Origin of the sequence: Salinicoccus sp. Bachu38 (assembly GCF_038561955.2) — a bacterium.
GTDB lineage: Bacteria > Bacillota > Bacilli > Staphylococcales > Salinicoccaceae > Salinicoccus > Salinicoccus bachuensis.
In genome coordinates this window covers 575,473-690,815 of the sequence record NZ_CP138333.2, presented here as the reverse complement: position 1 = coordinate 690,815, position 115,343 = coordinate 575,473, and the positions used below count along the sequence as shown (strand labels likewise).

At 47.6% G+C, this 115,343-nt stretch carries 105 protein-coding genes and 1 riboswitch (2 of these 106 only partly in view); of the genes, 44 read left to right on the top strand and 61 right to left on the bottom strand.

Annotated features, from left to right (window positions below):
* From RQP18_RS03470 to RQP18_RS03410, 13 genes are all read right to left on the bottom strand, one after another.
* Positions 1-1,225 carry the 5' portion of an alginate lyase family protein gene (locus tag RQP18_RS03470; protein ID WP_342388771.1) on the bottom strand. The gene continues 725 nt to the left of window position 1, outside the view, so only the first 1,225 of its 1,950 coding nucleotides appear in the window; the start codon lies at positions 1,223-1,225; its stop codon lies off the left edge, out of view.
* A 1-nt stretch (position 1,226) separates the two neighbouring features.
* The gene (locus RQP18_RS03465) at positions 1,227-3,323 is read right to left on the bottom strand and encodes a bi-domain-containing oxidoreductase (RefSeq protein WP_342388770.1); all 2,097 of its coding nucleotides are present in this window, start codon (positions 3,321-3,323) and stop codon (positions 1,227-1,229) included.
* Complete coding sequence (locus RQP18_RS03460; protein WP_373446117.1) at positions 3,323-4,168, bottom strand: glycosyltransferase; 846 nt, start codon at positions 4,166-4,168, stop codon at positions 3,323-3,325. Before RQP18_RS03460 ends, RQP18_RS03465 begins: the two co-directional genes overlap by 1 nt.
* A 437-nt stretch (positions 4,169-4,605) precedes the next feature.
* Positions 4,606-5,871 (bottom strand): O-antigen ligase family protein, encoded by a 1,266-nt coding sequence (locus tag RQP18_RS03455; RefSeq protein ID WP_342388768.1) that lies wholly within the window; start codon positions 5,869-5,871, stop codon positions 4,606-4,608.
* A 21-nt stretch (positions 5,872-5,892) separates the two neighbouring features.
* Positions 5,893-7,095: a hypothetical protein gene (locus RQP18_RS03450; protein ID WP_342388767.1), complete on the bottom strand. Its 1,203-nt coding sequence runs from the start codon at positions 7,093-7,095 to the stop codon at positions 5,893-5,895.
* The gene (locus RQP18_RS03445) at positions 7,092-8,480 is read right to left on the bottom strand and encodes a lipopolysaccharide biosynthesis protein (protein WP_342388766.1); all 1,389 of its coding nucleotides are present in this window, start codon (positions 8,478-8,480) and stop codon (positions 7,092-7,094) included. Before RQP18_RS03445 ends, RQP18_RS03450 begins: the two co-directional genes overlap by 4 nt.
* 37 nt (positions 8,481-8,517) lie before the next feature.
* Positions 8,518-9,642, bottom strand: coding sequence for a non-hydrolyzing UDP-N-acetylglucosamine 2-epimerase (gene wecB / locus RQP18_RS03440; protein WP_342388765.1), 1,125 nt, complete (start codon positions 9,640-9,642; stop codon positions 8,518-8,520).
* 3 nt (positions 9,643-9,645) lie between these two features.
* A complete protein-coding gene (locus RQP18_RS03435) occupies positions 9,646-10,755 on the bottom strand; it encodes an NAD-dependent epimerase/dehydratase family protein (protein WP_342388764.1) in 1,110 nt (369 codons plus the stop codon).
* On the bottom strand, positions 10,752-11,774 hold the full coding sequence (locus RQP18_RS03430; protein WP_342388763.1) for a polysaccharide biosynthesis protein: 1,023 nt from the start codon (positions 11,772-11,774) through the stop codon (positions 10,752-10,754). The genes RQP18_RS03435 and RQP18_RS03430 overlap by 4 nt, the downstream gene beginning before the upstream one ends.
* A 110-nt stretch (positions 11,775-11,884) precedes the next feature.
* Positions 11,885-13,696, bottom strand: a complete 1,812-nt coding sequence (locus tag RQP18_RS03425) for a polysaccharide biosynthesis protein (RefSeq protein ID WP_342388762.1) — start codon at positions 13,694-13,696, stop codon at positions 11,885-11,887.
* A gap of 21 nt (positions 13,697-13,717) precedes the next feature.
* Positions 13,718-14,512, bottom strand: a complete 795-nt coding sequence (locus RQP18_RS03420; RefSeq protein ID WP_342388761.1) for a tyrosine-protein phosphatase — start codon at positions 14,510-14,512, stop codon at positions 13,718-13,720.
* Positions 14,513-14,514: 2 nt separating this feature from the next.
* A complete protein-coding gene (locus RQP18_RS03415; protein ID WP_342388760.1) occupies positions 14,515-15,222 on the bottom strand; it encodes a CpsD/CapB family tyrosine-protein kinase in 708 nt (235 codons plus the stop codon).
* Positions 15,223-15,237: 15 nt separating this feature from the next.
* Entirely contained in the window at positions 15,238-15,915 is a 678-nt protein-coding gene (locus RQP18_RS03410) for a YveK family protein (RefSeq protein WP_342388759.1), read from the bottom strand.
* Positions 15,916-16,194: 279 nt separating this feature from the next.
* Here RQP18_RS03410 and RQP18_RS03405 point away from each other — a divergent pair, with 279 nt between their 5' ends.
* The 6 genes from RQP18_RS03405 to RQP18_RS03380 all read left to right on the top strand — a co-directional run bounded on the left by RQP18_RS03405 (position 16,195) and on the right by RQP18_RS03380 (position 22,460).
* Entirely contained in the window at positions 16,195-17,244 is a 1,050-nt protein-coding gene (locus RQP18_RS03405; RefSeq protein WP_373446116.1) for a YkvI family membrane protein, read from the top strand.
* A 90-nt stretch (positions 17,245-17,334) separates the two neighbouring features.
* Positions 17,335-17,955 (top strand): flavodoxin family protein, encoded by a 621-nt coding sequence (locus RQP18_RS03400; RefSeq protein ID WP_342388757.1) that lies wholly within the window; start codon positions 17,335-17,337, stop codon positions 17,953-17,955.
* A 99-nt stretch (positions 17,956-18,054) separates the two neighbouring features.
* Positions 18,055-18,495 carry a YtoQ family protein gene (locus RQP18_RS03395; protein WP_342388756.1) on the top strand — a complete coding sequence of 147 codons (441 nt, stop codon included), beginning with the start codon at positions 18,055-18,057 and terminating at the stop codon, positions 18,493-18,495.
* On the top strand, positions 18,496-18,969 hold the full coding sequence (locus tag RQP18_RS03390; protein WP_342388755.1) for a pyrimidine dimer DNA glycosylase/endonuclease V: 474 nt from the start codon (positions 18,496-18,498) through the stop codon (positions 18,967-18,969).
* Between the two features lie 285 nt (positions 18,970-19,254).
* Positions 19,255-19,491, top strand: coding sequence for a hypothetical protein (locus tag RQP18_RS03385; protein ID WP_342388754.1), 237 nt, complete (start codon positions 19,255-19,257; stop codon positions 19,489-19,491).
* 293 nt (positions 19,492-19,784) lie between these two features.
* A complete protein-coding gene (locus RQP18_RS03380; protein WP_342388753.1) occupies positions 19,785-22,460 on the top strand; it encodes a CDP-glycerol glycerophosphotransferase family protein in 2,676 nt (891 codons plus the stop codon).
* Here RQP18_RS03380 and RQP18_RS03375 read toward each other — a convergent pair.
* Positions 22,457-23,623 carry a CDP-glycerol glycerophosphotransferase family protein gene (locus RQP18_RS03375; RefSeq protein ID WP_342388752.1) on the bottom strand — a complete coding sequence of 389 codons (1,167 nt, stop codon included), beginning with the start codon at positions 23,621-23,623 and terminating at the stop codon, positions 22,457-22,459. The genes RQP18_RS03380 and RQP18_RS03375 overlap by 4 nt on opposite strands.
* The gene (gene tagD / locus RQP18_RS03370) at positions 23,616-24,011 is read right to left on the bottom strand and encodes a glycerol-3-phosphate cytidylyltransferase (RefSeq protein WP_342388751.1); all 396 of its coding nucleotides are present in this window, start codon (positions 24,009-24,011) and stop codon (positions 23,616-23,618) included. Before tagD ends, RQP18_RS03375 begins: the two co-directional genes overlap by 8 nt.
* A gap of 119 nt (positions 24,012-24,130) precedes the next feature.
* Between tagD and RQP18_RS03365 the strand changes: the two genes are divergently transcribed.
* From RQP18_RS03365 to RQP18_RS03350, 4 genes are all read left to right on the top strand, one after another.
* Complete coding sequence (locus RQP18_RS03365) at positions 24,131-25,324, top strand: CDP-glycerol glycerophosphotransferase family protein (RefSeq protein ID WP_342388750.1); 1,194 nt, start codon at positions 24,131-24,133, stop codon at positions 25,322-25,324.
* A gap of 36 nt (positions 25,325-25,360) precedes the next feature.
* Positions 25,361-26,182, top strand: a complete 822-nt coding sequence (locus RQP18_RS03360; protein WP_342388749.1) for an ABC transporter permease — start codon at positions 25,361-25,363, stop codon at positions 26,180-26,182.
* Between the two features lie 11 nt (positions 26,183-26,193).
* Positions 26,194-27,534: a teichoic acids export ABC transporter ATP-binding subunit TagH gene (gene tagH, locus RQP18_RS03355; RefSeq protein ID WP_342388748.1), complete on the top strand. Its 1,341-nt coding sequence runs from the start codon at positions 26,194-26,196 to the stop codon at positions 27,532-27,534.
* A 65-nt stretch (positions 27,535-27,599) separates the two neighbouring features.
* Positions 27,600-28,385: a WecB/TagA/CpsF family glycosyltransferase gene (locus RQP18_RS03350; RefSeq protein ID WP_342388747.1), complete on the top strand. Its 786-nt coding sequence runs from the start codon at positions 27,600-27,602 to the stop codon at positions 28,383-28,385.
* Between the two features lie 51 nt (positions 28,386-28,436).
* Here the strand turns inward: RQP18_RS03350 and RQP18_RS03345 are convergent, their stop codons facing one another.
* Positions 28,437-28,865, bottom strand: coding sequence for a GNAT family N-acetyltransferase (locus RQP18_RS03345; RefSeq protein WP_342388746.1), 429 nt, complete (start codon positions 28,863-28,865; stop codon positions 28,437-28,439).
* A 120-nt stretch (positions 28,866-28,985) separates the two neighbouring features.
* Complete coding sequence (locus RQP18_RS03340) at positions 28,986-30,122, bottom strand: O-antigen ligase family protein (RefSeq protein ID WP_342388745.1); 1,137 nt, start codon at positions 30,120-30,122, stop codon at positions 28,986-28,988.
* 241 nt (positions 30,123-30,363) lie between these two features.
* Between RQP18_RS03340 and RQP18_RS03335 the strand changes: the two genes are divergently transcribed.
* Positions 30,364-32,307, top strand: a complete 1,944-nt coding sequence (locus RQP18_RS03335; RefSeq protein ID WP_342388744.1) for a hypothetical protein — start codon at positions 30,364-30,366, stop codon at positions 32,305-32,307.
* A 2-nt stretch (positions 32,308-32,309) separates the two neighbouring features.
* On the opposite strand, the gene RQP18_RS03330 is transcribed toward RQP18_RS03335, so the two are convergent.
* The 3 genes from RQP18_RS03330 to RQP18_RS03320 all read right to left on the bottom strand — a co-directional run bounded on the left by RQP18_RS03330 (position 32,310) and on the right by RQP18_RS03320 (position 36,097).
* Positions 32,310-32,558 (bottom strand): hypothetical protein, encoded by a 249-nt coding sequence (locus RQP18_RS03330; protein ID WP_373446115.1) that lies wholly within the window; start codon positions 32,556-32,558, stop codon positions 32,310-32,312.
* Between the two features lie 153 nt (positions 32,559-32,711).
* Positions 32,712-34,739, bottom strand: a complete 2,028-nt coding sequence (locus RQP18_RS03325) for an acyltransferase family protein (protein ID WP_373446114.1) — start codon at positions 34,737-34,739, stop codon at positions 32,712-32,714.
* Between the two features lie 179 nt (positions 34,740-34,918).
* A complete protein-coding gene (locus tag RQP18_RS03320; protein ID WP_342388742.1) occupies positions 34,919-36,097 on the bottom strand; it encodes a glycosyltransferase family 4 protein in 1,179 nt (392 codons plus the stop codon).
* A gap of 162 nt (positions 36,098-36,259) precedes the next feature.
* On the opposite strand from RQP18_RS03320, the gene RQP18_RS03315 reads away from it, so the two are divergent.
* Positions 36,260-38,245: an acyltransferase family protein gene (locus tag RQP18_RS03315; RefSeq protein WP_342388741.1), complete on the top strand. Its 1,986-nt coding sequence runs from the start codon at positions 36,260-36,262 to the stop codon at positions 38,243-38,245.
* 102 nt (positions 38,246-38,347) lie between these two features.
* Here the strand turns inward: RQP18_RS03315 and RQP18_RS03310 are convergent, their stop codons facing one another.
* Both RQP18_RS03310 and RQP18_RS03305 read right to left on the bottom strand, forming a co-directional pair.
* The gene (locus tag RQP18_RS03310; RefSeq protein ID WP_342388740.1) at positions 38,348-39,601 is read right to left on the bottom strand and encodes a nucleotide sugar dehydrogenase; all 1,254 of its coding nucleotides are present in this window, start codon (positions 39,599-39,601) and stop codon (positions 38,348-38,350) included.
* An 84-nt stretch (positions 39,602-39,685) separates the two neighbouring features.
* Positions 39,686-40,780, bottom strand: coding sequence for a glycosyltransferase family 4 protein (locus RQP18_RS03305; RefSeq protein WP_342388739.1), 1,095 nt, complete (start codon positions 40,778-40,780; stop codon positions 39,686-39,688).
* A 235-nt stretch (positions 40,781-41,015) separates the two neighbouring features.
* Here RQP18_RS03305 and RQP18_RS03300 point away from each other — a divergent pair, with 235 nt between their 5' ends.
* Together RQP18_RS03300 and RQP18_RS03295 are read left to right on the top strand one after the other, a co-directional pair.
* Complete coding sequence (locus RQP18_RS03300) at positions 41,016-42,197, top strand: ATP-grasp domain-containing protein (protein WP_342388738.1); 1,182 nt, start codon at positions 41,016-41,018, stop codon at positions 42,195-42,197.
* Between the two features lie 30 nt (positions 42,198-42,227).
* Positions 42,228-43,400: a hypothetical protein gene (locus tag RQP18_RS03295; protein ID WP_342388737.1), complete on the top strand. Its 1,173-nt coding sequence runs from the start codon at positions 42,228-42,230 to the stop codon at positions 43,398-43,400.
* On the opposite strand, the gene RQP18_RS03290 is transcribed toward RQP18_RS03295, so the two are convergent.
* The 7 genes from RQP18_RS03290 to RQP18_RS03260 form a co-directional block, all read right to left on the bottom strand.
* Positions 43,389-44,336 carry an ABC transporter ATP-binding protein gene (locus RQP18_RS03290; RefSeq protein ID WP_342388736.1) on the bottom strand — a complete coding sequence of 316 codons (948 nt, stop codon included), beginning with the start codon at positions 44,334-44,336 and terminating at the stop codon, positions 43,389-43,391. The two genes, RQP18_RS03295 and RQP18_RS03290, sit on opposite strands and share 12 nt — an antisense overlap.
* Positions 44,337-44,362: 26 nt before the next feature.
* Entirely contained in the window at positions 44,363-45,649 is a 1,287-nt protein-coding gene (locus RQP18_RS03285; RefSeq protein ID WP_342388735.1) for a glycosyltransferase, read from the bottom strand.
* 20 nt (positions 45,650-45,669) lie between these two features.
* Positions 45,670-47,424: a heparinase II/III domain-containing protein gene (locus RQP18_RS03280; protein ID WP_342388734.1), complete on the bottom strand. Its 1,755-nt coding sequence runs from the start codon at positions 47,422-47,424 to the stop codon at positions 45,670-45,672.
* 9 nt (positions 47,425-47,433) lie between these two features.
* A complete protein-coding gene (locus tag RQP18_RS03275) occupies positions 47,434-49,272 on the bottom strand; it encodes a hypothetical protein (RefSeq protein ID WP_342388733.1) in 1,839 nt (612 codons plus the stop codon).
* A gap of 1 nt (position 49,273) precedes the next feature.
* Positions 49,274-51,760, bottom strand: a complete 2,487-nt coding sequence (locus tag RQP18_RS03270; protein ID WP_373446113.1) for a glycosyltransferase — start codon at positions 51,758-51,760, stop codon at positions 49,274-49,276.
* A 100-nt stretch (positions 51,761-51,860) separates the two neighbouring features.
* Positions 51,861-52,700, bottom strand: a complete 840-nt coding sequence (locus RQP18_RS03265; protein WP_342388731.1) for a hypothetical protein — start codon at positions 52,698-52,700, stop codon at positions 51,861-51,863.
* 16 nt (positions 52,701-52,716) lie between these two features.
* Positions 52,717-53,526 (bottom strand): ABC transporter permease, encoded by an 810-nt coding sequence (locus RQP18_RS03260; protein ID WP_342388730.1) that lies wholly within the window; start codon positions 53,524-53,526, stop codon positions 52,717-52,719.
* Positions 53,527-53,793: 267 nt separating this feature from the next.
* Here RQP18_RS03260 and RQP18_RS03255 point away from each other — a divergent pair, with 267 nt between their 5' ends.
* Positions 53,794-56,868 carry a GW dipeptide domain-containing protein gene (locus RQP18_RS03255; protein WP_342388729.1) on the top strand — a complete coding sequence of 1,025 codons (3,075 nt, stop codon included), beginning with the start codon at positions 53,794-53,796 and terminating at the stop codon, positions 56,866-56,868.
* Positions 56,869-56,904: 36 nt separating this feature from the next.
* Here the strand turns inward: RQP18_RS03255 and RQP18_RS03250 are convergent, their stop codons facing one another.
* On the bottom strand, positions 56,905-58,074 hold the full coding sequence (locus RQP18_RS03250) for a glycosyltransferase family 4 protein (protein WP_342388728.1): 1,170 nt from the start codon (positions 58,072-58,074) through the stop codon (positions 56,905-56,907).
* 195 nt (positions 58,075-58,269) lie between these two features.
* On the opposite strand from RQP18_RS03250, the gene RQP18_RS03245 reads away from it, so the two are divergent.
* From RQP18_RS03245 to RQP18_RS03215, 7 genes are all read left to right on the top strand, one after another.
* Positions 58,270-59,715, top strand: coding sequence for an LCP family protein (locus tag RQP18_RS03245; protein ID WP_342388727.1), 1,446 nt, complete (start codon positions 58,270-58,272; stop codon positions 59,713-59,715).
* A 12-nt stretch (positions 59,716-59,727) separates the two neighbouring features.
* Entirely contained in the window at positions 59,728-60,192 is a 465-nt protein-coding gene (locus RQP18_RS03240) for a DUF2538 family protein (protein ID WP_342388726.1), read from the top strand.
* A 10-nt stretch (positions 60,193-60,202) separates the two neighbouring features.
* Positions 60,203-60,625 (top strand): GNAT family N-acetyltransferase, encoded by a 423-nt coding sequence (locus RQP18_RS03235; RefSeq protein ID WP_342388725.1) that lies wholly within the window; start codon positions 60,203-60,205, stop codon positions 60,623-60,625.
* Between the two features lie 100 nt (positions 60,626-60,725).
* Positions 60,726-60,823: riboswitch (TPP riboswitch) on the top strand.
* Positions 60,824-60,944: 121 nt separating this feature from the next.
* Entirely contained in the window at positions 60,945-61,937 is a 993-nt protein-coding gene (locus tag RQP18_RS03230) for an ABC transporter substrate-binding protein (RefSeq protein WP_342388724.1), read from the top strand.
* Between the two features lie 16 nt (positions 61,938-61,953).
* A complete protein-coding gene (locus RQP18_RS03225) occupies positions 61,954-62,736 on the top strand; it encodes an ABC transporter permease (protein WP_342388723.1) in 783 nt (260 codons plus the stop codon).
* Positions 62,726-63,484, top strand: coding sequence for an ABC transporter ATP-binding protein (locus RQP18_RS03220; RefSeq protein WP_342388722.1), 759 nt, complete (start codon positions 62,726-62,728; stop codon positions 63,482-63,484). The genes RQP18_RS03225 and RQP18_RS03220 overlap by 11 nt, the downstream gene beginning before the upstream one ends.
* Positions 63,477-64,559 carry an acyl-CoA dehydrogenase family protein gene (locus RQP18_RS03215; protein ID WP_342388721.1) on the top strand — a complete coding sequence of 361 codons (1,083 nt, stop codon included), beginning with the start codon at positions 63,477-63,479 and terminating at the stop codon, positions 64,557-64,559. Before RQP18_RS03220 ends, RQP18_RS03215 begins: the two co-directional genes overlap by 8 nt.
* A 69-nt stretch (positions 64,560-64,628) precedes the next feature.
* On the opposite strand, the gene RQP18_RS03210 is transcribed toward RQP18_RS03215, so the two are convergent.
* The gene (locus tag RQP18_RS03210) at positions 64,629-65,378 is read right to left on the bottom strand and encodes a MerR family transcriptional regulator (RefSeq protein ID WP_342388720.1); all 750 of its coding nucleotides are present in this window, start codon (positions 65,376-65,378) and stop codon (positions 64,629-64,631) included.
* A gap of 149 nt (positions 65,379-65,527) precedes the next feature.
* Between RQP18_RS03210 and RQP18_RS03205 the strand changes: the two genes are divergently transcribed.
* The gene (locus RQP18_RS03205; protein ID WP_342388719.1) at positions 65,528-65,755 is read left to right on the top strand and encodes a hypothetical protein; all 228 of its coding nucleotides are present in this window, start codon (positions 65,528-65,530) and stop codon (positions 65,753-65,755) included.
* A 28-nt stretch (positions 65,756-65,783) separates the two neighbouring features.
* Entirely contained in the window at positions 65,784-66,086 is a 303-nt protein-coding gene (locus tag RQP18_RS03200; RefSeq protein ID WP_342388718.1) for a spore coat protein, read from the top strand.
* 48 nt (positions 66,087-66,134) lie between these two features.
* Here the strand turns inward: RQP18_RS03200 and RQP18_RS03195 are convergent, their stop codons facing one another.
* The 4 genes from RQP18_RS03195 to RQP18_RS03180 form a co-directional block, all read right to left on the bottom strand.
* Positions 66,135-66,551: a MarR family winged helix-turn-helix transcriptional regulator gene (locus RQP18_RS03195; RefSeq protein ID WP_342388717.1), complete on the bottom strand. Its 417-nt coding sequence runs from the start codon at positions 66,549-66,551 to the stop codon at positions 66,135-66,137.
* 103 nt (positions 66,552-66,654) lie between these two features.
* A complete protein-coding gene (locus RQP18_RS03190) occupies positions 66,655-67,449 on the bottom strand; it encodes a hypothetical protein (protein WP_342388716.1) in 795 nt (264 codons plus the stop codon).
* Positions 67,427-68,977, bottom strand: a complete 1,551-nt coding sequence (locus tag RQP18_RS03185; protein WP_342388715.1) for a hypothetical protein — start codon at positions 68,975-68,977, stop codon at positions 67,427-67,429. Before RQP18_RS03185 ends, RQP18_RS03190 begins: the two co-directional genes overlap by 23 nt.
* A 76-nt stretch (positions 68,978-69,053) precedes the next feature.
* Positions 69,054-69,578: a competence protein ComK gene (locus RQP18_RS03180; RefSeq protein ID WP_342388714.1), complete on the bottom strand. Its 525-nt coding sequence runs from the start codon at positions 69,576-69,578 to the stop codon at positions 69,054-69,056.
* Positions 69,579-69,786: 208 nt separating this feature from the next.
* Here RQP18_RS03180 and RQP18_RS03175 point away from each other — a divergent pair, with 208 nt between their 5' ends.
* From RQP18_RS03175 to RQP18_RS03160, 4 genes are all read left to right on the top strand, one after another.
* On the top strand, positions 69,787-70,266 hold the full coding sequence (locus RQP18_RS03175) for a sigma-70 family RNA polymerase sigma factor (RefSeq protein WP_342388713.1): 480 nt from the start codon (positions 69,787-69,789) through the stop codon (positions 70,264-70,266).
* A 100-nt stretch (positions 70,267-70,366) separates the two neighbouring features.
* Entirely contained in the window at positions 70,367-70,573 is a 207-nt protein-coding gene (locus RQP18_RS03170) for a spore coat protein (RefSeq protein ID WP_342388711.1), read from the top strand.
* A gap of 60 nt (positions 70,574-70,633) precedes the next feature.
* A complete protein-coding gene (locus RQP18_RS03165) occupies positions 70,634-71,125 on the top strand; it encodes a spore coat protein (RefSeq protein WP_342388710.1) in 492 nt (163 codons plus the stop codon).
* Positions 71,126-71,298: 173 nt separating this feature from the next.
* Positions 71,299-71,487 carry a YkvS family protein gene (locus RQP18_RS03160; protein WP_342388709.1) on the top strand — a complete coding sequence of 63 codons (189 nt, stop codon included), beginning with the start codon at positions 71,299-71,301 and terminating at the stop codon, positions 71,485-71,487.
* Positions 71,488-72,225: 738 nt separating this feature from the next.
* On the opposite strand, the gene RQP18_RS03155 is transcribed toward RQP18_RS03160, so the two are convergent.
* From RQP18_RS03155 to RQP18_RS03125, 7 genes are all read right to left on the bottom strand, one after another.
* Positions 72,226-73,080: a hypothetical protein gene (locus RQP18_RS03155; protein ID WP_342388708.1), complete on the bottom strand. Its 855-nt coding sequence runs from the start codon at positions 73,078-73,080 to the stop codon at positions 72,226-72,228.
* Positions 73,081-73,108: 28 nt separating this feature from the next.
* Positions 73,109-74,464, bottom strand: a complete 1,356-nt coding sequence (locus RQP18_RS03150) for a TrkH family potassium uptake protein (RefSeq protein ID WP_342388707.1) — start codon at positions 74,462-74,464, stop codon at positions 73,109-73,111.
* Positions 74,465-74,639: 175 nt separating this feature from the next.
* Positions 74,640-76,250 carry a trypsin-like peptidase domain-containing protein gene (locus tag RQP18_RS03145; RefSeq protein WP_342388706.1) on the bottom strand — a complete coding sequence of 537 codons (1,611 nt, stop codon included), beginning with the start codon at positions 76,248-76,250 and terminating at the stop codon, positions 74,640-74,642.
* A gap of 44 nt (positions 76,251-76,294) precedes the next feature.
* The gene (locus RQP18_RS03140) at positions 76,295-77,098 is read right to left on the bottom strand and encodes a TerC family protein (protein WP_342388705.1); all 804 of its coding nucleotides are present in this window, start codon (positions 77,096-77,098) and stop codon (positions 76,295-76,297) included.
* A gap of 244 nt (positions 77,099-77,342) precedes the next feature.
* The gene (locus RQP18_RS03135) at positions 77,343-78,899 is read right to left on the bottom strand and encodes a peptide chain release factor 3 (RefSeq protein WP_342388704.1); all 1,557 of its coding nucleotides are present in this window, start codon (positions 78,897-78,899) and stop codon (positions 77,343-77,345) included.
* 10 nt (positions 78,900-78,909) lie between these two features.
* Positions 78,910-79,149 (bottom strand): YueH family protein, encoded by a 240-nt coding sequence (locus RQP18_RS03130; RefSeq protein WP_342388703.1) that lies wholly within the window; start codon positions 79,147-79,149, stop codon positions 78,910-78,912.
* Positions 79,121-80,623 (bottom strand): UDP-N-acetylmuramoyl-L-alanyl-D-glutamate--2,6-diaminopimelate ligase, encoded by a 1,503-nt coding sequence (locus RQP18_RS03125; RefSeq protein ID WP_342388702.1) that lies wholly within the window; start codon positions 80,621-80,623, stop codon positions 79,121-79,123. The genes RQP18_RS03130 and RQP18_RS03125 overlap by 29 nt, the downstream gene beginning before the upstream one ends.
* A 159-nt stretch (positions 80,624-80,782) precedes the next feature.
* On the opposite strand from RQP18_RS03125, the gene RQP18_RS03120 reads away from it, so the two are divergent.
* Positions 80,783-81,979: an MFS transporter gene (locus RQP18_RS03120; RefSeq protein WP_342388701.1), complete on the top strand. Its 1,197-nt coding sequence runs from the start codon at positions 80,783-80,785 to the stop codon at positions 81,977-81,979.
* A gap of 166 nt (positions 81,980-82,145) precedes the next feature.
* Positions 82,146-83,288, top strand: coding sequence for a CapA family protein (locus tag RQP18_RS03115; RefSeq protein ID WP_342388700.1), 1,143 nt, complete (start codon positions 82,146-82,148; stop codon positions 83,286-83,288).
* 217 nt (positions 83,289-83,505) lie between these two features.
* On the opposite strand, the gene RQP18_RS03110 is transcribed toward RQP18_RS03115, so the two are convergent.
* Both RQP18_RS03110 and RQP18_RS03105 read right to left on the bottom strand, forming a co-directional pair.
* A complete protein-coding gene (locus RQP18_RS03110) occupies positions 83,506-84,483 on the bottom strand; it encodes a nuclease-related domain-containing protein (RefSeq protein WP_342388699.1) in 978 nt (325 codons plus the stop codon).
* Positions 84,484-84,629: 146 nt separating this feature from the next.
* Positions 84,630-85,064, bottom strand: a complete 435-nt coding sequence (locus RQP18_RS03105) for a hypothetical protein (RefSeq protein ID WP_373446112.1) — start codon at positions 85,062-85,064, stop codon at positions 84,630-84,632.
* A 90-nt stretch (positions 85,065-85,154) separates the two neighbouring features.
* Here RQP18_RS03105 and RQP18_RS03100 point away from each other — a divergent pair, with 90 nt between their 5' ends.
* The 3 genes from RQP18_RS03100 to tatC (RQP18_RS03090) all read left to right on the top strand — a co-directional run bounded on the left by RQP18_RS03100 (position 85,155) and on the right by tatC (RQP18_RS03090) (position 88,580).
* On the top strand, positions 85,155-85,934 hold the full coding sequence (locus RQP18_RS03100) for a gluconate 2-dehydrogenase subunit 3 family protein (protein ID WP_342388697.1): 780 nt from the start codon (positions 85,155-85,157) through the stop codon (positions 85,932-85,934).
* A gap of 19 nt (positions 85,935-85,953) precedes the next feature.
* Positions 85,954-87,669 carry a GMC family oxidoreductase gene (locus RQP18_RS03095; protein WP_342388696.1) on the top strand — a complete coding sequence of 572 codons (1,716 nt, stop codon included), beginning with the start codon at positions 85,954-85,956 and terminating at the stop codon, positions 87,667-87,669.
* Between the two features lie 92 nt (positions 87,670-87,761).
* Positions 87,762-88,580, top strand: coding sequence for a twin-arginine translocase subunit TatC (gene tatC / locus RQP18_RS03090; protein WP_342388695.1), 819 nt, complete (start codon positions 87,762-87,764; stop codon positions 88,578-88,580).
* Between the two features lie 55 nt (positions 88,581-88,635).
* On the opposite strand, the gene galU is transcribed toward tatC (RQP18_RS03090), so the two are convergent.
* The 4 genes from galU to RQP18_RS03070 all read right to left on the bottom strand — a co-directional run bounded on the left by galU (position 88,636) and on the right by RQP18_RS03070 (position 93,142).
* Positions 88,636-89,535, bottom strand: a complete 900-nt coding sequence (gene galU, locus RQP18_RS03085; protein WP_342388694.1) for a UTP--glucose-1-phosphate uridylyltransferase GalU — start codon at positions 89,533-89,535, stop codon at positions 88,636-88,638.
* A gap of 177 nt (positions 89,536-89,712) precedes the next feature.
* Positions 89,713-90,621: a twin-arginine translocase subunit TatC gene (gene tatC, locus RQP18_RS03080; protein WP_342388693.1), complete on the bottom strand. Its 909-nt coding sequence runs from the start codon at positions 90,619-90,621 to the stop codon at positions 89,713-89,715.
* 9 nt (positions 90,622-90,630) lie between these two features.
* Positions 90,631-92,361: a GMC family oxidoreductase gene (locus RQP18_RS03075; RefSeq protein WP_342388692.1), complete on the bottom strand. Its 1,731-nt coding sequence runs from the start codon at positions 92,359-92,361 to the stop codon at positions 90,631-90,633.
* Positions 92,342-93,142 (bottom strand): gluconate 2-dehydrogenase subunit 3 family protein, encoded by an 801-nt coding sequence (locus tag RQP18_RS03070; RefSeq protein ID WP_342388691.1) that lies wholly within the window; start codon positions 93,140-93,142, stop codon positions 92,342-92,344. Before RQP18_RS03070 ends, RQP18_RS03075 begins: the two co-directional genes overlap by 20 nt.
* 81 nt (positions 93,143-93,223) lie before the next feature.
* Here RQP18_RS03070 and RQP18_RS03065 point away from each other — a divergent pair, with 81 nt between their 5' ends.
* Positions 93,224-93,628: a hypothetical protein gene (locus RQP18_RS03065; protein ID WP_342388690.1), complete on the top strand. Its 405-nt coding sequence runs from the start codon at positions 93,224-93,226 to the stop codon at positions 93,626-93,628.
* A gap of 29 nt (positions 93,629-93,657) precedes the next feature.
* On the opposite strand, the gene RQP18_RS03060 is transcribed toward RQP18_RS03065, so the two are convergent.
* Complete coding sequence (locus RQP18_RS03060; protein ID WP_342388689.1) at positions 93,658-94,455, bottom strand: M23 family metallopeptidase; 798 nt, start codon at positions 94,453-94,455, stop codon at positions 93,658-93,660.
* 124 nt (positions 94,456-94,579) lie between these two features.
* Between RQP18_RS03060 and RQP18_RS03055 the strand changes: the two genes are divergently transcribed.
* The 3 genes from RQP18_RS03055 to RQP18_RS03045 are packed head-to-tail and all read left to right on the top strand — an operon-like array spanning position 94,580 to position 97,655.
* On the top strand, positions 94,580-95,209 hold the full coding sequence (locus tag RQP18_RS03055) for a TetR/AcrR family transcriptional regulator (protein WP_342388688.1): 630 nt from the start codon (positions 94,580-94,582) through the stop codon (positions 95,207-95,209).
* Complete coding sequence (locus RQP18_RS03050; RefSeq protein ID WP_342388687.1) at positions 95,206-96,096, top strand: ABC transporter ATP-binding protein; 891 nt, start codon at positions 95,206-95,208, stop codon at positions 96,094-96,096. The genes RQP18_RS03055 and RQP18_RS03050 overlap by 4 nt, the downstream gene beginning before the upstream one ends.
* On the top strand, positions 96,093-97,655 hold the full coding sequence (locus RQP18_RS03045) for an ABC transporter permease (protein WP_342388686.1): 1,563 nt from the start codon (positions 96,093-96,095) through the stop codon (positions 97,653-97,655). The genes RQP18_RS03050 and RQP18_RS03045 overlap by 4 nt, the downstream gene beginning before the upstream one ends.
* A 224-nt stretch (positions 97,656-97,879) precedes the next feature.
* Here the strand turns inward: RQP18_RS03045 and RQP18_RS03040 are convergent, their stop codons facing one another.
* Positions 97,880-98,614 (bottom strand): MBL fold metallo-hydrolase, encoded by a 735-nt coding sequence (locus RQP18_RS03040; RefSeq protein ID WP_342388685.1) that lies wholly within the window; start codon positions 98,612-98,614, stop codon positions 97,880-97,882.
* Between the two features lie 126 nt (positions 98,615-98,740).
* Positions 98,741-99,838 (bottom strand): AI-2E family transporter, encoded by a 1,098-nt coding sequence (locus RQP18_RS03035; protein ID WP_342388684.1) that lies wholly within the window; start codon positions 99,836-99,838, stop codon positions 98,741-98,743.
* Positions 99,839-99,994: 156 nt separating this feature from the next.
* Between RQP18_RS03035 and RQP18_RS03030 the strand changes: the two genes are divergently transcribed.
* From RQP18_RS03030 to RQP18_RS03020, 3 genes are all read left to right on the top strand, one after another.
* Positions 99,995-101,554, top strand: coding sequence for an alanine/glycine:cation symporter family protein (locus RQP18_RS03030; RefSeq protein ID WP_342388683.1), 1,560 nt, complete (start codon positions 99,995-99,997; stop codon positions 101,552-101,554).
* A gap of 66 nt (positions 101,555-101,620) precedes the next feature.
* Positions 101,621-102,346, top strand: a complete 726-nt coding sequence (locus RQP18_RS03025) for an alpha/beta hydrolase (protein WP_342388682.1) — start codon at positions 101,621-101,623, stop codon at positions 102,344-102,346.
* Between the two features lie 66 nt (positions 102,347-102,412).
* A complete protein-coding gene (locus RQP18_RS03020) occupies positions 102,413-102,925 on the top strand; it encodes a YjcG family protein (RefSeq protein WP_342388681.1) in 513 nt (170 codons plus the stop codon).
* 473 nt (positions 102,926-103,398) lie between these two features.
* Here RQP18_RS03020 and fabI read toward each other — a convergent pair whose 3' ends face one another.
* The 6 genes from fabI to RQP18_RS02990 form a co-directional block, all read right to left on the bottom strand.
* The gene (gene fabI, locus RQP18_RS03015; RefSeq protein WP_342388680.1) at positions 103,399-104,166 is read right to left on the bottom strand and encodes an enoyl-ACP reductase FabI; all 768 of its coding nucleotides are present in this window, start codon (positions 104,164-104,166) and stop codon (positions 103,399-103,401) included.
* 184 nt (positions 104,167-104,350) lie between these two features.
* Complete coding sequence (locus RQP18_RS03010) at positions 104,351-106,210, bottom strand: cation:proton antiporter (protein WP_342388679.1); 1,860 nt, start codon at positions 106,208-106,210, stop codon at positions 104,351-104,353.
* Between the two features lie 10 nt (positions 106,211-106,220).
* Positions 106,221-107,594 (bottom strand): magnesium transporter, encoded by a 1,374-nt coding sequence (gene mgtE, locus RQP18_RS03005; RefSeq protein ID WP_342388678.1) that lies wholly within the window; start codon positions 107,592-107,594, stop codon positions 106,221-106,223.
* Positions 107,595-107,668: 74 nt separating this feature from the next.
* Entirely contained in the window at positions 107,669-108,463 is a 795-nt protein-coding gene (locus RQP18_RS03000) for an NAD kinase (protein ID WP_342388677.1), read from the bottom strand.
* A gap of 36 nt (positions 108,464-108,499) precedes the next feature.
* Positions 108,500-109,123 carry a GTP pyrophosphokinase gene (locus RQP18_RS02995; protein ID WP_031547810.1) on the bottom strand — a complete coding sequence of 208 codons (624 nt, stop codon included), beginning with the start codon at positions 109,121-109,123 and terminating at the stop codon, positions 108,500-108,502.
* A gap of 27 nt (positions 109,124-109,150) precedes the next feature.
* Positions 109,151-109,495, bottom strand: a complete 345-nt coding sequence (locus RQP18_RS02990; protein WP_342388676.1) for a hypothetical protein — start codon at positions 109,493-109,495, stop codon at positions 109,151-109,153.
* A 119-nt stretch (positions 109,496-109,614) separates the two neighbouring features.
* On the opposite strand from RQP18_RS02990, the gene RQP18_RS02985 reads away from it, so the two are divergent.
* The 4 genes from RQP18_RS02985 (at position 109,615) to RQP18_RS02970 (ending at position 112,267) form a co-directional block, all read left to right on the top strand.
* Positions 109,615-110,217: a CYTH domain-containing protein gene (locus tag RQP18_RS02985; protein WP_342388675.1), complete on the top strand. Its 603-nt coding sequence runs from the start codon at positions 109,615-109,617 to the stop codon at positions 110,215-110,217.
* A complete protein-coding gene (locus RQP18_RS02980; RefSeq protein WP_342388674.1) occupies positions 110,201-110,569 on the top strand; it encodes a globin in 369 nt (122 codons plus the stop codon). The genes RQP18_RS02985 and RQP18_RS02980 overlap by 17 nt, the downstream gene beginning before the upstream one ends.
* 13 nt (positions 110,570-110,582) lie before the next feature.
* A complete protein-coding gene (locus tag RQP18_RS02975) occupies positions 110,583-111,374 on the top strand; it encodes a DsbA family protein (RefSeq protein ID WP_342388673.1) in 792 nt (263 codons plus the stop codon).
* A gap of 191 nt (positions 111,375-111,565) precedes the next feature.
* On the top strand, positions 111,566-112,267 hold the full coding sequence (locus RQP18_RS02970; protein WP_342388672.1) for a Crp/Fnr family transcriptional regulator: 702 nt from the start codon (positions 111,566-111,568) through the stop codon (positions 112,265-112,267).
* A gap of 1 nt (position 112,268) precedes the next feature.
* Here the strand turns inward: RQP18_RS02970 and RQP18_RS02965 are convergent, their stop codons facing one another.
* The 4 genes in view from RQP18_RS02965 to RQP18_RS02950 are tightly spaced (at most 24 nt apart) and all read right to left on the bottom strand, a layout consistent with a single transcriptional unit that may run on beyond the window.
* Positions 112,269-112,841, bottom strand: a complete 573-nt coding sequence (locus tag RQP18_RS02965; RefSeq protein WP_342388671.1) for a hypothetical protein — start codon at positions 112,839-112,841, stop codon at positions 112,269-112,271.
* Entirely contained in the window at positions 112,838-113,458 is a 621-nt protein-coding gene (locus RQP18_RS02960) for an SCO family protein (protein ID WP_342388670.1), read from the bottom strand. Before RQP18_RS02960 ends, RQP18_RS02965 begins: the two co-directional genes overlap by 4 nt.
* 24 nt (positions 113,459-113,482) lie before the next feature.
* On the bottom strand, positions 113,483-115,126 hold the full coding sequence (locus RQP18_RS02955; RefSeq protein WP_342388669.1) for a cbb3-type cytochrome c oxidase subunit I: 1,644 nt from the start codon (positions 115,124-115,126) through the stop codon (positions 113,483-113,485).
* Between the two features lie 3 nt (positions 115,127-115,129).
* Positions 115,130-115,343, bottom strand: the 3' portion of a protein-coding gene (locus tag RQP18_RS02950; protein WP_342388668.1) for a cytochrome c oxidase subunit II. Its footprint extends 257 nt past the window's final position; 214 of the gene's 471 nt are visible here — the last part of the coding sequence; its start codon lies beyond the right edge, outside the window — the gene reads right to left on this strand; it ends in the stop codon at positions 115,130-115,132.

The following is a 115,343-nucleotide window of genomic DNA, read 5'->3' as shown; positions in this document are numbered from 1 at the left end:
CATGCTCCTTAGTATCAGTCTCCTCAACACTTACTGTCCTGTTGAACAGATTTAGAATTTCATTTACAGAGGTGTCTCTAAATAACAATGTGTTGTTTAATTGATAGTTCAAGCATTGAAGAACTGGACGATAATCATTATATCCTCTTTCAGTCAAGGGCATTATATATGATCCATCATTCATCCCATAATTTGGAACTTCCCCTTTAGCTGAAATCACATTCATAAAGTAGTCGATTGAAAGATTCGCTTTTTTTACTATAGTCTGTGAGATATATTTATTCACGCTCTTCATACTCGTCAAGTACCAAGAAATATTTTGTAAAACGAGCCTATGATAATTATGAGAATGCTGAATAAAGCTTCCATCACTTTTGATCTGCCAATTGATTTCCTTTTTTAATATTTTCGAACCTTTTCTAAAGAGTTTATTACTGTTTGGAAGAAAATCCAATGTATTGCCTATAACTACTAAAGTCGTCGCTTCAGAGATACTATGGTTATTTTTCACAGCCTCAACCGAAAAATTAATGTGCTTGTGGATATGATTACCATAATGAGCTATTGATTTTACCATATTTATCACTCTCTTTTCTGTAGAAGATGGGTGATCTATAAAATGATATAGAGCAAATAGCCATGCGTTAACTCTAAAAGACATTTCTTGACTACATTTGTAGTTCACCCCTGTTTCGAGAGGATTATTTTCAATGAAGTCTTCAAAAAGTCTCCAAAATTTTTCAGCATATCCATCTTTCCCAGTATAGAGATATGCTCTTGCCAAATCATAAGTAAAAGTAAATCGACTCAATTCCCAAATCCACTTTATATCTCCAAACTCACTATTAAAGTCAGAAATTTCACTCCAATGATAATCTTTAGGAGCGTGACTTCTTGTCTTAGGCGAATAATTCCATGCTACGTAGGAATAAGTGTTTTCCAAATCATTAAAGTAATGAAATTTGTCCTCAACTATCCTATCAGCTCTTACTTTTAACCTGAATATATCTTCAGGTTTTAATTGGTCAACTTTGCTCAACTCTGAAAAATTACTTAAGATTCTATCTCTTATAGTTTTTTTTCCTATATTATAGCCTATATTAATATCTTCAAGATGCTTAGATGGATACGTTTTTTTTAGATAGCCAAATTTTTTCTTCACTTCATACTGTGATCGATAAATAAGCCATCTCATCCCCATATTTTTCACCAATTCAATATTCATATTAATTCCTCATCTTTGCGTCTAAATCAATTGAAACTCTTGAAACTTCAACAATATCTTCGAACGGTATAAGAGATTGGTTTGTTTTAGTACTCTTAAGAAATTCATTAATGCATTTTTCATGCCCTTTATCCTGATTAGCAGACTTCATTTTTTTAAACTTATTAAAGCCAAATCCACGTAAAACTTTGAAATTATCTATTTCCAATATCTTGTCTTCACAACTTACATGTACATGTTCTTTAGGAAATGATTTACTCCCATTTGCATAATAATTTATATTTGCTAGTGATCCATCTTCAAACTTGAGAATAATAGAAAAAGTGTCAAAGTTTTCATCTCTGTCATACATACTTAAAATCTTGTGATTTAAGATTTTTGAGTCTGCAAGAAATTTGGCTAGGTCCACAAAGTGACATGCTTCCCCAATTAAACGCCCACCGCCCACTTTATGATCTTGTGACCAGTGATCTTTAGGAATTTGCCCAGCATTAACATTAATATTAATAAATTTTGCAGATAAGGTTGAAGAAAATAGTTCTTTCATTTTTTCAACTAAAGGGGAGTATCTACGATTAAAGCCTACCATCACATGATGACCATTATAAACTTGTACCAAATCATCTATTTCTTCATGAGTTAGAGCCAATGGCTTCTCAACAAATACAGATTTATTATTTTCCATAGCCTCTTTTACATACTTGTAATGAGAGTTATGTCTCGTTGTAACAATCACTGTATTGATTTCGTCATCATTCATAATATTATCAACATTTGTGGTCGCAGATTCAAATCCATGTTTTTTTCCAACTACAGTAGAACTCATCCCTCCTGAACTTGCAATAATTTTCTTTCTAAATTTATTGTCTATTTTTGGAAGAAGCGTTTGATTAGAGTAATTGCCTGCCCCTATCATTCCTATAGTAACGTGAGATTTAGGATTGACTTTATTAGAAGAAATATCAACTATGTCTTCAGTTTCAACTGAAGAGTGATCATACTCAAATAGACCTCCAATGACATTACTTGTATTACTCAGTTCCTCATATGCTTTGTCAGCTTCCTCAAATCGAAATCTATGAGTAATCAACCTATCAAATGATATACGATTTGTTTTCAACAGATCCAATATTGCCTGGAAGTTTCTATTCTCTGTCCATCTTACATAGCCATAGGGGTAATCAATCCCACCTTCCTCATATTGAGAATCATATCTGCCTGGCCCATAGGAGGATGAAACTTGAAAAGTGACTTCTTTTTCATAAAATGGAGTTCTATCAATATCAAGGCCAACCACTCCAACAAGTACAATTTTACCTCTTTTTCGTACCATTTCAGCTGCTTGCATAATAGGATCGTTACTTTTTGTTGAGGCTGTTATAAGTACTTTATCTGATCCAAAACCACCAGTCTGCTGTTTAACATAATCAACAATATCCATCCCACTATTCAAATCAATAGCATCAACACCAAAACTTTTAGCAATTTCAACTTTATTAGAGTCAAAATCTGTAGCGATTACTTTACAACCGTTAGCCATAAGGATTTGTGAAGCTATTAATCCCATTAGTCCTAATCCTGTTACCACCACTGTTTCTCCTATATCTACTTGGAGTAACCTTATTCCTTGAAGTGGTATTGTAGAAATAACTGTGAAAGCGGCTTGTTCCAGACTAACCCCGCCAGGTACATTTGCTACAAGATTCTTATTTACAGCAACAACTTCAGCATGCGCACCGTTGGAAATCACAAAATCACCAACTTCGAAGTCTTTGCAGTTTTCACCAACTGCCAACACTTCACCGCAAGAACTATAACCTAATGGAATAGGCTGATCAAGTTTAGATTTAACTGCATTATAAGTTGTATTTAGCCCATCTGTTTTCACTTTATTGATAACTTCTTTCACTTTTTCTGGTTGCTGTCTAGCTTTTTGAAAGTAATTTGCTTTTCCAAAGTCTACTAACATTCGTTCTGTCCCTACGGAAACTGCACTGTAATGATTTTTTATTAAGAGTTTATTTTTGTCAATGGTTGGTTTAGAGATGTTTTCCAAATAAACTTCGCCAGTTCCAAAAGAATTGAGCAATTGTTTCATTATAATAACCTTCCCTTTATTACATCATTTTGTTTCTCCCACACACACTCATGCTTAACTTGGCATATATGATTTAAGTACTTATCTTTATTATTTATTAAATAATAAAGTTCATGATAAAATGTTTTTTTGTTGTTATAGGTTCTTCCTACACCAAGATTTTGAATCTCCCGTGTCATAGCCTTATTTTTTGTTGCTAATATAGGCACTTCACTATGAATATAGTCATATAATTTATTAGGTACAGTATATTCTGTCCCTAATATTAGCTTATGTGGAATGATTCCTATATCATATTTTCTAATTGATTTAATAAGATTAGACCTCTTAACTGGTTCATGGATTTTAACATTGTCTTTAACTTGATGTATGTCTACCATTTTTTCAATGGTTTCTTTATTGTAAGAGTATATATTCAATTCGATATCCGTATCCTTAATATATGATAGGACATCATCTAAGTTCCTTACTTTTTGATCAACAGTCCCAACATAAACGAGACTTGGTTTCGAAGAAACATTGATTGGTTTCAAACATGATTTGGGAGTAAGCACATCACTTCTCTGAGGATAATTGTTTAAAATAGAAATACTTTCTGGTTTTAATTTATGTTTTTTGATTAAAAGATTTTTACTATAGTCAGTAACCACAAAAACAAATCTGGAATTTTTTACAGCAATTTTTTCGCTCAAATTATAAAAATATGCCAAAAAATTAGATAGTGTTTTACTTCTGAATCTAGACTTAAAAACTTCAGGGTAATTATCAGCTATATCGATTATGTATTCCGTATTATGATATTTTTTTAAATATAATGAAATATCCCATGAAAAAATATCTCTCATGATGACTTTATGATATTTGTTAAATTTCACCATTTTTCTTATCTGTTTTTTAAGTAAAAAAAGTTTTAACGGCAAAAACATCACTAATTTGGGTAGCTTTAAATAAGTTAAGTTATATTCTAACTTGTTAAGATCGAATGCCTCAACTTTATTATTATCAATTTTGAATGTTATTATATCTACTTCATAACCTAAATCATTTAAACTTTGGATTGTCTTGAATACACGTTGTTGGGGAAAAATTAAAGAAATGTATAGTATTTTTTTGATTATTTCTCACCTCTATAATATGATTTTTAAAGATATACAATGTCATATATTAACCAGCCAAATACTTGGTATAGTATTGTAAAATTTTGATGGAACTACAGCATATACATTGGCTAAAATCTGAGTATGTTAAATTTTAACAACCTCTATTACACCACTCTAAATTGTTAGTGAATAACCTTTTCTTTTTCAGCACTATTTAACATTATTATTATTCCTATATAAAACCAAAACACTCCCCAAATAGCAGAAAAATAAGTGATATTAAATGAAAATCCCATTACAACCATAGTAATAACTAGCCCTCTTCCAAATAGTTTAAGGCGGTAAGTCACATTATGAAGTTTCATCCATATAAAGATAAAGATTAAGGTAAAGATTAACAAACCAAATATTCCTGTACTGATAAATGTCATCAAAAACACATTGTCCAAGGTCTGAACTCTGGTATTGATTGTATCCAGAATAGAATTCACCCTATTAGGCCCTACTCCAAAAGAAATTATTTCTATATCTTTTAACATCTCAGCTGCTATAAGATAAGCTTCATATCTAATATTAAAACTTGCAGACTGTTCTTTAAATAACAATCTATTTATAAAGTTTTGATCTGCTTGTAAATAATCTAATATTACCAAGAAGGTGCTTGTAGATATTATTATAGCAAAAATTACTGTTAAATTTTTCTTTATATCTAGAAAATAATGGTAGCCTAAAATTATAAGTAAACATATGAAAGCAGATCTCGATTGAGTAGCTAATATGGTTAGAAAATGTATTAGAAGAATACTATACCAAAATACTTTTTTTGCAGAAATTTCTTTTACATATAAAATTACATTTACCATAAGTAACAAAAAAGCTGATAACACTAAAGGATTACCTATAGATGAAGTAACTCTTATATTACTTGACCCTTCATAGTAACTGAACCAAACATTATCTTCCAAGTATAAGTCACTATAAAATCTAAATACATTGAAAAATTCTAGAATTGCAATCATACATACAATAGTCGAAAAATATATTGAATAAATTATTACTTTATGATAATCAACCTTTTTCCAACTTATTCCTACTAATATAATCATTCCAAAACTAATTATAAATATGTAAATCACATACCTTAACATTTCTAAAGTAAATCCGTTTACAAATATTGATGCCAAATTAATTATTAGGAATAAAGTATTTAATATGATTAGAGACGATAGTAACCTAAAAGGTGAGATATAGATTTTCTTTAAGCTCAAAAAAATCATACTCACTAATACTATGAGTAAAAAAATAAAATCGATTCTTAATTCACCCACAGGTGTATTAAATCTAAAAAGACTAGAGTATTGACTAGGTAATAATACAATTGCTCCAAAAGGAAGAATCATATATAAATTTAAATTTATATACCCTTTTTCTCGTAATATATTATCCATTTTTTCTCCTTTAATCTATATTTACTTATTCTTTAGATAATTACCCTTGATTTTAGAAACTACATATTCTGGCGTAGCTTCATAATAATAAGATAGTATGTTCTTTTTAGATAACCTCATTTTGGAATATTTATTTATAAAATCGATTATCTGTCCTTCATACTCATTTAATCTCTCATAGGGAATGGATAAATGGTAAGGATAGTCTCTTAATACATCTTCATAATCATTACTATAATAGAAGTTCAATATAGGTACTCCCATATCTATATACTCATATAACTTACTAGGCATTTGAGTAGGATTAGAGTTTCCTATATTAATTAATATATTACTTTGGGTGTATATTTCGATTATTTCCTCTTTACTTTTCACACTAAAAATATTTATATTTTTAGTATCTCTAAATTGATTTAAGGTTTCTTCACAATCACCTTTGGCATAAACATTTAAATAAACATTTTGCTCATTCAATTTTTCGAAAAAGGATAATAGTTGTAACGGCTCTCGTAAATTCTTATAAAAACTACCTGCATAAGTTATGTTTATTTGATTACTGTTAGAGTTGTTCGAGTAATTTTTTTTCGTAATTAAAGGATATTTAGTAATTGAATAGTTATTCTGGCCTATATAATTTTTTATCCACTCTACTCTATTTTCTGTTATCAAATTTAAATTGCTAGAGTTATGTATCCATTTCTCTTTTAATATATTATTATTATAATTTTTTTCTTTAAACAAACTATATTTGTGGATTTTACTAGCATCTGAGTATTGATCTAGCCAATAAGTTATTACTTTTGTACCAAATTCTTCTTTAAATTTTATGGCAGAAATATGTGCTTCAATAGGATTATTTAGGCTTATTATTAAATCGATCTCCTCTTCATTATTAATTTTTTTCAGACTATTCAATGCTTTTTTAATATACCAACTCTCTTGGGTTCTTCCAGTAATTAATCTATAACCCACTCTATATAAAGAAGTTATTTTTACTCCTAAAGGTATGTTTTTTTCTATAAAATAATACCTTAACCTTCTATGTAAAGTAGTGATAGGTACAGGCTTTATACTACTATCTGAAAGAGGTATAAACCCTTTATCAAAACAAATTACATATACATTGTCTCCTTCAATTGACAATTGTTCAGCTATAATTTTTGCAATATTGCCATTCGGAGATGGTGTAGGTAAGTAATTCCCTGTTAAGATTACAATATTCATTCTCTACCTCCTATGAATAATAAATAGTATTTTTTTATAATTAGGATATATAACGCATAAATAATAGTACTTATAAGTATTACTACAAAAGTGATATATTCATGGAATAATTCTATAGCTATTATGAAAATCACCATATATATATAATCAGCCCATAAATGATGTTTTTTATAATCCCATTGAGTAAGATTGGATACATAAACTAAGGATACTAAAAAAAATATACCATATGTTATAGTAGATACTAACGCGATTACTTCTAAACTTTCATATATGCTAAAAACAAAATAGGTAATTAATATATTAAATATAAGTCCCATACTATTGGTGATAAATAAATTCTTTTCAAGATCATATATTTTAAATAAATTCACGATGATAATATTGAATAATGCCTGAAAATAAACTAAAGGCATAATAAAATGTATAAAATCTAATATAGAAATATATTGTTGTAAAAAATTTCTTATTATAATAACAAAGACAAAATAGCTTAAAAAACTTATTATTAATACTGGAGCTATTATACTCGTTGCTTTATGCATGATTATACCTATGTCATTTTTAGACTTCTTTTTTAACTTTGGATATAAAACAGTTGATATTGATAATATTACTGTTATCAGCATTGAGAGCATACTCGAAGCAAGTGAATAAACAGAGAAAATCTCTATTGAAAAATTATTATCTACAATAATTCGTGGGTAACCGACAAGTAACATTGAAATGATTGCAGCTATTGTTAGTGGTAACCCTCTTTTAAAATTTGTTACTATATCTTTAATAGTTGTCCCATACTTATGCTTAAATAATATACTATAGTTTAAATATATATTTAGAAGTATTAAAAGGCATATAGCACCTCCATACAAAAAGATTACACTCTTATAATTAAAAATATTTATGGTTAAAATATTAACTATTAAGAGTATTAAAAAAAGTAACCTTTGTGCATATTTCAAAAAAGAATATTTTTTGAATTGCATAGTTATCAAGTATACATGGTTAAAGAAGCTATTTATATTAAAGAGCCATAAATATATACCTAAAGAAAAAAAAACTATCTTCCTTTGCGTATCTATATCTATTATCATAATAACTATTAAGAATAATATTGTTAATATCCCCGCAAATAGTAAGTTAAAGATAAAATAGTTGCCAACCGGTATGTTTTTAAGTTCATTTTCTGATACTCCAGCAAATCTCAAGTGAATTCCATCATTAAAGCCAAACATTAATAACCCCGAGAAACTGCTATAAAAATAAAATAGTTGCCAATAACCAAAATCTTCTACTGACAATATAAATGGAAGAAATAAAGTCATTATAATACTTAGAGCTAAAAAAAGTACATTTCCCCCGCTCACTCTTAGAATATCTCTCATAGCGTCTGCCCCACCTTAAGGTAACCAGCTTTCTGTACTATACTTTCCAAACATTTCTCTTAATATAGTCGGTATAGGATATAATTATCTTGAGAACCTTCTCACTTACATTCGGTTTATTGTAATCGCTCACTAATAAGTTTTTTTTGTGATTTGAATTTTCTAATATACTTATGCCTTGTAGGATTCTTTCTTTATTTAAACCAACTAACATAGCACTAGCTTCCTCCATAGCTTCAGGTCGCTCATGAGCTTCTCTAATATTTATTGCCTTCAAACCTAGAATTGAAGCTTCCTCACTAATCGTACCACTATCACTCAATACAACCTTAGATTCTTTTTGTAATTTAATATAATCATTAAACCCTAAAGGCTCTATAGTTCTTATATTTGTATTAAAAACAATGCCTTTTTCATTTAACTTATTTTTTGTTCTTGGGTGAGTGCTGATAATAATCGGATATTGATATTTTTCAGAAATTGAATTCAAACTATCAACTAGATTAGTGAAATTTGTTTCAGAACTTATATTTTCTTCTCTATGGGCTGAGACTACAAAATATTTATTTTTTTCAAGACCTAATTCTTTCAAAATATCAGAGTTTTCAATATCATCTCTTCTTGAATTAAGAACTTCTAACATTGGGCTTCCAGTTTTTATAATTTGATCTGCAGGTAATCCTTCTTTAAGTAAGTATTCTCTAGCAATATCACTATAAGTCAAATTTATATCCGCAATATGGTCTACTATTTTTCTATTAGTCTCTTCTGGTACTCTTTGATCAAAACATCTATTTCCTGCTTCCATATGGAAAATAGGAACCTTTTTACGTTTTGCAGCCACTGCAGATAAACAACTATTAGTATCACCCAGTATCAAAAATGCATCTGGATTTATTTCATCAATTAGACTATCAATTTTTATTAAAATATTTCCAATAGTTTCAATAGCTGAGTGTGTTGCAGCCTCAAGGAAATAATCTGGTTCTCTTAAATTGAAATCATTAAAAAACACTTCATTTAATGAATAATCGTAATTTTGACCTGTGTGTACTAACACGTGGTCAATAGCCTCAGAATCTTCCAAACGATTAATTACTGCTGATAATCTAATGATTTCTGGTCGTGTACCAATAACTGTCATTACTTTTAGTTTTTCCATATTTTAAACCTCCTCATGAAATGTATCAGGTTTATCCACATCATAAAGTTCGTTTGCCCACATAATAGTAATCATATCTTCATTACCTAAATTTTCAATATTATGCGTGTAACCTGGTGGTATATCAACGACTTCTAAATACTCCCCCGTTACATGATATTCTAAAATTTCATTTTCATATATATTTCTCAATCTTATAATCCCTTTGCCACTTACTACTAAAAATTTCTCATTTTTGGTATGATGCCAATGGTTTCCTTTAACAATCCCCGGTTTAGATATATTTACAGATACTTGTCCTCTGTCCTCTGTTTTAAGAAATTCAGTGAAAGACCCTCTCTCATCAACATTCATTTCCAAATCATATTTAAATTCATTCTTCGGTAAATAACTTAAATATGTACTATATAATTTTTTTGTGAACTCCTCATTCATATCGGGAACCAAATGACTTTCTCTAATTTTTTTAAAAGAACGCAACAAATCCACAATATCTCCCAGCTTCACTTGGTATATTGGTTCAATTTTACAAAAGTCACCTTTTCTATTTTCTTGGTTATATAAGCTACTTTTAAATTCTTTAATAACATCTTCAATATAAACTAGACTTAGTTGAGTCTCTATATTATTGACTTGTACCGGTTTATTATGTGTTATATTATTACAAAATGTTGCTACTACGCTATTATAATTTGGTTTACACCATTTACCAAAAACATTCGGCAATCTATATACCAAGATTCTAGCTCCGGTGTGTGCTCCGTAGGAAAAAATCATATCTTCTGCAGACTTTTTGCTTTTTCCATAAGGTGTGTCATTTTCAGCTTGTATTGAGGATGTAATGAGTATGGGAGGAGGCGTATCAGAATCTTTTAAAATGGAAACTAAATCACGTGTAAAGTTAATATTTCCATCTATAAATTCATTCGTATTTTTAGGTCTATTTACTCCTGCAAGATGATATACAAAATCTGCCTTCTTACATGCATTTATTAAATTTTCTTTACTAGTATCTCGAGTTACTCTAGTAATAGTGTGTTCTCCTCTATGGCTTAAATCAGCTATAAGATTCTTTGCTATGAACCCATTTGCTCCTGTAATTAAAATATTCATAATTGCCTCCAATCCTTCAACTCTTCTTGTACATATTTTAGAGTCAAAAGTTTTTCTTTAATCTCTTCCACATTTAACCTAAAAGTATTGTGAGAATTGTATTCCGTTTCTGTAGTTAGTTGTTTGTCACCTTCCACAAAATATTTGTCATAATTTAAATCACGAGAATCAGCAGGAACTTTATAAAAATTCTTTAAATCTTGAGCCACTACGTGCTCTTCTCTTGTAAGTAGTGTCTCATACAACTTTTCTCCGTGTCGTGTACCTATAATTTTGATTTCATTATCAGCACTAAAAAGTTCTTTAATTGCTTGTGCAAGATCTTTAATTGTTGAAGCAGGTGATTTTTGCACCATAATATCTCCAGTCTCTGCATTCTTAAATGCAAAAATGACAAGTTCTACTGCTTCTTCAAGACTCATAAGAAATCTTGTCATATAAGGGTCAGTCACAGTAATGTCTTGCCCGCTTTTTATCTGTTCTATAAAAAGCGGTATAACTGAACCTCGTGAAGCCATTACATTACCGTATCTAGTACCACAGATTAATGTTCTTTCTGGATTGATGTTTTTAGATTTTGCTACAAAAGTTTTTTCCATCATTGCTTTTGAAATTCCCATAGCATTAATAGGATAAGCCGCTTTATCTGTTGAAAGGCAAATCACTTTTTGAACACCCGATTCTATAGAAGCATCAAGAACATTTTCTGTACCTATGACATTTGTTTTCACAGCTTCCATTGGGAAAAATTCACAAGAAGGAACCTGTTTCAAAGCTGCTGCGTGAAATACATAATTTACATTATACATTGCATTTTTAACACTATCCTTATTACGAACATCACCAAGATAGAATTTAATTTTTTCATTTCTATATTTTTTTCTCATATCATCTTGTTTTTTTTCATCACGAGAAAAAATTCTAATTTCTTTGACATCTGTATTTAGAAAACGATCTAAGACTGCATTACCAAAAGACCCTGTCCCTCCTGTAATGAGTAATATTTTATCTTGAAACATTATTTCGCCCCCAGAATTCTTTTATTTATAACAATTATTTTTTGAAGAGAAATATAATATAAGGATATAAAAAGAGAAATTATATATTAATAATATTCGAACGTAATTTTTTAACTTTTATTTTTAATGAAATTTAATAAATTATTCTTTATAACCTGGTTATCTTGAGTATTAGACAAAGATTCTGTAAATATCTTTAAAGTTGTGTAATCTTTAAACTTAGCTTTGCCTACATAAATTTTTTCATAAACTTTTTCCGACTGTACTTCTTTCTCATTTAACAATTCCTCATATAACTTTTCACCTGGTCTAATACCACTAAATCTAATGCTAATTTCTTCTTCTTTAAACCCACTTAATCGAATCATATTTTTAGCAAGATTTACTATTTTTACTGGTTCACCCATGTCTAGGACAAAAACTTCTCCACCTTGGGCAAGTGTACTTGCTTGAATAACTAGACGCGAAGCTTCAGGTATAGTCATAAAGTACCTTGTCATTCGCTCATCTGTTACTGTTACAGGCCCCCCTGATTCTATTTGTTTTCTAAACTTAGGAATAACAGATCCTCTGCTTCCTAGAACATTTCCAAATCTCACTGCAACAAGCGTAGTTTTACTGTATTTCTCATTTAGAGCTTGAACGAACATCTCAGCCACTCGTTTTGTAGCACCCATTACATTAGGAGGGTTAACTGCTTTATCAGTAGAGATGAGTACGAACTTCTTAGACTCGTACTTACAAGCAGCTTCTGCTGTATTTTTCGTTCCTATAATATTATTTTTTACTGCTTCTTTAGGATTGTATTCCATTAAAGGTACGTGTTTATGAGCAGCCGCATGATATACAATATCAGGTTTATACTTCTCGAAAACTTCAAAAATTCGGTCACAGTCTTGTACGTCTGCAATGATAGGAATAAATTCTATATTGTCATTTGTGACAATCATTTCTTCAAGTATAGTATAAATGCTGTTTTCACCATGACCTAACAATCCTACTCTTCTTGGCTGGAATTTAGTTATCTGACGTACAATTTCCGAACCTATACTACCACCTGCTCCAGTTACAAGCACTGTTCGGTCTCTCACCTGCTCCTCAATTCCTTCTGAATCGAGTTCAACCGGTTCTCGTCCAAGCAAATCTTCAACCTCAACCTTTTTCAATGCATTCACTTCAACTCGACCTGACATCACATCATCTATGTTAGGCATAATCATTACTTCTACATTTTCATTACTTGCCACTTCATAGATTTCATTCAATTCTGTTTTACTTAAAGAAGGAATTGCTATAACAACTTTATTAATTTCATATTTTTTAATGAGGTGTCCAATTTCTTCTCTGGTGCCTTCAACTTTAACACCCCCAGCCAATTCCATCCTTTGTTTAGATAAGTCATCATCTACTGCCACTACTGGTGACATCTTCATTGCCGGTGTATCCAATATTTGTTTAATGAGTAAAGATCCCCCTTTACCCGCACCTACAACAAGTGTACGCTTCATTTCAATATTACTATTATCTCTACCAATGAGACGATGTCTTGCTATGCGCCAAGATAGTCTAGATCCTCCAATCAATAGAAGGTGCATCATCCAAGTAATAATCATCAATCGCGTAAAGGTAGTCTGAAACATTAACATGTTAAGTACATATGTAATGATAATTGATCCGGTTACAGCTTGAGCAATTGCCATCAATTCTCTTACACTTGCATACTCCCATGCCCGATGATAGAGATTGAATACATATGAAAAAACATGGTGACTGACCAATAGGATTATTGAAGTTGTGATAAGTACAGGCATTGTATACTGAAGGAAAAATGGTGCCAGTATATAATACCCGATGAACACTGAGAATGTGACAATCAGTGAATCAATGATAAGAAGGAGTATATATCGTTCTTTTGCTCCCATAAGTCAACACGCTTCTTTCTATTAAAATATCCCTAAGAATCTCTTCTTTTTTCTTTTCTTCTTGCTTTTATAGTGCGTTTCTATCTTGGAAGGCCGCTTCACTTTCACTTCTTTACCAAGAAGAACCGCTTCTGCATTATACTTCAGGTCATCTATATAAATGGATCCGAGTTCTTTCTCAACCATGTCATAAGCTTCTTTCAACATGAATGGTCGCAGTTCTGCATGGTGGGCATCACTGGCAATGATATGAACGAGATGCGCTTCAATCATTTTAAGGCTCGTCTCTTTGAGGTTTTGACCCAGTTCTCCAACAACCGAACCTGCAGTCACCTGAGCCACTGCACCTTTTTCAATGTATTCATGCAGCTTGTCTGGATACTTGATGATTGGTTTACACCGTTCCGGATGTGCAATGAGCGGTGTGTAGCCACTCATCTGTAGCTCATATAATAAAGGGTCAACATAATTTGGTATATCATTAAAAGAAAACTCAACCAGCACATATTGCGATTGGTTGAGTGGGATGCTTACACCGGACTTCAACTCTTCGACGAAGCTCCCATTCACTCTGATTTCTTGACCGGGATGTACGTTGATGTCCAATTGATGTTGTGAAATGATCTGGTTGAGTGTGTCTATTTTTTCTAAAATCTTACTTCTTGGGTTAACAAAGTCCCCACTGTAATGATGGGGGGTCGCAATGATATCCGTTATTCCATTGTCGATTGCCTGCTGGAGAAGCAATACTGCTTCCTCTTCTGTTTGTGGTCCGTCGTCTGCTCCGACAAGTACATGGTTATGAATATCAATCATCGCTATTCGCTCCCGTAGTAATAGTAGTAATCATCCTTCTTCGTATCCATCTTCTTGTTGTTCATAACTACACCCAGGATATTGGCATCTGCCTTCTCGAGCAGCTTTTTTGCCTCCTGGAGCCTTTCCCTGTTGTTTTCTGCCACATTCGTGACCAGCACAGTGCCATGGGTAATCTTGCTCATCACCTGGGCATCTGTCACTGCAAGTAGTGGTGGCGTATCGATGATGACCATATCGTAATGCATGGAGAACGTCTTCAGTAGATGCGCCATCTTCTTTGAAGAAAGCAATTCTGAAGGGTTCGGCGGGATTGGTCCAGATGTTACAAGGTCAAGATTCTCAATTTGTGTCTCCCTCACGATATTTTCTACAGGGACATCGTTGACGATGGCTGTAGACATCCCACGCTGGTTCGTCATCTCAAATGTATAATGCATCGTTGGGCGGCGCAGATCGGCATCAATCAGTACAGTACGTTTGCCGGATTGCGCGTAAGCAACCGCAACGTTGGCCGCCGTCGTTGACTTGCCTGCCCCTGGAGTAGCAGATGTGAAAACTACCGTCTTGATTTCGGTATCTATGTTGGAGTACATGATATTTGTTCTGATTGTACGGAACTGTTCACTAACTGGAGATTTCGGCTGTTTTTCAACGATGAGTTGCCTGGGGCCTGATACATATGTGTGTGTTTTCTTTTTACCAAACATGATTCAGTTTCCTTCCTACTTTTCGAATTTCGCAATCGTACCAAGAACTGGCAAATCAAGTTGCTTCTGCATTTCTTCTTCTGTCGTGACACGCTTATCCATAAACGCACGCAGGAACGCAATTCCGAGTCCAAGCAGTCCACCAAGAATGATACCAATTGCTATGTTAATGAGCGGCTGTGGAGATACAGGTGATGGATCTTCACCGACATTTGCCGGTGCCAGAATGGAGACGTTATCGACATTCATCACTTCCATGACCCTCTCCTGGAACACATTTGCGATTTCATTGGCGATGATTTCTGCGTCCTCAGGGTTTTCATTGACGACCGTCACCGTTACGACCTGCGACTGGTCTTGGTTATTGACGGTAATCTGTTCAGCCAATGCACTTGTTGTCTGTTCCAAGTTCAGATTGTTTACGACATCATCCAACACTGTGGGACTCTTTATGATATCCCTGTATGTATTGATCAGTTGAAGACTTGCTTGAATATCCTGGTTGTTGACCGAGTTTTCAGCATCCTGTGACTGGCTGACGAGAATTTGCGTATTGGCTTCATATTGCGGGGTCATTAGAAATGCGGTTGCGAATGCAGAGATTGAACCGAAGAGTAGTACAAGGACGATAATCATCGCCAAATTTTTCTTTATGACTTCCAGAATGTCTTCCAGATTCAATGTTTCTTCCATGTTGGCCTCCAAAATTATATGTATATATGCTATGTATGTTTACAATTTATTACTATATCAGATTAAAGCTTCTTTTTGCATATATTTTCTAAATTTATCAGATGAAAGCGTTATTTTACAACATTTTGATATAAAGTGTTGAATCGCTATAATATGAGAAATATTTCACTATTTCTTGTTTAATTATCAAAATATTGTTTAAATTTCAGAGTAGCGTCTATATAACTAAAGTCAAAAATCAAATACGGAGGAGATTTTTTGAGTTATCGACGAGAATCAATGATGATTGGATTTGCCTACACGGGGGTTATTGTAGGGGCCGGTTTTTCCACTGGCCAGGAAATACTCCAGTTCTTTACGAACTACGGGACATGGAGCTATGCTGCAATCCTCCTATCGGCACTGATCATCATGTTTGTTGGCCGGCAAGCGGCTAAACTTGGCTACCGATTAAAGGCAGATTCCCACGAGGAACCGATCAACACAATGTTTGGAGATATGATTGGGAAGGCAATCGACTACATCCTTGTCTTTTTCCTATATGGCATCGCAGTGATCATGCTCGCAGGGGCGGGTTCTGCATTCTACGAAAGCTTCGGTGTGGCCCCGTGGCTCGGATCACTGATCATGCTGGTGGCGGTATTCGCCACCCTGCTGCTCGACTTCAATAAAATCGTTGCAGTACTCGGTGCAGTGACACCATTCCTGGTGGCGTTCGTACTCATCATCGCGGCATTCAATGTTTTCAATCCGGCTGTGCCGATGAGTGAAGTGAACCAGTATGCACAGATCGACCGCACACCATCCGGCCACTGGTGGTGGGACGCAATCACCTACAGTGGACTCGTACTCGCGACCGCATTCAGCTTCCTGTCCGTCATGGGATCCGAAGCTTCAAAACATAAAGCGGCCAGGCGTGGCGCACTGGTCGGCGGGGCAATCATCATGCTGCTGATGCTTCTGATCAACGGCGGCATGCTTGCGAACCTGAATGCTGCCAACGAGGCGGCACTGCCCACCCTGCTGCTCGCAGACGGCATCCACCCGGCACTGAGCCTGGGACTGTCCATCGTCATGCTGCTGGTCATCTACAATACGGCAGTCGGACTGATGTACCCGTTCCTGACACGGTTCACAGTTGCGTATTCCGGAAAGTATAAGCTACTGCTTGCAGGTGGCCTGCTGTTCGGCTATGCACTGAGCTTCGTAGGATTCGTGGATCTGGTCAACATATTCTATCCGATATTCGGATACATTGGCCTGTTCATCGCAGCAGGACTGACCATCCGCTGGGTGGCGAACAAATTTACAAAAAAGCAACTCGTATAGATATAGTAGACCAGCAGGGATTCCCCCTGTTGGTTTTTTTGTACGTCAACAGTGGTAGAGATATGTATTACGGCTATTGGAGGTCATACGATGAAACTGAAGGCAGTATTTCTGAATGCGACACTGAAGTATGGAGAGGACGCATCAAACACCGAGGCACTCGCCCGTGAGGTCTTCAACATCTATCACGAGCACGATGTGGAGACGGAATCGATCCGGCTCACCGACTACAACATCCGCTACGGCATCGCCGACGATATGGGCGAAGGCGATGAGTTCCCGCAGATTTTAGAAAAGGTCAAAGCGGCAGACATCGTCCTCATCGGTTCGCCGGTATGGCTTGGTGAGAAGAGCAGCGTAGCGACACTCATCATCGAGCGTCTGTACGGCAGTGCTTCCCTGACCAACGACAAGGGACAGTCCATCTTCTACAACAAGGTCGGCGGTGCCATCGTGACGGGCAATGAGGATGGAGCCAAACATGCAGCGCAAAGCATCCTATACAGCCTGGCCCATAACGGATTCACCATTCCGCCGAACGTCGACACCTACTGGGTCGGTGACGCCGGTCCCGGGCCGTCCTATATGGAAGCTGGCCAGGACAATGAATTCACGAAGTCGCATGTACGGATGCTCGCCTACAACACCATGCATCTGGCCCGTATATTCAAGGAGCACCCGATTCCGGCAGAAGGCAATACGATGGAATGACTGTTAGGACACCTCTTCGGGTGTCCTTTCCATATGGATGATTTGAAAGTTTTTCATTTTCAGCTATCATTAAAGTAACACAACTTAGGAGGATGAGTTATGGAACTTACAGTATATTTGGCAGGGCAGATCCATGATGACTGGCGCGAGGACGTGAAGCAGATTGCGGACGAAAAGGACCTGCCTTTGAACTTCGTCGGGCCGCAGACGAATCACGAGCGTTCGGACAACATCGGAGAGGATATTCTGGGCGAACAGCCTGCACCCTACTTCAAGGATAATGCCGCTTCTGCGGTGAACAACCTCCGCACACAGGTGCTGATGCAGAAATCGGATGTCGTGATTGCACTGTTCGGCGAGAAGTACAAGCAATGGAATACGGCGATGGATGCGAGCGCTGCCGTGACACTCGGCAAGCCGCTCATCATCGTGCGCCCGGAAGAGCTGATCCATCCGCTTAAAGAATTGTCCAACAAGGCGAACATCACGGTGGAAACGGTCGAACAGGCACTGGATGTCCTCGCCTACATCTACGAGTAGATGCAGATCTTCAGAGTGAGTCCTGACCATCAGACAAGTGCCCAGTATCTGGACAACCGCCGTCTGAGCAAGCAAGTGCTCGAGCTCTACCAGATACTGCGGATCAACCTGAGCCTGGTCGGAATGCTGGATACGAATACACGGTATCAGCATCACCCGATTGTGAAGCATGTATACAATGAAGGAAACCCGTATATCACGGATACATTCTGGCTGCTTGAAGCGTGCGATATGGAGCACCAGCGTCGGGGCGGCAAGCGGAGTCCAGCCTTCAGGGAAGATCTGGAGTCTCTGAAACAGCTGATCGAGTCGCGTCTAGATGCCGACCTGTGGAGCCATGAGCCGCTTCCCCCACTCTATGTATTCGGTGAGGACCGGATATATGGCAATGCGGCATACGATCTATATGTAGAATTGCTCCATGACAAATGGATGAACGATACCATCCCCCCGAGGTGCGGGGTGAGATTCTAGTCCGGGTCGATGACTCGGGCTTTTTTGTATCTTGGAACTCAGGTTTCCCATTTATGGAGATACACTCTCATGGATTGTGAAGGCCGGATAGTATTTGGAAAACATTCAGTATTTTGCTAATAGTATTTATTTACACTTTATGTGAATCATTATATAATAAATTTACACGCGGTAAGACGTACATAGATAGAGATGCTTCACCGCTCTTCTTAGATGCACTGTATACTTCAAGCTGCCAGACCAAGGCGAGTCGTTAAAAATGGAGTGTTCAAGGAGTGATGGGGGATGAGGACAGTCGAGGACCATATGAACCTCAATTACGAGGTGGTTGTCGCAGAGGAGAAAGATTTTGACGGGACGGTGTACTACGTTGCATTCCATGAGGAACTGTTCGGTATCGAAGGCTTGGGCGATACGAAGGAAGAGGCGATCCGCGACCTCAAAAAAAGTAAGGAAATATGGTTCAGGAATATGATAGAAAACGATGATTATGTCCCGCTGCCAAAGAATTTCGATCGTTAAAGGGGTGTGAGGCTGGGAATCCTCAGCCGTTTTTCATGTCCTCTCTTCTCGTAATTAGATGCGCTGCCATGCCGAAGAGATTCAACCACATAATTTAAAAGAACACCAGTAGGTTCGAAATACTCCATTCGGGTATTATCGAACCTTTTTATATTTCAGCATCTTTTATATTATAATGAAGAAAAGCATCTCGCCTGATATACTTTATACTTGATTGTAAAAATGAATCCGGACACTATATGGTGGTGAATCGGGTAGAATATTAATAAGCATTCTAAAAAGGAGGTGGACTGATGGGGATGTTCCAGAAGAAATTGCGAAGAACATTCAGAAAAACCATCCCCAGGCGTATACGGGAACGTCTGATCAAGAAATTGACGATGCATGATATCACTGTACACGAGGAGCATATCACAGTGAATCTTTCATTCAAAAACTTCATCCGAGTCGGACTGGAGAAAAGACTCCAGGTTACATTAACGAATGACCAGGCACTCTATGAGCTGGACTACCACCTTCATGGTGACAGCATCAGGATTCAGATTCCGTATGCCATCATCGACCAGACTGAAGGACGGTCGGCGATAAAAATGATGCTCGGCCGAAAGCGGCTGATCGTCCGGCCGGATACCGATGCATATGAGCGGCGCCGGTCCTTCTTCTCCAACCATCGATACTTCAACGTATCCATCATTCGCGGTAACTTGTCGCTTGCCAATCTGCTGCCTGAATACCGCTTCAAAACGGATCAGCCGGTTGGACTAACGAAGCTCGACAGCCGCTACAGTCAGCTTGATTTCTCTGCCGAAGGCATGGATGACCTGACGGATTATGAACTTGCCTTCCTCTACCAGAGCAAACTCCGGGCAATGGATAATGCATCGGGCGACGCTTCCATCCTGCGGGTCACGGATTTCTCGGAAGTGATCACAGGACAGCCGGATGTATATCTTCTGAAGGAGTTTGAACTGGTACCGGTCCGCTACACAGGTCCGCCGTTTTCCATGGATACATTGAATCATGAAATCACATATTCTACACAGGATGGCCGGCTGACTGCGGAAATCACCAGCCACAGAACAGATGTGCTTGCGTTCCACAGCACACTCGAAGATGAATCCGTGCGGATGCACTTCTCCATCGATCCAACCGTCGAACTGGCTGCGTTGCTGGTCGTGGATACTTCAACAGAGGAGACATTCCGCATTCCGATTCCGGAGCAACAGACGGGGGACAGCGTGGACGTCAGTGTGCCGCTCTCTCCACTGATCAATAACATATCGCGGAAACGGTTCATGCTTGAAACTGCCGGATCAGAACCGGTCCGTCTGCAACCCGACATCGCGGACCTTGAGACATTCGGCTTCAACGAGCGGCTGTGGGTACCCTTCCATCATGAAAAGTTCAAAATATGGTTCTATCGGCGCAGGGATGGCCTGCTCGGCTTCAAGGTTACGAGACGCCGATTGCGTCGCCAGGTGACTAAGATCAATGACTTCAGCTTCGAAGGATATATTGGTGGGGACGATGCCTTCATCGACAGCACACCCTATATGACCTTCGTCGACCGGTATTCCGAGGACTTTACACGTATCGAAATCAGCAGTGAATTCACCGTGGATCTCAAGACGGTGGACCTCATCGACATCAAGAGCAAGGACAAGACGATCATCGATGTATTCATCGAAATCGTCCACTCGAGCGGTGAAGTGCTGCGACGGGAGAAGATCAAATATGGGCATTCCGACTACAGGAAGGATAATTTCTACGACATTCATGAAGTGGTCGACGAAGCAGGAAATATCCATCACCACCTGATTACGACGACGCCCTACAACAACCTGAAGGTCGAGAGCTTCATGATCCCCGCTTCCGTCGATATACCGGAAGATACAAGCCACAAGGATATGAACATCTGGCTGCTCGGCGAACGGTACGACACAGCCCAGGATAATGGCTATGCCCTGTTTACATGGCTGAAGGAAAATACGAATATCGAGGCATACTATGTCATCGAGGAGACCGCCGGGGACTATGCGAAGATTAAAGATGTGGAGAATGTGCTCGCATTCGGGTCGAAGCGTCATTTCGATCTTGCCTTCAGGGCAGGTGTCCTCCTCGGTACCCATGACCTTGAGAATCTGCTGCCGTACAAGACGGCACGGGGCTTCTTCCATTATGAGGATACGGTCAAGGTGTTCCTGCAGCATGGGGTACTCGGGAGGAAGCCGGTGGAATATGACAAGAAGTACTACGACCTCCCGTTCGACCTGTTCATCGTCAGCAGTGAGGCGGAGAAATATGATGTCGTCATGCGCAAGATGGGATATGAAGAAACGGAAGTCGCCGTCACAGGGCTGGCCCGTTTCGACCATCTGCCCCACCATAATGCGACTAAGGACATCCTCCTCATGCCGACATGGCGGGATTGGATCAGCACCGACGAGGCTTTCCTCAAAAGCAGGTATTACGCCCGCTATCACAGCCTGATCCATAACGAGCGGCTCAACCAGCTGCTTGAGGAGAATGATGTGCATCTGAACTTCTACCCCCACTACCGTGCACAGCGGTACTTCAATGAGGAATATTTGGACCAGGGGAAGAACATCCACTTCATCCGACTGGGTGAGCGGACGGTACAGGATCTGCTGATTGAACATTCCCTGCTGATCACGGACTACTCCAGTGTCAGCTTCGACTTTACACTGATGAACAAGCCGGTCATCTACTACCACTTCGATGTCCGCCAGTTCTTCAGGCAGGGCCGGCTGCGCCCCCTATATCAGACATTCATCGGTGACATGGCGAAGACCGAGGAGGACTTGGTCGACGCCATCGAAATCCATATCCGGAACGGCTTCCAGCCGGGGGCGGGCGACCTGTCCAGCATATTCGAATACCAGGATCACAACAACCGCAAACGCATCTATGAAGCAGTGATGGAAAAAATAAACACGATTGAGGACTAGTCCTCAATCGTGTTTTTGTATAATGCATCGATCAGCTTTTCTGTTGCATGCCCGTCGGCATACTTGTTCCATACCCGATCGAATGCTTCGATGGCTTCTGGGCTGAACGTATCTTCTTTGATTGCTCTGATGATGCCCTCCGTCGTATGGACGACGGGACCCGGTGCCGTTTCGTGATAATCGAACCATAGGCCGCGCGTGGATTCATATTCCTCCAGATCATATGGATAGAAGATCATCGGCCGGCGAAGCGTCGAAAACTCGAACGGAATCGATGAATAGTCCGTAATGAGTATATCCGTCACGCTGAGCAGTGCAGAGATGTCATGGCGCCCCGTGGTATCCGTCGCAAAACCGGTCGCTTCGAATCCTTCGAAATCCACCGCCGGATGCAGATGGATGAGCAGATGGTGGGTGTCACCGAGTGCCCTCTCCATCCTTTCGATATCGAGCGGCAGGTCGTGCACGGCGAATGCACCATCCCGGAATGTCGGTGCATACAGGATGACGGTCCTCTCCCTGATCTGCGGCAGCGCCGCAAGCACCTCTTCCCCTGCTTTCCCGAGCCGCTCCTCCGAATGGAAGAAGTCCGTCCGCGGCACGCCGGTCCTGAGCATGTTGCTTTCATCCAGATCGAACGCCTGCTTGAAAATCTCCGCCATCCCGTCCGAGCTGACGACGACCTTATGGAACCGGCCGTACACCCGTCTGAATCGCCTATGGGCAGACTTCGGCCGGCCATGGATCGTCTTGTCTCGGAGTCCGAACAGTTTGACCGCCCCATTGGCATGCCATAGCTGGACGCACGTCGTCCTTCTTCTGAAGTTGCATGCCGCAAGGATCAGATGGTAGTTGTCGACGAATACCACTTTGGCTGTGGCAAGATGGTAGATTCCCCGGATGAATGCCGGGAGATGGACAGGCGAGAAACGGATGAGGTCTTCATTTTCCACGCCTATGAATAATTCCCTCCTGCACGTCGGCTCCTTCAGCACGATGACACGGGAGTCCTTACGCCGGTTTACTTCATGGATGACTTCCTGAATGTTGTCGCCGAAAGACGCCAGCATGACCGTCTTGTTCCTGACGGGGAAAATCCTGCACAGGGTGAATATGATGCGGACCACCGCCAGGTAGACGGTGATGGCAAATTCCCTAATCATGCCGGTTTGACAGATCCATCTTCGTCTTCGTCGTCGAGACGCCTTCGGTTCTTGGGAGATAGATGACCTCACAATAGTCCTTCAGGAAGTCGAACTCCCCTTCCCAGTCGTGGCCCATGACGAAGATGTCGATGTCATGCGCCTTGACATCCTCGATCTTCTGGTCCCATGTCTCTTCCGGAATCACCTCATCCACATAGCGGATGGCTTCCAGGATCTGCTTCCGCTGCTCGAAGGAGTAGTACGCCTGCTTGTGCTTCAGCATATTGAACTCATCCGTCGATATGGCGACGACAAGATAATCACCCAGCTCTTTTGCACGTTTCAGGATATTGATGTGTCCCATATGGATGAGATCGAATGTACCGTATGTGATTACTTTTTTCATGGTATGCCCCCTGATATACCTCGATAATGATATAATATTGTAGATATGTTGGATATGGTAAAGATGGTGTAAATTATATCATATTTGAGAAAATAAATATTATTTCAGGTGTGGTGATTATGAAATTTTTAAAGGTTCTTACATTGAAATCCTACAAATTATTATTCTGGCTCCTTGGAAAATGCTTCCATAAGGACCATCGGCTCATCATGTTCGAGAGCTTCCTCGGCAGGCAATACAGCGACAATCCACGGGCACTGTACGAATACTTGTCCATCCAGCATCCGGAATACCGGCTGCTCTGGAGCGTCGACAGGCGCCACAGGAAGATTTTCAAGGAAATGGAGATTCCATATGTATCGCGCTTCTCGCCGAGCTGGATGATTTACATGAACAAGGCGACACTGTGGATTACGAACAGCCGCCTGCCGCTCTGGATTCCGAAACCCCATGATACGACCTATCTCCAGACATGGCACGGGACACCCCTCAAGCGCCTCGGCACGGATATCGGGACGGTACATATGCCAGGGACGGAAACGGAGAAGTACAAGCGGAATTTCACAAGGGAAGCACGCAAATGGGACTATCTGGTTTCCCCGAACCGCTACTCAACGGATATCTTCAGGCGGGCCTTCCAGTATGACAAACGGGTCCTTGAGACGGGCTATCCACGGAACGATTATCTGTTTGTGAACAATGACTCGGCGGCCCAAGAGAATATTCGAAGGAAACTCGGATTACCCCTGGGAAAGAAAATCATTTTCTATGCACCGACGTGGCGGGACGACGCTTATCACGCGCGTGGCAGGTACAAGTTTGACCTCCAGTTCGATACGGACCGGATGTACAGGGAACTGTCCGATGACTACATCATCATACTAAGGTTGCACTACCTCATTGCGGAGAACTTGGACCTGTCGCAGTATGAAGGCTTCCTGTACGACTTCTCCAGATACGAGGACATCCGGGATCTTTACGTCATCTCCGACCTCCTCGTCACCGACTACTCTTCGGTGTTCTTCGACTATGCGAACCTCGAGCGCCCGATGATCTTCTATACTTATGATATCGACAACTACCGAGACAAGATCCGCGGCTTCTACTTCGACTTCGAAACAGAAGCGCCGGGTCCGATCATCCGGACGACGGATGGACTGCTTGACGCCATAAGGGAGACGGAAAAGACGGATTTCAATGAGAAATATGACACCGTAAGCTTCCGCAAGCGATTCTGCGACCTCGAGGACGGTCAGGCTTCAAAGCGCGTCAGTGATGAGATTATTTGTCATTTAAAAGATAAAATTGTATAATTCAACAACGATGAAAGAAATGGTTGTGAAAAACAGATGAAATCCATATGGGTCGTATTGAAGGAGCAGTTCAATCACTTCTACCTTGTGAGACGACTGTCCATGTATGACATAAAAAGCAAAAATCAGAACAACTACCTCGGCATCGTGTGGGAAGTCCTGACGCCCTTGATCAGCATACTGATCTACTGGTTCGTCTTCGCCACACTGAGGCAGCGGGAACCGATACAGATGGGCGGCATGGAAGTGCCATTCTTCTTCTGGCTCTTCATCGGCTTCGTCGTCTGGACGTTCTTCTTCCAGGGCAGTATCGAAGCATCGAAGTCGATCTACCGGCGGCTGAAGATGCTGTCGAAAATGACCTTCCCGCTGAGCCTCATACCGAACATTGCGATATTCTCGAAATTTTATACGCATCTCATCATGCTCGTCATTGCGTTTGTAGTCTTCCAGTTCGCCGGCTACTACATCAATATATATTATGTCCAGCTGCTCTACTACATCCTCGGGACCTATGCGCTGGTGTTCTCATTCTCACTGATCACGTCGACCCTGTCGACGCTGGTCCGAGATGTGCACCTGCTGCTCAATTCGCTCCTGCGCATGGCGCTGTATCTTTCCGGTGTCCTGTGGCCGCTGACGCTGCTGTCGGACTTTCCGACACTGATGCGTCTCATGCAGCTGAATCCGCTCGTATACCTGATTGAAGGATACCGTTCGGTATTCTTCGGCACCGAGTGGTATTTCATCACCCATTGGGAGCTGACGCTGTACTTCTGGGGACTCATATTCGTGATGCTCTCAATCGGCGCTGCACTTCACGTCAAATTCAGACGCAATTTCATTGACTACCTATAAGAGGGATATAAATGACCAAAACAATCGTGACCAGGAATCTGGTTAAAAAGTATAAACTGTACGACAATCAGAAGGAACGCATCTTCGATCTGCTCAGTCCGCGATCCCATGGAGAGGTATTCCATGCACTGAACGGTGTGGACTTCGAGGCGGAACAGGGGGACGTCATCGGGTTCATCGGCATCAATGGCTCCGGAAAGTCGACATTGTCGAACATCATTGCGGGCATCGTCCCCGAATCCGGCGGTGAAGTCCAGGTCAACGGCCAGACGTCGCTGATTGCGGTGGCGGCCGGTTTGAATGATGAACTGACGGGGCGGGACAACATCGAGCTGAAATGCCTGATGCTCGGTTTCTCCAAGGATGAGATCAGGGAGCTCGAACCGGACATCATCGCATTCTCCGAGCTCGAGAACTTCATCGACCAGCCGGTCAAGTCGTATTCCAGTGGCATGAAGTCTCGCCTCGGATTTGCCATCAGCGTCAATGTCGATCCGGACATCCTCATCATCGATGAGGCGCTATCCGTCGGCGACCGGGCGTTCGCCGAGAAGAGCCTCCAGAAGATGATGGAGTTCAAGGAACAGGGCAAGACGATGATATTCGTCAGCCACTCGATCAACCAGGTCAAGAACTTCTGCGACAAGATACTGTGGCTCGAATTCGGGCGGGTCAAGGCATTCGGCGAAGTGAAGGATGTCATCCCGCTATACGAGTCATTCCTCACCAAATGGCAGAAGATGTCGAAGGATGAGCGCAATGAGTACCGCACACGAACCATGAACCGCGAGGCGAATGGTGATGACTACCGCAAGGTCGGCAGTCTTCTGATTCTGGATGACGGAGATGATGACCTCGAAATCTCGCACAAGTACAGCGTCCAGCCGGTCAGCAAGCTCGCCCACCTGAAAGCGCACGTCACTGAAATATTGCGGGCCCCCAACGATTCTGAAGGCGTCGAGAACGCCAAAAAATACAAGAACCGGGTCTACCATGTCAAACGGGAAGCCACGTACCATTTCGAGAACTATTATCTGCTCAGTACAAAAGCAAGCGGAACGGAAGGGATCGTCGGCTGGATCCGCGCAACCGAAGCGACTGCACACGTCCACACGCTGGTCGACCGTGATGAGAAGCACTTTGCACTGACGGGCAGCGGGTACGCCTCCACCGCACCTTGGGGTGGAAAGCAGCAGTATGTGCACGAATCACTTGAAGACTATGCCGGCTTTGCTTTCACCGTGGACCAGACCGTACTCGTTGGAAATAATGTATGGTACCGTGGCCGGATCGAGCGCGAAGAGAAGGCCGTCTGGGTCCACATGAACAGCGTCTCGGAAGAGATGGTATAGATCATAAAACGCACAGGCACCGGTCACCCTGGCCGGTATTTTTCTATAGAAACAGAGGGGATTTTATGACTGAACAACACGGAAACGTCACAGTGATGGGCATAGGTTTTACGAATACTACGCTGGAAGGCTTCATGGACAGCACCATCCGTCCATGTCTCGCAAGTGAAGACAAATGCTTCATCGTCACCGCGAACCCTGAGATCGTCATTGCCACACGGGACCACCCCGACTTCAGGGAGACCGTCCAGTCCGCCGATCACGTACTGCCGGATGGCATCGGCATCATCAATGCGGCGAAGATGATGGGGACACCGCTCCAGGAGCGTGTCAGCGGAATCGATGTCATGCGTGAGATGCTCGCCCATGCCGAAGAGAAGGGCTACAGTGCCTATTTCCTCGGTGCGAAGGAGACATCAAACCGGAAGGCGGCCGAAAGGGCACAAAAGAAGTTTCCCGACCTCAAAATCGCCGGACGACATCATGGCTATGCCGACCTCGATGATGAAGCTTTCGTCCAGGACATCGCCACAACGAGGCCAGACATCATCTTCGTTGCCCTTGGCATGATGAAGCAGGAACACTGGATCAGACGCCATATGGACCGCTTCGACAAAGGGGTCTTCATGGGCGTTGGCGGCAGCTTCGACGTCCTCTCCGGAGAAGCCAAGCGCGCCCCGAATATATGGATCCGGTTCCAGCTCGAATGGCTGTACCGCCTGCTCAAGGAGCCGAAGCGCATCTTCCGGGTGCTCAAAGTCGCCCAGTTCATGATGCTCCACACTCCAATAATCAGCAGAATCATGAGGCTGTTTGGATTTTCGAAGACAAGAGCACGCGGAAAGGGCTGAGAAATCATTTTATGATCTCCCAGCCCTTTTTGTCTTTCCTATTTTTTTGCTTCACTGCTCCAGTACCATATCCACATGCATGTGTCCCGCAATATCGTAGCGTTCCGATGCCCGGCTGAAACCGAAGGATTCATAGAACTCTTCCAGGTAGCACATGGCCGTGATGGCTATCGTCGATGAAGGGTATTCACGCCTTGCATATTCAAGTGCATAGCCGAACAGTTCTCTTCCCCCTCCCTCACCCCTATGGCGGGGATTGACCAGCACACGTCCGATTACAACCTTACCGTCTGTCGTGATTCTGCAGTAGGAGGTAATAATTCCGTCATCCTCATGGAAGATGTGCACCGCTTCCCGTTCTCCCCCCTCAATGTCCGCAAACAGGCTTTCCTGCTCCAGTATGAATACCGTCTGCCTCAGGCGGTATATCTCTTCCAGCTCTTCAAGAGAAAGTGCCTCAAATCTTCTGATATGCCACATGCAGTTCCTCCTATTGTCGTTCTCACATGTCCATTGTACTATATTATTTTTTGAAAATTTAATATATTGTTTTAAAGAAAAATAAAAATGGCACAGCAGAATGCGCTGTGCCAAATCCTTCTATTCGCTAGGCTTGAGTGCTTCCTTATACATGTGATCCTCCCTGAAGGTGAGGATGTACGCCATGAAGATGAACAGCAGTACAATCGGCGAGAAGTATACGAACATGAACAGATAGTTGTATTCGAACATACCGATGAAGATGTAAGCCCCGAAGTACAGCAGGATGCCGAGCGTATACTTCGTCATCGACAGGAGACATACTGCCCCCAGCACCAGTATGAATAATATCAGTGGAATGATGCCGTAGCGTCCCAGTGTGTCGAAGAAGATGTTGTGGGCGTGCAGGAGTTCTGTGAAGTTGAAGTACGCATGCCCTTCACCGAGCCACTGCTTGTTGTGCCAGACCGTGGCCCACAGTTCATAGCGCTTGGAAGTGAAATCATTCCAACTGAATCCTCCCCCCTCCAGGCTCGATCCGACGAAGAATTGATAGATCGTCCTTCCGAACACAAGGAGGACGATGGCAAACCCTCCCGTCACGATGCCGATGAACCAATTCTTCTGCTTCATCGGTGTTCTGTATAGATTAATCCAGGCAAGCTGCAGGAAGGCGATGAAAACATAGGTGATGAGTGCCGTCCGGCTCGTCGTAATCAGATTGAGGACAAGGAACGTCGGCAGCATGTAGAAAATCATTGCACGATTCGTCCGCGTCATGATCAGAAGTCCTGCTGTGAACACGAGCACGAGCGTCGCACCAGATTCATTGAGCGTATGGTCGATCAGGAGGAGTGCCGGCAGACTGATGAGTGCACCGATGATCAGATACACCACAAGACGGCCCGGCACACGATAGAAAAGGACTGCCGTCACCATAAGTAGAACCAGTGCCTCCGTCCAGACGAAGTGGGCGGCTACAATCATGCTCAGGAACAGTGAACCTACATAAAATCCCCAAAGCGTGAGGAATATTTTTCTGAGCGGTGACAGGGAAATACGGGCGTTCTTATATAGGAATACGAGTATTGCTGCAAGTATCAGAATCATAAATGGGTCCTGTGAGGAGACCAGACTCTGGATGTTCCGGTAGTCGATCATGAAGATATTTGTCACCATGAACAGCAATGTAAATACTGTGATGAATACGAATGCTTCGTAAGTGAAATATGTACGCTCGACATTGACCCTTGCCATACTAACCCGCCTCCTCTTCTGATAAATTCATTTTATCATGATTCCGGTGTAAAGGAGGGGAAAAGACAGCGTGCAAAATTCTTCAATTTTATGAGACTTCAATTTTTCCACCTATATCATCAATATGTGATGAAGGGCTCCACCTACAGTTAATGACTGTGAAAGATTAAAGTGATAATATAGCAGTTGATGCGAGCTAGATTTTCCATCTTTTAAATTTAAAGAAAGAAGGAGTTAGAGTATGGCAGTAGTGAAGCTTTATCAATTCGGATATGCATTTTCAGATTACGAACTCAGAAACATACCCGATCATTTCAAAAAAATAGACATTCTTAAAAAGTATAATTATTACTATGATAGTGAGATCGATCTATACTCATTGGAGCGAAAAAATTGTTTTATAATCGTCAATGGACATTTCGTATATGTTGATGCCAACCAGGTTCTTCCAGAAGACGAAGTGATGAATAGGCTATTGGATGTCTATTTTGAAAACTATGAGGCATTTCTGTCAATGATAGACCATATGGCTGGGAGATATGTAATCATCATAGGTGACACACGGCATGTGAATGTCTATCCGGATGCCATAAATACAAGGTCGACATACTTTGCTACAGATAGAAATATCATGGCATCCCATGTCAATCTTATTGCTGAAAATGGTTCCTATGAAAAAGTGGAGCTATATGACGAGGTGCCCAGGCTGAACAATATCCTGCTCCATACACCATATGAAAATATCAAAAGTTTGATTCCGAACCATACTCTCGATTTCAATTTAAAAACATTAACAAGATTTTTCCCTAGAAAAAATAATAGATATAAATTAATGGATAATGAAGAAAAACTTAAATTAATAGAGGTTTTCTGGAAAAAACAACTGGACCAATACTTTAAAAAATATGACGACTTCGTCTTGTCTCTTTCCGGAGGAAACGACAGTAGGGTCACTTTAGCAATGGTCAAAGAACACATGGATGATATAGCATTCTTCACTTTTGGAACTTCTGTTGAAGAAATAGACCAGTCAGACAGGTCGGCGAGAATATACGAAAAAGATAAGTTAATAGTGCAACAGATGCTTGAGAACATCGACTTGGACCATACTTTCTATTATTTTGATGATGATCCGAAAACCATAGACCAAGATGACCTGGATATATTGGAAAGAAACAGTCTCCATACGCTCACTCAAAAAACCCTGCCTTACCTCCAAAGCTTCTTTCGAAGTAAAAATATGATGCACATCAGAACAAACTTGTTGGAGCTTGCCCGTGCAAAGTTTCTTCAGCCATACCAGAACAATGAATTAAATGCCTCAAGGAAAAGATTCAAAAAGACTTTCCATAAATATGTGAATGACTCCAATGAGAGTCATTTTAACCACTTGTTTGATGCATTTGTAACCGAAACAAATTTTGGTGTAGGAATATATGACTATCACATCCTAGACATCCATTATTGGGAGATATATATCGGTAGATGGTATGCAGAAGTTCTTAACAGTCAGGATTCCATTTATAACACAATAAGCCCTTTCAACCATAGAGCCATGATTGATGTTTCTCTCTCATTCTCTTATAAGCAACGTGTAGACAATTTCCTATCCAGAGAATTAATCAACCGCAACTATCCCATGCTTAATTTCTATGGCATAAACAACATCAAAAACCTATATGAACAAAATAAGGAAGAAAATTCGGAGAAAAACCTTATCTTTGATGAGTTTTACACTTATAACCCAAAGACCAGAATAAAAGTAACGAAGAAAAATGCGCAGAATTCCTTCTTTCTTGAGAAAGATGAACTGTATAAGAGTGCCTATGCAGAAACCTCTTTATATTTCGACAAGGAATATGGTATTGCAGAGATTGACTTGTTAAATCAGTACTCTTCCACAAAACATAAAAATTACATGAGGTATGAAGTTTATGTTAACGATAACCTGATGTTATATGAGGATGTTTCCGCTTGGCAGCTTGCGAACAATATTGTCCTCACTAATCTTGCCCAAGGGGATGTGATAAGAATAAGGGTTAGAGCCCTAAGAGACGTCGCCACCAAGGCTTGGGAGAAGGCTTCAAGAATAAGTGTAAGAAAGTTTAATACAGTTAAGAAAGAAGATGAATTCGACAGAAGAGTCTATTGCAACAGTCCTTTCTCTTCCATCCTCGGCAACTAGTCTTAAAACCACAACCCAACTGTATTGAATATATTCAGGGGAGTGCTATGGAAAGTTTCGGCAAATACTGTAACTGATATGCATTTTTCAAGTGCTGTGGCCAATTTGCCAATATCATTCTCCCAAGAGAGCTTCCATTCAGCAGTGCCTTGTAATTTTTTCCGACATGTCTCCTCAATGACTTCATTATCTTTACCTGATTGATGGGTGTGATAACCTCTTCTGCGGTTACCTGCTTTTTTGCAGCTCATGCCTGGTCGTTTTCAATCATACTGTTGATATAGCCACCGAAGCATGTATCTATTACTTTAATACAGGGGACAGAATAATTACATGAAGAAAGCTCCAAGAGAGCTTTCATCTTGCTTGAAAACTTTCTCAGAACTTGAGCAATCATCTGCTTGTCATTTTTCCATACTTTCCAACTTCTCTACCAGGTCCTCCTTGACAAAGGGACCCAAGGATTCAGCATAACTGTTCGACATATGGAACCCATCGAAGTATACGATGCGCTTCCCAATAATGGCCGGACAGCTGCCGTCTGGACAGAAATACTCCGAGTAGTCATACTCAGTCACATTGGAAGGCTTATTCTCCACCTTGCTCCATTTGCTTGGCTGCGGTACATATTCTTCTGCAGAAATCACACACTCTTCGTGGTCTATATTTTTAGGGTTTGCGCACAGGTTCATGTCGAACAGTGGGCGTGGGTTGTTCCTGATTCCAAATATTTCAATGCCATGCGTCTCCAGCTCCCGATACAATTCAACCCTTTCAGGCTCTACTTCCGGTACGGTCGGTGTCCCTACGTCCGTATTTACGATAATCAAATCGGCCTGTAGTTCGATCACCTTCTCTTTGGCCATCTGGTTCCATCTACGGCAATCCGGCGACATCTCTTCCCCGACGCCTTCTCCGTTGAAACGGCAGCTAATCTTAGTGATATTATAAATCTTGATATTCTCTTCCTCTGCGAAGGTCTCCAATGTCCCAAGCCAAGGCACGACATGAGATCCCCCCACCAATATTACTTCGTATTTCGGATTCTCCAAATCTCCGTATTCGCATACCGGCAAATCTTGTTGGCCATCTTCATGATGGCATCCGATTTCGTAGGTGTTGGCTACATCACTCTCCAAATTCGTAGGATTCGGCAGCAGTGGGGTGTTTCTGTCATAGAAGATGTCCATATCGTTTTCCACTGCCATCGCTCCCGGGAAATCCTGTGCCGAGGCCATCGTACTTTCAGCTATATTCTCTTTAATCGAACTGCTCCATACCGTATTGGCTATGAAGACGGGGATCGCCATTATTAGTAATGCGGCAGCTACCTTTGGACGATAATTCTTTTTCCCCTTTATACTTCTGATCGGTTTTTCGACCACATTTGTTACTATCCAGGACAACACAAATGACACCAGGATGATGAGGATACCGTGGATGACCGGTATCTCTTTCGTGTTCATCACCGCATAATAGAATGCCACTATCGGCCAATGCCACAAGTACAGCCCATACGAATAGCCGCCCAGTTTTCTCATTGGCCTGGATCCCAGGAACTTCTCTACTCCGAATCTTGTAGGGTTTTCTCCGGCGGACAGGACAAGTATTGCTGCTACAACCGGCCAAAGGGCGACATAACCAGGGAATCGCCCGCCCACATCAAGCAGGAGGCCACAGCTGACAAGCGCAATCAGACCCAGCCAGCCTGCCAAGCCACTCATCAATGCAGGGAGCTTAATTCTGGTGATGAATAGGAATAGCAGACCGCCAAGGGCAAATTCCCACACCCGCGTCCTCGTATCAAAATATGCCCAAGGCTGGTTTACTTCCGTCAGGTAGATGGAATAGCCGAAGGACGCAACCGTCAGGAGCGTCAGAATGACAAATAAAGTCTTTTTGATTTCCCTTTTCAGCTTTTGGCTTGTCCAAAGGGCAGCCATGATGATAAAGAACCAAATGACATAAAACTGACCCTGGATGCTCATTGCCCAAAAATGCTGTACAGGACTTTTCTCATTCGTCTGGTCCAGATAATTCGTATTTGATAGGGCGAGCTGCCAGTTTTCATAATAGAAGATTGAAGCGAACACTTCTTTGATCGTCTGGGTCCACTGAGTTTCAGGCAAAATAAAGTAGCTTGTTATGATTACGGTGAGAAGGACAGTAAAGGCGGCAGGAAACAATCGTTTTGCAAGTCCCAATATGAAGTCGAAGAAATTGACCGTACCATCTTTCCTTACTTTCGATAACAAAGAGGCAGTAATCAGAAAACCGGATACTAAGAAAAATACATCTACACCGCCCGATACCCTCTGCATCCATATGTGATAGATTGCAACGAGCAGGGCTGCTACGATACGCAAACCTTCGATTTCAGGCCTGAACCGCTTCCTCTGCATGTCCATCTCGGAGTTTGATTCCGTCATCATAACACCTTCTTTATATTTTGCTGAATATGTGATGTAATTATACATCATCTTTTACTGAAAATTCAATAAATTTTATTACTTTATAAATTTTGTAAAATGGAACAGTAGAGGATTCGACCATTCCTCTAAAGCTCTTCACATTAAACAAGCGATGTGTCCTTTAGGACACATCGCTTTTACTAGCTTTGCAGAAACTTCTCAAGCTTCTCTATATTGTTTTCCCACAGGAACTTCTCGTCCAATAGTACCCTGGAGTTCTCACGGTATGAGGCTTCAAGCTTATCATTATCCTTGATGTTTTCAATCGCTTCGATGATTTCTTCAGCCGTTGCCTTTTCTTTTGCAAACCCTACCTTGTAGTTGTTGATCATGCTGTTGGTGTAGCCGCCAAGGTTCGTCACCACCGGAATGCCGCACCCGATGCCATCGATGATCTTTCCTGGAAGCACATTCAGGAACACATCACTCTCTTTAAGCAATGAGAGCTGGACGCTGTGGTGCCGGATCATATCCAGACATTCCGACCGACTCTTCTCTTCGTGGGTATGCACGTACTTGAAATTATGCTTTTTGATATAGTGGTTGAATTTGTGTGCATTCACCCCATACCCGATGACGTTGAATATAATCTGTCTATCCTCCAGCATATGGGCCACTTCAATTAATTGTTCATAGCTCTGGGCGAACCCAATGTTCCCCGTATAGATGACTTTGAAGTCTTCCGGCGGCTGCCTGAAGCCTACTTCGTCCTCCGTGAAGGCATTCGGGATGAAAATCTGGGTCTTGAGCGGTGCCATCCTGGCAATGTGGGCCCGGAAGCCCTCATTGTTGATGACGATCTTATCCGCCTTACGGTACATCATCTTCTCCATGAACTTGAGCGTGGGATAGAATTTATCAATGTTGATCTTCTCGATATCCCGAACACTATCCGGCCATAAATCCCGCACTTCAAGAATCCGTCTGGTTGATTTTACCTTCTTCTGAAAGAAGAACGTCGCCCATGGAAGGAAGATATTCGGCGTCGTCACATAAACTGCGTCGTATTCATGCTGGTACTTTCTTATGTAGGTGCGCACTTTGTAGGACAATTCCAAATAGTATAGCATACGTGAAGCCATCGTTTTGCCCTGCTTACTGCTGCGCATATTGAGGCGCAGTATATCACTTGATTCGTTGATCAGAGGTTCGTTCCAATACTTGTCATCCTGATACATCTTGGCATTTGGATATGTCGGATGGGTTGTAAGCACTGTCACTTCATGATTCTTCGAAAGCTGCACATATAAATTTTTAAATCTATTCGCACCTGAACCGATCTCAGGATAGAAATTCTGTGTAATGAGTAGAATTTTCATTGGGTCACCTTTAGGTTTTATTATCTTACTCCAATCATAAATAATATCATGAATACCAGCCAACTGGAACTGGATGAATGCATTCTTTAAAAATCCAGCATATCTTTTTACATAAATTGGTGTATAATAAATATTTGAATTTTAAATAAGGAGAATGTCAAAATGCATCAGAATATTGAATTGGAAAGAAAGTTCCGACCAGAGATCGAGGGCTTGCGTATCATTGCTGCTTTACTGGTTGCTGTATACCATATATGGCTTGGGCGGATTTCTGGTGGCGTGGATGTATTTTTTGTAATTTCAGGTTTTCTGATTACCACATCCATCATTTCAGGCTACAACAGAACTGGAAACTTCAAATTCTTTCCTTACATAACCAATCTGGTGAAACGCTTACTTCCTTCAGTAATTGTCGTACTACTTATGATTATACTTCTCAGCACATTCTTATTGCCACGTTCAATTATTGATAAAACATTTAAAGAATTCATTGCTTCCCTTCTGTACTATCAAAACTGGCAACTTGCCTTTTCCAATACAGATTATCTTGACAGGGAACAAATGAGTACACCACTGGAACACTTCTGGGCGATGTCGATACAGGGTCAGTTCTATCTGGTCTGGTTTATTGTTTTCACACTTGTCTTTATTATACTGAAGCGTAAAATTGAATGGAATGGGAAGAGGTTGATTAATACTGTACTTGGTTTCATATTTTTAGCCTCTCTCAGCTATTCCATCTATCTGACTGACATCAATCAGCCATGGGCGTATTTCGATGTCAGCACTAGAGTATGGGAGTTTTCCCTGGGTGGTCTCCTTGCAGTAAATCTTTCTCGTATTTCCTTGCCAAGCCTGCTCGGTGACATCATTGGCTGGCTGGGTCTTGTTGGACTTTTTCTGACAGGTATCATATTCGATGTATCCACAATGTTTCCTGGCTATATTGCATTGTGGCCAATGTTATGTGCTGTCTTCATTTTAGTCTCAGGAAATATGGAGACAAAATTTGGAGTTAAAAATTTCCTTGGCAACAGATGGATGAGAAAAGCTGGTGGGATGGCATTTGGACTATATCTATGGCACTGGGTCCTTCTGTCTTTCTATCAGTATCATAACGAGGGAACGCCTACTCTGTTTGCAGGAGCCATTATCATACTCCTCTCCTTCGTCTTGTCTTGGGTTGTTACTGTCTTTGTAGAACGGCCAATACGAATCATGCCCACTGGGGTCAGGCCTCTCGGTCTCATCGTTGTGGGGGTGGTCATGAACTTTGCTCTGTTATTCAGTCTCTACTATTATTATAGCTCTGGTACTTCAGACATTGATGGTGAGTATATAACAGAAGATTATCCGGGTGCTGTAGCAATAAAGGAAGATCTAGACCTCGAAGCTCATGAGCCTATTCCATCTTTCTCCCAAGTTCAGGATGACCTTGCAGATGTATATGAAGATGAATTGGTTCAATCTCGGAATGGTTCCAGCCTGAAAATAGGAGAGTATGGAGTGACTGAAAACCATGATTACACCGTGGCTCTAGTAGGAAGCTCATATTCAGCACACTACTTGGGCGCACTCCAACAATTTTCTGAAGAAATGGATATAAAAATTCTCACGCTCCTACAAGTCGGCAGTTGGTTCTCCGCTGATCATGAGCCTGGGCCGAAAAAAGAGTGGAATGATAACGCTATGGCTTACTTGGATGAAAATAAGCAAAAAATTGACCTTGTCATTGCAAGTGCTGATATCGGCTCCCTCAAGTATCCGAAACCACCGGAGGGGATGGTGGAACAACTCAATAAAATCGGAGACGATATTGGCTTGCCAGTGATGGCAATACGAGGAAATCGCCGTTTCGGGTTCAATATACCAGAGTACCTTGATCAATATGGGTATGAAGCCACCAAGGAGAAAATGCTCACTCTAGAACCACTAAGTGATACACCTCCATGGGACCGGGTTGAGTACAAGTCTCCTAAAATTCATTATGTAGATTACAATGAATACTTCAAAGTAGATGGAGAATATGAACCTATAATAGGAAATATTCTTATCTACTTTGATGGAGGACACATCAACAACACTTATTCACAGTCATTGGGTCCTATTCTGAAAGACGATGTAATAGAGCTTCTTGAGACGAATTAAAACATTCATTTCTTCTGAAAAATATAATTTGATATATTATACTTAAAAATAATGCGGCTATGGAATCAACTTTTCCACGGCCGCATACTTTTATGATAACTTTTATATTTTTTGGATATTCCCATAATTATAATACTCTACTTCTGAGAATTCATTTTTCATGATATTTTTGGTGTCGAAGATATATGCATTCTTCATCGTGGAAAAATCATCGTCCGTCATTTCTTTGAACTGGCTGTGATCACTCAGTACCAGTACCAATGAGCTGTCGGCGACTGCCTTCTTCACGTCTTTTTCAACCCAGTCCATTTTGACGTGTGGATCATACGCCACCACGTCGAGATTCTCATCTTTCCTGAGCATTTCATAGATGTCGAATGCTGGGGATTCACGGATGTCATCCACATCGCCCTTGTATGTCAATCCGAAGACTGTAACTTTGTCGCCACCGAGTTTGGAAAGGATTTCCTTCGTATATTCGACCACATATTCCGGCATGGAATTATTGATTTCCCGAGCCTTTTGAATCAATGGGGATTTTTCTGGCGCTTCGGCAATGATGAAGTATGGATCTACTGCCAGACAGTGCCCGCCTACCCCTGGTCCTGGTGTATGCAGGTTTACACGTGGGTGCTTGTTTGCCATTTTGATGACTTCATGTACATTGATATCGAGGTGGTTGCATATCTTAGCCAGTTCATTCGCCAGTGCGATATTGACATCACGATATGTGTTCTCCATCAATTTTGACATCTCTGCTGCCTTAGCATTAGTTTCAATCATTTCACCTTTGACGAATGTCCCGTAAACCTTCTTTCCAGCTTCCACGCATGCTGGTGTTATACCCCCGATGATGCGATTATTGTAGATGAGTTCCTCCATGATCTTACCTGGTAAAACCCGTTCTGGACAGTGCACAAGGAAGACATCCTCCCCGATGGTGAAGCCCTGCTCCTCCAGATACGGAGCGACATTGTCATCCATCGTTCTTGGAGCAATAGTGGATTCAACAATTACTGTGTCCCCTTCCTTAAGAAGCGGTACTATACTCTTTACACCGGACATGACAATGGAGATGTCACAGGACTTGAATTCATCATCATTGTTCGGTGTCGGGACAGCAACGATGTAGACATCCGCTTGTTCCGGTTTCGTTGATGCCCGGAAGGTACCCTGCTCAATCACTTCTTCAAGTGCCTCCTGCAGACCAGGCTCTTCGATGTGGATCTGTCCATTATTCAAGCTGTCCACTGCTTCCTGCTTGATATCTACACCAAGTACATTCACTCCATGTTTTGCGAACATGATGGATGTCGGCAGACCAATATATCCAAGGCCGATTGTAGTAAGTTTCATGCGTAAATCCTTCTTTCTTATTTAAATAATATAGTGATAGTATATCAAAATTGTATAGTTTTCATAATTCAAACAGTTAATACTCTACGTGGTTCTGCCCAATATGACCATAGAATACAGCATCCTCAATCTTTGGTTGATATCCTCTTCCTTATAGAATTCATTAGCAATCATCTGACTGAATTCACCAACCTGCTTCCTATTCTCTTCATAAGCCAGAAAATCAAGATCTTTTTCTATCGACCCATCTGTATAGTCTTCAAACTTGCGTCCGTAGCCACCGAAGTTGTTATATACTCCATACTGCCAACTTTCCCCGTCTATAAGACCAATGAACCGCTTACTCCCTACAGCAATTACCGGCTTGCCACAGGCCATCGCTTCTATCACACATCGTCCGGGCGCCACGACAATATCACAGGAATTATATGCTTTATTAAGCTCCTTGTCTTCCTTCCATCCTAAGAAATTCAGCTTGTGGCCGCCAGGGCTTTTATCAATGATTTCTTTGAAGTCCTCCAGTACTTCACCCTTTAGAGTACCGTCTCCTACAATCATGAATTCGACTTCCTGCTCAAATGTATCTACTATATGCTGTAGGCCAATTCTAAAGATGTCTATAATGAATTGTTTATCCTGATCGAGCCTTGTCACCAATCCTACTTTTAACTTCTTTTTCCCAAGACCCAAGATTTTCTTTCTGGGCTTGAAGACCTGATCATTGTACCCATTGGGAAAAACGTAAAACTTCTCTTTATGCGTCTGAATCTTAGTCTGAAGGAATGTCTTAACACCTTCTGATACGGTAATTATTCCATTCAAACCATCCGCATATCTCTTCAAACTGTCGTACCACATACCGTGGAAAGTTGCGAATGCAGGAACTTGATGCCGCTGACTATATTTTATACCGACCTTTCTCGACGGGCCAGGATGCATATGCACAGCGTCAAACTCGATGCCCAGTGCTTCAATATCTTCTACCGTTTTTTCCAGATCATTGTAATCAGTACTAACAGTATGTATCCCGATATCATTAAATCTTTTCTGGAGCTGCCCTTCCTTTAGAACAACCCATACATCATCCCCTTGGGACTTCATGTATTTCGCAGTGGCATATACATTTTCATGCAGGCCCCCCTGAGGCGAGTTGAAATGGATAAGGTAGAGTAAATTCATATATATCACCTGTTCTGTTGATAGTGATTTGTGCTTATCTTTAACATTATAGTTGAAAGTCTCCCAAAAAGATATTATATAGAAGATTGCCTGCAACGTCCATAAAAATGCAGAATGTTCATCCTCTGCCCTTTAGATACTCATAGTACAGTGGCAAGGGCCCTTATGTTATATTATATTAGTATTTGAGAATATACCTATAATCAATGACCTGGATAGGAGAAAAGGGATTATAATGAGAGAAAATCAAGTGGAATATATCATTGAGTCAGTGTCAGATCTGGAACGAAATAGATACAAATATAATGTCGAACTTGACTCATTCAATTTGGCAGTCAGAACCTTGGAGGATATGGGAAAGGACTACGAGTTCTTAAAAGAGGGGAAAAATCCCCAGATCGCCATATATAATAACGGCAGGTTAGCGGCTCCCTTCAAACGGCATCGCTATCCATCCAACGCCGATGTTGCAAGAAAAATTTGTGATAATAAGATTTCTACAGAAAATTTCCTTAAGGCCAATAATATTATGACCACAAACTCAAAGGTGTTTAATGCATCTGAATTTTCAGAGGCCAGGAATTATGCATATGGCTCACAGAACGCCATAGTCATCAAACCATTGAACTTGAGCGGCGGGAAAGGCGTTTCCATCGATGTAAAGAAGGAAGACTTTGAATATGCTTGGAACTATGCAGTAAAAGCCCAACAAGACAGCGATATAGAAAATCCTAAAGTTATAATACAGGATATGGTCGACGGGTTTGAAATCAGGTTCACTGTGATAGAAGGACTTTTCTTTTCCGCAACACTGAGAATGCCTGCATATGTTGTCGGAGATGGAAAATCATCAGTAGACCGGCTCATCGACCAGAAGAACAAGATCAGGAAAAGGTCTGGGTATTTCAAGAAGATGCTGATAAGAAAAAACGAACACCTTGACCACCTATTATCTTCAAAAGGATTTGCCCTTGATAGTGTATTGGATGAGGGGGAGCCACTCCTGCTTCACAGGGTATCGAATACTCACTTTGGAGGAGAAACGTTCAATATCACCCATCTCGTAAGCAAAGAATTGAAAGAGCAGGCTGAAAATGCAATTGCGGCTATCCCTGGCCTCCATACTGCCGGACTTGATATGATGATCCGCTCGTTTGAGGACACTCAGGGTACAGTGATTGAAACGAACTTCAGACCAGCATTCCAATTTCTTTACTATCCGTATAAGGGGGCGCCCGTCGACCCTCTTAAATATCATTTCGAGATATTTTTCCTTGAAGATAGCATGAAACAAGGAGAACTCAACATTAATGATTTGACGCCAACTAATCAAAGACTCCTTAAGGCCAGATACTCTTTCCTCTACAAAAAACAGCAGTATATTACAAAGGCAATCCAAACGATGAACCTATTCTAAAGTCAGGAGAACCAGATAAGGAGATGAAACATGCTACAGTCAGAAATACTTGATCTGATCAATCATTTCAAAAATGAACCCTATAAAATCTTCCCTTCAGACTCTCCAAAAAGCTCCCACGCTAATATCAAGATGTGTGCTGAAGCTCTCGGAATGACAGTCAAGAACGAAGACAGATATACTGAACTTTACGAAGGTGAGCAATTTGTAGGGTTTATAAATAAATTGCACCCTCATACCACTCAAAACATTGCCTATCGTATCTGTAATGATAAATACCTTACAGAACTTTTTCTTAAAACGGCCGGCTATGAAACCTTTAACTCGTGTTTGGCACATGTAACTGAATATGAAAAGGCCAAAGAATATGCAGAAAAATTGAATGGCCCCTTTGTTGTGAAACCACTTGCACTCAATGCAGGCGATGGCATCACTGCGGATATTACAATTGAGGATTTCGACCAAGCTTGGAGCTATTGTTTTGAGGCACAAAGGAAGAAGAGAAAACGCTTGAAGTACTCCCTCATCCAACCATATTTCAAGGGCATAGATCTGAGGGTCATGATTGTCCATGGACGGTTCGTCTCTGCTGTACTTAGGCTGCCGGCTTTTATAGTCGGTGATGGCATCAATACTGTTGAAAATCTCGTGAACAATAAGAACAAGCTAAGAAAGGATCATTTGACGGCAAAAAGCATAAAAATCACGGATACTACCTACCAACTTCTGAAGAAGCAGCACTTAAGCACTAGCTCTATACCTGAAAAAGACAGAACTGTACTGCTCCATACAGCCAATAATCTCTCGCTAGGCGGGGAATCAATAGAAGTAAGCGATCATATCACTGAAGAATTGAAGCGTTTTTGTGCAGACAGTGTCAAGGCCATACCGGGACTGACCACTGCAGGTATCGACGTCATGATCAAGGATTTCTCCGCCCATTCCGGCCTCATTATGGAGGCTAATATAAATCCGAACCCGAATGTACACGAATTCCCACAGAAAGGTGGGCAGAAGCATCCAGTAAGAGAATTGGTCCATGGACTATATGAGCTCTTCAAATATCAACAGAGAAGAGCAGATTATGACCATGAATTCATTGAACGGTATACCCGTCTTATATTTGAAAAAGAGACAATTACAAACAAACAAATGGTGAATAAAGAAGTCATAGAGTATTTAAAAAGCACCCTAGAAATTTAGGGTGCTTTTTATCACCTCTGTAACTGAATAGAGGCCAATTTGTTCAATTATCATTGTTACAAAACCAAGGAAGAGCGCTGCCGGAAATAGATAACTGTAAAATGGTGCTTTCTCTTCTTTGATTTCCACTTCTTCCTCGCCCTTTTTCTGCTGTTCGGCGATCATGTTCGCTTTATATTCCTTCTGATCTTCTTTTGACATCTTCTTATACTTTTCTATGAATTGAGCATACTTATTTGCTACAGGGACCACATTACCAAAAGCTTTCATTTCTCCATAATGGAGCCATATAGCTTTGTTGCACATTTTTGAAACTTGCTTTGCCGAGTGGCTGACAAAGAAGATGGTTTTACCCTGTTTTTGAAAATCTTTCATGCGGACTATACATTTGTTCGAAAAGGTTTCATCCCCCACTGAGAGTGCTTCATCAACTATCAGTACGTCCGGATCAGTATGGATTGCTATGGCAAAACCGAGTCTGGATTTCATCCCGCTCGAATAGCTTTTTATCGGTTGTGATATAAAGTCGCCGAGTTCACTGAATTCTACTATATCGTCATACAATCCATCGATTTCCTGTTCACTCATTCCATGCATCAGACATTTCATCCGAATATTCTCGTGGCCGGTCAACTCAGAGTTAAGGCCTGCACTGATTGCAATCAGCCGGCTTTTACCATTGATGTAGATGTTTCCCGTCGTGGGTTCACTGACTTCCCCTAACAGATCGGACATGGTCGTCTTCCCTGATCCGTTTAATCCGATGATGCCTACAGAATCACCCGACTCCACTTCAAAATTAATATTCCTCAAAGCATAGAATGGCTTAGACTTTTTAAATGCACCAAAGGAGAAAAGGCTCTTCAGTTTGTCTATACGGCTTCTGTTAAGTTCATAAACCTTCGAAACATTTTCCACTTTCACTTTGTAAGTCATGTGAATGACCTTCTTTCAATAATTGACTATAGTTTTTCGTATATATCCAAAAGTTTCTGCTGTTCACTCTGCCAGTTGTATTTGTGCTTGGCGGTTGCACAATTTCTGCTTAATTCATTTCTTTTTTCTTCATTTTCCAAAAGGCTTTGTACAGCTTGCGTAATATTCCCCACCTGGCTTGCATCGATCGATACCCCAATATCCTCTTCCTCAATCACACGTTTGATCTCGGGAAAGTCACAGCCAACTACGGGAACATGGGCCATCATATACTCAAACAACTTATTTGAAGAGGCGGAATAATGGTTGAAACTCGTATTCTGCAGTACTTGAAAACCAAGGTAGGCTGATTTGGTATAGGACGGCAGGTCCTTAAGATAGACTTTTGGTATGAACTTGACTTTATCCTGCAGACTCTCTTCATTCACTCTGGTTTCCAGATACGGTTTGAGTTTACCATCTCCAATGAATACGAGAACTCCTTCTTCGATGGATTTCATCATTTCAACAAGCTGCTCTAGACCGCGTCCCATCTGCAGTCCGCCTTGATAAAGAAGAATCTTTTTATCACGAGGAATCTCGAGAAGATGGTGGATATCTTTCCCTTCTACTGCATTTATATCATAGGTGTCCGAATAATTATATAAAGGGGTTGGATAGTAATTGTACAATTTTTCATGGAATGTTGCACGAGTATGATTTTCCACAAGGGTTTGATCAACAAACTTGAGGAGAAACTTTTCAACTTTCATGGCGATCTCAGGGTTATACCCTGTACGATCAGTCTGTACTTCATGGGAATCGTATACAAGTGGTTTTCTATTGAATCTCATCTTTGAACATATTACACCTTGAGTAAGTGTATTCAAGTCATTCGAATGATAGATGTCTGCATTGTGGAAGTAACCACGTCCTATCATTTTCATGCTCCTGACCAGCTTGATTATATTCCCCCTTATGGAAGGGGAACGAACAGAAGTATACAAAACCAACAAGCCAATGAAGTAGGAAGAGAGCAACAACCAAGATATATAGAAAAGTGCCGGGGCAATGACCATGGTAGCTCCTGCTACAGAGATGATGAACTGCTTTCTATTCTTCTGATAGACTTCGAGCAGCCATGGATACATCGGCACTCTTTCCACAGAAAAATTTTTATTTACTTTTTCATACTTTCCGGCACGTCTATCATTCTTATTTTCAATCGCCAGTAGATTCACTTCATAACCATTGTTGCTCAGTGCCAGGCCTTCACGCATGACACGCGCATCGTTAGTAAAATGATTCCATACAAACATCGTAACTTTCTTCATATACTCATCCTTGGTTCCAGTTAGTAGTTGATTCTGAAGTGCTCTCCCTCTATTATCACTTCCATATGGGCATCATAAAATATTGGAGCCTCCATCTTATGACCACCCATGTTGATTGCTGTCACAAAATCGAAGCGTCTGCCTTTTTCAGTCAATGTCGAGTATTGGAGCTGATATGTGTCCGTTGATTTACCAAAACCCACTGTGTTTTTGGCAATAGCCTCTTCGTCCTCACCTTTAATAATATTCAATTCGTTTTGTTCAAACTGTTTAAGTGTTATGGAAGTCTCATCATGTGTCAACACAGTACCATCACTCTTGCTGTCGATTTTCACATCTTCATGAAGATTGAAGTTCTGGATGAGCTCTTCCTGCATTCCATATGCTTTATCGAGTATGAACACTAAGTCGTATTTATTGAAGCTTATCAGTACCCTTTCAAGCTTACGGCTCTCCGAAAAACTTTCATTGAGGCCAGAAACTAATGAAAACGCCTGGCCATGATAATATCCAGTATTTCTGACTTCACGTGTAAAACGGTTTTCATTCGTACGTTTGTATTTGATATCTTTTTCCCTGAAGAAGATTGTGGAGTGTGCAGGAGCACGCATCATATATCTTCTGATTGGAGATTTGCTATAGTTGAATTTCCCCGGATCAACAAAAAAATCTTTCTTATTATAGTTTAAAGTAATGCTTAAATCATCGAGATGCTTATGGACTCTTGTCGTATAGCCTGTGATGAAAGTCAAGTAGAAGGGGGCTGCACCATCTCTCTGTATTATATTCATCCCTGACTCAAAATCGTTGAAGTTGATATATTTCTTATTATTAAGGGGATACGAAGTATTGCTAGAATCTCCAATTGCCGGCAAATGCCCGTCAGGTTTGACAAGTATATCAAAATATTCATCAGCCTTATCGATATAGCGTATTATGAAATCACTGAATGAGCGGTTGCTCAGTTCGAGGTATTCCTGGATTTCCTTATACATATCGACGACCATCTGATGATAATCAGGTGAGTTTTCCAGGTGAACACCTTGGGCACTGAAGTTATACCAGAATGTTTCTGTAGCACGGCCGAACCCTTTCTCAAACAGGTCATCCCGATTCAGGAACGTTCCAAGAACCAGCAGGGTGCGGTCCATCATCAGACCATGATTATTGAAGTTGTATATATCTGGATTTGAAAGTACTTTAGCATGGCGGTCGAGCACCTCCATATACTTTGGAACATCATATTCAACCTTGTCTTTTGCATGGTACATGAACTGCATGATCAGCTGTGCTCTGTTGGCAGTCGGATGATCATACCACAGCATTTCATTTTCAGGTTCACTGAACATATATTCCATCCATGACTCGATGATGTCTTGTGATTTTCTCAGATACTTGGCTTCTGCTGTTTCCTCATACCTGATTGTCAGGTCATTGATGACCCTGAGAGACTGCAGGTAAAGTTGGTAGCTTTTTCCGTATTTTTTGTTCTTGGCGTCCCAGTTATAGCCATTTGCAAAATCAACCGGCTCAAAATTAGGAAACGGGATTATGACATCCTGAAGTGCGTTGTCGGCTATTTTTTCAGTCTGTGATGACTTCTTCTCAAACATGACAACCTGCTCCCTGGAGAGCCTATTCACATGGGAAAGCAGTTCGTCACCGGAGTCCTGAGGTACGATATCACCTGATTCATCAACCGATATGGGAGCTTCCACCCCTATATTATCGTCATCCTTGTTCAGTAAGGATTTTATTTTATTGCGTAGGGCCATTCGTTTCACCTACTTGAATATTTTTATTTTTGATGCGTCGAGCCATGATTTCTTGTTTTTATCTGATTCATAGAAATACCTGATTGATACTTTTTCATCTGGTTCCAATATTAGTTTCAGACCTTCATTCAGATCAATGATATCGAATGACCTGTCATTTATCTTAACGATAATGGCGCCCCTGCCTTTTTCATTAGTGTAAAACGATTGGATAGTAACAGGAAACTCGACCTCATTGTTATTTCTCAGTTCGACACTATACTTTTCATCTACTGAGAGCGGCAATGAAATTGGGACTACATCAATGTGCCCGCCCTGATTTATTGCAGTCAGGTTCTCGCATTTTTCAACTATCACATACTCCAGGCTGTTTTTGACAATTTTTCTGTCAGTACCTTCCCGAAGTAGGCTGTTGTAGCTTTCCATAAGGTTCTTACCGTCATTGATGGCGAAGAAATTGAGGATTGGCCAATGCCGATCTACTATTTTTTTTACGAAAGCCTGATTCTGCCGATCTTCTAGTGATGGCGAGAGAAGATGTTCTATCATTTTCCTTGAATTGAAGTGGTTGAATATATCCAGAGTATTGTCAGTCTCTTGGGTAATGTTGCTCTGAAAATTGCCGAGCCTGGATTCCAAGAACATGATATCGAGTGCATGATAGCCATGCAGGCCTTCCATATCAAGCAATGACCTTTTCATGAATCCTTTAATCAGTGATTCGAATGCTTCCTTGTTCTCTTCTCCCTTATAGACAGAGGGTGCCCACTTGGATATGCCCCTCATCATGTTATCAAAGGTGTTCTCATCATAAAGATGTTTGTCGTATGAGGATTTCCCTATGGATTGAATGGTAGATTTTATATGCAGTGCCCCAGCAAACTGTGGGCTTTCATTTAAATGTTTACTCAACTGATATGAGTGCTTTGAAGAAACGGTATTTTCTATCTTTTGAAAATACTTTTCTGTTTCCTTATCCCTCTCCGGGTCTATATGAAAGAACTCATGGTCAAGATTTAAATTATCCACTATTTCCATTACTATTTTTTCATCATTCGTGTACGCCTTCTTGAGTGTTCGGGAAGTCAATGAAGTTTCAGATTTTAAATATGTGAAGAATTTAACTTGATTCACAATCGGTTTGATCAAAGCAAGACTGACCCTCGAGTCCACCCCACCAGTCAGACTGAACTGCAAGTTCTTCTGCTGTTCCAGCCACTTGTTGCTTTCTTCGAAAAACAGACTACTCTCATCCACAAGCTCTTCCACAGATTTTTCAACACGTTCCTTGCGCGGGAAAACCCTTCTTCTGTCAAAACGTGTGACTTCAAGCTCCAACGAGGGGCTGAGTTTGTATACCCTGTCGGTATTTGTAAGGTCCAGAAACCCTTTATTATACAGCTTCGTCATCGAAAGCTTCTCCCCGTGGATGTCTTTGATGAAATTCCTCAGCAAATATTCATGACTCGAGACAAGACGGTAATCTTCATTATAGAATACCGGCTTGAAGCTGGTCGCATCTGAATACACGTAAACTTTATCCGCTTCTGTCAAAATGATGACATATCGTCCGTTGAGGTTATCAAGTTCCTCAAGCCGCGCTTCTTCATCTGCTTCGGCCAGTTCCTCAGCAATATCCGGGATGCTTCTGCCACTGTCTCTTATATCGTAGCAGTAGCCCAGTACAAATACTTTCCGGCCATCTTCCTCGGCCATCACAGGCAGATAGTCTTCAGAGGCATGCAGATGATAGCCGCCTGCAAGTTCATACCTTTGAAAATACGGGATTTTTTGATCATATTCTGAAATGAAAAACGCTTTGAATACTCTCCTTTTGAACTGATACAAGCTATTTTGCCACCTCTTTTTGAATCGATTTGATAGCCTCTCTTGTCTCTGCACTTCCCTTTACGCCCTCTTGAACATAGAGGTCATATATATGGAGCAGCGTCTTGAGGGCCGGGATACGCTCCTCCGCTTTCAGCCTTGGGACCCGTTTCAAATACCAGTTGCGGAAGTAGAAATCAAATCTCTCATTAACATAAGTTTCAAAAAGGTCATGCTCCTTCAGGAAGGGTATCCTATACTGCTCCAAAGTATAGTATTTATCAAAGAATTTTTTAGATATCGTGTTTGTTACTGACCCTGAAACAAAAGCGTAATATATGTGGATGAAGGTTGGAATGACCTTTACTTTATTCGAATGAAGCATCAGCTCCTGGAAGAATATAGTATCCTGTCCGGCAGCTCCCTCAACCATTTTCAAGCCATTGTGTCTGACGATGCTCGTCCTGGCTATAAGTGCTTGGATACTCTGTGTTTTAAGTGCAGAATCTTTCAGGAATTGAGCAGGGTTGTCGATTATGTTGCTTCCATTATTAAATTTATAGACTGCACCTGAATATTTAAGCTCCACGCGTTTAATACTATCTTCGCGGATGATATTTCCTACCGACATATCAAGTTCAGGATCTTTGAGCAATTCATTCAGCAACTCGGAATATCCATCTCCTATCGCTTCATTATCCGGATCCAAATAGGTCACATACTCCGTGGTGACCAAATCAACCCCCTTATTACGGGGGCGAGAGGCACTGCCTGAACCTTCTTCAAAACGATGGTATTTTATATCCGGATATCTGCGTCGAAGTCTTTCAATGGTATTGATGGTATTGACGTCAGTACTTCCATCATCTACAAATATAATTTCCATCTGATTAAACATGGATTGCCTTTTCAGACTGTTGAAACATTTGTACTCGAGATACTTGCCATTATTGTGGATCGGTATTATAACGCTCAGTTTCTTTTCTGTACCATTCTGAGCCGCCTTTCCAGCTACACTTTTCACTTCTACTCTAGGAATGCTGTAGCCTACCGCTTCTTCCTTCTTGACTGCTCCGGCCTTATACATTGTTAGACCTGGGACTGGCCGGCTTGTTTTCCTGAATGTATTGTCAGAATCCATCGTTACAAAGTCGACATCCTTATAGGAGAAGGTTCCCACCAACGATTCCAGGAAGTTTTCTTCATAATAATTCCCAGAATGGACTTCAAAAATGAAATCATACTCATGAACATCCTCAGGCAGTTCTGAAACAGCATCAAACTTTTGGAAGGTTTGTCTATCGAACATTCTGCGGTATTCCTCTCCATATCTGTTCAGCACGAGAACCCGGGGGTTTTTCATATCCAGGGTGATGCCGACCGGAGAAAGCAGTTCTTTGAGCCTGTGGAACGTAGTATGGTTAAGCATTACAGTACTGATTGCCTTCATTCTTATTTCTTCCATATCCAAAGCCGATACACGAGTCAGTATATTGTTGATGTCACTTTTGTCATTCACTATATTGATATAGGGAAATTCATTGTTTATACCAGAACTGTAGTTGGTCATCATAAGGGCCCCAAGTGCTTGTAGTTCATATACCCTGTTTGCGAACATTGTCTCCGAATATTTTATGGTATTGATGTTTATATTCCAGTTGAACAGCTTATGCACTTTCATGAGATTATTATGTTGGACCGGATGGGTGATATGGCTCCCATATTTCAAAGGAAAATGATAGCGGTCATTCTGCATCGGGAGGTTACGGTCAATGATCGTCAAATCTTTTCCGGCTTCAAGTACCCCATCGAATATATGACTGATCTCTTCGTTCCTCTCGGGGTAGCGTTCGTTCCAACTTCCAGCAAATATCACTTCATCGTTGTTGTCGATGTGCCTTCCATCAGGGTTATGGTAGAACGGATTTATGCCGAAACCGATTGAATACACACGATCATTTTCACATTCCTTTTTGTACTGTGTCACCATCTCCACGGCAGAAGTGAAAATCACATCGGCCTTCATGGCTACATCGATGTAGCGGTCATAATTTACAGGGTCTTCCTTCGAATAGAAAACGACAGGAATATCCATAGACCCAGCCTGTTCCATGAGCTTATACAATTCCTGTCTTTTTGTACTTTTTGGGTTGCCGACATTTTTCCAGGATTGATCTATACCCTTCCATGTGGACACTACAATCAAAGCATCGAGGTCTTTATCCATCCCGTTGAAAGAGCTGTCAATATAAACCAGATCACAGGTATCCTTATAGGCGTGATATATGAATTCATCGCATACTATTCCCACCTTGACATCAAATTTCCGATAAAGGTATGAGGCTGTCTTACCCTCTATCTTCTCAAGGTCATCAATGATTTCATCCAGAAAGTGCGGTTTCCCAGCTACACTTGCCTTTTCTTCTGTAGAATAGACGGTTGTAGCTTCAGATCGAGACAGTTCTTTTTCCAATATATGAATCGCCAGTTTCTTATCTTCAGCAAGCATTCTTTTTAAAGTACGATAATATTCAATTGTGTCATCATTCTTCAAAGCTTTAAGTCCCACCAGGCTTTCGAAATCATAGATTGATATGTCATTAACCATATTATCTTCTGCCTTTCTTGAGATTCCAATAGTAAATTTGCAGCTTGCCAAGTCTTGAAGACCTTAAGTTGCGATATATCTTCTCCAGCTTGGAATACTTTTCCCTTAACTCAGTTTTGTCTTCTTCCAGCTTTATAATTCTATCCATCAGTTCACTGATTACGTTGGCACTCGCCTCTATATTGACGTCATACTTGTTGGAGGCTGTCTTAATGTCTTCGTTGTCCTGAAGATCAAAATCACCTTTAATCCAACCAATAAATTCCTTACCCTCTATAGTGGCGCTTACTTTGGCCAGAGATATGTCACGGAAGTAGACTTGTATTAGCACTTCCTGACCTTCATTTAACATGAACCTCTTAATTTTCTGATCACTGTCCTGATACAGTGGCACTTGCTTTTTTATAGAAGCATACTCAGACACTTCCACCGCCTTATGATATGAATCTTTCTTGACGAACCCTGCAAGTTTTCCCCTAAAGTTTATGGCCTCCAGCATCTCTTTGTTATGTAACGTTGTGTAGCTCGAGGTACACAACCTATTTGAAAGCTTGAGACTGAGGTCCTTATTGGGATTCATCTTTCTATCAAAGATGAGCGGGTCTTCCTTCATCTTTACAGTTTCCTTATCTTTTTGTCCCAAGTATATGGAATTTTCCAGCTTGACCCAGCCAAGTTTACCATCACTGAACTTTAGAAGATGATCTCTGTCATCACCTTCATCTATGATGTAGGCCAATGAATGGTGATAACGTTTCAAAGATCCGGTTTCCTGAATATTGTCATAGTTAAAAATGGGCGTATCTTCATCTTCGGAAATTATAACTGCTTGCTTTTCCATTCCTTAAAACTCCTTATTATAAGTAATCTACAAGTTTACCTCTGAATTTGTAATGAACATGTGCCCCGACATACATCAAAAGAACTGTAAAGAGCCAGAAATAAAGATGGTCATTCATTCCTCCATAAATGATTTCATCCCCCAATACTGTTGCATTCCTGTATACCATGACGAGATAGCCAAAAGGATTCAATGATGTCAGAACATGAAGAATTTCATTGGCACCATTAAGGGACCAGAAAATCGGCGTCATGAAGAAAAACATGCGTATAAAGTTCTGAAGCACATTCTTCGCATCCCTGATCAGAATGATGAGGCTGGACATGATCAATCCCAATGCAAATATAAAAGCATACGACGCAACTACAAAATATATCAATCCCAATGTGTACAGCGGCGAAGTATATCCGAATATGAGGTTTAGCACCACAACTATGGATGTAGTGAAAATCAGATTTACAAAGCCGTTGACTATGGAAATTGAAAGAAGTGTGCTTGCTGGAAACTTCATTTTTGTCACCAGACCAATTTTACTTTGGATTGCCGAGGATGCAGAAAGGACACCTTGCGAAAGGAAAAGCCAAGGGAACAGTCCTGTAATAAGGTGCATGATGAAGGGGAGGTCCCCAACATCCCCCCGGACTCCTCTGAGACCCAAACCAAATACGACATAGTAGATCAGCACTTGCATGGCGGGTTGCAGTATATTCCAGAATACTCCCAAGTAATGATTGGCATACTCAGCTCTCAGGTGGTACTTGGACAGTTGAAATATCAGATGACTATGCTCAATTTGTTCATTGATTATTGCTAAGATCTTCTTCATGTTATTATCCTCAATTCAAAAAGCATATATTGTACTAAAACTATTTTCATTATAATAGTTTATAAAGACATTTAAAATCCTTGACTAAACAAAGCCAATTACAATTACTTGATTATACTATAACTCCCTCCATTATTCTAATATTTCCCGAATCCGTCTACAATATTACAATTTGTTATCAAATGTGGAATTTCCAAGGAAAATATACAATTATAATGTATATTATATATAGCACGTCATTTTACCATATACACCCAGGAGGTAAGCATGAAATACAAAAACCGAATAATCGTACCCACTTTCATCTCGACTGTGATGCTAGGTGCTACAATCAACGCCAGTGCCGATGAAGTCGAGGTAGAAAAAACCGTTCCAGATGCCGTCATACATTCTGAGGAAGAGAGCTCTTCCAGCATAAATGGAGATGGAACAGAAAGTACATACCAATCAGAAAAAGATCTAGGCGAAAATATATCAAGTGATGAGAACGAGGAACCTCCGCAACTTGAAGAAAACAATTCTGAACAGGAAGCAGACCCTGTGGACGCTAAGCTCCCTGAAACTGCAGAGTCTGAAGACGAACTAGAAGCAGACAGTGCCGAAACTGCAGACCCTGAAGTCGCTGAAGATGAAGTGGAAGCGGATACTGCTGAAACGACAGACCCTGAAGACACAGAAGACGAAGAAGAAACGGACACCGCCGAAACTGCAGAGTCTGAAGAGGCAGAAGACGAAGAAGAAGCGGACACTGCTGAAACGACAGACCCTGAAGACCCAGAAGCTGAAGAAGAAGCGGATACCGCTGAAACTGCAAAGTCTGAAGACGCAGAAGACGAAGAAGAAACAGATACCGCCGAAACTGCAGAGTCTGAAGACGCAGAAGACGAAGAAGAAACAGATACCGCCGAAACTGCAGAGTCTGAAGACGCAGAAGACGAAGAAGACGCAGGCACCGCCGAAACTGCAGAGTCTGAAGACGCAGAAGACGAAGAAGACGCAGGCACCGCCGAAACTGCAGAGTCTGAAGACGCAGAAGACGAAGAAGACGCAGGCACCGCCGAAACTGCAGAGTCTGAAGACGCAGAAGACGAAGAAGACGCAGGCACCGCCGAAACTGCAGAGTCTGAAGACGCAGAAGACGAACTGGAAGCGGACTTGGAAAAAGCGAAAGAACTTATGGAAGTTAAAGGCCTGAGTCTGATGAGCATGGCGAAAGTAGAAGTTTTATCAAGCAACGATGCAGCATATAAAATGGCACGTATCAATAAAGAAAACCAAGGTCTGAAAAGCCCATTAACCAGTGAGAAAAGTGTCTCTGCAGATCGTTATATTGGAAGTACATATTTTGTTTCCAAGGAAAGTGCCCATGAGGGAAAGCAATATTACTTCTTAAGGTTCGGATTGGACAAAGCCATGATAGGATGGATACGTGCAGAAGATGTTGTAGCAAAAAGTAGAAGTGAAGATAAAAACATAAGAGCGGATTATCTTATTAATGGCGAAAATGACTATGTATATAGCCAGCCCTGGGGAACAAAAGAGCAGACTGTCCAGTCTATCAATAACTTAAGAGGCGATAAGTTTTCAGCACAAAAAGAAACTGTGGTTGATGGAAAAACTTACTTGTACGGTACAGTCAACGGAAAGTCTGGCTGGATTCTAAAAGATTACTTGGTGGCAGAGAGTACAGGCGAGGCTCAGACAAGTGATGCTCGGATGATGGCCAGAATCAACAAAAACAACGATGGGTTAAAAAGTCCTTTAACCAGTGACAATAGTGTATCTGCTGATCGTTATACCGGCGACACCTACTATGTTTCCAAAGAAGGTTCATACTTGGGAGAAAACTATTACTTCCTTCGTTTCGACATCGATAAGGCAATGATCGGCTGGGTTAAAGCAAACGACGTTCAGGCACAAGACCGCTCTTCGGACAGGACAATCAAAAAGAGTTTTGTCGTGTCCGATGAATCTGACCATATTTATAGTCAACCTTGGGGGACAAGCAATCAGCGTGTAAGCGCCTTGGCAAATTTGAAAGGCGGGACTTTCAATGCGACTAAAGAGACAACAATTGGGGGCAAATCCTATATTTACGGTACAATTGATGGGAAATCAGGATGGGTGCTTAAAGATAACTTGATGACCATGGAGTCTGCAGCCCCCGAGACAAAGACAGTAAGTAAAATGGCACGAATCAACTCAAATAACCAGGGACTTAAAAGCCCACTGACAAGCGATCGCAGTGTCTCTGCCGACCGATATATCGGAGATACTTACTATGTCTCCAAAGAAGGTTCATATCTGGGGGAAAACTATTATTTCCTTCGCTTCGATATCGATAAAGCAATGATTGGCTGGATTAAGGCAAGTGATGTAAAAACTGCGAATCGTTCAGGAGATGCTCCTATAGACCAAACTTTTTATATAAACAACTCTAGCGATCGTCTTTTCTCACAACCATGGGGGACAAGCGATCAGGTCGTTTCAAGTTTGACTAATTACCAAAATGAGAGTTTTAAAGCCACTAAAAAAGTGACCGTGGGTAATACAGATTACTATTATGGCACACTGAAAAATCACTCAGGTTGGATCAAGAGTGGATCACTTTCAGAGTATATTGTCAGCACAGTCAAGTATGGCATTTCACTCGACGAGGCAATAGACACACAGATGAGCTTGAGATCCAAACCGCAATCTTGGGTTTCTGGCGGTGGCTGGAGAGATGCGACACGTGATGAAGTGGAATACTTCATCAACCCAGCGAATCACACGACTGATACTTGGGACTACACTTATCTCGATCTGAACCGTGCGCAGAATATCTCAAGCACGGAACTGAACAACAAATTGCTCAGCGGCAAAGGCGTTCTTCATAACCAGGGTACAGCCTTCCTGCAGGCGGCCAATACACATGGTGTGAACGAAGTCTATCTGGTTTCGCACGCCCTCCATGAAACGGGCAACGGTCAGAGTCAACTTGCCCAGGGTATACGTCTCGATGAGAAAGGCAACATCTCCGAGGATGGAAAGCTCTACTACAACATGTACGGTATCGCAGCATATGACCACAATCCTGTGCTCGAAGGGGCACGCTATGCACAGCGCATGGGCTGGGATACTCCGGCGAAAGCTGTCATCGGTGGTGCACAGTTCATCTCGAGCGGCTACTTCAACCGTGGTCAGAATACGCTGTATGCAATGCGCTGGAACCCAGTGAGTCCAGGCACATATCAGTATGCGACTGATGTCAACTGGGCCTATGCTACGGCACGCAACCTGAAGAACTACTACGACCAGCTCGGCATCCGCGGCCAGTACTATACAAGATATACGTTCTAACAAAAAGAGATTCCTCAATTTTGAGGAATCTCTTTTCTATTTGTCTATTCTTCTGTACACCTTCTTCAGTACATCCTTCTCTTCGTTCCAGTTATACTTCAGTTTCGCCTGCTTCGCATTCTCCCTGAATCTTCTTCTCAATTCATCGTCATTGATGAGCTGCTCGATGGCCGCCTTCAATTGGATTGTACTCTCCGGCTCGACCGTCAGCCCCACCTCTTCGGATTCGATGACCGCTTCGATCTCCGGCAGCTTCGAGCCGATGACCGGCACATGGGCCATGATGTATTCGAAGAGCTTGTTGGATGAGGCGGAATAGTGGTTGAAGTTGGTGTTCTCGAGGAACTGGATGCCGATGTCGGCTGCTTTCGTATAGCGTCTGAGCTCCCTGTACGGCACCCGGTCGATGAAGGTGACCTTGTCTTCCATCGCCAGTTGTTTATGGTATTCAATCAGGTTGAGGCGTTCCTTGCCGTCACCGAGCATGATCAGACGGGCCCCTTCGATGTCCCTGAAGGCGTCCAGCAGTTTGAACAGCCCCCTCCCCTCCTGCATGCCGCCCTGGTACAGCACGACCTTCTCGTTCGGATCGATGCCGTATGTCTCCCGGATCGGGAAAGCTTCGACCGCTTCGATGTCATAGAACTCGGAATAGTTGTGCACCGGCGTAGGCCTTTTCCTGTACAGTCGCCTGTGGTAGTCTGCCCGTGTATCGTTTTCCACGATGACATGATCTGTGAACCTGAGCAGGAACTTCTCGAGCTTATAGATCTTGTTGAAGGAATAATGTGTACGGCTCGTCTGCACTTCATGGGAATCATAGATGAGCGGCTTCCTATCCAAGCGGATCTTCGCACTGGCGATACCCTGCAGCAGCGTGTTCAAATCATGCGAATGATAGATGTCTGCATCACTGCTGCGCCCGAGCATCATCATCTTGAACATCTCGAGCATGTTCGGCAGATGCTTCGACAGGATCGTGGATTTCATTTTGCCCTGAATTATTTTAGGCAGTTCGATCTTGAGCGGCCGGTTGACGTATACATCGGGGGCGATGGTCTCGCTTGAAGGCAGATGCAACTCGTCCATCTCCTTCTTGGCGATGACGGTGACCGCGTACCCTTCCTCGGTGAGGGCCGTCGCTTCCCTGAGCACCCTTGCATCATTGACGAAGTTGTTCCATACAAACATTGTGACTTTCTTCATACAGCACCTCTGGCATTTTCATTGACATGATATATCACTTGTAATTCGACTCCATATTCTATATCATGTGACAAAGTTTTAATATCGGGAAATAATTCCTATTTCCTATTCCAATTTATGGTTCTCCCATATTATAATTAAAAGATGGCAATCTGTCATTACATACTAAACCAAACAAAGTGGGTCTATTAAATTATGAAAAAGAAAATTCTTATTGGCGTCCTGCTGTTCCTCGTCATTGCGCTTGTTGTCATCGGGGTATATATCTACAACCTGTTCAATTCATTCGAACAGGGCGTGAGCGATTCATTCGAAGCTACGGACCGTGACCGGTCTGAGCTCCGGCTGGGAGACATCGATCCGACGATGGACAGCTTCACGGTACTGATCCTCGGCATCGATGAAAGTGAATCCCGCAAGGAGGAGGGGGATCTCGATTCCCAGGACTTCCGGACGGATACGATGATCCTCGCGACATTCGACAAGGACGAGGATGAAGTGAAACTCGTCAGCATCCCGCGGGATACACTGACATACTTCCCTGAGGAGAACTACTTCGACAAGATTACGCACGCCCACCGTGAAGGTGGACCGGAAGCCTCCATGCGTGCCGTTGAATCCCTGCTGAACGTGCCGGTCGACCACTACGTCCGCGTCAACATGGCGGCCGTGGTGGATATGGTCGATGCGCTCGGCGGTGTGGAATTCGATGTGCCGTTCGATATGAACGAGCCGAACTCCATCGACCGTGGACGGATCGAACTTGAGGAAGGCGTGCAGGAACTGAATGGCGAGGAGGCGCTCGCGGTGGTGCGGAGCCGCCGGGTGGATACAGACCTCGGGCGCGGCCAGCGCCAGCTTGAGATGGTCGAGAAGATACTGTCGAAGGCGAAATCGACTGGTGCGCTGTCGAAAATCGACGACCTGATCGATGTCGTCGCAGACAATACGAAGCATGACATGACATCGAAGACGATCCGCAGCCTCGCCGCCTACTACTCCTTCAACGATGTCACATTCAACACGACCCAGGTCCGTGGTTCGGATTTCTGGTACCAGGGCAACGGCGCCTACTTCTACTGGGCGAACGAAGAGCATCTCTACCTGATCTCGCAGACGCTCCGGGAGGTGCTGGAAATCGAGGAGCCGGAACCTTACGACCTGATCAACATCCGGCTGTCCGATCATATTACACCTTACCAGTACGTCAGCGACTACTACCTGAATGAATTCGAGCCGGAGACGGAGCCGTACTTCACACAGGAAGGCTACGAAAGCGACCTCGGCAACGGCTTCAATATGAGCGGGGACGACAACCCTGAAGAGAGCATCGAAGGTGAAGAGAACCTTGATGAGAATTCCGAGGAAGCAAGCGGTGAAGAAGCGACTGGAGAGGAAGCAACCGGTGAGCAGCCGACCCAGGAGGAAGGGACGGGCGAAAATCCTGGGGCGCCGACGACCGAAGAGGACAACTACTGGCCGCCGGAAGACGGCAACGGTTCTGAGGACATACAGGAAGACAGCACGGAACAGTTCAACTATGAAGAGAACACTGAGGAATACTACGAGGAAAGCACCGAAGAATATTACGATAATGGAACTGGAAGCGAGGACTTTGATCGATCTCAAAATGAAGTTTAGGAGCGGATTGTGATGAGGAAGACGTATGACAAGGAGACGAACATCAATGAGATGTTCGACTTTCTGGAGAGTCAGATCAAGCACAGCGGTGAAGCGAAAATCGAGGATACGTATTTCTACCAGAGCCACGAGCACAAGGAGATGTACCAGTCGATCCGGGGCTACTTCAGCGAATCGCTGAAGAATCCGGAAGTCGATGCGGCGTGCTACATCATCGCCCTGCCGGACATCTACAAGCGGATCAACATATTCGAACTCATCTTCCCGATGGACTGGGTCAAGGAGGACGGACGGCTGTCGGAACCGTTCAAGCAGCTCAGACCCCACATCCAGTACCTGGCCCTGGCTGCCGCCGAGGCGAGCGGCATCAAGTTCAATACGAAGCCTGCCCTCTCTCTCGGACTCGAGTACTGGAACCTCGAGCAGATGAAGATATTCTGGCAGTTCACCGCCATCCGGCGCAAGAATGCAATGTAAGGAGGATTCCATGGAAATCAAAGTGGCTGAAAACAACATCATGTACAACCAGTGCCTTGAAATCAGAAAGCGCGTCTTCGTCGAGGAACAGAACGTCCCAATGGACCGTGAAGTGGATGAATACGAAGACGCGGCGACACATATTCTGCTGATCGACGACGAACCGATCGGTACGGTAAGGTACCGGCCGGTCGACGACGACATGATCAAAGTCGAACGCATGGCCGTGCTGCCCGAGGAACGTGGCAGGAAGCTCGGGCTCAAGCTGATGGAATTCGTCCACCAGCATGCCCGGGACAATGGCTACACCCGCGCCAAGCTCGGTGCGCAGGTGCATGCGATCGACTTCTACAAGAAGCTCGGTTACGCCGTCTCCTCCGATGAATTCGAGGATGCGGGCATCCCGCACGTCTATATGGAGAAGGACCTGTAGACTTGATATGCACCCGAAGGCACCGCTGCCCTCGGGTGTTTTTTATTATGTACTTGGAGTGGAAATGTGTACATGGTACAATGGGTATGCAAAATGAATAGAATGAACATAGGGGAGCCAACATGGCTGAGAAGGTGATACCTGACCCTTGGACCTGATCTGGATAATACCAGCGTAGGGAATGTGCAGTGGATATGCGGGATGCGTATACCTAAGCTGCAGCTCTTTGACGCCTCCAGATAAGGAAGGTGTTTTTTTATACCCATTTTACGGAGAATGCGGTATGGGACACCGCCATTTCGAGAGGAGTTTTCCATTTATGAAGAAGATATTATTGCCACTCATACTCGTCCTGCTGCTCGCCGCATGCGGCGGAAATGGAGGGGAGGAGCCGGCCGATACGGAATCACTGACGGAAGTGACCTTCGTACTGGACTGGACACCGAATACGAACCATACCGGCATCTACGCCGCACAGGCGGAAGGCTACTACGAGGAACAGGGCCTCGATGTCGAGATCGTCCTGCCGGGTGAAGCCGGTGCGGAACAGACTGTTGCGACGGGCAATGGGGATTTCGGTATCAGTGCCCAGGAGAACGTCACCCAGGCACGCCTGCAGGACGTATCGATCGTCTCGCTCGCTGCCATCATACAGGATAATACGTCCGTACTCGCCTCCCCCGAAGAATACGGCCTCGAGACGCCGTCGGATCTCGAGGGGCACACGTATGGCGGATACGGTTCGCCGATTGAGGAGGAGACCATCGCCTCCATCATGCAGGCGGATGGTGCGGATATTGAAAACGTCGACATCATCAACATCGGCGATACGGACTTCTTCACCGCCGTACAGCGTGATGTCGACTTTGCATGGATCTACTACGGCTGGACGGGTGTGGAAGCTGAACTGCGCGACTTCCCGCTCAACACGATTGACTTCACCGAGTATTCCGATGCGCTCAACTTCTACACACCTGTACTGATCACGAATGAAGAGATGCTGGAAAACGATTCGGAAACCGTCGAAGCGTTCACCCGGGCGACGGCGGAAGGCTACCAGTTTGCGATGGATCAGCCCGAGGCGGCAGCGGAGCACCTGCTGGCTGCAGAACCGGACCTTGACGCGGAACTCGTCATGGCCAGCCAGGAATGGCTGACGGATGTCTATCAGGGCGATGCGCCCTACTGGGGCCATCAGGAGCACGATGTCTGGGAGAACTATATGAGCTGGATGCATGAGAACGGCCTGATTGAATCCGAACTCGACGTCGACCAGGCATTCACGAATGAATTTCTGCCCGGTGAAGAGTGAATTGGAGGAATAGCGAATGCGACGAATCTCATCCTGGAGCGTAATCCCACCGCTCCTTGCGATACTCGCCATACTGGTGATCTGGCAGCTGGCTACAACACTTTTTAACATCCGTGACTGGATTCTGCCGAGCCCGGTCCAGATCATCCAGGAAGGCATGGAAATCTACCCGCGCCTATGGGCGCACAGCCTGTCCACCATACAGATTGCGCTCGGCGGATTCGCCATCGGTGTGAGCGTGGGACTGGCACTGGCCATACTGCTCCACCTGATGCCGAGGGCCAAGCAGAGCATCTACCCGCTGATGATCCTCTCGCAGAACGTGCCGATCATCGCCCTCGCTCCACTGCTCGTGCTGTGGTTCGGCTTCGGCACCCTGCCGAAGATACTGATCATCACGCTCGTCTGCTTCTTCCCGGTCGCAGTGTCACTGATCGACGGGTTCAGGCAGACCAATCCGACGCTGCTCAATTATATGCAGATGATCGGGGCATCACGCCGGCAGATCTTCTTCAAGCTGGAGTGGCCGAGCGCCCTGCCCTACTTTTTTTCAGGGCTCAAGATTTCAGCGACATACAGTGTGATGGGTGCCGTCATCGCGGAATGGCTCGGTGCCCAGGAGGGGCTCGGCGTCTTCATGACCGTCGCCTCCTCCGCATTCCGGACAGACCAGGTGTTCGTCGCCATATTCGTCATCATGGCGATCAGCCTGATCCTGTTCGGCTTCATCATGCTGCTTGAAAAATGGCTCGTGCCATGGGATACGGACAGGAAAGGAGCGGATGACGATGACGAATAAGCTCGAGGTCAGAAACCTCACGCATAAGTTCAATGGCGGGAATGATGTCCATGTGCTGGATGGCCTGTCCCTTGATGTCGCCGACGGTGAATTCGTCACCCTGCTCGGCCCTTCGGGCAGCGGCAAGAGTACGATCTTCAACCTGATCGGTGGCCTGTATGAGCCGGAGGACGGTGACATCTTCATCGATGGCGCACGGGTCAACGGCACCCGCGGCAACATCAGCTATCTGCCCCAGCAGGATTCCCTCCTGCCATGGCGGACAATCGAGGACAATGTCGTACTCGTCCAGGAGATCACCGGCAATGTAGACAAGGCAACCGCCCGCCAGTGGCTCAAGCGTGCCGGACTCGAAGGATATGAAAAATCCTATCCGAATACGCTGTCCGGCGGCATGCGTCAGCGCGTCGCCTTTATCCGCTCCCTGCTCAGCCCGCAGGAACTGATGCTGCTTGATGAACCATTCGGGGCACTCGATGAACTCACCCGCCTCGACATGCAGGACTGGCTTCTGAAGATCTGGGAGATGGATCGTCGCTCCGTCCTCTTCATCACCCACAGCATCGAAGAAGCCCTCTACATGTCAGACCGGATACTCATCCTCTCGGACAAGCCTGCCCGCATCGCGCGCGAAATCGAGGTGCCATTCGAACGGCCGCGCGACCACGACATCATCCTCGATGAGACATTCACCAAGCTCAAGCGTGAGATCTACCATATGCTGAGGACAGGTGATGATAATGATTGATGCACATATCACCGAAACTGTCAGACTTCATGCCGAAAGCATGGAAAAGAATGGCGCACTGTGTCCCGAAGTGCTTGAACTCATCCATGACCGTGGATTGTTCAAGCTGTTCGTGCCAAAAGAGGTGGGCGGCCGGATGCTGGGATTGCCGGAAGCGCTTCAGGTCTTCGAGGATGCTGCAAGGGCCGATGGCAGCTTCGGCTGGCTCGTACAGATCGGTTCCGGGGCCGGCTTCTTCGCCACCGTCATGGAACCGGGCGCCGTTAGACAATTGTTTGCACACCGCAACTTCTACATCGCCGGCAGCGACCGGCCAATGGGCACTGCCCGCAAAACCCCGGGCGGCTATAAAATAAATGGCACCTGGCCATTCTGTAGCGGCGCCAGCCACGCAAGCCTCTTCACAGCCACGTGCCGGATCGCGTCCGATGATGCAGATGACGGAAAGCTGCAGGCCTTCGCTTTCACGCCGGAGCAGGTGGAAATTGATGAAGACTGGAATGCGTTCGGACTCAAGGCGACCGGCAGCCACATCATCCATGTGGCGGATGCCTTCGTGCCTGAGCACCATCGTTTCGATGTAGCGGACCCCCACTTCCATTTCGACCATCCGGTCTATCATTATCCATTCCAGCCATTCGCCACTGCCAACATCGCATCGACGGCAGTCGGCATCGCCAGACACTTCTTTGAAGCGTCACGCACGCACATCGATCGTAAGCAGTCATCATGGATGGAAAAGACGCCGGAGAGATATGACCAGGTGAATCGTCTGCTTGCGGAGCATGAAGCAGCGTTTTTGCGAGCCCGTGAGGATTTCTACAATACAGTCGAATCATCCTGGCACAGCCATCTCGAAGGCAGTCCTCTTGAAGAATCCCATTTGGATGCGGTGGTTGGATGCAGCAAAATCGTAGCCCAGGCAGGCATCGGTGGTGCACAGGCAGTCCTCCGGCACCTCGGCATGGACGTCATCATGGAAGACCATCCATTGAACCGCATCTACCGCGATCTGCATGTTGCGTCACAGCATGGCCTCCTCGTCGATATGACTGGAGAGGCAGCTGATTTATAGAGAATATATTGAAGGACTGCTTTCCATTTTGGAAAGCAGTCCTTTTCTGATGCATTATGATGTTACCCGCTATTCCGCATACTGTACTATCGCATCCCGCAGGAATTCTGCGGCACCCGGTGCGACATCATCATAATATTTCCTGAAGCGTCCGTCTGCCACATACATCTCGGCGAGTCCCTGGTGGGCCGCTTTCGAATACTCAGTCCACGTGCACATCAGCCATTCCTTGTGCAGCTGTGCTGCCCGCCGGGCGCGTGCTTCCGTCGGATTGTCTACAGCATCCCTCAGCACCTCCTTGAGTTCCGCTTCGAGTACCGTCATCCTGTCGTAGTCCTCCTCCGACATGCCCATCCATTTCGCATTGGATGCCCTGACGGTGTCTTCGCCGTACTTTTCGCGGATTTCCGTACCGTACCGCGATTCGTTCTCTTCAAGTCTTTCCTTTTTAAAACCTTCGAATTTCTCCCTGTCCTGCATGTGTCTCCCCCCTTCCTTCGCTTCGATCGTCCGCTCCACATTCTGTATCAGCCGGTCGAGCGTCCTGCGCTCTTCGATGAGTGCCGCATGGTGCCGTCTGAGTGCTTCTGCCGCATCAAACTCCGGGCGCTCGAGAATCTGCTCGATTTCATCCAGCCGGACACCGAGCATCCTATAGAAGAGGATGAGCTGCAGCCGGTCGACTTCCGCCTGTCCGTATATGCGGTAGCCCGAGCTGTTGATGCGGGCAGGTCTGAGCAGCCCGGTCTGGTCATAGTATCTGAGTGTCCGCCTGCTCACGCCGGCGAGATCAGCGAGTGCCTTCACCGTATATTCCATCAATCTCCCTCCTCCCCTTCATACTAGGCGGTGACGCAGCGTCAATGTCAACACACATTATATCTTCTTTTCATGGGGCGTTTACATTCAGGCGTCCTGGGTAAGCTATAACTGAACAGCCAATATGGAAAAGCTGAAGGAGGATGGACATGGCCAAGAACAAGGATAAGAAGAAAAATAAAAGCGCAGAAAAACCGAACCTTGCTGTGCATGAGACGATCGAGCTCCATGAGGTGATGACGATCAGACAGGCATCCCTCTTGAAAGCGGGGATGATGGAATCCCTCGCAGAGGATTCGAAGCTGCGTGAAATCGTCCGCAAGGAACGCAAGATTTCCAAAAAAGCGATTGATGAAATCCAGGAACTTCTGCCCTAGGGCGGAACAATGAAAAGGAGATGTACAGATGGAGATGGAGGAAATGCTTGAAAAAGCGGGAGAAAACAGGGATGAACTCATTGCGACGGAAATGCTCGTCACGTCAAAGGCGGCTGTACGCACATACGCTGTGGCGCTGACGGAAGCTGCATCCCCGGAAGTCCGGGATGTGCTGAAGCGCCAGCTGACGCAGGCGATCAACCAGCACGCGCGGGTTGCCGACTACATGATGGAGAACGGCATGTACCATGCCCATGACGTCAAGGACCAGCTCAAGCACGACAAGAAGAAAGTGAAGACAGTGAAGAAGCTCTCAAAGGACAAGAAATAGATGCAGAAGGCCCCCGGAACCTGATTTCAGGTTCCGGGGGCCTTCCGGTCATATATGAATCTTCTGCAGAATATCAGTCAGTGTCTTCTTGTCATCGTGATTCAATGATTCAAGTATATCGTCCGTCACTTCACAGATTTTCTCTTCCAGTTCATTCAGTGCCTCAACCGCCTGCTCCGTCACTTCGAGATACGAAGCCCTCATGTCATCCTGATGCTGGCGCTTGATCAGGTAGTCCTGGTCGACAAGCTTCTGGACGGCACGGGAAATGGAAGTCTGTTCCTTCTTCAGGCGGCCGATGAGCGTCTTCTGTGTAATGCCCGGTTCTTCAGCCACCATCTCGATGATGTACAGCTGTTCCCTGGATAAGAGTCCGTTCTTCGTTCTGAATTCGGCCAGATGATCGATTTTTGCGTTCAGCAGATAGATATATCTGCAGACGTTTCGTGTGTTTAATTTACTCATAGATAGTCAACCCGCTTTTTTGACATATTACTCTCCCTCACATTACCCACAATAAAGGTGTCCACAGTCCATAGTGGCAGTAACTCCACCATATGGCAAATATTTATCGGATGCCCTCCAACTGTGCCTTCTCTATATATCCTATGGAGCATTCCACCCCCAATTGTACGTATGTCGGCAGATGTGCGTCATTGCTTTCAAGATGGGTGGCCGTCCCTTCGAATTTACCCATGATGACGACCATACGGTGGATGAGTGTGGCGATGACATCGATGTGCGCTTGAGAAATTGGTGGATGGTTCAGACGGATCAGTGGATTGCGCCTATGACGTGATGGGAACATGATGGTCCGTACCCACTTGAGCTCGTCCTTTGTCAGCGCATCCCGCGACTTCAGCTCGATGGTGACGATCGGTGTCCGCTCCGCTTCCTGGAATGCCTCCTCGTACTGTGTGCGGAAGTGGAACACTTCGATCCCCCACAGTTCCCGGCGCAGCAGGTACTGGTCCGCTTCCTGCTGGACGAAGAACACCGTGCCGGGCCGGACTGCAAGTGCTGCCAGCGCCTCGTCGTACTTCTCCACGGCCTGGACGACCTTCGAATAGTCGAGCAGCGTCTGGTTCGCAAGCGTCTCCGCTTCGGCCTTCATGGTCAGCGTGATGCTGATGTGCGTATTGCTCAAATATGCCTTGTCCGAGGTGCAGAACAGTGTGGACAGTCTGAGATGCCCTTTCTCAATATCTTCATACCCCTTTATGGTCAGATCATGCATCACCTCAGGGGCGGCAAGGTTTTTTTCGATCAGTGTGGCAATGAGATCCTGGACGGTGCCTTCGGCATTGATGTGTACGGTGTCTATCGTGAGTGTGGTATCTCTAATCTTTACTTTGAGCTTCACTTAAAGCCCTCTCCTTCTCATATTCTAGGATGTTTGATAGTATGTCGACGCGCAGCCCGACGAGTTCCGGATCTTCGTACAGTGCGCGCACTTTGATATCCTTCAGCTGACTGCTCTCCTCCGGCATTTCATTGATGATGAAGTGCAGGAAGGTGATGGCAAAGTCCTCCTTCGGATTGGTTGCCTGATAGGGCTCGTGGAAATCATTGATATTGTTGTTGTAGAAGGCTTCGCTTTCCGGCTGCGACTTGAACTTGTTCTCAATCCACTCCTCGCCGTACTGGCTCCAGAAGCGTTCGGTGTAGTCCGCCATCAGCGTATCCTCCTTCAGCTGATCGAGATCCGTGCTGTTGTCTTCAAAGGCCTCGATCGGCAGGGAATAGACGTGCGCAAACTCGTGGATCAGCGTGCGGTACTCGCTCGGCAGGTTGCGGTTGTCCCGGATGTCCACGGCAAGCGTCGTCCCCGTCTCCGTCACATCGACATAGGCGAGCGTGTTGCCCTCCCCGTCCGAAAACAGTTCGAACTGGTCGATATCTTTTATATGTTCGTCCGGGAAGAATGTCCTAAACCGCGTCCATATGGCTTCGAATTCCTCCTGCGAGCCGACCGGCAGCGCCTCGTGCGCCGTCGGACTGGTTAGGGCGAAATCCGCCACCGTATACGTGATGTAATGTATCCGGCTGCGGTTCTCCACAAACATGTGCGGGGATTCCCGGATGTCGATGTAGCTGTTCAGTGCCGCGAGATGATCGTCTCCGAGCGCGCGGCATTCTTCAATGGTGCCGCAATCGGCATGGTCCACTGCCTGATCGGGGTCGATATCCGCTTCATGGGCGGCATTCCCGCCGGTCAGCCCGATGAGGTACAGCACGCCGAGTATCGCAAGGCCCACCAGCACGCCGATCGCCAGCAGCTGGGCAAGGACTCGCAGTACCGTATGGAACGGCGACTTCACCCCGCTCCCGCTGCGTTCGACCGGCGCGTGTTCGATGATGCCCCGTTCCGCCAATATGTTCCGTATGTCTCCGGTATGACGGTGATACTCGGGCACCCCCGTCTCTGCAAGGACGACGTTGACGATGTCATGATCACTGTATGACGTGTACTCGCCGCACGTGAAGACGATGACAGGGATCTCCTCCCTGCGTGCACGGGCCAGCAGCCACCTGAAATCGCGTTCGGCAATGTCGGTGGTGAGGATGAAGAGATCGTAGCCGTCCCTATCCGCAGTCCGGTCGGCGCGGACGGTTTCGAACACATTGCTCCCGGGTTCGACCGTCTCTCCGTCTATCGTGCCATAGGGGGCGGACACGCGGCCGGCGATGCGCGGGTCGACCCCGTGCGCCCGCAGACGGCGCTTCAATTCCTTCGTCTGTTCCGTCGATTCGGAACTGAGATTCGTATGTAGATGAACGGTGTGGCGGGAATGGGTGGCGGTCAGTACCGCCACTTCATGCCCGCCGATGAACGAAGCTGCATTTCCACTCTGATCGATATATATGCCGCCGGCCATCAGAATCTTCATGTCGCATCCTCCGTTCACATTATCATTATGCTAAAGATTACCTAAAATGAAAAGTTATAATATACAGAAAAATAAATTATCTGCTGAAATCTGCGCCCTGACCGTTCCTTTGAAGCTGCCGTGTGATGTAGAGTGCGCTCTGTTCCCGGATCTTCGTCGAGCGGTCCAGCACCCGGAGCGCCTTTTCATACTGCTTCTCGCAAAAATTGTAGTCGGCCGCTACCGACTTCATCATACCATGATTGAAGTGGATATCGGTCATCCCCTCCCCTGCCGGCTGGCACATGAGGAAATGGTGGAGATTGATCCAGAATGGATTGCGCGCGCGGCTCGTCGTAATCGGGAACAGGACGAACTGGATGCGCTCGTCGATGACGATCGGGCCCATGCGGTGGATGGCATGCGCCGCTTTCAGATGGGCCCGCCGCGCCGCGAGGTTCGTCCCGTAATAGTAGATGAGCAGCTCGTCGATCAGTGCTTCTGTCGGCTTGTGTGATGGTTGCGGCGCCTCGCCGTGGTAGACCGCCTGGCACAGGAACTCCGCATGCCGGACGGGTTCGATGTAGCAGAGACCCGGATTCAATGATGGTGTCGTAAACATGGTTCACCCCTTTATGTAGTTGCAACCTCAATTATACCCTAACTTCACTTTATATAACATAATATTAACAATATTTAATTAAATGTTAACTTAACTATTATTAGGGGCCTGTTTCGGGGCGGAGGCCCGGGTGCCGTAGGCGGGTTTTTATTCTACGATACAGTTATCCGGAAATAAAAGATGTATCGATGCGTCACAGGACGATGGCATGAACGAGAAGATAAAGGACTATGAACCGATGATCTACAGCATCATGAAGCGCCTCAGCATCCAGTTCGACCAGGATGACTACATGCAGGTGGGCCGCATGGCGGTGTACAATGCGCTTTCCACTTTTGATGACATTGCGGCGAAGGGGGCGACGGAGTCGCAGTTCGTCTATACGCGGATCTACCAGCGGCTGATCGATGAGATACGCAGGGTCTCCCGCTATACGAACGCAGTCAGCGTGACTGCAGATGATCTGCTGGCGGAATCGGTCGGCGGGCGCATGGACAGCCTGTATATGATGGAACTGGAGAGTGCGCGGGGGCTGCTCGGGGAGCATGAGCGGGTGTGGCTCGCCTACACTCTGAAGGGCTACAGTGTGCGCGAGATTGCTGCTGTGACGGGCTTCAGCGTATCGAGTGTGAAGAACTGGCGGGCGTCGGCACGGCGGACACTTCGGGCGATGTATGATGGGGAGTGATGATTAAGTTGTTAGAATATTATTTCTATTGCGTCCCATGGTGTCTATTTTCCCCAGTCATGGTATTCTAGTGCCATAGAGTGAATTGAGGAGGCAAACCATGGCCAAAAAAGACAAGATCGACCTTGAACTCGGTGTCCACGAGACACTGGAACTCCATGAAGTGACGACGCTGCGCCGGTCGACTTTATTGAAAGCCCACATGATGGATTCCATCGTGGAGGATCCGGAGCTCAGGAAACTGCTGCGCAAGGAAAAGCAGATTTCCGAGAAAGCGATTGATGAAATAGAAGCACTATTGCCATAGATGTATCATATGCAAGTCTGAGTGTATAAAAGTGAGACCAGGACCCAGGGAGGCCAAACAATGGAATTCGAAGATATTTTGGATCATGCCGGCAAGAAGCGGGATGAGCTCATCGCCACAGAGCTGCTCGTCTCGTCCAAAGCCACCGTCCGTGCCTATGCCGTTGCACTGACGGAAACCATTTCCCCGGAAGTGCGGGAAATTCTGAAGCGCCAGCTGTCGCAGGCACTGAACCAGCATGCCCGCATCGCCGACTATATGATCGAGCGGGAAATGTATCATCCGTTCGATCTTGAGAAACAGATCAAGAAGGATAAGAAGAAAGTGAAGAAGGCACGCAAGATCGTCGCGGAGAGTGCGCAGCCGAAGAAACGCAATCAGAAGCTGAAGAAGCGCAGCGCCACGGACGATGGTGATGTTTTGAGGGATGTTGCGTCTGAACCGTTTGATTCTAGGGCTGAGGTAGAAAGTGATGCTTCCATGACTGCCGCAGGTGACGCTCGTGAAGCGGACCGCCAGCCGGTTGAATCTGGCAGTGCGCGTACAGAATAATAGTGTGAATGCGCCGGGTACCGGGCGTCTCTGAAGGACGCTGCCGTATCCGGCTTTTTGAAGGCTTGGAGTGTAAGCGGTTACTTTTTATTTTTCCTATTTACGCACTAGGGATTGAAATTTTTACAAAATGTAGTATAATGTCTTACATCATTGTTGTGGAGGTATGTTGCATGGAAGTAGAAGTAGAGGCGGCGAAAGTTGGAAACATTGTAGAGTTTGACGGCATGAGAGGAAAAGTCGAGAAAGTGAACGAAAACTCAGTCATCGTCGACATCACAATCAACGATAGCTTCGACGAACACGAAATGTTTGAAAAGACAGTAGTCAACCACAAAAGGTACAAGATCATCGAAGAGTAGTTCTCTAGCGATCGACAGAGGCGTCCGGCAATCGGGATGTATGAAAGTTTTTCTTAAGGGGTATGTATGACAGATATCGCCGTGTGGCAATATCGATATATGATTATAGATTACAAGGACGTCCGTTGATTTTTTATAGATTTTATAAATAGAGATGAAGGCCACCCTCAGCGGCTGCGGTTATGCAGTGTGCTGGGGGTGGCCTTTTTTTGGTTGGACGGATTGCGAGGGTGGGTCCGGGTTGGGACGTCCAATTCACAGTGGCAGCCGTTCCGGGTGCAAGTTGGACGTCCAATTCTCAGTCGCGGCAGTTCCGATTGCAAGTTGGGCGTCCAATTCACAGTGGCAGCAGTCCCGATTGCAAGTTGGACGTCTAATTCTCAGTCGCAGTGATTCCTGTTGCAAGTTGGGCGGCTAATTCGCAGTGGCAGCGGTTCCGATTGCAAGTTGGGCATCCAATTCACAGTCGCAGCGGTTCCGAGTGCAAGTTGGACGTCTAATTCACAGTCGCGGCAGTTCCGAGTGCAAGTTGGGCGTCCAATTCTCAGTGGCAGCCGTTCCGGGTGCAAGTTGGACGTCCAATTCTCAGTGGCAGCCGTTCCGGGTGCAAGTTGGGCGCCTAATCCACAGTCGCAGCCGTCACCATGGCGAGTTGGGCCGCCCACTCCTCCTTCAACCTGCAAAAAAGCAGCAGCCCCCTATCAAGGGGAGCTGCTGCTCTTCATTTTCATACATATATTATAGATGGTAGTGCACAAGGTCGAGCATGCGGTGATCTTCCGAGAGCTGGGAGACGGAGTGGTCGATGCGGGAAACGGAATGACTCAAATATTCGTAGGTTGTGGTGCGGGTCTTGAAGTTGAGCTCGACGTGCATGACCTTGCCGTTGTGGTGATGGTGGTGTCTCGGGATGTTCTGGTCATCGTTGGCGGTGAAGGTTTCGTGTTCGTCCTCCTCGAGCTCCTCATCGTCACAGCTGCCGGTGATGAGGAGGCCGACGCCTTCCATGTCCTTGATGATGGCACTGATTTCGTCATCGGCATCGGAGATGCAGACGATGACATAGTCGGGATCGTCGGTGTCGTAGATGTAGCGAAGCCAGCGTTTGACCGAGCTGCTGAGTGATGAGACGTGCAGTGTCGGATGCTTCTTCTCCGCTTCGGGGCGGAAGCTGCCGGCATATCCCCCGAGGATGGCGAGCTTCATGCCGTTGACGATGTAGACTTCGTACGGTTCGCCGAAGAAGGGCTCCTTCGTCATCGGATGGGTGATGTTGCAGGTCATCCAAGGGAAGTTGGAGAAGCTCATCGTCCGACGCAGATGGGAAATGTTCGATATATCCTTATGGTTGAAGACGCCGAAATTGTAGCCCATGTAGTTCATGCTGGTGATGGACGGGTTGCGCGGTGCGATGTATTCCATATCGATGCCGAGCGTCCCGCCAAGGTCACACAGGAGGATGTGGTTGTTCTCTTCGAATGATAATCCACGCTTGTACCGGGAGACTTTGGACAGTGTGACGCCGGGCTGCTTGCCGAGCCGACGGTTGATGTGCTGGGTCAGGATGAGGCTGACGCTGAAAAATTCCTGCATGGCGCTCCCTCCTTTCATTGGAAATGGTCTAACCGATCAGAATGCGCTCTTTAGGGAAGTGATACGGCAGTTCCTTCTGACGGCCGGCCATGGTGAACAGGAATGAAATGAACCCGATCCGTCCGATGAACATGAAGATCATGACGACCACCTTGCTCGGTGTGGACAGCTCATCGGTGATGCCGGTGGACAGTCCGCACGTTCCGAATGCGCTGCTCACTTCAAAGATGACATCGATCAGGTCGAAGCGGCTGTCCTCGAACAGGACGACGGAGATGACACCGCCGAAGACGAGAAACACCGCGAGCGTGATGACGGCGAATGCGCGGTGCAGGTCCTCCTTCGCAATCTCCCGGTTGAATATCCGGATATCCGTACGGCCGCGGCTGAATGCGACCAGGAATAGGATCAGTATCGCGAATGTCGTCGTCCGGATGCCGCCGCCGGCGGAACTCGGTGAGGCGCCGATGAACATGAAGGCGCTCATCATCAGCTGGGTGGCATCACTGAACAGGCTGGGATCGACGGTCGTCAGTCCCCCGCTCCGCGTCGTCGCGGAGGCGAACATGCTGTTCATCATCGTCTTGAACCACGAATCGCGGACGAAATAGTTCTGCGATTCCATGATGAAAATGAAGAACGCACCGAGGAAGAAGAGTCCCGCATATGTCAGTGTCGTGAGCTTGGCGAACAGGGTAAAACGGAAGTTCTTATGGTGCTTGCTCAAATAGTTCCTCACTTCGATCAGCACCGGGTATCCGATGGCTCCGAGCATGATCTGTATCATCACCGGCACCTGCAGTATGTAGGCTTCTTCAAACCCGAGCAGGGAGTCGCCGAACAGATCCATCCCGCCGTTGGTCGTGGCGGACACGGACAGGAAGATGCCGTGCATGAGCGAATAGTATATATCATTAGACTCGACCATGAAGTAGGTGACATACATGAACGCGCCAATCGCTTCAATCGCCAGCAGCACCTTGATGATCTCGAGCACAAGTTTGACTGCACCCGAAAATTTATACTGGTTGTTGTCGACTGCAATCTGCATGCGTTCCCGAAGGCCGATGCGGCGCCCGAACAGCACCCATACCATCGTTCCCATCGCCATGATGCCGATGCCGCCCAAGTTCATGATCAGCATGATTGCAAAATACCCCAATGTATTGAAGGTCTCCGAAATATTGACCGAAGTCAGTCCTGTGACCGACAGTGCGGATGCAGCGACGAAGATGGTGTCGATCAGCGCCGTATCCTTGTCTCCCCGATAGAGGACCGGCAGGCTGAGCAGCACGCTCGCCAGCATCAATGCGATGAGATAATACAGAAATATACCGCGTTGTGGACTGAGGGAATCCATGAAGCGCTCCAGCCACTTGAACATTGCAACCCCTTCTTTCAAATGCACGCGTTTCGCATCATATTTTCAAAAATACACTTCATTATCACGCAGGTGCAACACCTGTGTCAAGACGGCTTCGTAATTGCTTTTACAGTACCCTCTTTCACCTTCCGCTATTCATAATAAAAAGCACCGGCCAGTGGCCGGTGCCTGTAATCTATTCCAATGTCGCTGTCGTCTGCTGCAGTTCTCCATCGCGGTAATACTCGATCTGCATCTCTTCGCCCTGTGCCTTTTCGTAGTACAGGTATTTCCTGAGTTCCATCATGTTCTGCACTTCATTGCCGTCCAGCGACACGACGACGTCAAGCGCTTCAAGCCCCGCTGCGTCCGCCGGTGTCCCTTCTTCGACATGGCTGATGATGACGCCCGAGTTCACGTCATCCGGCAGGTTCATTTCATTGACCAGCACTTCTGCCGGGACCGTGTACAGGTCCTGGAGGAGTACACCGAGGTAAGGACGCTGCACTTCGCCATTCTCCTCGAGCTGCGTGACGATCTGCTCGACTTCGTTCACCGGAATGGCGAAGCCGATGCCTTCGACCGTCGGCATGCTGATCTTCATGGAGTTGATGCCGATCAGGTCACCATTCTGGTCGACCAGTGCACCGCCGGAGTTTCCGGGATTGATCGCGGCATCCGTCTGGATCACGTTCGCCTCCCAGTCATAGTTGCCGTCGGTATCGATGTCGACAGGGACGCTCCGGTCGAGTCCGGAGATGATCCCCCGGGACACGGAGCCCGAGAAGGCCTGGCCGAGCGGCGAACCGATCGCTATGGCCGTCTCACCGACGAGCAGCTGGTCGCTGTTGCCGAAGTCGATGGCATTGTCGATGTTGCCGCGCTCGACCCGGACGACTGCAAGGTCCGTCCAGAGGTCGGTGCCGACGATCTCACCGCTCAGCTGGTCTCCGCTTTCAAGGTTGACCTGGAGTTCCGTCGCGCCGTCCACCACGTGGTTGTTCGTGACGATGTAGGCATATTCGTCAGTCAGCTTGTAGATGACACCGGAACCGGTGCCCGCTTCTTCCGGCTCGCTCTCAGGCGTCTCCTGGAGGCCCGGTACGATTTCACCGACCCTCTGCAGGTTGATGATCGAAACGACCGACTGCTTCGCCTTCTGTATGGCGGCCGTCGTGTCGGAGACCTGCTTGTCCGTGTTGCCGCTCTCCTCCTGGAGCTGGTTCTTGATGTCCTCGATCTCCTGCTGGTTCTCCTCGGAGACGCTCTCGTCGGCTGCATCTTCACCGCTGTTGCCGCTGCCTCCACCATCGTTCATGAAGTTGAACAGGAGGAGCATGACGAGTGCACCGAGGAGGCCTGCGATGAAGGGCAGCAGGAAACCGCCGAGGCAGCCCCGGCGCCTGTTGCCGTCATTGCCGTCGCCGCTGCCATCATTGCCTGCAGGGCGATCCGCATCATCCTCACCCGGGGTCATGCCGACAGTGCCGCCCATGCTGGCGGGCGCGCTCCGATCCCTGTACCCTTCCTCACCGGGGGCATATTCCCGTTCCGTTTCCGGTGCCGGTTCATTTTCACGCCGCCTGGCTGCGGCCGGTCTCTCTTCTGTATTGTCTGAAGCTGCCTGAGGTTCGACTCTGTCATTCTGTGGTTCCGATGAAAGGGGATTTCGTCCATCCGTCATATTTTCCTGTGGTGACTGTTCCTGGTCCGATCCATCCATGCGTTCTGAATCATCGCCTGCAAACATTCTCCGCTTCCGGCGATATCTATCTTTTGGAATGATGTGCTTCTCCGATCTTTCCAAAGGCGACCCCTCCTAACTGTTTTGTACCACTCATTATAGAGATTTTAATAATTGCTTTCCACTTTTTTACCGTGGCCTTCATCCTTGCTCAGGAACCAGCCGGCTGAAATGATGATCACCATGACCGCCCAGAAGATCAGCTTCCATGTTGTGGAATGCGGGAAGTCATGCGGTATGACGCCGATCGCATCATGCGCCAGAGTCAGCACCGCAAGCTTCACACCGACCCAGCCGACGATGATGAATGCCGCCACTTCGAGTCCCGGCTTCCGGTTGAGCAGCTCGACGAACCATGTGGCGAAGAACCGCATGATGATGACCCCGATCAGGCCACCGATGAGCATTACGGTATACTGTCCGGCATTGACGCCGAAGAAGTCTCCGCCGACTTCAGGCAGGGCGAGCGCAATGGCTGCGGCTGCAAGTATCGAATCGATGGCAAATGCGATGTCCGCAAGCTCCACCTTGAATACTGTAAACCAGAATCCGCCGCCCTTCTTCTTCGCTTCGTCCAGCGCGATGCCTTCCGTGCCGGCCGTCGGTTCCTCCGGTTCCTTCTCCCCCTGCCTCAGCTTGATGAGGTGGGAGATCGATACGTAGAACAGGTAGAGCGCACCGAGTGCCTGCATCCACCACCACTGGACGAGCCAGACGAGCAGCAGTATGGCGATCATCCGGAAGACGAACGCACCGAGCAGGCCGTAGAACAGCGCCTTCTTCCGGCGTTTCCGGTCCAGGTGCTTGACCATTACGGCAAGTACGACTGCGTTGTCTGCAGCAAGCAGCCCTTCAAGCACGATCAGGACGACGAGCACCCATGCGTACTCCAAAATTATCGCAAAATCCATAGTATTTCCTCCTAAAAGTTGATATGAACGCAAAAAGACCCTGATCGCATGCCAAAAAGGCATACGGTCAAGGTCTCACGATACAATACGATGTATTGCTCAATGCACCGGGATTCATCCGTCATGACGATGCATTGATGGGTCGCCCCATTCGTTACTCCCCTTTTCCGATGAAAAGGTGTACGTCCACTTCCATTACATTCCTAAATATAGACGATGTGACGGCCAAAGTAAAGTATAAATGCTACAGCAGCGTATAGAGTTTTATTTCGGGATACTTCTCGCTGAACCAGCGCATGGCGAACTCGTTCTCGAACAGGAAGACCTGGTTGTCGTAGCGGTCGAGCACGAGGTTCGAGCGCGACGTGCTCATCGCATCCGTGATGGCATCTTCGTTCTCCACCCAGCGGGCAAGCTTCTTGCCGATCGGCTCCATGATGACGTCCGTGTTGTATTCGTTCTTCATGCGGTGTTCGAACACTTCGAACTGCAGCTGCCCGACGGCACCGAGTATCGGCTGGTTCGTGTGCACCGTCTTGTAGTACTGGATGGCACCCTCCTGCACGAGCTGTTCGATGCCCTTGTAGAAGTGCTTCTGCTTCATGACGTTCTTCGCAGACACCTTCATGAACATCTCCGGCGTGAACTGCGGCAGATCCTCAAAGTCGACCTTCTGACCGTCATAGAGCGTATCGCCGATCTGGAAGTTGCCGGTGTCGTACAGTCCGATGATGTCGCCGGCGTATGCCTCGTTGACGGTCTCCGTATCATCGGCCATGAACATCGTCGCCCGGTTGACCTTCGTCTTCCGTCCGGTGCGGGCCAGGGTGACCTCCATGCCGCGCGTGAACTTGCCGGAGACGACGCGCATGAATGCCAGGCGGTCGCGGTGGCGCGGGTCCATGTTGGCCTGGATCTTGAAGATGAAGCCGCTGAAGTCTTCGTTCGTCGGTGCGACCTGCGACTCCTCCTTCGTCTTCCTTGGTGTCGGCATCGGCGCATAGTCGACATACGTATCGAGGAATTCCTCGATGCCGAACGTGGACAGTGCGGAACCGAAGAAGACCGGCGTCAGGTCCCCTCTTGAAATCTTGTCGCGGTCGAAGGCGTCCCCCGCCTCCTCGACGAGCATGAACTCATCGACTGCGGTCTGAAATGCTTCGTCTTCAGCGATCGGGTGGTCCTGCTTCAGTTCATAGTCGTCATCAAGTGCGAGCTTGTCCGCTTCGCGGTACGGGTTGATCGCGCGGTCCTTGCGGTTGATGATGCCGAAGAAGCTTGGCCCCATGCCGATCGGCCACGTCATCGGGTACGTCTCGATTTCGAGTGTGGACTCGATCTCCTCGAGCAGTTCGAACGGCTCCTTGCCGACACGGTCGAGCTTGTTGATGAACGTGAAGATCGGAATGCCGCGCATCTTGCAGACTTTGAAGAGCTTCAGCGTCTGCGGCTCGATTCCTTTTGCGGCATCGATGACCATGACGGCGGAGTCGACTGCCATCAGTGTGCGGTACGTATCCTCAGAGAAGTCCTCGTGCCCCGGGGTATCCAGGATGTTGATCTTATAGCCGTCGAAGTCGAACTGCATGACGGAACTTGTGACACTGATGCCACGCTCCTGCTCCACCTTCATCCAGTCGGAAGTGGCGAACTTGCCGCCCTTCTTCCCCTTGACCGTCCCTGCCTGGCGGATGGCACCGCCGAAGAGCAGCAGCTTCTCCGTCAGCGTCGTCTTCCCGGCATCCGGGTGCGAGATGATGGCGAACGTCTTTCTTTTTTCTATTTCATGAGTGAAATCCATAATTTTCTCCTTACTTTGTAGAGGTTGCTCGGGTAATGTCACGCGCGACTGCTTCGCATTCCGCCTCATCCATCACATTGAACAGATGGAGGACGATCTCCTCGGCCTGGTCCGCTTCACTGAGCGTCCGGCTGTATTCCAGGCTGAAGTTCATATCCGGTATGCTGACGATGCACGTGTTCCGTTCTTCGTGCGGGAAAATGAACACCGGCATCGTGACATCATTGATGGATGTCTGTATCTGTAACATATTCATCCCTCCGGTATTTGCGGTAGGCCCTATCCAGTGCGATCAGGTCGTCGCGGTGCGGCACCTTCACATAGTCCTCCATGATCTGGTACGGCTCGCGGCCCTTGCATGCGAGGACCACCGTGTCGCCGGGCTCCGCGATGTCGATGGCGTATTCGATGCCTTCCGTGCGGTCCGTGAAGGAATGGTAGCTGTCATGCGCCGCACCCGCCTCGAGTGCCTCGACGAGCATCCTTGGGTCGTCATTGGCCGGATTGTCCGGCGTGAAGATCGCCACGTCCGCCCGCGTGGATATGCGCCCCATTTCACGGGCCTTCGACAGGTCACGCTCGCCGGTCATGCCGACGAGGAAGATCAGACGCTGGGTGACGAAGGGCTCGATTGTATCTATGATCTTGTCCAGTGCGTCCGGCGTATGGGCGAAATCGATGATGATGTCGATCGGCAGCGTCTTGTCCAGCACTTCAAGGCGCCCTTCGACCGGTGCCATGTCACTGACGGCGCCGATGATGCGGGGCAGCCGGTACCCCTGCAGCCATTCGCTGATGATGGCGCACATCAGGTTCTGTATATTGAAGTGGCCGATGTACGGCGAATCGACATGGAAGGCGCCTTCCGGCGTATTGAGCGTGAAGTTGAAGCCTTCGAGCGTCCCTTCTATATCCGTCGGATGGAAGTCCGCTTCAGAAGTCATGCCGTAGGTGATCACTTCGTGCGGCGTCATCCTGCTGTAGCGCGCCGCCCATGGATCGTCCTGGTTGAGGATGATGTATTTGCGGTCCTTCATGTTGTGCCCCATCTGGGAGAACAGGAGGCCCTTCGTATAGCCGTACTCATCCATCGTATTGTGGAAATCGAGATGATCCTGCGTCAGGTTCGTGAAGATCGTGATGTCATAGTCGATGCCGAATGTGCGCCCGAGCCCGAGGGCATGCGACGACACCTCCATCGTGAACACTTCCGTCTCCCGCTCATGGGCCTCCTGGATGCGCTTGTGCAGGCGCGTCGTCTCCGGCGTCGTGTTCGTGCTGCCGTAGCGGTCTTCATTGAGCATGAACCCGTTCGTCCCGAGATAGGCGCTGTTCTTGCCGAGTGCCCGGCTCAGATTGTGGATCATCGTCGCCACGGTCGTCTTGCCGTTCGTTCCGGTGACCCCGATCATCGTCTGGGTTTCATGCGGAAAATCATAGATGTACTCCGCAAACAGGGCGGCCACCTTCTCCGGGTCCCGGACGACGAGCAGCCCGACGCCCTCCGGCATCTCCCGGTGGCGATCTGTGACGATGAACCGGCAGCCGGACCGGATGGCCTGTGGAATAAAGTCGAAGCCATCCACCTGGTAGCCTCTGATCGCGACGAATACGGAGTGTCCATCCACTTCGCGTGAATCCATCGTTATGTTTGTCACAGTTTCCGGGAAATCCCCATATGCCTCTTTTATTTTCAGAAGGGAAATCAGAGTCTTCGAATTCATGTTTCCTGCCACCTTTCAACTTTTATATTATACAATAGAAGTGTGGTCTTTAATAGTAGGAATTGACAGATGGAACCGCCCCCAGTATCATCAAACAATGATATAATAGTCCATAAAATATGCTTTATCCATCAAATAATGTTTTAAAAAGGTGACACAATGGCAACCAATGATCATAAGAAAAGATTCTGGAAACTCGCTTTCATCCTCTGCCTGACGGAAATCGTCCGGGGGATGTTCATATTGAGCTACCTGCCCGCACTGCCGACCATCGGCATCATATCGCTCAGCCTGTCCGCCACCGTCATCACGATGCACTACGTCTTCGATGCCGTGACGAACATCTGGCTCGGCTTCCTGATGCGCAAGATCGGCGCGTGGTGGACGATGTTCCTGTCATATGTCGTCGGCATCGGGGCGATGGTCACGGTCATGTTCGACCAGAGCTTCTACGTGCTGCTGATTGCGGCGTGCCTGCTCGGCATCAGCGTCTGTCCGATATGGATCATCGCCCTCTCGAACGTCCAGGACGAGAACCGCGGCCGCGAGATGGGACTCATCTTCTTCGCGTGGCTGTCCGGACTCGGTACCGGCATGGTCATCATGAACTTCCTGATCGGCATATTCGATGCCGCTTCCGTCTATGCGATGGCCGGGGTGTTCCTGATCAACTTCATCGTCTTCCTCGTCATGCCGGGCGACTACAAGGTCCAGACCCGGGACGGCGAGACGGCTGGCCGGCGCAAGCAGCGCCTGCCGCTTCGTGAGACATGGGAGATACTGCGCCACCATATGAGGAACATGCCCGGCATCATGCTGCAGGGGCTCGGCGTCGGCATGCTGCTGCCGGTCCTGCCGACATACATCACGACGCTGCTCGAGCTGAACTATTTCGAATATACCTTTTTCATCCTGCTCGTCTTCGGCATCGTCGGATTCGGCATGACGGTGCTGAGCCGTGCGCTCGATATCCACACCGAGCGCTTCACGCGCAGTGTAATCACCGGCGGATTCCTGATCTATGCCGGCGGCGTCATCTGGTTCAGCACGCTCGAGACGGTGTGGCTGATCTTCATCATCGCAAGCCTCATCGGACTCGCCTACGGCATCATGCTGCCTGCGTGGAATAAATACCTCGCCGGCACGATCGCCAGCAGCCAGAAGGAGGAGTCGTGGGGCGTCATCAGTTCCGTCCAGGGCGTCGGTGCCATGATCGGTCCGATGCTCGGTGGGCTCACGGCCGACATCTTCGGCACCGTGACCGCAACCCTCATGGCGAGCGGCCTGATCTTCGCCGTCCTATTCGCCTACTACGCTGTGCTGTTCTCGTTCAACTGGCGGGCGGCACGGGGCTGAATCAAACATCCGCGACACCATACACTCCTGTTTCCATGCGCAAATGGAAGCAGGGTTTTTATTTTCCTGAAAAGGTCCTGTGCAATTGGTAGGCAAGCCGGGGATTAAGCGGTAGAATGGAAGCAAGCGCTATCGCTGAAGTTCAATTCCAATGGGGTGTTTATATATGATGAAAGTGTTGATGTTCGTGCTGCTGAGCCTGCCGTTCGGCAATGGGGAGGCCGCGGATTACGAAACATACGAGAAGGAGCTTGCGCATGTGTCCGGGGAGACGATACATAATGTGATCAACACCCACTTCCAGACATCGTTCAGCTTCGCGGCGACGGGGGATGTGCTGATCCACGACCACCTGTACGAGGATGTGGAGACGGAATCGGGCTATGATTTCATCTCGCGTGTCGATGAGGTGGCGCCGTACCTGCAGAAGCAGGATCTCGTGTTCATGAACCAGGAGACGCCGATCGGCGGGGAGGCATTGCGCCTGAGCGGCTATCCGGCGTTCAATGCGCCGCTTGAGGCGGCGGATCTGCTCGAGTATTTCGATGCGGACATCGTGTCGCTTGCCAACAACCACACGCTTGATCGGAGCACGGAGGGCGTGGAGCGCACGGCCAATATCCTGAATGAGAAAGAGATCGAGTATGTCGGGGCGAACACGAGTCCCGAGGACGCGGAGCGGAAGCGGATCATGGATGTGAACGGCGTCGAAGTCGGATTCCTCGCCTACACGTATGGGACGAACGGCATCCCGGTGCCGGAGGGTGAGGATCACCTCGTGAACCTGATCGACATGGAGACGATCCTGTCCGACATGGAGGATCTGCGGGATGAGGTCGACATGCTGGTCGTCAGCATGCACCAGGGCGTCGAGTATGAACCGTATCCGCGTGATGAGCATGTCCAGCAGTTCGAGCAGATCGCAGAAGCCGGCGCGGACATTATATTGGGCCACCACCCGCACGTGCTGCAGCCGGTCGACATCTATGAACGGGAGGACGGCGGGGAGACCGTCATCGCCTACTCCCTTGCCAACTTCTTCAGTGCCCAGCAGGATCTCGATACCAAGCTCGGCGGGGTGATCGAATTCGATGTGAACCATAAGATGGGAACGGGCGAGACCACCGTCGAAGGCGTCCGCTTCATGCCGACATACGTCCACAGCGAGGAGTACGACAACTTCGAGCTGGTTCCGCTGGCTGATGCCGATGAATACGGACTGGAGGACGCCGATGGTGTCTATCAGGATGTCAGCGAGCACATGCAGTCGTACACGGATGAGCTGGAAGTCGTAGAATATCTGGAGTGATACGAGGAACGCCCCAAAACCCGGGATGAGAGCTTGGGTTTTGGGGCGTTTTTGTGTGGGGATGGATTGAGGGTTGGTTGGGCTGGGCTTAACTTGCAGTCGGAACGCCTCCCACTGGGAATTAGGGGGTCCAACTTGCAGTCGGAACGCCTCCCACTGGGAATTGGAGGTCCAACTTGCAGTCGGAACGCCTGCCACTGGGAGTTAGCACTTCACCTCATATTATTTTCCTCTTTTCATATTTTGAGTTGTAGCCTTTCACTTTCAGCAACTCCGTGATATCAGTTGTATCGATCACATAGGCAGAATGGCGTCCACGTCTGACGAGTCTGCAGTATTTATTCATATTGAACTCTATTCTTCTTGGATTGAGTTGATTTCCGGTAAGCCAGACCACACTTCTTTTTTCAATCGGCTGTTCCGGAAATAATAAAGCGTAATCAACAATTGCTTTGACAATTTGATACTCGATTGTTTCCTGATGACCACATGATCCACAATGTGAACGGTAACGGTCAAGTGTCAGTTTGTAGCTGCCGCACCGTCCACAATACAATCCCGTCCTGATCCGCCCCGCCTCCACTTCCGGCGTCGCCATCGGGTCGTCGATGATGAAGTTCCGGATGGTATTCGACAAGGCCGCTGCATTGGGGCCGGCATGCCGCCGCGCAATATCGCGCATGTAGTATTTCATCATCGAACGGGTGACGATGTGCTTTTCATTTTCATCCGAATCGATGGTGAGGTTAAAGTTCGGATTGACGAAAGCGACTTTCCTGTCGACATCGAATGGATGGCTGCCGCCATATTTCAACCGGATGAGCTTGCCGGCGGTCCGGCTGGCCTGGGCGAGCGGGTCTTCTGAGATCTGGAAGCCATTGACCGACCAGCTGCCATTCCCGTATTGGTACATGCCGCTGTAGTTCTTGATTTCATTGACGATCAGCCGGTCCTCGCCCACTATCAGCGCATCGATCTGCAGTGTGGCATTCTCGACCTTCAGCCAGAGATCGCGGAAGATCAGCAGCTGTTCATGCCCGACCTCATCCCACAGCCGGTCATATGTCTGCTCACCTTCGAATCCCTGGCGCAGCATCTTCAGCCGTCTCTTCTCCCCTTCCTCCAATTCCGCACGCCGTTCGAGCACTTCGTGAAAATTAAGTTCCTTCGTTTTCTTCCTATCCGTCAAAAACATAAAACACCTCCTATCCTATATATGGTGGAAAATCGCCATTTTGATTTTTTATTTTTGGGCAGTTTTACACTTCCTATAAAATAAAAAGCGACAGCCCCCTGATCCGTCTCCTGGAAATCAGGAAACAGGCCAAGAAGGCTGCCGGTTCATTTCAAATATTCGTTTTCAAACTTCTCATAGAGCTGGTACTCGAAATAATTCCTGTTCGCCGTGATGTAGGCCTCGACCAGGATATAGGCGAAGAATGCATAATAGACCCCGCCGATCAGCCCCCAGTGGCTGCCGCCCAGAAAGAAGAGGAGCAGGCTTGGCAGGATGATGGTAAGGATGAGCAGCGCGATGGCGACATATCGGTAGAAGCTTGTCTGCTTCATCTGCTGCTGGACCGCTTCATCGATTTCCCCGATGAATGTACGGTGGTGCTCCTTTGCTTCCGGATCCAGTTCCTCCAGTTTGTGAGGCGTGAGAAATTCCGTCACCCTCTTCTCTCCGCTGATGTCGTGTTCCTTGTATTTTATTCCGACATTCGGATTCGGTTTGAAAAGATATCTGGAAGCTTTTGTCAATGGGACAGGCATCATTTTTCCTCCTTGTATGATGGTTTGTTTTGGTTTAATATATATGGACATAAAGATGTAACATTCATTCAATTCTAATATAGAGGTGAGGATATGTCTAACGAGGAAACAGAAAAGTCTTTTTCAAGACGAAATTTCTTAAAGATGTCGGGTGTGGCCACAGGAACGCTTATAACGGGTACATACCTTGGATCGCTGCTCGGTGATGAAGCGCCTCCGGCAACTGATGAACCCGAAACCGGAAGTCAGGGAGATTCAGAGGGATCCGATTCCGGCAGCCAGCAGCAGAACTTCACACGTGCATATAAGTTCTTCCAGAATCCGGAGGAATTCCAAATAATCGAAGCAGCGACGGAGCGGATCTTCCCTGAAGATGATAATGGACCGGGCGCCCAGGCGCTTGGAGTCGCATGGTTCATCGACCATGAGCTTTCAGGCGGATATGGTGCGAATGCACGGGAGTACATGAAGGGTCCCTTCAAGGAAGGCACAGACTTCCAGGGTCCACAGTATGCGACGCTCAGAAGGGATATTTTCCGGGACGGGATGCGTCTCATGAATGAAGAGGCGTTATCCGCTCATGATGTGCCCTTCTATGAACTCGAAGGCGGACAGCAGGACGAGATCCTTACCCGCATGCAGGAGAACGAGCTGGAGTTGCCGGGGCTCGAAGCCGGGGATTTCTTCGAGGAGCTGCGCCTTGTCACGCTTTCAGGCGCCTATGCTGATCCACTGTATGGGGGCAACATTGAAATGAAGGGCTGGGAGATGAAAAAGTTCCCGGGTGCATATATGAGTTACAGAGAGGAAATCGAACAGGAAGGATTTGTGGAGAAGGAAATGCAGTCGAATTCTACACACATTTCCCATTAATCACTAGGAGGCGAATGAAATGGCTGAAACACTCGATAAAAAGGAAGTTGTCGTTGTCGGCATGGGCTGGGCAGGAAGCATCGTCGCTGCCGAGCTTGCTAAATCCGGCAAGCAGGTACTCGGTCTCGAACGGGGTCGCGAGAAGACGACGGAGGACTATCTGACTGCGCACGATGAATATCGCTATGTCGTCGGGCACGAAATGATGCAGGACCTTTCCAAGGAGACCATCACTTACCGCAATGCGCTTGATGAGGAGGCTTTGCCGATGCGCCGCTTCGGTGCATTCCTGATCGGGACGGATGTTGGTGGTGGTGGTGTCCACTGGAACGGTGATACATGGTTCTATAACCCATACGACTTTGAACTGAAATCACGGACAGAGGAGAAATATGGTCCGGACAAAGTTTCCGACGATTACCTGATACAGGACTGGGGCATTACATATGACGAGCTCCTGCCGTATTATGAAAAATTTGAAGAGACGGCCGGCATCAGCGGGGAGCAGAACCCGATGGGTCCGGAACGCAGAAAACCGTATCCGACACCACCGATGAAGATGACGCCGCTCCTTTCGGATTTCAAGGCGGCCTGTGAAGCGGCGGGTGCCACTCCGTTCAGGACACCTGCCGGCAACATGTCGGAACAATATACGAATCCGGATGGCATGACACTCGCCGCGTGCCAGTACTGCGGATTCTGTGAAAAATTCGGCTGTGAATGGGGGGCGAAATCCTCTCCGATCGTCACAACGATTCCGGTCGCCAAGCAGCATGACAACTTCGAACTGCGCACGAACGCAAATGTCCTTGAAATACTGAAGGAGGACGGGGAAGTGACCGGTGTGCACTACATCGATCCGCGGACCCAACTCGAATACATCCAGCCGGCGGATGTCGTCGTGGTCACAAGCCATACGACGAACAATACGAAACTGCTGCTCCACTCCGAACTGGGTACGGCGTATGACCCTGAAACAGGCGACGGGGCAGTCGGAAAGAACTACTGTCTCCATATCACGCCATCCGTCACCGCCTTCTTCGACAAGGAATACAACATGTCCATGGGTGCCGGCGCCCTCGGGGTGACCATCGATGACTACAACAATGACAACTTCGACCACTCGGATGTCGACTTCATCCACGGCGGATCGATATCCATGAAACAGCAGGGCAAGCGCCCAATCCTTGAGAATGCAGTACCCCAGGGTACGAAGAATTGGGGGGCCGAGTTCAAGAATGAGTCCATCAATGCATATAATCGCTCTGCAGGGGCATGGGCACAGATGATCACACTCCCTTATGTAAACAACTACCTGTCCCTCGATCCGACATACACGGATGATTATGGCCGCCCACTTCTCCGGGTCACCTATGACGTCACCGACCATGACAGGAATGTACACGAGTACATTGCGGACCGCATCGAGGAGATACTGGATGAAATGAACCCGGTATCCAAGAACCGCAGCGAGCTCGGCGAGCACTTTGATATACTGCCCGCCCATAACGACCATATTGTCGGCGGTACAATCATGGGGGCTGACCCGGAAACGAGCGTCGTCAACAACTACCTCCAGATGTGGGATGCAGACAATGTGTTCGTCATCGGCGGATCGAACTTCCCGCACAACGGCGGCTACAATCCGACAGGTACGGTCGGTGCCCTGGCATACCGTGCAGCTGAAGGCATCGAGCAGTACCTCGATGACAACGGCCCGCTTGTCGACGCTTAACTTTATTCAGCGGAAAGATGAATTATTCAGGCATATGCATTTTTCTGAAAGTGTATGCCTGCTGCATTTATAATGGATGACAGGTGAGCGCTATGAGCAATAATGAAAACACAAGGAAAGAGGCACTCAAGGAAGCGGCACAGGGTGGCATGACAAAAGCGGAAAAGCGCCGGAAGGTGACCGTCGAAACGCCCGATGCGACACTGATCGAGCACATCAGTGATCTGAGAAGCATGCTGATCAAGTCGGCTGTGGTGTTCGTCTTCTTCTTCATGCTGATCTTCCTGACGATCCAGTACTGGTTCCCCTATCTGACGAAGGGGCACGACTTGATCGTCAGGGGCCCGTTCGAAGTCATCCGGTTCTACATCCGGACGTCGGGAGCCCTCGGCATCGGGCTCAGCCTGCCCTTCATCTGCTACTTCGTCTGGCAGTTCATGCGGCCCGGTCTTGTGGAAAAGGAGACCCAGTTTCTGAAGTCCTATTTTCCGATCATGTTCCTGCTTTTCCTCGCGGGACTTTCCTTCGGATACTTTGTGGTCCATCCGATCAGCTACTTCTTCCTGATCCAGATGGGCGAGGAAAATTTCGATGTCCTCGTCACGGCGGATGAGTACATGTCATTCCTGCTGATGACGACGATGCCGTTCGGCCTGATCTTCCAGCTGCCGATCGTCGTCCTTTTCCTGCACCACATTGAGCTGCTCGACTCGGTACTGATGAAGCAGGTCCGCAAATATGTGTATTTCGGCCTGCTCGTCATTACTGCACTGATTGTTCCACCGGACTTCTTCACCCATCTTATTACAGTCGCGCCGATGATTGTCCTATATGAAATCAGCATCTACCTCGTCAAGCTGAGGGAGAGGCGCGCGTTGAAAAAAGCACGGAAAATGGAAGCGGCAAAATAAAGAAGCGGCATGACTTTGCATCCTGTATGGATCAAGGCCATGCCGCTTTTTATTTTTACTGTTGTCTGCTTGCGCTTTCGTTCTTCTTCAATGTTTCCGCCATGAACTCCAAAAGTTCATCCCTCATGTCGGATTTCAACGCGTATTCAATCGTCGTCTTGACGAAGCCGGTCTTGTCCCCTACGTCATAACGGCGTCCTTCGAAATCGACGGCATGCACATCGCCGCCCGCTTCGCCGACTGCCCGGATCGCATCCGTCAGCTGGATCTCTCCGCCGGCGCCGACCTCCCCTTTTTCCAGGTGGTCGAATATTTCAGGTGTCAGGACATAGCGGCCCATGATGGCCAGTGTGGAGTCCGTCACACCCGGTGCCGGCTTCTCGAACATGTCGGACAGATGGTACAGGTTGCCCTTCTGCCGGTCGAATTCCACGATCCCATAACGGGAAGTCTCGGATTTCGGCACCTGCTTCACCCCGATGATCGGACTTTGGCACGCGTTATACTGCTCGATCAGCTGGCCGATTGCAGGTGTGCCGCCTTCATTGTCTACAATGTCATCCCCGAGCAGGACTGCGAAGGGTTCGTCGCCGATGAACTGCCTGGCTGTATGTATGGCATGGCCGAGCCCTTTGGGGGATTTCTGCCTGACATAGAAGATGTTCGCCAGTCCAGTCGCATGCTCGACTTTTTCCAGCAGTTCGAACTTCTCCTTATTTTTCAGATTCATCTCAAGCTCGATCTGATGGTCGAAGTGATCCTCGATCGCCCGCTTATGCTTGCCGGTGACGATGATGATATCCTCGATGCCCGCTTCCACCGCCTCTTCGACGATATACTGGATCGTCGGCTTGTCCAGAATCGGCAGCATCTCCTTCGGCATCGCTTTCGTTGCCGGCAGGAACCGCGTTCCGAGCCCCGCAGCCGGAATGACCGCTTTTCTTACTTTCTGCATCTCTCCATCTCCTTTTCCATTCCTTCTCGTTTCCTATACTATAACAAATACTGACTGATTATATGGGATTTGCGTGTGATTTGTTTTTGAGAGAGGGGAGCCGGACTGCCCCACTCCCAAAACAAAGGCCCCCAAACAAAAAAAGGAGGGCCCATGGCCCCCCTGGTCCGAGTCAGATTAAGCTGCCTCCGCTTCGGCTTTCTCTTTCTGTGCGGTGCGCCTCTCTTTTCGTCTGACGAGGATGATGCTGATTTCATACAATCCGATCATCGGCAGGAGTGTAATGAGATGCGTGAAGAAATCGGGTGGTGCAATGATTGCGGTGATGACAAGCAGCCCGAAGTAGGCGAACTTTCTGGATTTCTTCATGAGATCGGAATCGAGCAATTCTATATGATTAAGGAATAAAACGACAATCGGCAGCTGGAAGATCAGCCCGAACGGAATCGTTGTGATCAGCAGGAATGACATGTACTCATCGGCTGTGACGAGCACGTCGAAGTTGACCTGCCCCATCTGGATCAGAAAGAAGTAGCTGATCGGATGGACGACGAAATAGCCGAATGAGAGGCCGACCAGGAACAGCCCGAGCATTACAGGCAGCGACCCTTTCAGGAACTGGGTCTCCTTGTCGACCAGCCCGGGCCGGACGAACTGCCAGAGGAACCAGCAGATGAACGGCAGGCTGAGTCCGAGACTCATGGCTGCCGACGTCCGGATGTAGAACCGGATGACTTCGAAGGGTCCGAGGACGATGATGTCTGCACCCTTGGAGACGACCGGGAACCACCAGCTGACAGTCATGAATATGATGAAGAACCACAGGACGAAGACGACTGCCGACTTGATCAGCAGGCTCCGCAGATCCTCGATATGATCCATAAGTGGTGCATATGGGTCTTCGGTACTCACTTTTTTCCTTTTCTTCGGTTCTTCCGGCTCCTGCGGGTTGCGGGGGCCGTTGCCACCATCTCCTCCGCCGGAACCGCCGGAGCCACCTGAGACTTTCTTCTCTTCATCTTTTTTATTCTTATCGGCTTTCCTCTTGTGTACCGGACTGACGCTCAGGTTTTGGTATGGATCCATTTATATCACCTATTCTTCTTCGAGACGTCCGCCTTCCTCAGCGAATCTGATTACGCCTTCTGCACAGCGGTAGGCGAGCGCACCGACTGTTGCAGTTGGGTTGTACCCACTATTATGGACGAAACTGCCGGCGCCGACAACAAATAGATTGTCACGGTCCCAGTGCTGCAGCCAATTGTTGGTCACGCTCGTTTCCGGATCGTCCCCCATCACCGTGCCACCGGTGTTGTGTGTGGACTGGTATGGCACGATGCTGTAATCGGAGATCTCCGCATCGACGACGACTTCATTAGCACCCATCTCCTCGACCACTTCGGCCGCTTTTTCTGCAAGGTACTTCTGGGCGGACACGTCCTGGTCGGTGAAGTTGTACGTCAGCTGGACGAGCGGTATACCATACGCATCAGTATATTCATCATCAAGGTCGATGTAGTTGTCCTTATGCGGAAGGGATGCCCCCTGTCCCTGGACACGCAGTGTACGCGTATAGTTTTCGATGGATTCCTTCTTGAATTCGCTGCCCCATGATGGCGTATCCGGTCTGATCGTATTCGTCGCAATCGGACGGTTGCCGGTCTGGGTGATCGCCATGTTGCCGCCATGGAGAAAATCGAGATCGGAGTGGTCGAAGTTGTCTCCATTATAGTTGTCGAATGCCATGCCAAGGGCACCTGCCCCCATGAACGTATTGAACTGTTCGTCGAAGTAGCCTGTCGCGCCCCCGAAGATCTGGTAGCAGTAGTTGCGGCCGAGCGTACCCTCTTCGGTTTCAGGATCATACTGCTGGCCGATGTCTGAAACCCTGAGCAGTTTGTAGTTGTTGAATACATAGCTGTTCAGCACTACGACATCCGCCGGCTGGATGAATTCCTCCCCGGTACGCGTGTCGACATACCTTACGCCGGTGACCTGGCTGTCATCATCTTCATCCGTCAGTATTTCAACGACGTTGGAGTGTGTGCGCACTTCAAAGTTGCCGGTCTCCCTTGCAGCCGGGATGACTGTGACTTCCGGAGAGGATTTTGCCCCATACTCACAGCCGAAACGTTCACAGAATCCGCAGTACTGGCATGCAGCGATGGTCTGTCCATCCGGGTTCTCGAACTGTTCACTCAAGTTCGCCGAAGGCATCATGATCGGGTCATAGCCCAGGTTGGAGGATGCCTCCTCAAACATTTCCAGAATGCGTGTCTTCATCATTGGTGGCGTCGGGTATGGATTGGAGCGTGGGCCACTCAGAGGGTTTTCTTCGCCGGAAATGCCGGCTGTCTTTTCAAACTGGTCGAAATAAGGCTCAAGCTCGTCGTATGTAATACCCCAGTCTTGAACCCTGTATCCGTCGTCGTCGCGCAACTTTTCACTGCCATACCGCTCCTCCGTCATTGAACGGATTTCGAAGTCATATGGCAGGAAGCGCCATGTCTGGCCGTTCCAGTGTGTCCCGGCGCCGCCCAGGTTTTCCCCGAGGAGGAAGGATCCGAGCTGCCGCATCGGCAATGCACGCTGGTCACGGCTGTTTCTGAATGTCAGTGTCTCCTTCGATACATCCTGCATCAGTTCATATCTTATTGCATACTTGTACTCATCATGAATATGCTGATAGTCCTCGGTGCCGCGTTCCCTTCCTCTTTCGAGGCCGACTACCTGAAGACCCGCCTTCGCCGCTTCTGCTGCCACGATGCCGCCTGTCCAGCCGACACCGACGGTAACTACATCCACCCTATCCATTTCCGTTGCCATTATGATCCCCTCCAAATAGTGGTTGTGGGTCGATCTCGACCATGCTGTCACTCTGTATCCTGTCGATATACTGGTACTGGTGGCCCGGGAAGTTCTTCATCTTCCAGCCTTCCATGCCCCGGTTGCCCCGATAGAGCGGATCGGCATAGACCCCTTCGATCGTTGCCGAACGCAGGAGCCCGAAGAAGTCTTCCGGCTTCGCCGTGTCCTCGGGTACACCGAGATCGGCTTCCCCCTCCTGGAACCTTGTCAGTATCTCATCCTGATCCTCCCCGTCGAGGTTGCTGAAGTCATCATCGAACTGCTCGTTGGCCTCGGCGTTCAGACGCTCGATGCCCAACCTGAACAGTTCTGCCCGTCTCAGGCGGGCCTGGTACCCCTGCGTCGTTTCCCCTGCATAGAAGGGTCCCTGCATATACTCCCTCGTGTTATTGCCGTATTGTCCTGCCAGCTGCATATCCAGGAAATAGGGTGCGCCGAGTGTGATGGCCCCGGGTCCCATGTCATCTTCCGGAAAAATACGCTCCATGGCCTGGGAAATCGTTTCGAATTCTGCGTCGTTATGAAAGAAGACTCTGCCCGGGTCCTGCTGTCCCTGCGCAATATCTCCACCGCTCTCCTGGTCATTCTGCGCCGTGTCTCCACCAGAGTCCCCGTTCATGTTGAATCCTACGAAACCACCAAGCAGCGAGCCGCCTATGATGCCGCCTGTCGCGACCCCCGTGGTCTTGAGGAAATCACGTCTCGAAAACTGCTTTTCATCTGGTCCTTTTTCCGCCATAATCAACACCCCTTTGATAAATAGATGATTTCATTATATAATATTATTAGAATATTGCAAACACTGATGGGAGTGAAAGTAATGGCTTTTTTCAAATATCTTACATGGGACAACTCGCATATGGATCTGCGCTATACAAAAGATGAGTACGGCGGCGATGTCCACATCACCAAAGTGTACCGGGACGCCCGGAATGTGGACCTCGAACGTGTCAACCAGAAGTATTCGGAGCAGCTTCGGGACACCCAGCGTGCCATATACGGAAACCGCCTCGGCATGCTGCTTGCGTTCATTGCACTCGTCATCATGCCGGCCCTCGTCATCAGCGTCATCCAGAACAACATCCTGCTTATCGCTGCCATCACCGTCTACACGATCATCGCCTATTTCATCGTCGAAGCGATCAACCAGGTGGAAATCAACCGCCTGCTCTACAGGCTCGACCGGGAAATAAAATCCTCGCCCCGCATAGAGCGGCGGACATGACATGAAAAGAAGGGCTGAAGTCAATGACTTCAGCCCTTCTTTTTCTTGCCCCGTGATGTATCGAGTCCACCTGCCTTCCCCCACAGCCGGCCCAGGGCGTTCGCCCGGCGGAAAGTGACCCCCGTCTGCTTTTCCCCGACTGCGATGCATTTTTGTTTCCCGCCTACGGTGATGCGAATCCACCACAGTCCTTCATTGACATAGAGCCTGTCGAAGCGGACCTTCGTCCCGGGGATGATGATGCCCCTGGACGGTGCCTGCTTCGACGGATGGTCACGGATCCGTATGCGGCTGTCTGCAGTGAAGTGCCCCTGCCACAGCCAGGTATCCGGACCACCTTCTTCCGAGACGTTTATTTTCAGCGGATTGATGCCGGTGCACACAAAGGCGCGCTCCCCTGCAATGTAGCCGTAGTTCTGGAACTGGATGTGCAGATGGCTCGCCATCGGGACGTTGTCATAGTTCGTGTTGGACTGGAGCCCCACAGTGTCGCCCTGCCGGATGGTCTGGCCGATTTTGACTTTGAGGTTCCGGGCGAGATGTCCGTAGATCACCTGGATGCCGAGCGCTTTATTCGCAACGACCACCGTGCCCCCGAAGTTGCCATGGCGGTTCGTGCCCTGGACCACCTCCCCGCCGCATACCGCCGGCACCGGTGCCAGATGGGCCTTGGCGAGGTCGTATGCCCGGTGATAGCCTCCGCAGTACGTGTCATAGTTGTAGCCGTCCAACGTGTAGTCCCGCTTCCCCCATATGCCGCTTCTGTACCGGGTCGGATCCGATGTGATCCTGAACCCCTGCCCCACAAGATAATCGATTGGATTCATGAATGTCCTCCTTTTTCTATGCTGATCCATATATCGAAAACATATGTGTAAAAAGTTATTGACCACTCCGGTCAATGGGAATACAATGGAGTTGACCAGATTGGTCAATATAAAGGAGGTGCCCATGAAAGAGCCATTCAAAAGGCTGGATGACGCCCAGCAGTATCACATTCTGACCACTGCCATGGCCGAGTTTTCGAAGCATGGCTACAAGCAGGCATCGACCAATCGCATCGTGAAGGCTGCAGGCATCAGCAAGGGGATGCTCTACTACTATTTCGACAGCAAGCATTCCCTCTACCTGAGTGCCGCGCAATATGCCTACGATCATTTCACCGTCCATCTCCTCGACCAGGTCCGGCTCCAGGAGGAGGGCTTCATCGAAAGGCTGGCCAGGCTGTCGCGGGTCAAGCACAAATATTTCATGCAGCATCCGGAAGTGTCGCAGTTCGTGACCCACATGTTCTACGCGACTGAAATGCTTGAGGACTACCAGCAGGCGCTGCAGGCACTCCGGGAATCGAACCTCGATGCAATGTATGAGAAGGTCGACATGGGGCTGTTCCGGCCGGATATCGACCGGGAGACGATGATGAAGATGATCCGCTGGACTTTCGACGGCTATATCAGGGAGATGGAGCAGCACTTCGAGGCGGAGGGCATCGACTTCGAACAGATCGATGCCTACTTCGACCGGTTCGAAGGCTATCTCGGGACAATGCGCAAGCTCTACTATAAGGAGGCAGTACAATGACAGTACTTGAACTGAAAGGTCTGACGAAACGGTTTGGCAAGACGGTCGCCGCAGATGATGTATCATTCGAGCTCAGGGAGGGTGAAATCTTCGGCTTCATCGGTCCGAACGGCGCCGGGAAATCGACGACGCTGCGCATGATCATCGGCGCGCTTACTCCGGATGCCGGGGAAATACTGATGGATGGGACGCCGATAAATAAAAATCGGCACTACAAGCAGAACATCGCCTATGTCCCTGGGGACATCAACCTGTGGGGGAACCTCACGGGAGAAGAGGTCATCCGCTTCTTCATGAAGGTGAGGGGCTATAGGGATACGGAGCGGAAGGACCGGCTGGTCGAGCGCTTCCGCCTCGACACAGCGAAGAAATGCAAGGCCTACTCCAAGGGGAACCGCCAGAAGGTGGCACTGATATGCGCCTTCCTCTCCGATGCCCGGCTGCTCATCTTCGATGAGCCGACTTCGGGCCTCGATCCGCTGATGGAACGCACTTTCCATGAAGAAGTGACGGCGGCGAAGCATGAAGGCAGGACCATCCTCCTCTCAAGCCATATTCTGTCCGAGGTCGAAAAATTGGCGGACCGCATCGCCATCATCCGCGAAGGGCGGATCATCGAAACCGGGCGCCTTGAAACACTGCGCCATATTACACGGACCGAATATGTCGTCCAGGCGGAAGGGGACCTCGGTGCACTCAAGTCGCTGCCCTATGTCCATGACTATGAGGTGACGGATACGGGGATTCATATGCGCGTCGACAACGATGCGGTCGGCGATTTCCTGCAGGCCCTCGCCCCCCATCAGCCGAGCCATCTCGAGTCGCTGCCGCCGAGGCTCGAGGACATATTCATGCGCTACTACGAAGATCGGCGTGAACAGTCATGAGACACTTCCTGAAGCTGACACTCGATGACACCTGGTTCCGCATACTTCTGTGGATCATCGGCATCAGTGTCCTTACACTCATCGTCCCCTATGCATTCCTTGGCCTGTATGACGATTCCGCAGAACGCGAGGTGCTCCGCGAGACGCTGGATAATCCGGCGCTGATTGCGATGATCGGCCCCGTGCCGGAAGGTGCCTATACGATCGCCGTCATGTTCAGTCATGAGATGCTCGTATTCATGGGCGTCATCCATGGACTGTTCGGTGTCATGATCGCCAATTCGGTCAGCCGCAAGATGGAGGACCAGGGGCTGATCGAATACGTCAACAGCGCAGGTATTACGCGCCAGTCCATCTTCATGACCCAGCTCCTTGTCGGTGTCGGCATGAATGCAGTCCTCGGCCTTGTGATATTCGCCGGATTGTTCCTGACGCCGGACGACTCGTTCACATTCATCGGCAGTGCGCTGTACGCCATCAGCACCAGCCTCTTCGGCATGATGTTCTATGCACTAGCGCTCGTATTCGCACAGCTGCTCCCGGCATCGGAGTGGACGTTCGGGGTGTCGCTTTCCATCCTGCTTCTCCTGTACCTCTATCGTGCCATCACCGATGTGGCAAGCCCGGATTTCTCCGTCGTCTCGCCATACAACTGGCTGACACGGCTCGAGCCGTTTGCTGGCAACGAAGTGGTCTGGCTGCTGCCATCCCTCATCACCGTCCTCCTCTTCGGCCTGGCGTGGGTTTTATTTTCCAGAAGGGACCTCGACGATGCCTATCTGAACATCGCCATGAATAAAAAGCCGCGCTCCATCGGTTCCTATCCGCGACTGATGATGGGCAGCATGAAGATACTCGTTGCAAGCTGGCTCATCGGCATGGTGCTGATCGGTGCCTCGTACGGATCGATATTCGGCGACCTCGATGCCTTCATCAATGAAAATGCATTCCTCGCAGAGAGCATGGCCGCTGCCGGCGAAGATCCCGTCACACAGTTCATCAGCGTGCTCGTGCTCATCACCTCCATCATCGGCATCATTCCGGCACTGATGATCTCCGGACGCATACTGCGGGAGGAGAAGCACGGCCGGCTCGAATGGCTGGAGAGTACCGGCATCAGACGCCGGACGATGCTGCTCTCCCACGGCATCTATGCGGTGGTCGTCGGGTTTGCCGGTGTCGTAGTGGCCATGCTCGGCATGTTTGGCGCCAGCATGGGCGTCGAGGGCATCGACATGACGCTCGGCGACTATATGATTGTCGCCATCAACTACGGCGGGGCCATCGTCCTGTTCGTCGGCCTGTCGATGCTGCTGACCGGCATCTCCGCCCGCCTCCATTTCGTCGTCTGGTTCTATCTGCTGTATGCCTTCTTCGTCAACTATCTCGGCATCATCATCGGGCTGGATGACGCATGGCGGATGGCGACGCCATTCCATTACCTGGCCGAAGTACCGAAGGAATCGATCGACTGGGCAGCCTGGAGCATCGTCGTCGCCATCGGCATCGTGCTGATGGGTGTGGGCGTGCTGCTGTTCAGAAGAAGGGATGTCGGCTGATCGGTGGAAGGAGTGTTGAGCTGAGGATTATCTTGCAGTCGGGATGACTGCCACTGCGAATTGGAGGCTTAACTTGCAGTCGAAACACCCCCCACTGCGAATTGGAGGCTTAACTTGCAGTCGAAACACCCCCCACTGCGAATTAATCGGGAGCAGCTCCAAAAACATCACCACACAACAAAAAAAGGTCTGGACACCAAGCTGTGTCCAGACCTTTTTCGCTTCTAGATTTCAATTGTCATTCCTGCTTCTGCCAATCTTATGCTGCCAGTCGGATGCTGTTTGGCGCTGTCCAGCAAGACTTCCTGTTCTCCATGATGCGGGAGGTTGGAGAGAATCGTCAGCTGGGCATCTGCTTTGGATGCAAGCCGGCCGGCTTCTTCGGCGTTCATATGTCCTTCCACTTTCCCATCAAATCCTTCGTACAACTTGCTGTCGACGATGAGCAGGTCTGCGCCGAAGGCGAAGCGGACGAGGCTGCCGCGGTAGCATGTATCCGATGTATGAACGAATACGGCGCCGTTGTTGTCCGTAACCCTTATGGCATAGGTTTCGACAGTATGCTCATTGCGATGGAATTCCAGTTTGAACGGCCCGATGGTATAGACCTTCTGTGCCCGTACGGGCAGAAAAGTGCTGTATTTCGCCCGCCGGATCTCCTTGGCGGTCGCTCCGCTTTCCGGTCCGTAGATTTTGAGATTCCTGTCTACACGCCTCAGCTGCCGGGCCACCTTCCGCGCCAGCATGAAGGCCTCGACGTCCCCAGCGTGATCATGATGATAGTGGGATAGGATGATATAGTCCAAGTCATGTATGTTGATATATTTTTGTATATGGCCCGCGATGCCGCTTCCTGCATCTATCAGTATCCTGACCCCGTCCTTTTCCACAAGATAGCCGGATGTCGGCTCTGTCCCGTTCGGAAAGCTGTTCCACATTCCAACAATGGTGACTTTCATGACATCATCCCCTATAGGCTTCTACTATCCCTTTTACCCATTTTCCCGACACTGCAAGCGGTGCCGTCCTTCTATTTTCAATGATTCCATTAAAAAAGGCGGGGGTTCCCCCCGCCCGTCCCGCTGCTACTCGAGACCAGTGTCGTTTGTCCTGGCAAGCATCGTCTTTCTGAGATTGGTGCGATAGCGCCAGATATTCTGGATGATCGTCTTGACGACCGCGTATGTCGGAATGGCGATCAGCATGCCGATGAATCCGGCGATGTTCCCTGCAGCGAGGACGACGGTGATGACTGTCAGCGGGTGCAGCTTGAGCGTCTGCCCCATGACGTTCGGTGTGATCAGGTTGCTTTCGATCTGCTGGGCGACCAGCGTGATGCCTGATACCCATAGGAGCAGGATCGGATCCTGGATGACAGCAAGGAGCCCTGCCGGCAGGAAGGCGACCCATGGACCGATGAATGGAATCAGGTTCATGAAGAGCGCGAATATCGCAAGCAGCAGTGCATAATCCAGACCGATGAGTGCATAGCCGATATAGAGGAAGATGCAGAGTATGAAACTCACCAGCATCTGTCCCTGTATGAATGCACGCAGCGTGTGGTCGATGTCGTACATCATTTCCGTCATGAACTGCTTCAGTGTCCCTCTGAACGGGGAAACCATGGACGGAATGAACTTCTCGTGATCCTTCAGCATGAAGAAGAAGAAGAATGGCACAAGAATGAGTGTGATCAGCACACTCACCGTACTCGTCAGGATGGTAAATGCATTGCTCGCCAGGTTGGAGAGCATCTGTGACCCCTGGTCCAGTGCATCCTGGACATACTGCTGGGGATCGACCGGAAGGCGGTCCCTATAGGACAGGATGACGTTGAAGAGATCCTGGATGTCGTTCTGGATCGCCGGTGCCCGGGCAATCAGGTTCTGGACCTGCTGGGTGACCATCGGCACGAGTATCATGGAGAGACCTGTCAGCACAAGCAGTATTATGACGAAGACCGCCAGAATGCTCGTGAGCCTGCCTACTCCCCTCCTCTCCAGCAAGCGCTGTATGGGCTCGGTGATGTAGTAGAGCAGACCGCCCAACAGCAAAGGCACGAATATTGTCGTTACGACCGTCAATGCCGGTTCGAAGACGACCTGGACCCGGATGACGAGCATGATGATCAAAAGCGTTATGATGATTGCTATACCGGTTTGGAACCAGACTTTATTTGTCATACTCAATTGCTCCTTCATTCACATTTTTGAAAGGTGTATACAGTGTATCATAAAAATACATAATCAAATAAAATTTATATGGACAAATGCATAAAGTAACAGTAATATAAATATTGTCAGAATCTTCAAGACAAAGGGGAAAAGGGGAAAATAACTATGCAGACAATCGTAGATTTTCTGAATGGTCTGGTATGGAGTTCACCACTCGTTTACGGTCTTCTGGCTGTCGGGCTCTACTTCAGCCTGAGGATGCGCTTCTTCCAGATCAGACACTTCAAAGAAATGATCAGACTGATGTTCCAAGGGGAAAAATCACCAGTCGGCATTTCCAGTTTCCAGGCACTTGCGGTATCACTATCCGGACGTGTCGGTACAGGTAACATCGTCGGTGTGGCAACAGCCATATTCATCGGTGGACCCGGTGCAATCTTCTGGATGTGGCTCATCGCATTCCTGGGCGCAGGCAGTGCATTCGTCGAATCCACACTGGCCCAGATCTATAAGCAGAATGAAGACAACCAATATCGTGGCGGCCCGGCCTACTACATAGAAAAAGGACTCGGCGGCAAGCTCGGCAAGATCTATGCCGCAATATTCGCACTGGTGACCATCCTTGCGACAGGGTTCCTGCTTCCGGGCATACAATCCAACTCAATCGCGGGCTCAATGACGAATTCATTCCCGCTGCCGCACTGGGTCATCGGTGCTGCACTCGTCATACTCGTCGGCCTCGTCATCTTCGGCGGCATCAAGTCGATTGCACGCGTGGCCTCTGCCGTCGTACCATTCATGGCATTGATCTATGTCTTCGTCGCCATCATCGTCGTCATCATGAACATCCAGGATGTTCCGGCACTGTTCGGACTCATCTTCAGAAGTGCCTTCGGCATGGAGCAGCAGTTCGGCGGCATCGTCGGTGCGATGATCGCAATCGGCGTACAGCGCGGCATCTACTCCAATGAAGCCGGACAGGGTACAGGACCACACGCAGCAGGTGCTGCCGAAGTCTCCCACCCTGCAAAACAGGGACTCGTCCAGGCATTCTCAGTATATGTCGATACACTTTTCGTATGTACGGCAACTGCACTCATGATCCTCATGACGGGCATGTACAACGTCTCCGACGGGGAAGATGGACTCATCGTCGACAGCGGCGTCCATCAGGTATCACCGGACGGTGAAGAGAACTATGGCGGTACAGTCGCCTATACGCAGGCCGGCCTCGACCGGGCGTTCAGCGGCCAGGAGACATTCGATGTTGATTTCGTAGGATTCGGTTCCTACTTCATCTCATTTGCACTGCTGTTCTTCTGCTACACCACCATCCTTGCATACTATTACATCGCAGAGACGAACCTCGTCTACCTGACGCACGGCCGCTGGCCGATCACCAAGATCCTGCTCGGAGTGCTGCTGATTGCTTCCGTATTCTACGGTACGATCAACTCGGCAGGCCTTGCATGGGACATGGGTGACCTCGGTGTCGGACTGATGGCATGGCTCAACGTCATCGCCATACTGATACTGCAGAAGCCGGCGATTGCAGCCCTCAAGGATTTCGAGCGTCAGAAGAAGGAGAAAGGCTCCGGAAAGTTCGCCATCTATTCACCCGATCCATCAGATGTGAAGGAAGCAGACTTCTGGCATTACGACTATCCGAAACGCCTCGAAGACGAAAAAGAGTACAATATGGACCTTAAGAACATCGATCGATGATTTGTAGATGATATATGTTTCGAATATACCCCCTTATTGGTAAAATGACCATGAGGGGGTATTATTATGGACATGACACCAGGAAAGATACACAGTATTGATTTCAAATCGGAGACATTGGAAGAAACTTATGAAATCCAATACTATCTGCCAAAAAATTATTCAGACCTTTATAAACACCGGGTGGTGATCACATTCGATTCGCAGGACTTCTTCAGATATGGCCAGATCGAACGTGCCTATGAAAAACTGAGGAAGGCCGAAGAGATCGACCGCGCCATCATTGTCGGGGTGCCCTACCCGAGCGTCGACTGGCGCTATGACTACTTCGACCCGAACGGAGAACATCACGAAGACTTTGTGACCTTCGTCGCAAGGGAGCTCATCAGCTGGATCGATGAAAATTTCCCGACACTGAAAGTCGGCACCTCCCGCACATTGATGGGCGATTCGATGGCGGGCAGCTTTGCATTTTCGGTTGCGGCCAAATATCCGGCGACATTCTCGAATGCGCTCGCCCTGAGCCCATTTGTCGATGATGGATTCATCGAGCGCTTCAAATCCCAGATGTCACTCATGCATCTCGATCTGTATCATACGATCGGCCTCGAGGAGGATGATTTCGAAACGATTTCCGGTGAACAGGCCGACTTCCTGACACCGAACCGCGAACTCAACGAATACCTCTCCACACAGATGCTGGAGTACACATACCGGGAGCTTGAGGGCGGCCACATATGGAAGACTTGGAAGCCTGAGCTCGAACCGGCGCTGAGGCACTTCCTTAGTTAGAATATTGTGGTATTTTGAGAAAACTTTGATATAATGAATTATATAATCAAGTAGGGAGGAATTACGATGAATTTTGGGGTAGCGATGTTTCCATCCAAAGAACTACAAGACAAAGTGAATCAATATAGAAAAAGATATGATGCACACTACGCACTTATTCCCCCACACATCACGATCAAGGACCGCTTCGAAGCGGATGAATCGGAAAAAGAGGAAATTGCGAAGTATCTGAAGGAAGTCGCAAAGCAACACAAGCCGACTGAAATCGAGATCAAGAAGGTTTCCAGTTTTTCACCGAATTCCCTTGTCATCTATTTCAAGGTAGAAAAGAATGAAGAACTCCAATCCCTGCACGACTCATTAAACAACGGCGACTTCTATGGAGAGAATAAACACCCATTCGTCCCGCACCTGACAATCGCCCAGGGCCAGACGACACAGGAGTACGAAGATATCTTCGGACATCTGAGCATGATCGGCATCCAGCATAAGGAAACGCTCGATAAGATCAGCCTCCTCTACCAGCTGGAAAACGGCGTATGGCAAGTCTACGAAACATACAGGCTTGGCGAAGGATAGACGAATGAAAAGACTGAGAATGTGAACCTGCTTCCCTGTTTGGGTGGCAGGCTTTTTTGTGTTGTCCGAGGGGTGTGGACGCTGGGGCCCCTCCATTTTGTCTGCGCCTGTGAAGTGGCGGTTTAACTTGCAGTCGGAATGTCTGCGACTGTGAATTGGAGGCCCAACTTGCAGTCGGAATGACTGCGACCGGGAATTGGAGGCCTAACTTGCAGTCGGAATGACTGCGACTGGGAATTGAAGGTCCAACTCGCAGTCGAAACGTCTCCCACTGGGAATTGGAGGCCCAACTCGCAGTCGGAACACCTCCCACTGTGAATTGAAGGTCCAACTTGCAGTCAAAACGTCCCCCACTGGGAATTGAAGGCCTAACTTGCAATCGGGACATTTTCCACTGAGAGTTGGACCTCTGATATTCCCTTATCCTAAAAAAGACAGCACCCCCGGAGGGATGCTGTCCTATCCATATAATCTTATGCCATGATGTGGTAGCCGGAGTCTACGTGAAGCACTTCGCCGGTGATGCCGCTTGCGAGGTTACTGAGAAGGAAGGCCACTGTGTTGCCGACTTCAAGCTGGTCGACATTACGCTTGAGTGGTGCACGTTCTTCGATTTCCTTGAGGATTGACTTGAAGTCCCCGACTGCTGAAGAGCTCAGTGTACGGATTGGGCCGGCTGATACCGCATTGACGCGGATTCCGGATTCGCCAAGGTCGAGGGCCAGGTAGCGTACGCTGGACTCGAGTGCCGCTTTGGCAACGCCCATGACATTGTAGTTCGGCATTGCGCGTTCGCCGCCAAGGTAGGTCATCGTGACGATGCTGCCGCCTTCGTTCATGACGGTCTTGGCGTGCTTGGAAACGACGGCGAGCGAGTATGCGCTGATGTCGAGGGCATTTTTGAAGCCTTCTCTTGTCGTCTCACTGTAGCCGCCCTGCAGTTCGTCTTTGCCTGCATAGGCAATGGCGTGAAGGACACCATCGATGCCGCCTGTCTTCTCGCCGATTTCCTTGAATGACGCTTCGACCTGTTCATCGTTCGTCACGTCACATTCGACGATGATGTCGTGGTCCCCTTCGAGATCTCCGAGAATTTTATCCAATTCACGTCTGAAACGTTCATTTAGAATTGTAAATACAAGCTTTGCACCCATCTGATCGAGTGCACGCGCTGCGCCCCATGCGATACTGCGCTTGTTGGCAACACCCATGATGACAAAAGTTTTACCTTCGAGATTCATAAGTCATAAACTCCCTTTTTGTTAATTGTGCGTAACGGTGTACACTACCAATTATCGTTTGTTATTAGTACCTACTACTAATCTACATTTTTTCAGGACGAAATGCAACAAAAAAGATGGCTCGGGCATAATTGCCTTCCATCAGAAAAGCGTGCACCCGACCATCGGGTACACGCCATTTTCATCAATAGAGTTCGAGCTCACGCTTGAGCTCCTCCACATATTCCCTTGTTCCCGTCATGAAGATGCGGTCATCCACATGCAGAGGTGTATCGCCATGCGGCACGAGGGATTCCTGGCCGCGCAATATCCTCAGGAAGATGATGTCTCCGGTGAACGGGAAGTTCCGGAGCAGCATTTCATCATAACGGTAGTTGTTCATCTGGATTTCGTAGATGGATGTCTCCTCATCCGAGAGGAGCTGCATCATGTTCGGCGATTCGATCAGGCCGCGCAGCAGCGTTTTAGAGCTGAGCATCGTCGAGAACAGTTCATAGCCGCGTTCCTTGACGGCACGTTCCTGCGTCGGATCGTCGACGCGGTAGATGATGCGCTCGACACCCCGCTTCTCAGCCATCTTGGCCACCCGCCAGTTGATGTCGGAATCATTGGCGCCGAGCACGACGATATCGGCATCGAATGCATCGATTTCATCGAGCGCTTCCTCCGAATATTCCGGGATTTCATGGAAGCTCAGATTCTCAGTACTCTTCTCCCTGGAATCCGAATAGTTCTTATGGAAGACGAGCTTCACATGATACAGGCCGCCGGCGATGCTGTGGGACACGGGCACCGTCAGCTGGTTGTTGCCGAAGACCGTCACGTTTATGACGCGGTCTTCATTTTCACCTTCCGGATAGAGCTGCCTGAAGACGACCGGTGTGATGATGCATGCGATGACGGCACTCAGTATGAACATGCCGCTTTCTGCATTCGTGATCATTCCGATCTGCTCGGCGATGACGGCTGCCGCGATGATGAGCGACAGTGTCGACGTCAGCAGGAACCCTGCCGCAGTGACACGCTTGACATCAAAATATCTGAGCAGCACCATCACCGGAATCAGCTTGCTGAGCAGGAAGGCGAGCAGCAGCACCGGAATCAGGATGAATACCCGGCTGTCCGAGAACAGCGACGGCAGGTCGAGGTCCACGCCCACCATGATGAAGAAGATGGGAATGAAGAACCCGTAGCCGAAGGAGTCGAGCTTGTGCACGATGTCCTGATCCGGCTTGAGCAGGCTGACTATGCACCCGGCGATGAAGGCTCCGAGAATGTTCTCGGCCCCCACCCCTTCAGCAAGTGCCACCAGCATGATGATCAGGGCGAATACGCCCCGGATACCAATCTGCATCGTGCCGTTGTTCAGCTGCTTGATGAAATGCGACTGGTTCATGACCCGTCCCAGCAGATAGAACAGGATCGCAAAGCCGACGAGGATCGTCATCAGCCATATCGGCTGGCTGGCATCCGCGTACAGCTGGGAATAGAATGCCAGCATGATCATCGTGGCGAGATCCGCAATGACGGCGACGAGCAGGATGACCTGGCCCATCTGTGTCGTAATCAGGTTTGCCTCCTTCAATGTCGGTACGACGACACCGAGGGAGATTGTCGAGATGATGATCACAAGCAGGAAGATGTCATCAAATACTCCGAATCCCCGCATCAGCAGTGCAAACAGGAAGCTGAGTGCCAGGATACCGATGAAAATGCCGCTGGTCAATACGAGCGTATTCGGCAGCGGCCGCTTGAGCACCTTAGATTTCTTCTGGGTGGATGACTTCTGGGTGAAGGCATCGAAGTCGATCTCCAGCCCACTGAGAAACATCAGAAATATAAAACCCAGCGTGGAGAGGATGTTCAGCCATGGGTCACTTGCATCGACGATATTGAGAAACGATTTTCCGATGATGACCCCAACGATGATCTCCGCAACCACGACCGGGAGGAAACTTACTTTGAGGCGACTGATCAGTATTGGCGTAAGCAGTGCTGCCAGGACGACAATCGCCAATGATACTACAGATGGTCCATGTTCCATAGGTTACTCCTTATAACAGATACGACATGAATGCGTTCGCGAGCGAAAAATAAACGAGCAGGCTGATGATGTCATTTGCTGTCGTTATGAATGGCCCGCTGGCGACTGCCGGGTCGATGTTCAGCCGGCTCATCAGGAGCGGCACGAGTGTACCGAGCAGTGTGGCCAGCGTCATCGCAATCAGCAGACTGACTCCGACGATGATACCAAGAATTGACGAGTCATACAAGAGTGTAATGATGCCGAATATGATCAGGCCGCATACAAGCCCGGTGATGAGGCCCGAGCCCATCTCACGGAGGGCCAGTTTTATTTTGCTTGTGTCCTTTATTTCCCCGGTCGCAATACCGCGGACCGCTACGGCCAGCGACTGTGTGCCGCTGTTGCCGGCCATGCCGCCTATGATCGGGATGAATGCACCGAGCACGGCGACCTGGGCCAGCGTGTCCTCGAATGTGGTCAGCATCGCAGCCGTGACCATGCCCATGAATGTCAGGCCGATGAGCCAGGGCAGCCGCTTCTTCGCTGTGGAAAATGAAGAGTCGGAGGCCGGCTCGATTTCACTCATACCGGCAAGTCTGGAGTAGTCCTCGTGGGCCTCTTCATCCATGACGTCCATGATGTCATCGGCCGTGATGATGCCGACCAGGTGGTCCTGGTAGTCGACGACCGGCATCGCAAGAAAGTCGTAGTCCCGCATGATCCGGGCCACTTCCTCCTGGTCGTCCGATACCCGGGCGGATACGACACGCTCGATCATGATATCGCCGATATAGGCGTCGTCATCCGCAATGATCAGTTCACGGAGGGAAAGGATCCCTGCAAGCTTCCGGTCCGGATCCACGACGAACACATAGTAGATCGTCTCCGAATCAAGCGCCATCTGCTTGAGGTGCCGCATGGCCTCCCGCACGGTCATGAGGGAGGTGACACTGACGAATTCGGTCGTCATGATACCGCCGGCTGTGTCCACTTCATAGTTCATGAGCTTGCGTATTTCCTGTGCATCCGCGCGGTCCATCAGTGCCAGGAATGAAGTGAGCTTCTCCTTCGACACTTCATTCAGTATATCGACGGCGTTATCGTACTGCATTGCGCCGATCATGCTTGCTGCATACCGGGCATCCATCGTCTCGAACAGCTCGTCATACTCTTCTGGATCGAGTTCCAGGCTGTCGAAGAACTCCGCCACCTCCTCCGGACTGAGGAAGTGGTACATGGTCTGACGGTCCGCTTCCTCGATCTCGAGGTAGAATTCACTCTGCTCATAATTGTGCAGTTCGAAGAACGCCTCCCGGAACGGATCCATCTCCCCTTCCCTCAGATGGGCAAGCAATGTTTCATATTCGCGTTCCATTTCTGTCATTTCTACAACATCAGCCATGATGCCACCACCCGTGGGATTATTTTTTCAAAAGGATGCATAAACTAAAAAAGCACCATGACAGTGCTTTCGCCCTAGGATATAAAGGAATCGTGCACTCTCTTCCAGAATGGGAATGGCCTGAAGCGGGCAAACCTTATCTTTTCATCCGCGACCCTGAACTGGATCGATTTGACGCCTTTGTGCACGAGGTTGATATGGTCGATCGTCATCTGGTAGACTTCACTGTTCACCGGCAGCACCTGGCATGTATGGTGCTTCGGCAGGACGAGTGGCGAACCGACGGTACGGAACACCCGGTTGTTGATGGAGGCGATCTCCGTAATCTGTATCGCTTCCAGGGAGGGATGGATCAGTGCCCCGCCGAGCGCCTTGTTGTAGGCGGTCGAGCCGGATGGCGTCGAGACGCACAGGCCATCCCCCCTGAACCGTTCGAAGTGCTGGTTGCGTATGTCGACGTCCATGACGAGTGTCGTTCCGTTGTCGGTCCGGAGTGTCGCTTCGTTGAGCGCAAGATAGCGCGTTTCCGTGCCCTCCGACTCGTAGCGGATGATCGTCTCCAGCAGTGGATATTCGATGACCTGGAATTCGTCGTTCTGTATTGCGATGATGAGCCGCTCCACTTCCTGCGGCAGCCAGTCTGCATAGAAGCCGAGATGCCCTGTATGTACACCGACGAACGCAGTATGATCAAGAAGGTGCTGATAGCGGTGGAAGGCCTGGAGCAGCGTGCCGTCGCCTCCGACCGAAATGACGATGTCGGGTGCCTTCTCATCGGGTGTCATCCCCATGTCCACCATGTAGTTCATCATTTTATCCTTCAATGCATTCGATTTGGTGTCTCCTTTGGAAACGATGAAAAACTTCATATAGCCACACCTTCCTCAAGCTTTGTCTGTATTGGATCAGCGTATGTTCCGCTTTTTCGTATAGTATTTCTGGGCATCCTGGATCTCTTCGCGGATCTCGGACATCTCCTGGTCCAGAAGGTAGGCCGCTTCGGCCGCGTTCTGGAGGCGCTTCTTTATTTCCGGCGGATATTCCCCGCTGTATTTGTAGTTCAGCGTATGTTCGATCGTCGCCCAGAAGTTCATGGCCAGTGTGCGGATCTGGATTTCCGCGAGAATGGTCACCGCCCCGCCGATGCGTTCCACCGGATATTCCACGATGAGGTGGTAGGAACGGTAGCCGCTCTCCTTCGTATTGGCGACATAATCACGCTCTTCAACCACCTTCATGTCCGTCCGGTTGCGGATCTGGGCGCAGATCAGCTCGATGTCATCGACAAACTGGCACATGATCCTGACACCGGCGATGTCATACATGCCCTCCTGCAGGCGGTCATAGGGGATATTGCGTGCACTCGCCTTCTCTATGATGCTCTGTACCGGCTTCACTCTTGCCGTCACGAATTCCACCGGAGAGGACTGGCGCGTGAGCTGATAATCCTGCCGCATCCCCTTCAATTTAATCTTGAGCTCCTCGACAGCCTGCTTGTAAGGTGCAAGAAACTTCTCCCATTGTTCCATCACTTACACTCCAGTCCTAAATTCATTCTATTGTATGAACTCTTCCTTGACTGCACTCTCAAATGCTTCCCCATAATTGTTGTTGTCCTCGATATTTTCAATCAGATAGTCCAGTTCATCCCAGAAATCCGTCAGGATGACATCCGTATTGAGGATGACTTCAGCGCCATGGTGCGCCTTCAGCATGGACCATGTTTCCTTTACAAAGTGAACCCGTCTGAACTCTTCCCCGTCGTCCAGCATGTATATGAACGCCATGTTATCGGAATCGACGATCATGCGTGCTGCTGCCTTCAGTCCCTGTGTATCCTCTTCTGCGTAGCATTTTAATGCCTCATCTTCAAATTTTATCTCCGTTACATATATATCCATTATTTTCACTCCTTGCGCAATTTATTTTACCATAGTATCTTGCATTTGATAACGTTGGAAACTGTTTACTTTACACTGCATTTCAAATTTAAGATAATATACATTGAGGAGTGGATCTGATGAAAGAACTCGAAATAGAATTTAAGAACCTCTTGACCGGGGAGGAATATGGACGCCTGCACGAAGCACTGTTCAAAGACACACAGCCGGTTGTGCAGACGAATTTCTATATAGATACCCCGGAACTTGGCATGAAACACAATCGCCTGCTGCTGAGGATCAGGGATGCAGGCGGAAAACAGGTTATGACGCTGAAGGAGCCGACGGAAAAAGGCGTGATGGAATATCACGGTGAAGTGGAGAGCGATCTGAATTTCGACCGCAACATCCGGATGGATGAAGTGCCCGAGCTCATCCGCGGTGAACTCGAACGTTTCAATATAGACATGACGCAGCTCAAGATATATGGCGCCCTTTCAACCGAGCGGCGCGAAGTCTCCTATAAGGACGGATTGCTCGTGCTCGACAAGAACAGCTATCTCGACACCGAGGATTTCGAACTGGAATTTGAAGTGGACAACTACGACAAGGGAGAGACGCACTTCCTGAACTTGCTTGAAGAATACCGCATCGACCGCCGGAAGGAAGTGACGAAAGTCGAGCGCTTCTACAATAAGCTGCAGGATATCAGATCGGGTGACAACTATGCCAATACCATTTAAGGATATCGGACAGGATAAGCTGTATCGCATGATCGATATCTTCTACAGCTACGTTGCAGAGGATACGCGCATCAACCACCTGTTTCCGGATGACCTGACTGAAACGGCCTATAAGCAGAAGCTTTTTCAGACACAGTTTCTCGGCGGACCGAACCTCTATAATGAGGAATACGGCCATCCGATGCTGAAAGCGCGCCATGCCCCATTCCGCATCACGCCCGAAGCGCGGGATGCATGGCTTGAAAACATGGATCGGGCAATGAATGACGTAGGGCTTGAAGAGGAATTGAAAACATACATTATGGCACGTTACACACTGACAGCGAACCATATGGTGAATTCAATAGATTAAGCAGGGTGAGGACATGAATAGAACTGGAACACAGTCACTCGTACTCGAACCGACATCCCATTATATCGAAATATTTTACTTTTTCGACCCGTTCTCAGATGACTGCCGCGCACTGGAACCGATCATCAACAAGCTGCAGCTCGAATATCGCGGACATGTGACGATAAAGAAGATATTGGCGCCATCATTGCAGGTGCTCACAAAATGCCAGGCCCAGTCCACCTCGGATATCGACAACATCGCGCTCGCCTACAAGGCGGCAGAAGTGCAGGGGCGCAACAAGGCACGTGCATTCATGCGCTATGTCCTCAATCGCATTGTACCGACAAAAAATATATGTACAATCGCACACATGGAAGAAAGCGCCAGGCTCGCCGGCCTGGATGTCAATGCTTTCACAACAGATGCACACTCCGAGGAAGTGCGCAGTCTGTTGAAACGCGATCTCATGGTCTACCGTGAGATGGACGTCGAAGAACTGCCCGCCATGATCTTCTTCTCGGGGGATGTGGAGGCGGAAGGCGTCAAAGTAGAAGGGGTCTATCCTTACCATATATACACCTACATCATCAACGAACTCATCGAAAAAGAGATAGAGAAACACCCGCTGCCGAGCATCTACGACTATATCGAATCCTATGAAGTGGTCAGCTTCCACGAACTGAAGACAGTTTTCGAATGGCGGACCGGCCTCCTGCTCAACGAGCTCAAGAAGCTGCGTCTGCAGAGGCTGGTGGAAGAAGTTGAAACGGAAGATGGCATGTACTACCAGATACGGGGTGGCACATCTTCCCTTGGAAGATAGTATTTTTATTTTAAAAATTGAGTTTGAGGGGACACCAGGGATGGTGTCCCTTTTTTTGTGGAAGAAGAGAGATGAAGGGAACTTGCAGTCGTGCAGATTCCGGGTGCAAGTAGGACATGCTACATCCGCCCCAACCCGTCCTCCCCGCCAATATGATATGATATAGCCAAAAGAAAAGTGAGGTATCACAGATGCAGCGAAGCGATCTCGGACAGCTGCTTGCTCAGATTGAGATTTTCCGTTCTCTGACGGATGATGAGCTCGGACTGATCGTGGATATTTCAAACCAGAGGAAGTTCTATCGCAACACCCATATATTCATGCAGAGTGAACCGATGGACCATGTCTATTTTGTCGCATCGGGCAAAGTGAAGATCTACCGCAATGATGCCTCGGGAAGGGAGCAGATCGTGAACTTCTTCCAGTCGGGGGAGATGTTCCCGCACCACGGGCTGTTCCGGGATGATTCATATCCCGCGAATGCCATCACTGCGGAGACGTCAGAGCTGATCACCATCCCGAAGGAGGATTTCGAGCAGCTGCTGATGGACCATCCGGAAGTGTCGATCAAGATGTTCCGGACGCTCGGGCAGCTGATCGTGGATCTGCAGAAGCGTCTCGAGGACAAGATCTTCCATTCGACGGACAAGCAGATCCTGCTGCTGCTCGAACGCCTGCTGACGAACCATGGCGAGGTGATCGATGAGACATACAGCCGTATATCGACGCGCCTGACGAAGCAGGACATCGCCAACATCATCGGCACGTCCCGGGAGACGGTGAGCCGCAACATTACACACTTCAAGAAAATGAACATCATCAATGAGGATGCGGACGGCTATCTCGTCGTGCACCTCCCGAATCTGAATGAACACTTGAAAGCGTCCACCTGAATCAGGTGGACGCTTCGTCGTAGTATTGGGACTGGTCTGTGAACAGTGTCAGCACAAGGTACAGTATCAGGCATAGGCTGAAGAATGCGAAGCCCCAGCCGACCGTCTTCTGGTCGACGAGCAGGTAATTGTTGCACAATGTGCTCTCGAAGAAGATGTAGAGGTAGGCCATGATGCTGAACAGTATTGCGAGCACAAGCAGTAGGACGCTTTCCGTCGCCTTGCTGACCCTGGACCAGCTGTCCCTGAGCGGGACGCCGGCAAGAAATGGCAGCGAGATGTATTTGAATGCTTCGACCGCCATGATTTCAAGCGATTCATCCATCGCCTTCGGCACCATCCAGTACAGAACGATGACGAGGAAGAGGATGACCCCCGGCAGCCCACTTCCATTCCAACGGTCGAAGAAGCTGGCGAACCGCCTCATGAAGAATGGCGCCATCAGAAGTCCCGAGACGAACAGCAGCGGCATCTGCATGTGCATGTGGAATGCCATGATCGATTCGAGCAGGTGCCTTACGGGCGGCAGTGCGAGGAAGAGGAACAGTACAAATCCATACCAGAACTGCTTCATGATGCCGCCTCCCCTACATGCTTATCGAGCGCCCGGACGGCCCCGTCGATATCCCGGTAGTCGAGCACCTCGACGAGATGTCCGTCGGGTCCGATCAGATAGAATGACGTGTTGTGCTGATAATCGGTATCCCCTTCAGGGATGACGGTGACCCCATACGTATCGAGTACTGTATCCAGGTCCCGAGCTTCCGGCACCCGGAGCATGCGCCACGTATCCCCGTCGGCATCGAAGTAGTCCGCATAGCGGTCCAGCACCTCCACAGTATCGCGTTCGGTATCGAACGAAGTGCTCAGGAATACAAGATCATCGCCGTAGGCTGAGGCATTGAAATTGTCGTATACTGCCTTCATGTTCGCCTCCATCATTGGACAGGCTGTTTCGCATGATGTATAGATGAAGGTCATTAGGATGTATTTGCCGCGGAATTCATCGAATGGATACTCCCGTCCCCTATTGTCGATGACGTCCACATCCGGGAAATCGGGCTTTTCATTTTTCAGGGATTCAATGCGTTCCGCTTCAATCGTATAGATCCGGAAGCCGTCTGTGGAAATATAGAATAGGAGGCCTCCCAGCAGCAGAATGATTATGATAGAAACGATATCCTTTTTCATGCGGTTGACCTCCTTTCATATTGATTACCAGGTTCTATGCGGTGGTGAGCCCGGTGGTGCGTTTTCGATCAGGTCGACAAGTGGTACGACGTAGCCCATCGAGATGATGAGGATGGCTACGATCACCCATAGTCCCCAGTTCTCCGTCCATTTTGGTGTCGGATGTGCATTGTTCTCAACACGGGAATCCATGAACGCCGTATCCCCTTTTGGTGCAAAGAACATCAGGTGAAATACGATGTAGACGATGAGCAGGACACCGAAGAACAGCAGCGTGCCGCCTGTTGCCAGGAAGGACAGGTATGGCTCCCAGCCGAGTGCCGTGGCGCTGTCCCCATATGTCGTATAGGAAGTACGTCTTGGTGCGCCGAACAGGCCGGCTGCGTGCATGGAAAGCGCCATCAGTGCCATGCCGATTGTCCAGACAGCCGTCTGGAACATGCCGAGATGGTGGATGAACGGTGTCATTACACGGCCTGAGAGGTGCGGAATGAGCCAGTAGACAAGTCCGAAGAATGTCATCACAACGGTCACACCGACGGTGATGTGGAAGTGTCCGACCACCCACAGCGAGTTGTGCACGACCTGGTTAAGCTGGTGGTTCGTCTGTGCGATGCCGCCGGCACCACCGATGATGAATGAAACCATCGCAATCATGATGGTGAGGAAGCGGACGTCGCCCCAAGGCAGTACCCATAGCCAGCCGAGGAGGCCGCGGCCGCCGCGCTTGCGTCCCGTACGTTCGAGCACCGCGAACATGGCGAATGCCGTCATCAGGGAAGGGAATGCGATGGACAGGCTCATGAATACGTGCATGAACTTGAGTCCTTCGGAGAACGCCGGGTCGACGATCTGGTGGTGGAAGCCACCGGGTACGTTCAGGATCACAATCAGGATGACGACCAATCTGGCAAGTGTGTCACTGAAGATGCGGCCGCCGATGATCCTCGGCAAGATTGTGTACCACACGGATATCGCAACCAGGTACCAGACATTGACCAGTGTATGGCCGAAGCTCCAGAACAGTGTGCGGCTGAGCATGACGTTGATGGTTTCCGTCCACCCGAATGCCCAAGGGATAAGCATGAGCACTTCGACGGTTACGCCGATGCTGCCGAATATGACGAGCGTGTAGATGCCGACTGCGAAGAAGGCGAGTATCGGGAGGTGCTGTCCTTTATTCCTGCGTTTCCACTGGAAGGCGCTGATGAAGACGCCGAGTCCGGCCAGCCAGATGCACAGTACGACGAACACGAGGCCGATATAGAACCATGGTGATGCCTGCATCGGCGGATAGAATGTATACAAGACGGTCGCTTCGCCGGCAAGCACCATCCATACGACGAGCACCGAGCCGATCAGGAAGCTCGCAAGGCTTGACCAGGCGAGGATCTTCACCGTTTTCGACAGCTCGCCGAGCGTATGCCTCACTGCTGCATACATATAGCCGTTCGTGAACAGCGTGGTGAATGCCAGAATCAGCAGAATGCCGTGGAGCGTAAGCACTTCGTAGTAGTTGAAGCTGGCGGGGAGTTCGAATACGCCGCCCCGGTTCAGCCCCTGCAGCAGTCCGAGTGTGCCCCCGATGAGGAGCATGATGAATGCGAGAAAGAAGTGTACCAGTGGCAGGGTGTTCTTTTTCATGTGCGTCTCTAATGTGTTTGCCATTGCCTATTCCTCCACCGTTATGGTCGCAGACATCATCTGATGCCCGGTTCCGCAGTATTCGTTACAGACCAGAAGAAACTCCTCTGATTCATGGAACGTCTGTGTGATGCGCTGGACCTGTCCCGGTACAACCATCGTGTTCAAGTTCGTATGCGGTGCGCTGACACCATGGATGACATCCTTCGATGTCATGATGAATGTCACTTCCGCGCCTTTC

Bases quoted from the DNA above. Each gene is read 5' to 3' on its own strand.
- RQP18_RS03465 (WP_342388770.1), bottom strand. From the start codon at position 3,323: ATGAAACAATTGCTCAATTCTTTTGGAACTGGCGAAGTTTATTTGGAA.
- RQP18_RS03460 (WP_373446117.1), bottom strand. From the start codon at position 4,168: ATGAGAGATATTTTTTCATGGGATATTTCATTATATTTAAAAAAATAT.
- RQP18_RS03455 (WP_342388768.1), bottom strand. From the start codon at position 5,871: ATGGATAATATATTACGAGAAAAAGGGTATATAAATTTAAATTTATAT.
- RQP18_RS03450 (WP_342388767.1), bottom strand. From the start codon at position 7,095: ATGAATATTGTAATCTTAACAGGGAATTACTTACCTACACCATCTCCG.
- RQP18_RS03445 (WP_342388766.1), bottom strand. From the start codon at position 8,480: ATGAGAGATATTCTAAGAGTGAGCGGGGGAAATGTACTTTTTTTAGCT.
- wecB (WP_342388765.1), bottom strand. From the start codon at position 9,642: ATGGAAAAACTAAAAGTAATGACAGTTATTGGTACACGACCAGAAATC.
- RQP18_RS03435 (WP_342388764.1), bottom strand. From the start codon at position 10,755: ATGAATATTTTAATTACAGGAGCAAATGGGTTCATAGCAAAGAATCTT.
- RQP18_RS03430 (WP_342388763.1), bottom strand. From the start codon at position 11,774: ATGTTTCAAGATAAAATATTACTCATTACAGGAGGGACAGGGTCTTTT.
- RQP18_RS03425 (WP_342388762.1), bottom strand. From the start codon at position 13,696: ATGGGAGCAAAAGAACGATATATACTCCTTCTTATCATTGATTCACTG.
- RQP18_RS03420 (WP_342388761.1), bottom strand. From the start codon at position 14,512: ATGATTGATATTCATAACCATGTACTTGTCGGAGCAGACGACGGACCA.
- RQP18_RS03415 (WP_342388760.1), bottom strand. From the start codon at position 15,222: ATGTTTGGTAAAAAGAAAACACACACATATGTATCAGGCCCCAGGCAA.
- RQP18_RS03410 (WP_342388759.1), bottom strand. From the start codon at position 15,915: ATGGAAGAAACATTGAATCTGGAAGACATTCTGGAAGTCATAAAGAAA.
- RQP18_RS03405 (WP_373446116.1), top strand. From the start codon at position 16,195: ATGATGATTGGATTTGCCTACACGGGGGTTATTGTAGGGGCCGGTTTT.
- RQP18_RS03400 (WP_342388757.1), top strand. From the start codon at position 17,335: ATGAAACTGAAGGCAGTATTTCTGAATGCGACACTGAAGTATGGAGAG.
- RQP18_RS03395 (WP_342388756.1), top strand. From the start codon at position 18,055: ATGGAACTTACAGTATATTTGGCAGGGCAGATCCATGATGACTGGCGC.
- RQP18_RS03390 (WP_342388755.1), top strand. From the start codon at position 18,496: ATGCAGATCTTCAGAGTGAGTCCTGACCATCAGACAAGTGCCCAGTAT.
- RQP18_RS03385 (WP_342388754.1), top strand. From the start codon at position 19,255: ATGAGGACAGTCGAGGACCATATGAACCTCAATTACGAGGTGGTTGTC.
- RQP18_RS03380 (WP_342388753.1), top strand. From the start codon at position 19,785: ATGGGGATGTTCCAGAAGAAATTGCGAAGAACATTCAGAAAAACCATC.
- RQP18_RS03375 (WP_342388752.1), bottom strand. From the start codon at position 23,623: ATGATTAGGGAATTTGCCATCACCGTCTACCTGGCGGTGGTCCGCATC.
- tagD (WP_342388751.1), bottom strand. From the start codon at position 24,011: ATGAAAAAAGTAATCACATACGGTACATTCGATCTCATCCATATGGGA.
- RQP18_RS03365 (WP_342388750.1), top strand. From the start codon at position 24,131: ATGAAATTTTTAAAGGTTCTTACATTGAAATCCTACAAATTATTATTC.
- RQP18_RS03360 (WP_342388749.1), top strand. From the start codon at position 25,361: ATGAAATCCATATGGGTCGTATTGAAGGAGCAGTTCAATCACTTCTAC.
- tagH (WP_342388748.1), top strand. From the start codon at position 26,194: ATGACCAAAACAATCGTGACCAGGAATCTGGTTAAAAAGTATAAACTG.
- RQP18_RS03350 (WP_342388747.1), top strand. From the start codon at position 27,600: ATGACTGAACAACACGGAAACGTCACAGTGATGGGCATAGGTTTTACG.
- RQP18_RS03345 (WP_342388746.1), bottom strand. From the start codon at position 28,865: ATGTGGCATATCAGAAGATTTGAGGCACTTTCTCTTGAAGAGCTGGAA.
- RQP18_RS03340 (WP_342388745.1), bottom strand. From the start codon at position 30,122: ATGGCAAGGGTCAATGTCGAGCGTACATATTTCACTTACGAAGCATTC.
- RQP18_RS03335 (WP_342388744.1), top strand. From the start codon at position 30,364: ATGGCAGTAGTGAAGCTTTATCAATTCGGATATGCATTTTCAGATTAC.
- RQP18_RS03330 (WP_373446115.1), bottom strand. From the start codon at position 32,558: ATGAGCTGCAAAAAAGCAGGTAACCGCAGAAGAGGTTATCACACCCAT.
- RQP18_RS03325 (WP_373446114.1), bottom strand. From the start codon at position 34,739: ATGATGACGGAATCAAACTCCGAGATGGACATGCAGAGGAAGCGGTTC.
- RQP18_RS03320 (WP_342388742.1), bottom strand. From the start codon at position 36,097: ATGAAAATTCTACTCATTACACAGAATTTCTATCCTGAGATCGGTTCA.
- RQP18_RS03315 (WP_342388741.1), top strand. From the start codon at position 36,260: ATGCATCAGAATATTGAATTGGAAAGAAAGTTCCGACCAGAGATCGAG.
- RQP18_RS03310 (WP_342388740.1), bottom strand. From the start codon at position 39,601: ATGAAACTTACTACAATCGGCCTTGGATATATTGGTCTGCCGACATCC.
- RQP18_RS03305 (WP_342388739.1), bottom strand. From the start codon at position 40,780: ATGAATTTACTCTACCTTATCCATTTCAACTCGCCTCAGGGGGGCCTG.
- RQP18_RS03300 (WP_342388738.1), top strand. From the start codon at position 41,016: ATGAGAGAAAATCAAGTGGAATATATCATTGAGTCAGTGTCAGATCTG.
- RQP18_RS03295 (WP_342388737.1), top strand. From the start codon at position 42,228: ATGCTACAGTCAGAAATACTTGATCTGATCAATCATTTCAAAAATGAA.
- RQP18_RS03290 (WP_342388736.1), bottom strand. From the start codon at position 44,336: ATGACTTACAAAGTGAAAGTGGAAAATGTTTCGAAGGTTTATGAACTT.
- RQP18_RS03285 (WP_342388735.1), bottom strand. From the start codon at position 45,649: ATGAAGAAAGTTACGATGTTTGTATGGAATCATTTTACTAACGATGCG.
- RQP18_RS03280 (WP_342388734.1), bottom strand. From the start codon at position 47,424: ATGGCCCTACGCAATAAAATAAAATCCTTACTGAACAAGGATGACGAT.
- RQP18_RS03270 (WP_373446113.1), bottom strand. From the start codon at position 51,760: ATGCTTGCTGAAGATAAGAAACTGGCGATTCATATATTGGAAAAAGAA.
- RQP18_RS03265 (WP_342388731.1), bottom strand. From the start codon at position 52,700: ATGGAAAAGCAAGCAGTTATAATTTCCGAAGATGAAGATACGCCCATT.
- RQP18_RS03260 (WP_342388730.1), bottom strand. From the start codon at position 53,526: ATGAAGAAGATCTTAGCAATAATCAATGAACAAATTGAGCATAGTCAT.
- RQP18_RS03255 (WP_342388729.1), top strand. From the start codon at position 53,794: ATGAAATACAAAAACCGAATAATCGTACCCACTTTCATCTCGACTGTG.
- RQP18_RS03250 (WP_342388728.1), bottom strand. From the start codon at position 58,074: ATGAAGAAAGTCACAATGTTTGTATGGAACAACTTCGTCAATGATGCA.
- RQP18_RS03245 (WP_342388727.1), top strand. From the start codon at position 58,270: ATGAAAAAGAAAATTCTTATTGGCGTCCTGCTGTTCCTCGTCATTGCG.
- RQP18_RS03240 (WP_342388726.1), top strand. From the start codon at position 59,728: ATGAGGAAGACGTATGACAAGGAGACGAACATCAATGAGATGTTCGAC.
- RQP18_RS03235 (WP_342388725.1), top strand. From the start codon at position 60,203: ATGGAAATCAAAGTGGCTGAAAACAACATCATGTACAACCAGTGCCTT.
- RQP18_RS03230 (WP_342388724.1), top strand. From the start codon at position 60,945: ATGAAGAAGATATTATTGCCACTCATACTCGTCCTGCTGCTCGCCGCA.
- RQP18_RS03225 (WP_342388723.1), top strand. From the start codon at position 61,954: ATGCGACGAATCTCATCCTGGAGCGTAATCCCACCGCTCCTTGCGATA.
- RQP18_RS03220 (WP_342388722.1), top strand. From the start codon at position 62,726: ATGACGAATAAGCTCGAGGTCAGAAACCTCACGCATAAGTTCAATGGC.
- RQP18_RS03215 (WP_342388721.1), top strand. From the start codon at position 63,477: ATGATTGATGCACATATCACCGAAACTGTCAGACTTCATGCCGAAAGC.
- RQP18_RS03210 (WP_342388720.1), bottom strand. From the start codon at position 65,378: ATGGAATATACGGTGAAGGCACTCGCTGATCTCGCCGGCGTGAGCAGG.
- RQP18_RS03205 (WP_342388719.1), top strand. From the start codon at position 65,528: ATGGCCAAGAACAAGGATAAGAAGAAAAATAAAAGCGCAGAAAAACCG.
- RQP18_RS03200 (WP_342388718.1), top strand. From the start codon at position 65,784: ATGGAGATGGAGGAAATGCTTGAAAAAGCGGGAGAAAACAGGGATGAA.
- RQP18_RS03195 (WP_342388717.1), bottom strand. From the start codon at position 66,551: ATGAGTAAATTAAACACACGAAACGTCTGCAGATATATCTATCTGCTG.
- RQP18_RS03185 (WP_342388715.1), bottom strand. From the start codon at position 68,977: ATGAAGATTCTGATGGCCGGCGGCATATATATCGATCAGAGTGGAAAT.
- RQP18_RS03180 (WP_342388714.1), bottom strand. From the start codon at position 69,578: ATGTTTACGACACCATCATTGAATCCGGGTCTCTGCTACATCGAACCC.
- RQP18_RS03175 (WP_342388713.1), top strand. From the start codon at position 69,787: ATGAACGAGAAGATAAAGGACTATGAACCGATGATCTACAGCATCATG.
- RQP18_RS03170 (WP_342388711.1), top strand. From the start codon at position 70,367: ATGGCCAAAAAAGACAAGATCGACCTTGAACTCGGTGTCCACGAGACA.
- RQP18_RS03165 (WP_342388710.1), top strand. From the start codon at position 70,634: ATGGAATTCGAAGATATTTTGGATCATGCCGGCAAGAAGCGGGATGAG.
- RQP18_RS03160 (WP_342388709.1), top strand. From the start codon at position 71,299: ATGGAAGTAGAAGTAGAGGCGGCGAAAGTTGGAAACATTGTAGAGTTT.
- RQP18_RS03155 (WP_342388708.1), bottom strand. From the start codon at position 73,080: ATGCAGGAATTTTTCAGCGTCAGCCTCATCCTGACCCAGCACATCAAC.
- RQP18_RS03150 (WP_342388707.1), bottom strand. From the start codon at position 74,464: ATGTTCAAGTGGCTGGAGCGCTTCATGGATTCCCTCAGTCCACAACGC.
- RQP18_RS03140 (WP_342388705.1), bottom strand. From the start codon at position 77,098: ATGGATTTTGCGATAATTTTGGAGTACGCATGGGTGCTCGTCGTCCTG.
- RQP18_RS03135 (WP_342388704.1), bottom strand. From the start codon at position 78,899: ATGGATTTCACTCATGAAATAGAAAAAAGAAAGACGTTCGCCATCATC.
- RQP18_RS03130 (WP_342388703.1), bottom strand. From the start codon at position 79,149: ATGTTACAGATACAGACATCCATCAATGATGTCACGATGCCGGTGTTC.
- RQP18_RS03125 (WP_342388702.1), bottom strand. From the start codon at position 80,623: ATGAATTCGAAGACTCTGATTTCCCTTCTGAAAATAAAAGAGGCATAT.
- RQP18_RS03120 (WP_342388701.1), top strand. From the start codon at position 80,783: ATGGCAACCAATGATCATAAGAAAAGATTCTGGAAACTCGCTTTCATC.
- RQP18_RS03115 (WP_342388700.1), top strand. From the start codon at position 82,146: ATGATGAAAGTGTTGATGTTCGTGCTGCTGAGCCTGCCGTTCGGCAAT.
- RQP18_RS03110 (WP_342388699.1), bottom strand. From the start codon at position 84,483: ATGTTTTTGACGGATAGGAAGAAAACGAAGGAACTTAATTTTCACGAA.
- RQP18_RS03105 (WP_373446112.1), bottom strand. From the start codon at position 85,064: ATGATGCCTGTCCCATTGACAAAAGCTTCCAGATATCTTTTCAAACCG.
- RQP18_RS03100 (WP_342388697.1), top strand. From the start codon at position 85,155: ATGTCTAACGAGGAAACAGAAAAGTCTTTTTCAAGACGAAATTTCTTA.
- RQP18_RS03095 (WP_342388696.1), top strand. From the start codon at position 85,954: ATGGCTGAAACACTCGATAAAAAGGAAGTTGTCGTTGTCGGCATGGGC.
- tatC (WP_342388695.1), top strand. From the start codon at position 87,762: ATGAGCAATAATGAAAACACAAGGAAAGAGGCACTCAAGGAAGCGGCA.
- galU (WP_342388694.1), bottom strand. From the start codon at position 89,535: ATGCAGAAAGTAAGAAAAGCGGTCATTCCGGCTGCGGGGCTCGGAACG.
- tatC (WP_342388693.1), bottom strand. From the start codon at position 90,621: ATGGATCCATACCAAAACCTGAGCGTCAGTCCGGTACACAAGAGGAAA.
- RQP18_RS03075 (WP_342388692.1), bottom strand. From the start codon at position 92,361: ATGGCAACGGAAATGGATAGGGTGGATGTAGTTACCGTCGGTGTCGGC.
- RQP18_RS03070 (WP_342388691.1), bottom strand. From the start codon at position 93,142: ATGGCGGAAAAAGGACCAGATGAAAAGCAGTTTTCGAGACGTGATTTC.
- RQP18_RS03065 (WP_342388690.1), top strand. From the start codon at position 93,224: ATGGCTTTTTTCAAATATCTTACATGGGACAACTCGCATATGGATCTG.
- RQP18_RS03060 (WP_342388689.1), bottom strand. From the start codon at position 94,455: ATGAATCCAATCGATTATCTTGTGGGGCAGGGGTTCAGGATCACATCG.
- RQP18_RS03055 (WP_342388688.1), top strand. From the start codon at position 94,580: ATGAAAGAGCCATTCAAAAGGCTGGATGACGCCCAGCAGTATCACATT.
- RQP18_RS03050 (WP_342388687.1), top strand. From the start codon at position 95,206: ATGACAGTACTTGAACTGAAAGGTCTGACGAAACGGTTTGGCAAGACG.
- RQP18_RS03045 (WP_342388686.1), top strand. From the start codon at position 96,093: ATGAGACACTTCCTGAAGCTGACACTCGATGACACCTGGTTCCGCATA.
- RQP18_RS03040 (WP_342388685.1), bottom strand. From the start codon at position 98,614: ATGAAAGTCACCATTGTTGGAATGTGGAACAGCTTTCCGAACGGGACA.
- RQP18_RS03035 (WP_342388684.1), bottom strand. From the start codon at position 99,838: ATGACAAATAAAGTCTGGTTCCAAACCGGTATAGCAATCATCATAACG.
- RQP18_RS03030 (WP_342388683.1), top strand. From the start codon at position 99,995: ATGCAGACAATCGTAGATTTTCTGAATGGTCTGGTATGGAGTTCACCA.
- RQP18_RS03025 (WP_342388682.1), top strand. From the start codon at position 101,621: ATGGACATGACACCAGGAAAGATACACAGTATTGATTTCAAATCGGAG.
- RQP18_RS03020 (WP_342388681.1), top strand. From the start codon at position 102,413: ATGAATTTTGGGGTAGCGATGTTTCCATCCAAAGAACTACAAGACAAA.
- fabI (WP_342388680.1), bottom strand. From the start codon at position 104,166: ATGAATCTCGAAGGTAAAACTTTTGTCATCATGGGTGTTGCCAACAAG.
- RQP18_RS03010 (WP_342388679.1), bottom strand. From the start codon at position 106,210: ATGGAACATGGACCATCTGTAGTATCATTGGCGATTGTCGTCCTGGCA.
- mgtE (WP_342388678.1), bottom strand. From the start codon at position 107,594: ATGGCTGATGTTGTAGAAATGACAGAAATGGAACGCGAATATGAAACA.
- RQP18_RS03000 (WP_342388677.1), bottom strand. From the start codon at position 108,463: ATGAAGTTTTTCATCGTTTCCAAAGGAGACACCAAATCGAATGCATTG.
- RQP18_RS02995 (WP_031547810.1), bottom strand. From the start codon at position 109,123: ATGGAACAATGGGAGAAGTTTCTTGCACCTTACAAGCAGGCTGTCGAG.
- RQP18_RS02990 (WP_342388676.1), bottom strand. From the start codon at position 109,495: ATGGATATATATGTAACGGAGATAAAATTTGAAGATGAGGCATTAAAA.
- RQP18_RS02985 (WP_342388675.1), top strand. From the start codon at position 109,615: ATGAAAGAACTCGAAATAGAATTTAAGAACCTCTTGACCGGGGAGGAA.
- RQP18_RS02980 (WP_342388674.1), top strand. From the start codon at position 110,201: ATGCCAATACCATTTAAGGATATCGGACAGGATAAGCTGTATCGCATG.
- RQP18_RS02975 (WP_342388673.1), top strand. From the start codon at position 110,583: ATGAATAGAACTGGAACACAGTCACTCGTACTCGAACCGACATCCCAT.
- RQP18_RS02970 (WP_342388672.1), top strand. From the start codon at position 111,566: ATGCAGCGAAGCGATCTCGGACAGCTGCTTGCTCAGATTGAGATTTTC.
- RQP18_RS02965 (WP_342388671.1), bottom strand. From the start codon at position 112,841: ATGAAGCAGTTCTGGTATGGATTTGTACTGTTCCTCTTCCTCGCACTG.
- RQP18_RS02960 (WP_342388670.1), bottom strand. From the start codon at position 113,458: ATGAAAAAGGATATCGTTTCTATCATAATCATTCTGCTGCTGGGAGGC.
- RQP18_RS02955 (WP_342388669.1), bottom strand. From the start codon at position 115,126: ATGGCAAACACATTAGAGACGCACATGAAAAAGAACACCCTGCCACTG.